A 94,749-nucleotide genomic window follows, 5' to 3' on the forward strand; every position below is an offset into this window, starting at 1 on the left:
TGACGTGGCTGAGCGCGTCGATGTGGGTGCCGACATGCCCGCCGGTCACGATGATCTCGTTGGCGGCCGAGCCGCCGTCCGGGCGCACCAGGTCACCGTGCCTGCGCGCCAGCGTCATCCGGAAGCCGGGGTGGTTCGGTGAGCACGGCATGCCGGTGAAGAACGGCTGGCCCAGTTCGATCAGCCGGATGCCACCACGCACCGCTGCGAGCAGCGGATCAACGGTTGTCGGCCGGTCAGCGGCCCGTGGGTGCGTCATCGGATCACCCCGGCGGCGCGGAGCTCGGCCCGCTCGTTCGCGTCGACGCCGTAGCGCGCCAGCACCTCGTCGGTGTGTGCACCCAAAGGTGGTCCGGTCCACCGTATCTCGCCGGGTGTCTCGGAAAGCCGGAACAAAATGTTCTGCATACGCACGGTGCCGAGCTCCGCGTCCGGTAATGCGATGATCGAGCCGAGCGCCCGGTACTGCGGATCCTCGAGTACGTCGGCGGCAGTGTAGATCGGAGCCACCGCGGCCTCGGCCTTCTCGAAGGCGCGCACCACCTCCTCGGTGCTGTGCCTGCTGATCCAGCCACCCACCGCCGCATCGAGTTCGTCGGCGTGCCTTGCTCGTTCGGCGCCGGAGGCGAACCACGGCTGATCGATCAGATCTGGGCGGCCGACCAGCCAGAGCACTCGCTCGGCGACGGACTGTGCGCTGGTGGAGACCGCGACCCAGCCGCCGTCGGCGGTGCGATAGGTGTTGCGGGGTGCGTTGTTCGAGGATCGGTTGCCCATGCGCGGCTGTAACTCGCCCAGCTGATCGTAGGCGATGATCTGCGGTCCGAGCAGCGTGAGGATCGGTTCGATGATGGCCAGGTCGACCTCTTGGCCGGTGCCGTCTCGTTCCCGGGCGCGCAACGCCGTCATGATCGCGAAAGCCGTTGTCAGTGCGGCGATTCCGTCGGCGAGGCCGAACGGTGGCAGGGTTGGCGGGCCGTCCGCCTCGCCTGTTACGGCGGCGAATCCGCTCATCGCCTCGGCCAAGGTGCCGAAGCCGGGACGCCGCGCGTACGGCCCGATCTGGCCGAAGCCGGTGACCCTGGCCAGCACCAATCGCGGGTTCAGTGCGCGGAGTTCGGGATAGCCGAGGCCCCAGCGTTCCAGGGTGCCGGGGCGGAAGTTCTCGATCACCACGTCCGCCTCGGCGACCATCCGCCGGAAGATCTCTTGGCCCTGTGGCGCACCGAGATACAGCGTCACCGACTTCTTGCCGCGCCCCAGCATCTTCCACCACAGGCCGACGCCGTCGCGCTGGGCGCCGTGGCTGCGCACCGGATCGCCCTTCGGGTGCTCGACTTTGATGACGTCGGCGCCGAAGTCGGCGAGCAGCGTGCCTGCCAGGGGACCGGCGAACAGTGTCGCCACGTCGAGCACTCGGATTCCGGCCAGCGGTTGCGTCATCGCCAACTCCTTAGTGCCGCGACGCGTTTCGCTCAGCGAAACGCTGATACGGGATCGCGGCATTGACTACCAGCGCATGCTACTGCGATGATCGCCGAAATGGTAACCGCGTTTCGCGTAGAGAAACTGGAGGGCTGCCGTGCCCGCGACCGAACTGCTGATCCGCAACGCCCGTGTGGTCCGTCCGGGCGACCCCGCGTCGGACGATCCCGCCCTCGCCGACATCGCCGTTTCCAACGGCCGGATCGTTGCGATCGGGCCCGGCCTGCCGGTCGACGACCAGACGCGCATCGTCGACGCGGGTGGGCTGCTCGCATTCCCCGGCGTGGTCGACGCACATCAGCATTGGGGCATCTACCGCGAGCTCGCCGACGACACCGCGAGCGAAAGCCGCGCCTGCGCACAGGGCGGGGTCACCACCTCGCTGACCTACATGCGCACCGGCCGCTACTACCTCAACCGCGGTGGGCCGTATCGGGAGTTCGTGCCCGAGGTGCTCGAACGGATGGCCGGACGATCCCACGTGGACTACGGCCTGCACCTCGCGCCGATGACCGCCGAGCACATCGATGAAATCCCGTACCTGGTCGAAGAATTCGGCGTCACGTCGTTCAAGATCTTCATGTTCTACGGCGGCCACGGACTGCACGGCCGATCCTCGGATCAGTCCTCGTTCCTGATGATCCCGCCGGACGAACGCTACGACCTCGCCCATTTCGAGTTCGTGATGCGCGGCATCGAGCGGGCCCGTGCGCAATCGGGCCAGCCGCTCTCCCTGTCGCTGCACTGCGAAACCGCCGAGATCATGGCCGCCTACACCGCGCTGGTCGAGCGGGACCACACGCAAACCGGCCTGCGCGCCTACAGTGCTTCGCGCCCCGCGCATTCCGAAGGTCTGGCGATCACCATGGCGTCCTACCTCGCGCACGAAACGGGCTTGGCCGACATCAATCTGCTGCACCTGTCCTCCGCGAAGGCCGTCGCGGCCGCACTGACGATGGCGCAGGCCTTCCCGCATGTGAACTTCCGCCGCGAGGTCACCATCGGCCACCTGCTCGCCGACGTCGACACCGCACACGGCATCGGCGGCAAGGTGAACCCGCCGTTGCGCGAACGCGCCGACGTCGAAGCGCTGTGGCAGCACCTCGTGGCGGGCGAAATCGACTGGGTGGTAAGCGATCACGCTTGCTGCCGCGACGAAGCCAAATTCGGCGCCGACCGCGACGACGTCTTCCTCGCGAAATCCGGCTTCGGCGGCGCCGAGTACCTCCTCCCCGGTTTGATCGGCGAAGGCCGGAAACGCGGACTCTCCCTACACCGCATCGCCGAACTCACCGCCACCAACCCCGCCCGCCGCTACGGCCTGACCCGCAAGGGAACCCTCGCCGAAGGCTACGACGCCGACATCGTCCTGGTAGACCCCACCGCCCACTGGACCGTCCACGCCGCAGACTCCGAATCCGCCCAGGAATACACCCCCTTCGAAGGCTTCGACATGACCGCCAAGGTCACCGACGTCTTCCTCCGCGGCACCCAAATCGTCCACCACGGCAAGGTCCAAAACACCCCCCAAGGCCACTACCTCCACCGCACCACCCCCTAACTCCCGCACCCTCTCTCGGGATCCGCACCCACTAGGTCCGCCCCTAATGAGTGCGGATCCCGAGAGAGAGTGCGGCTGTTGCTCGGGCGCGTGCCGTTAATGCGCAACGGGACATGGGGGCGGGCTCGCGCTTTGCCGCGCCCCGGTCCTTGTTGATCTTGAAAGCTGCCGGAGGGCTACTGGTAGGTGGGGGTGGCCCATTGGCCGATGGAGCGGGAGCGGACGGGTTCGACGGGGCGCGGGGTGAGGCTGTGCGGGACGTCCGGACCCCAGTTGGTGGGGTCGCCGGCGATCTCGATTTTGGCGTTGTCGGTGTACCAGTCGACCAGGTCCGCGTCGGAGCGGACGATCCAGGTGCAGCCTTGCTCCGCGTCGGCGGTGAAGTCGCCGTGGCGGATGAGGGCGGGGCGCCAGAAGTAGGTGCCGGGCCACATCTTTCCGAAGTTGTAGTCGAAACCGCCTGCTAGGCAGTAGGCCTCTTCGCTGCACGGGTGGTGGGCCAGGGGTGCCTCGCGCCAGCCGGGCTTGGCCTTGATGAGGCGGGTGTAGAAGCCGGTTTCCGCGTCGCGGTGCAGGAGCTTGATGTAGAGCCCGGGGACGGGTGTGCCGCCCAGGTCGAAGCGCATCGGGCTGCCGTCTTTTACATCGATCCACGGCATCGCCGCGGTATCGAGCACCACCAACTTCTGGTCTGCGCGGACGAAGTCGCGATCGGTGTCGGCCGGTTCGAAGCTCCAGTCGCCGCCTTCGCGGAACAGTAGGATCTCGGTGCCTGCGGCGACGGAGAGTTGCGGCGTAAGAACACCTTTGGGTGCCGACCAGAAACCTTCGGCCCCGAGCTTGGTCTCGCCGACGGTCACCTGACCGGACAGGACGAACCATTCGGTATCGGCGCTGTGCACCCCGGCGGGGCGGGACCAGTCGCTGAGGAAACGGACTTTCAGCGAGGCCGAACCGTCCTCCTCGTCGTAGCTGAGGTTGCGCTGTTCGGCGCTGCCGGTGGCGTGCTGGAACTCGGCGATGTGCGGGATCAGATCGCGGTCGTCGATGAGTTCGACATGTGGACGCATGGGTCCTCCTGGAGCGAGCAGTAATTCCGCTACAGAATGTACTGCTTATCAATAAGCAAAACAAGATGTATCGTTTATTGCGTGAGCAAGCCAGGACGCCCTGCGGGCCCCGCCGCCGACACCGAAGAGATCGTGCTGACCGCCGCCTTGGACCTGCTGCTGACCGAGGGCGGTACCGCGTTGACGCCGCAGCGGCTGCACACCGTCACCGGCGTGGCCCGCACCACGATCTACCGGCACTGGCCGACCCCGAGGGACTTCCTCGCCGCCCTCATCTCGGTCGCCCCGCATCCGGCGGCGCGGCCGACCGGCGACCCGGTGGCCGACCTGCATGCGGAAGTAGACCTGCTCTGTGATCGCCTGCGCGACAAGCCCGTCGCGGCCTTCCTGCGCGCGCTGGTCACCGCCTCGTCCACCGATCCGGAGTGTGTCCCATTGCGCCAGCGGTATGTGCTGGACCTGTTCGCCCCCGTGCATCGCTCGATCCGCGCGCTCGGCGTCGACGCCGAAGCCGACATCGAGGAGGCGGCCACGGCCATCGTCTCGCCGCTGCTCGTGGACGCGCTGCTGCTGGACCGGACCGCCGATCGGCAGCGAGCCCACCGCGCCGTCGACGATGTGCTGACCCGGATCGCCGACCCGATTCGCTGACAAAACCGCTGCCCGCCAAGGAAGTACGCAGATGACCAATGCCGTCGGCCCGCGCGCCGTCTTCGGGGTGATCGTGCCGAGCACGAACACCGTTGTCGAACACGACTATTGGCGCGCGGCGCTATCCGGGATCGCCTACCGCGCCGGATCGATGTACATCCCGAACCCGGTGATGGGCAACGACGAGGACTTCCAAGCGCTGCTCGGACAGATCCGCGCCTCCATCGACACCGCGGTGCGGGATGTGCTCACCGCCGAACCCGATCGAATGGTCATGGGCATGTCCGCCGAGACGTTCTGGGGTGGCGTCGCGGGCAACGCGGCCTTCGAGCAGCGCCTGCGCGACCGCACCGGACTGCCCGTGACCACCGGTGCGAGCTCCTGCCGAGCCGCGCTGCACGCACTGGGCTGCCATCGGATCGCGGTCTTCTCGCCGTACCAGCCGATCGCCGACATCGAGGTCGGCCGGTTCTTCACCGAGGCCGGTTTCGACGTCGCCGCGATCACCGGCCTGCGTTGTCCCACCGCACCGGACATCGCCCGCGTCGACGCCGACCGAATACGCGAGACTGTCGCGTCGATCGACGGGCCCGACGTCGAGGCCATCGTTCAGGTCGGCACCAACCTGTCCTTCGTCGCCCAGGCCGAGCAGCTCGAACACGACCTCGGCAAGCCGGTCATCGCCATCAACGCCGCCACCCTGTGGCACGCGCTGCGTGAGCACGGCTTCGACGACCGTGTGGAGGGTGCCGGACAGCTACTGCGCGAGCACTGAGCGCCTCCGGCTGGACGTCGGCGCAGGACTAGCCCGCGGATGAGGCAATGCCTTCCATGTCTGGGTCGCCGGGTCATAGGCGATGTGTCCCGAGGCGGCGAAGCTTTCGAGCCATCCGAGCATCGGCCACCGCCCCCAGCGACGGTGAAAGATCGTGGCATTACTGAGAATATCGTCGAGGTGTTCGATCGGCGGATCCGACACGGGATGGTGCTGGTGGTAGGCGTCGGCACCGCCGGCCCACCGCAGTCGGGCACCGACGGCGGCAGCCTTGTACGCGAAGTCGGTGTCTTCGCCCCCATAACCCCGGTAACGCGTGCAGAAGCCGCCGATGCGACGCCAGGTATCGGCGGTGAGCGCGAACGACAGGGACCAGAACAGGTCGAAGTCGGTGCTGTCGAAGTGGGTGCCCGCGGGTGGGTCCGGGCGTGCTGGGTGCGGATCGCGGTGCCGATGCAGGGTGGGCAGGTCATATCCGCCTGACGGCGCGGGCGGCAGATACGTCACCGGCCCGCACAGCAGCAAGGGCTCGGCGGTGGCCAGGTTCTGGTACCGACCGATCAGCCCCGGATCGGGAATGCAGTCCACGTCGAGAAACACGAGCAGTTCTGCACCACCGGCGATCGCGGTCCGGGCACCGAGATTGCGGGCGGCGGCCAACGGCAACTGCGCGTCGCGCACGTCCATCCAGATCCCGTGTGCGCGTTGCTGTTCGGCGAGCGCCATGATCTCCGGGTCGCCCATGGCCACCACGACGTGCTCGTCCGGCACTCGCGCACTCATAGCCAGACCGCGAATCTGATTGCGCAGGTGCGCTGTTCGACGGGCCGCCAGGGTGATGACGGCGGTCCTCATGCGGCAGACCTGCTGCCCATGGCGATCCGGCCGATCGCGGCGGCGGCGCGGCCCGCGGCACCGCGGGTGTCCCACCGCCGCCACTGGCCGGTGTCCAGCCGCCGGGCCGCTTCGATCAACTCTGGCCACTCCTCGACCGCCGGGCAGGCGTCGACGCTGACCGCCATCCCCGCCTCGGCGAGAGCGGTTGCGGTGTCGTGTTGTTCGCCGAACGGGCGATCCGCCGGAATCAGAATCGCGGATTTGCCGGCGGCGGCGATATCGGCGACGGTGCCCTGTCCGGCATGCGACATGACGACATCCGCGCCACACAACGGCGGCCAGAGGTCATCGACCCATTCGCCGATACCGGCTGTCCGCCAACGGTATTGCGGATGACGGTCGGCGCATTCGCGGATCATCGCCGGGGTGAACGAGCTACCGCCCGCGCCGGAGACAACCAGCACGGTCGGCCGACCCACCCCGCCGTGCCGGGGCAGCGGAGACCGTCCCGCGAATCTGCTGATGCCGCCGATGTAGTGGGTCTTGTGGGCATAGGGCCGGAGCCAGGGCGGCTCGTACACCGCACGCGGCCACGCCGCGATGAGACCATCGGCGATCCGGTGCACCAGTTCATGTGGGGCATCGGTGCGAGTACCCGGCAGCACCATGGTGAGCACGGGGACGCCGTGCAGCCTGGCCAGCAACGCGACTTCCACCGACACGTCGACCACGAGCGCGTCGGGCTTCTCGGTGGCTATCCACTGCGCGATCTCGGCCATCCGATCGCGCAGTCCCGCATCGGCTTTGGGCACCCAGTGCAGCGCGCCGAAGGCGGTGGCGTCGGTGACGGTGGGTGCCGTGTTGTCCGCGGGCAGCGTGACGATGCGGTCGAAGGCGGGGTCGTCCTCGATCGACAAGGAGGTCAAAGCGGTGACGGGAGTGTCGAGTTCGGCGCAGATGCTCCGCGCGCGGATGAGGTGCCCGGCACCGTGATGGTGAATGTAGTAGCCGATCACGCCGCGCCCCGGTGTGCTTCGCTGGACGAGGTGGCGATGAGCTGGTGGTAGCGCTCCAGGTACGCCTCGACCATCGCGTCCAAACCACAGGACGTCGCGGCCCGGCTCCTGGCGTGCGCGCGGGAAAGCGTGGCGGCTTGGGCCGCGCCCTCGGCCAAGGCATCGATGTCACCGGGGGTGACGAGCCTGCCGCAGTCCGAATCCACGATCTCCGGGATGCCGCCGCGCGCGAACGCCGCGACCGGGGTGCCGCAGGCCAGCGCCTCGGCGACGACCAGCCCGTACGGCTCGTCCCACAGCGGGGTGACCAGCGCCGCCGCACAGGAACCGACGAGCCGAGCGAGCGCCGCCTGATCCAGATGGCCGTGGTAGACCGTCTCCCGGCCGAGCAGCGGTTCGATGCTCTCCCGAAAGTACTGCGCGTCACTGACCGGTCCCGCGAGGTGCAGCCGCCGTCCGGTGCTACGCGCGGCCGCGATCGCCAGATGCGCACCCTTCTCCGGAGTGAGCCGCCCGAACCACACCAGGTCTGCGCCGCCCGGCCCCGCCGGCCACGCGGACAGGTTGATGCCGTTGGGCACCACATCGACTCCGCGCACCACGTGGTCCCAGGACTGGGCGGTATACCTGCTGACCGCGACGAAAGCGGATCCGATGCCTTTGCTGACATCGAGGGCCGATTCCAGCCAGGGGGTCGGGGGAGTGTGCAGGGTGGTGAGCATCGGCACGCCGAGGACCGGAGCCATCGCGACCGGCAGATAGTGCAGGCTGTGGTTGTGCACGACGTCGAACGAGGTCGGCGCGGTCGCACTGAGATCGGTCATCACGGTCAAATAGGCGTGGTGGTCGGCGAGAAACTGCCGCGGTGGCATCGACGAATCGGTGCTCGCCGTTGCGCTCGGGCTGAAGGCGCGCACCCGCAATATCGCGTCCGCCGCGTCTTGGTCGCTGCCGTCGGCCGCGAACAGCGTCACCCGATGACCGCGGGATTGCAGCGCGCGCGCCAGATGCCACACGTGGGCCTCGAGTCCGCCGGCGAACGGTTGCCGGATCGGATGCCGATTCGAGGCCAGCAAGGCGATGGACAGCCGTTCGGTGCTCATCGCGCCAGTACCTGTTCGTAGATACGGCGGTGTGCCGCAGCGAGTTCGGCGCGCTCGGCCCGCCTCGACGGCCAATCGGCCCGTGGCGCCCGGTTCTCGTACACCGCGCGGACCGCGCGATCCAGCGACTCCGCATCGAAGTGCGTCTCGTCGAAACCGAAAACCGCACAGGGTCGCTGCTGGTGGTAGAAGCCACAACTCGGCGCGATGACCGCGGTGCCGAGGTCGTAACAGGCTTCCAGCCACCCAGAGTGGGTGCCGAACCGATACGGCAGCAACGACGCCGACAGCGACGAAAGATACTGCCACAGCTGAGAATCGGTGAAGTACTCGTGCACTCTGACGTCGACACCCGGTCGGCGGCCGAAGTCGATCAGCGCCGCGCCGGTGTCCGGGTCGTACCAGTGATTGCCCGGCTCGAACAACTCGTCGTGCACATCGATGCGCAGCACCGCGCCGGGCAGACTACGAATCGTGTCGGCCAGGACCTCCAGCACCGGCAGCGGATCCATGTTGGCGCGCAAGCTTTTCGTGTGCACACCCAGCACGAACTGTTCGACGGAGCGGGGTGCCTCGATCAGCTTGCGCTGCACGACATGCGGATGACTCAGGACTTGCGGCCTTCGGCCCCACTGCTTTTCGATCTCCGCCGCCGCGCCCGGTGTCAGCGTGATCAGTGCGTCGGCGGCGGGGATCAGCACATCCAGTTGTGCTCGATGCCCCTGCGGATCGGGTTGGTGCGGATTGCGCAGGTCGTGCGCGGTGTAGACCAGTGGCTTGCCGTGCTCGCGGAGCTCGCCCACGATGTCGGTCAGCACCTCGGGCTCGACCGCGTCGAAGCCGAAATGGATATGGAAGACATCGAATTGGTGGTGGTGACGGCGAATCCACAGCGGGTCGAGCATGACCGGCGGCCACCAGCCGCCCGGCACGGTTCGCCCGTCAGCGGGCCGGGGGTCCGGCAACCGCACCACCCGGTCGGACCGGCCGACGGGGGACAGGTGCCGGACGTACACGTGCGAAGCGGGCACCGAGGCGATACGCAGGGTGCGGCTCGGTGCGGCGAGTGGTGCACGGCCGGTGACGGTCCGAGTCATCTCGGCTGCCGCCCGGGCAGTGCGGGTCCGTTTCCCGCGCGGCGTACCGGTCGACTACCTCGCGCGATCTGCATCTCGTACCCAACCTTTCCGGATGATCATGGACCAAGCTCTCCGGTCCTACCCTGGCCGTTGCGCTGTAAACCCGGCCTGCTCGGCCGCCGCGTATCCTGCGAGGTCGACCCGTGCGGTCGCCGCGTTGTCGTGGAAGTCGGTGCCGTCGCCTCGACGGGAACCAAGACTAGAGTTGAGGTAGCAGAGGGGAGTGCACCGTGGAGCACGCATCCGACAACGACCCGCCGCGCCGTGGCGCCGGGCGGGAGCGCGCCGAACCTGCAGGCCGGGCTCGGTTCACCGTCGATAGCGGCTCCCTCTTCACCGGCATCGGTACCTTGTGCGCGACCGCGGTGCGGCTGACGGGGGCGGACGGGGCTGCGGTGGCCGTGCTGAGCTCCACCTCGCAGGCCAGGGAGCTGGTCTACGCCACCGACGCCACCGCTCAGCAGATAGACGAATTGCAGTTCGTCATCGGCGAGGGGCCGTGCCTGGACTCCTATCGGCATGCCGGCGTCGAACTCTGGCCCGATCTGGGTAACGAGGTCGCGGCCGAGCGCTGGCCCGCGTTCGTGCCGGACGCGCTGGCCATCGGGGTGCGCGCCGCCTTCGCATTCCCGCTACTCGGTCGGCGGCTGCCAATCGGCGTGCTCGAGCTGTATCGCAGCACGGTCGGCGAGCTGGATTCCGCAGCGCAGGAGTCGGCGGCGGCCTGCGCGTCCGCCGTCGCAGGGACGCTGTCCGCGAATTGGGCTGTGCGCGTACAAAAGGCGGGTGGCGTCGAGCAGGCCATCGAGCTCAGCGAGCTCGAAGAGCGCGCAGCGGCCGAGAGCGAGTTCTCGCGCACCGAGGTCTACATCGCCGCGGGCATGGTGGCGGTGCAGCTGGCGGTGCCCTCCGGCGAGGGACTGGATCGGTTGCGCGCCTACGCGTATGCGCAGCGGCGTTCCATCGCGGCCGTGGCGGCCGATATCGTCGCTCGTCGACTGTCCTTGCGGGGCGACCGCGACCGAATCGAAGGTGAGGAGTGATGGACACTGCGCGGACGCGGCTGGCGGTAGCGGAGCTGACCGCGACGCTGGCCACCGATTTCGATGTGCCCACCGTGCTGTACACGATTGTCAGGCACGCCTACGAATGCTTCGAGGCGTTCTCCGCGGTGGTGGTCCTGCTCGATGAGCGTAATGGCATGGACGAGAACACGATTCACATCGTCGCGGAAGCGCTGCGGGAGGGTCGCTCGGCGGATCCGCGGCTGCATGCGATCGGCCCCGGCTACACCAGCGCGCGCGATGGAGCGGTGACGATGATCTCGGATCTGCGTGCACCCGATGACACCCGTTGGCCGCGCTACCGCGAGCACGCGGTCGCCGCCGGTATGCGGGCGGTCCGCGCGTACCCGGTGCGGTGTTTGACCGCCTCGCTCGGCTCGTTGATCGTGCACACCGACGACCCGTGGGGAACCGGGCGACCCAACGAGTTCGGCCAGGTCCTGGCCGACCTGACCGGTATCGCCCTTTCACTCGGCAGTGTCGACGGCCGCCGGGTCAGCACCAGGGAAACCGCAGAAGCCGTGCTGGACGGCACCAGGGTGATCGCCGTCGCGATCGGCATCTTGGTCGAGCAGCTCGATCTCGATGTCGAACAGGCCCGTGCCGCCTTGGTCCGGCTGGCCCGTGCGCACGGCGTGACGCCCACCGAACAGGCGCGCGCCGTCATCGCCGGACAGGACAGCTATCCCGCGGATCCGGCCGAGTCGGGTGCGCTACACCCGCCCGCGGACCTGGCGCCGCCGAGGCGTATTGACGGCTGAGACCCGGCCTTGTCCGGCGAAAGAGGTTCCCCGCCTTGATCTCTTGCGCTCTCTTGATCACAGTGCTACAAAAAATCTATGCCTAGGAATGCAGGTTATCTAGGTGGTGTGTAGAGCAAAAGTTACATCTACCCCGTTGGGGCAAGACGAAAGGGTGTGCGGCATAAGCTCGTAAGGGATGTTTACTGATGGCCGACCATGATCTGATATCCGACGACCTCGCGACGGGCCTGACGGAGTTGACCCGGACGCTGGTCGCGGCGCGCGATATCGAGCAGGCGTGGGTGGAAGTCGCCGCCATCGCCGCACGAATGGTGCCCGAGCAGCCGATGACCGGTGTGACGCTGCGTATGGGTGGCCACGCCCGACTGGTAGCCGCCACCGATGAGCCCGTGGCGCGGATCGAGGAAGTTCAGCACCGTAGCGGGCGTGGGCCGGGGCTGGAGGCGCTCGATACCGCTGCGGCGGTGTCGGTTCCCGATGTCGGCGCCGAGCGGCGCTGGGCAGAGTGTCGCTCGGAAATGCTGGCCGTCGGTATCAGGTCCGTGCACTGCGAGCCGCTGATCGCGGACGGTCCGCCGACCGTCGCGCTGAACTTCTATTCGAAGATCCCGCACGCGTTCGACCGCCGGGCCCGCCGGCTGATCACGATCATCGCCGCGGTCGTCGCCGCGGCTACCGTGGCCGCGCGGCGGGCGGAATTGAGTGAGCAACTGCGTGCGGCGCTGGCGTCGCGGTCGGTGATCGATCAGGCGTTGGGCATCGTCATGGGGCGCGAGCGCTGCACCCGCTCGGACGCCGTGGCGATCCTCCGCGATGTCTCGCAACGTCGCAATACGAAGCTGGCGGTCGTCGCCGCCGACGTCATTCGCGGCTGTACCGGTGCCGATCCCGAGGATCTGCATTTCAACGAACCCGGCCGTCCGCCCGTGCCGCCGGGTAAACGGACGGCCGCACAGCATCCCCGGTGAGAACTGTTGCCACGCCCCGACGCTACCGCGGTAGTGCCGGGGCGCCGGCCCCTCCGTCGACGTCGTGTCCCGCTTGCTGTGCGCGAAACCGGCGGTGCCCCTGCAGCTTTCATGAGCTACTCAAGGCGCGTCGTGCTGGGTTTCCTCGTTGTCGGCCGCCCCGTCGGGTCCCGGCCGCAGCAGTGCCTGCATGTCTTCACCTCCTACCCTCGTCGGAGTGTGGATCAGGTAGTCGCTTCGCTGCCTTCCGGCGATAGCCCGGTGGACACCGCTTCGCTGTGCGCACTTCCGTTTTCCGCGCGAACGGGCAGGAAACCACCGTGCCGCTGATTCAGCAGGGCCACCACCTCCGCGTCGGCGACGTCGGGTAACTCGCGGTACCACGGCCGGATCGACCCGGACAGTGGCGGTGTTTCCAGGCAGACGACGCCGTCGGCGACACCCCGCAGCGCACGCACCGCGCGCGGGGCACCGAGCGGTGCGGCCACCACTACCCGCCGCGCACCGCGGGCCCGCGCGATCGCGACCCCTACCCGGGCGGGGGCCGTACACTTCACGCCGTCGGTGACAACGATCACGGTGGCACCGTCGAGAGCCAGGGCGCCACCTTCGCCGCGGCAGCGAGTGACGGTGCGCCGTAACTGTTCTCGCGCCTCGCGTTGCACCGCGAGCTGCTCGGGATGGGAAACGAGCGCGCGGGCGACGACGTCCTCGTCCAGCACGCACATGTCGTGTTCGCCGAGCGCACCGAACAACAGCCACGGCTGGTACGGGACCGCCAGTTCACACACGACCGCGATGTCCAGCCGCGCCCGCAGCACGTCGGCTACCTCGTGGGCGACCACGACACCGCCGCCACCGAGGCCGAGCAGTACCAGGTCCTGACCGCGTAAATGCCGCAGCTGCTGCGCGAGTTGGCGGCCTGCCGCACGACGATCGAGAAAAGACATAGCGCTCCCAAGTCCGGTGTTGCCAGGGGGTAAGCCACTCTTCGGGACTTGGAGACAGCACCGAATCTACGCCGCGCGACCAGATGGACAAACATGTTTCACAACATTTGCCAGGGTCACCGCAAAGCTGGGCCTGATATCCCGATATCGGGGCGCGCCTGGTGCATTCGGGCAGGTGAACAGTGACCCGTCGCCCGACTGTCCGGTATGCCGTGCCGGTCCGGTCCGGGCGGCTGATCGGTTGCCGGCAGGCGCGTCGCGTCGGTCGATGGCGACGGTACCGGTCACGCGGCAACCGCTACGCCGGAGGTTTGCGCCCAATACTTCAGGCGCGCAGACAAATCCAGGCCGACCCCCGAAAGGGGCCGGCCTGGATCCGTCGATAGATCAGTCGAGATCGAAGCGATCGTTGTCGACCACCTTGACCCACGCGGCGACGAAGTCGTTCACGAACTTCGCCTCGGCGTCCTGCTGGGCATACACCTCGGCGACCGAACGCAGCACCGAATGTGCACCGAAGACAAGGTCATTGGCGGTGGCGGTCCACTTGGTCCGACCGGAGGACCGGTCGACGCCGACGTAGACGTTCTCCGCCGAATCGGAGGCCTTCCACTCGGTGTTCTGGTCGAGCAGGTTGACGAAGAAGTCGGTCGTCAGCACGCCCGGCCGCTCGGTGAACACGCCGTGCTCGGTGCCGCCGTAGTTGGCACCCAGCGCGCGCAGGCCGCCGATCAGCACCGTCAGTTCCGGCGCGGTCACGTCGAGCATGTACGCGCGGTCGAGCAGCAGACGCTCCAGCGGCGCCTTCTCGCCGGCCCGCACGTAGTTGCGGAAACCGTCGGCGCGCGGTTCGAGCACCGCGAAGGACTCCACATCGGTGCTCTCCTGCGACGCGTCCGTCCGGCCCGGCGCGAACGGCACCGTGACGTCGTGACCCGCGTCCTTGGCGGCCTTCTCGACCGCCGCGGAACCGGCGAGCACGATCAGGTCGGCCAGCGAGACCTTCTTGCCGCCGGTCGCCGAACCGTTGAAGTCCTGCTGGATCTGCTCGAGCACCGGCAGCACCTTGGCCAGTTCGGCGGGCTCGTTGACCTCCCAGTTCCGCTGCGGCTCCAGGCGGATCCGGGCACCGTTGGCGCCGCCGCGCTTGTCGGTGCTGCGGAAGCTCGCCGCCGACGCCCACGCGGTCTTCACCAGCTGCGCGACCGAGAGCCCGGACTCGAGGACCTTGCTCTTGAGCGCCGCGATGTCCTGCTCGTCGATCAGCTCGTGATCGACGTCGGGCACCGGGTCCTGCCAGATCTGCGGTTCGGGCACCCACGGTCCGAGGTAGCGGCTGACCGGTCCCATGTCACGGTGCAGCAGCTTGTACCAAGCCTTGGCGAACGCCTCGGCCAGCTCTTCGGGGTGGTCCAGCCAGCGGCTGGTGATCTCCCGGTAGATCGGATCCTCGCGCAGAGCCAGATCCGAGGTCAGCATGGTCGGCTTGCGGGCGGGCCCGTCGAACGGATCCGGGATGCTGGCCTCGGCGTCCTTCGCCGTCCACTGCCACGCACCGGCGGGGCTCTTGGTCAGCTCCCACTCGTGGCCGTAGAGGTTCTGCAGGAAGCCGTTGCTCCACCTGGTCGGGGTCGAGGTCCAGACGACCTCCAGCCCGCTGGTGATGGCGTCGCCTGCCTTGCCGCTGCCGTGGGCGCTCTTCCAGCCCAGGCCCTGCTGCTCGAGCGGGGCGGCCTCGGGCTCGGGACCGACCAGGTCGGCGTTGCCCGCACCATGCGTCTTGCCGAAGCTGTGCCCGCCGACGATCAGCGCGGCGGTCTCCTCGTCGTTCATTGCCATGCGGCCGAACGTCTCTCGGATGTCGCGCGCCGAGGCCACCGGATCCGGCTGGCCGTTGGGGCCCTCCGGGTTCACGTAGATCAGGCCCATCTGCACAGCGCCGAGCGGACCCGACAGCTCGCGTTCACCGCTGTAGCGCTCGTCACCGAGCCAGGTGTCCTCCGGACCCCAGAACACCTCTTCGGGCTCCCAGATGTCGGGGCGGCCGAAGCCGAAGCCGAAGGTCTGGAACCCCATCGACTCCAGGGCCACGTTGCCCGCGAACACCAGCAGGTCGGCCCAGGAGATCTTGTTGCCGTACTTCTGCTTGACCGGCCACAGCAGGCGGCGCGCCTTGTCCAGGTTCGCGTTGTCGGGCCAGCTGTTCAACGGCGCGAAGCGCTGGGCGCCCTGCCCACCGCCGCCGCGGCCGTCGGCGATGCGGTAGGTACCCGCCGCGTGCCAGCTCATCCGGATGAACAAGCCGCCGTAGTGGCCGTAGTCGGCGGGCCACCAGTCCTGCGAATTGGTCATCACCGCGGCGACGTCGGCCTTCAGCGCGTCGACGTCGAGCTTCTTGAATTCTGTGGGGTAGTCGAAGTCCGCACCCAGCGGGTTGGACTTGGACGAGTGGGCGTGCAGCACCGACACATCGATCTGCTCCGGCCACCAGTCCCGGTTGGTGTGCGGGCGGCCCTCCTTGACGGTCGGCGACGGGATCGCCGGGTTCTCACTCTCGCTCGCGCTTCGAGTTTCGGTGTCCGGAGTGGGCGGACGGCTTTCGGATGACACAGAATTCCTTCCTGATCGAGTTATCTGGGCTGTGGTCAGGGGTGGGCTGGGGCGGTCGGTGACGCCGAGCAATCGGGGCACAGACCCCAGTAGATGACCTCGGCCTCGTCGATCGAGAAGCCGTGGTCGTCGGACGCGGTCAAACACGGTGCCTCGCCGACGGCGCAGTCGACATCGGCGATGGTCCCGCAGTTCCGGCACACCACGTGGTGGTGGTTGTCGCCGACCCGCGTCTCGTACCGCGACACCGAGCGCGACGGTTGGATGCAGCGGAGCAGGCCCGCGGCGGTGAGCGTGTGCAACGAGTCGTACACCGCCTGGTGCGACACCGTCGCCAGCCGGGACCGCACGGCACGGATGATCGAGTCCGTGTCGGCGTGTGGATGCTCGTGCACCGCGCTCAGCACCGCGACGCGGGGAGCTGTCACGCGCAGCGAGACTTCCCGCAACATCTGCTGGAACTCTGTGGCCGTCGTCACGTCGGAGAGTCTTGTCCCTTTTCTGGAATGAGTCAAGCATTTGTTTCCCGATCGAGGACAGGCGGATTGGGGCGGCCGATACCGGGTACGCGCCGAATGTCAGTCGTTCGTCGGATCGGTCGGAGGTTATTGCTGTGTCGGAGCAGGGAAGCGGACCCCGCGAGGGTGTCGAAGGTGTCGTCGAGGACGTGAAGGGTAAGGCCAAGGAGGCGGCCGGCGTCGTCACCGGAGACGAGAACCTGAAGGGCGAGGGCCAGGCTCAACAGGACAAGGCCGAGTCCGAACGCGAAGCCGCGGCCAAGGAAGCGGCTGCGGAGAAGGCGCGCGCCGAGGCCAACGTGGATGAAGCGCGGCAAGCGAGCCATCAGCACGACGGTCAATAGCGGTACGCGCACACACGTGACTGGTGGGCAGGCGAATTCGCCTGCCCACCAGCCTGTTTCGGGCGCACTCGGGTCGAGGCGGTGATGTTCGGCGGCGCACTGTTTGCCGGGTCGCTCGGCGGGCATCTTCCCGAGCATGGAAACTCCAGCGACGGTCGGCGTCGAAGAGGAATTCTTGTTGGCCGATCCGGACACCGGCGCCCCCGTCCCCAAGAACATCGAAGTGGCTCGCACCGCCGCGGACGTCGGGGTGGAGTTGCAGCTGGAACTGACCAGTTGTCAGGTGGAAACCAGCACGGGGGTGCACTCGGACACCGCGGCACTGCTGAAGGAGCTCGGCAAACTGCGGCGTGACGTCGCGGCATGCGCCGAACGCAACGGTGCGCGCCTGCTCGCCGTGGCGGTTCCGCCTACCGTTCCCGAGGAGTACCCGATCACCGAAACGCCCCGTTATCAGCGCATTGCGCGCGAATTCGGGATGATCGCCCGTGAGCAGGGGCTGTCCGGTTGCCACGTGCACGTGGCGGTTCCGGACCGTGAAGTCGCCGTGCAGGTCAGCAACCACCTGCGGCCATGGTTGCCGGTCTACCTGGCGATGACCGCGAATTCATCGATCTATCGCGGCTCGGAAACCGGGTATGCCAGCTGGCGCAGCATTCTGTGGCGGCGGTGGCCGAGCGCGGGCCCGCCGCCGTACTTCGACTCGCTGCACGACTACGAGAGCATGGTCGACATGATGCTGTCCAGCGGCAGCATCATGGACCGGAAGATGGTCTACTGGGACGTCCGGCCGTCGGAATCCTTTCCGACTGTTGAAGTTCGGGTAAGTGACGTCCCCGCTACCGTTGCCGAAACGGCGTTGCTGGCCACGCTGGTCCGGGCAACCGTGCTGACCGCACTGGCCGAGATCGAGCAGGGGCGCACCGCGCCCGACGTACCCGCGGAGGTACTCCGTGCCGCCTACTGGAACGCCGCGCGCTCCGGCCTCGACGGTGAGGGCCTCGACCCGCTCACCCGCCGCGTCGCACCCGTCCGCACGTTGATCGCCGGGTTGGTCGACCACACCCGATCCGCCCTCGACGAACTCGGCGCCTACCCGTTCGTCACCGACACGCTCGGCGAGTTGTCGCAGCGCGGCAACGGCGCCCGCCGCCAGCTCCGCGCCCTGCGCACCCGCGGCGAAATCACCGATGTCACAGCCGAACTCGCGGCCGCGACGTTGGAAGGCTGCCAGTGAGCGCGGCAGCGGGCGCGCCGGCCCGCCGACCCGGGGTGTTTGGGCAGGGCGATGCCGGTTACCACCCAGTAGAGGCGGATGCGTCCGGCTCATCCACGGATCGAATCAGCCGACCCCGCGATCCGGGTGCACCAGCGCATCCGGTCGCCACGTAGACGGGAGAATTCATGACCCAGCAGGACGTTATCGCGCAGCTGAAGCAGGACATCACCACGGCCGAGGACGCCGACGACAAGGCGACCGCCGATCGGCTCCGCGCCGAACTGGCGGAGGCGCAGCGCGCGGCCGGTGGGGGCGAGGAGAGTCGATCATGACGGTGTCGATAACCGAGGTCTAGTCATGGCTTTCGATCTGACCCCGACGGCGGCTCAGCACGACCTGGCCAAGCGGGCGCACGAGTTCGCGCAGGACTGCATCAGGCCGGTCGCGCAGCATTACGACCAGGCCCAGGAGTTCCCGTGGCCGGTCCTCGAAGAGGCCGCCGAGCGCGGGTTCTACAGCCCGCTGTTCTATCGCGACCTCATCGGTGACCCGACCGGTTTGTCGCTGCCGATGTTCATGGAGGAACTGTTCTGGGGCTGCGCGGGCATCGGGTTGGCGATCGTGATGCCCGCACTGGCCCTGTCGGCGATCGGCCAGGCCGCCACACCGGAGCAGATGTTGCAGTGGGCACCCGAATGTTTTGGCACGCCAGGAGATTTGAAGCTCGCCGCGCTCGCCATCTCCGAACCGGAGGGGGGCAGCGATGTGCGCAATCTGCGCACCAGGGCAGTCCGTGACGGGGACGACTGGATCATCGACGGCCACAAGATGTGGATCGGCAACGGCGGCATCGCCGACGTGCACGTGGTGAACGCGGTGGTGGACCAGGAACTCGGCCATCGCGGGCAAGCACTCTTCGTAGTGCCCGGCGGCACACCAGGTTTGGAACTGGTTCGCAAACTGGACAAACTGGGTTGCCGCGCCTCGCACACCGCGGAATTGAAGTTCGACCACGTGCGCGTGCCCGCCGACAATTTGCTCGGCGGCCTCGACAAGCTCGAGCACGCCCTGGCCAAGCGGCGCGAAGCGGCTCGCGACGGCGGCCGATCGGGTTCGGTGACGCTGGGTACCTTCGAGCAGACCCGCCCGATGGTGGCCGCGCAGGCTCTCGGAATCGCCAGGGCCGCCTTGGAATACATGACCACCTACGCGAACCGGCGCGAAGCGTTCGGCGCGCCGATCATCGACAATCAAGGCGTCTCGTTCCCCATCGCTGACCTGGCCACCCAGATCGATGCCGCGCGGTTGCTGACCTGGCGAGCGTCCTGGATGGCGGCCAACGGGGTGCCCTTCGAGCGCGGCGAAGGATCGATGGCGAAACTGGCGGCCAGCGAGGTCGCCGTCAGAGCTACCGAACGCGCCATCCAAACCATGGGCGGCTGGGGGTACATCACCGACCATCCGGTGGAGAAGTGGTACCGAGACGCCAAGCTGTACACCATCTTCGAGGGCACCAGCGAGATCCAGCGCATCGTCATCTCGCACGCGCTCGGCGCGGTCGACGGCAGGCCGCCGTTGCACGTCGACCTCGAGCCCTCGGGTGGGCCGCTGAACAAGATGTTCGGCCGCGGCACCGAGGTGCGCGGCCGAGCGGCGGCCTCGGCGCTGAACATGCGCGATCACGTCCCGGGGCCGATCCTGAAGGCCGCGCTCAAGATCCTGCGCCCGCCCCGCTGAATAGGTAACACCGTTTGATATTCGCGGAACCGGGAATCGCGAAGTCACATCCCGCCCGACGACCGGAGGTCCTGACTCATGGCAGTGTCGCGCACCCGCCCGAACGAACCCGCTCTCATCGACAATGTCCCCGGCGTGCTCTTGACGCTGCTGTTGCTGATCGTGCTCGGCGCCCTTGTCCTCAACTACACCCTCACCGCCGCCATCCCGTACTGAGGCGCTCAGTCCAGGCAGAATTCGTTTCCCTCGGGGTCGGTCATCACGATGTGGCCCGCCCCCAGCGGCGGCTCGGGGTCGTGGCGCTGAACTCGCTTCGCGCCCAGCGCGACCAGCCGATCGCATGCGGCCTCCAGCGCCGCCATCCGCTCCTCGCCCTGCAAGCCGGGTGCCGCGCGCACGTCGAGATGGACGCGGTTCTTGGCAACCTTGTCCTCCGGCACCTGCTGGAAGAACACCCGCGGGCCCTGCCCATCCGGATCCTCGATGGCCGATCGCGTATTGCGCTGCTCCGGCGGCACCCCGATCCGCGCGAGGAACTCGTCCCACGCGGCCAGTGGGTCGGCATCGGCGGGCAGCTCGATGCCGGGTGGCCCGGGATGGACGTAGCCGAGCGCGTCGCGCCAGAAGGTCGACAGTGCCCGCGGGTCGTGCGCGTCGAAGGTGATCTGGATCTGGCGGCTCATCGGGCTGCTCCGTTCGTAGGTCGGTTCTGGTTCCAGACGAAGGCGTCTGCCTCCACGCGACTATCCTGACACCCCTAGCGGACAGTATCGGTCCGCTATTGCGGGCAGGCTGGGGGAGTGCAGATGGCAGGCGGTGACGAGCGGGGCACGACCGAGCGGGTACTGACGCTGCTCGGCCTGCTGCAACAGCGGCCGGTGTGGACCGGTCCCGAACTCGCCGAGCGGCTCGGCGTCACCCCGCGCACGGTCCGGCGCGATGTCGAACGGCTGCGTGCGCTCGGCTATCCCGTGCACGCCAGCCACGGTGTCGGCGGCGGTTACCAACTCGGTCCGGGACAGGATCTGCCGCCGCTGCTGCTCGACGACGAAGAGGCGATCGCCACCGCGGTCTCGCTGCTCGTCGGTGCGGGTGGCGCGGTCACCGGCGCGGGCGATGCCGCGCTGCGAGCGCTGACCAAGCTCGATCGGGTGCTGCCCACCCGGCTGCGGCACGAGGTGCGCGCGCTGGCCGGCGCGGTGGAGTCGTTCGACATCGGTTATCCGCGTGTCGATTCCGAGGCGCTGATGGTCCTGGCCCGAGCCTGCCGCGACGAGGTCGAGGCGGGCTTCGACTACCCGTCTGGGGACCGAACGCGACGACGGCGGGTCGAGCCCTATCGGCTGGTCGCCTCCGACCGGCGCTGGTACCTGCTCGCCTACGACCTCGACCGCGACGACTGGCGCACCTTCCGCGTCGACCGGATGGCCGACGTGGCCGCGCGCACCTGGCGCTTCCGTCCACGCGCCGTACCGGATGCGGCCACCTACGTGCAGGAAGGGGTGGCGAGCCGGGTGTACCCACACCAGGCCCGCTTCCTCGTGCACGCCCCAGCCGACACTGTGCGCGCGCAAGTTCCGGCGTCGGCGGCCGTGGTCCACCCACGCGACGACGAACACTGCGAGCTGATCAGCGGCGCCGCCAGCCTCGACTTCGTGCTGATGCACGTGCTCCTGCTCGGCCACGACTTCGAGGTACTCGACCCGCCGGAGCTGGCCGCGCGCTGCCACACCTTCGCGCAGCGATTGCGTACGGCCGGTACAGCATTCGCGCCGTCGCCGGACATGGCTCAGTCTTGAGCCGGGGTTCGGCGACTCAGCGCAGACCGGTCGACGCAGATCGGTCTCGTCACACCAGCTTGCCCGGATTCGCGGCCACTGCCCGGCGCAGCGTGGGTCGATCGGCTCGGTAGGCCGCCACCACCGACGCCAGCTCGTGCGGACTCGCCCCGTGCATGATCACCGAGTGACAGCCGAGATCGAACTCCCGCGCGATCTTGCGCACACACTGCTTCGGTGTCCCGTACGCGGCCGAGTCGAGCCATTCGTCGGGGATGAGGGCGTCGAGTTGCTCGAGTACCTCGACGGAGGCGGACGCATCGATGGGTCCGGCGGCCGCGGCGTCCAGGTAGAGCTGTGTGGTGCGAATCCGCTCCCAGACCCGGGGATCCCAGCCGTTGGCGGAGATGAGCACGTCGGCGTAGGCCTGTAGGTAGGTGGCCAGCCGGCCCGTCCGCCGCCGCAGTTGGTCCTCTTCGGAGAGCGCGTCGCTCGCGGTCGCCAAGCACGACCAGATCCGGACACTGTCCGGGTCCTTGCCTGCCCGTTCGGCCCCACGGCGCACCGCCGCAACGGATTTCGCGGTGGCCTCGTCCGAGAAGAAGGTGTGCAGGACGACGAAGTCGCCGATCTCGCCGGCGAGCTCGAGGGTCTTCGGGCCGACCGCGACGAAGCCGATCGGGGGCGCGTCGGCGAGTCCGTTCTGGTGGTACAGGACCGGCCACGAACCGGCGGGTCCCCGGTGATCGATGATGGTCTCGCCGGCCCAGAGGCGGCGCAGAATTCCGACGAAGTCGCGCAGTTGTGCGCCGGTGACCGCGGGCAGGCCGATCGCCTTCCAGTTCGCCGCCATGCCGCGGCCGAAGGCCATGGCGTATCGACCCTCGCTGATGGCCTGCATCGTCGAACCGATGGTCGCGGTGACCATCGGGTGCCGGGTGTGATGATTCGTGGCCGCCGCCGCGATGCCCAGGGTGGTCGTGCACGCGGCGACGCCACCGGACAGCACCGCGGAGTCCTTGACGGTCATCCGTTCACCGATCATGCACGAGCCCAGACCGATCTCTTCTGCGGTGCGTGCCTCCGGGAACAGCACCCGAGCGTCGGCGGGATGGCGGGTAATGCAGTAGTAAGCCAGTTCGTTCAGTTGCTCGATCACGAGAACGCTGCTCCCACAGGATGTTCGGGACGATGGATGGCGACGGGGTCGATCAGGCGCCGACTTCGGCGAGCAGCTGTTCGACGAGCGAGCGGTGATGGAACAGCGTCTCGATGTCGTCCGGGCGCGCTATCTCGCCGAAGTGGATCTGCCGTCCACCCGAGCGCATGAAGACGACGCAGTAGTTGAGGGCGGCGTACAGCGTGTACCAGGTGAGGTCACCGACCTGCACGCCCGAGTACTCGCGGTAGGTCGCGAGTACTTCCTCCGTGCGCAGAAAGTCCGGCATTCCGGGCAAGCCGAAAGTGTTGGCGATCGTCTGAAAAACGCGATGCGCGAACACCAGCCAGGCCAGGTCCATCTCGCGGGGGCCGATCGTCGACAGTTCCCAGTCGAGCACCGCGACGGGCTCGAAGTCTCGGTACATGCAATTGCCGATGCGGGCATCGCCCCACGAGAGGACGGCCTCGGCGGCCGAGGTTTCGGGCAGATTCGCGGTGAGCCACACCAGGATCCGCTCCGCCAGCGGCGACCGCCCGGAGTCGCGGGCGGCGAACTCATACCAACTCCTGGCGCGATTCAGGGTTCGTTCGAGCGGGCTCGCGCCGGGGTGGCGCGGGTCGAGAAAAGCGAAGGCGCTCGGCGCATCCGGGATGGCGTGCAATGCGGCGAGCGTCTGGATCGTGCTTCGCTGGAGTCGGTGCTGCTGCTCGGGGCTTGCGTCGAAAAGCCAGTTGTCGCCGAAGGTGTAGGGCATGACATCCGGCGGCACCACCCCGTCGACGCGGTCCATCAGCAGGAAGGGCGTGCCGAGCACCTCGCCGGTCGGTTCGATGAACCGTACGCGCGGAACAGGGACGTCGCTGGCCTCGGCCACGATGCGCATGACGTCGAACTGATCCTGCATGGCGTAGTGCTCGAGCACGGGGAAGTCGCCGGGGGCGGGCACCATTCGAGCGATCAGGTCGGTGACCTGTGCGACGCCGGATTCGGTCCAGCTCAGCTGGAGCACCAGCGTCTCCGCCGACATACCGTTGCTGTCGATGCCGGACCGCAGAGCGACCTTCGGATCGGCGGGCACCGGCAACCGGCCGGCGAGCCACTCGGTGAGGCGCGGGATCAGCGTGCTGGTTTCGCGGCTGCTGCGTTGCAGTCGCATGCCCGGCTCGGCCGGTGGTGTTGACATTGGTCGCCCCTGACAAGATCGCGAACGGTAAGGCAACCTTCGGCCTGCCCGATCGCGAGTGTCAACAAGCGTTCTCGATGAATGGGACCTGGTGCAGGCGGGCCGCGATCGCCTCGACCGGACCCGGCCTGCACTCAGTGCTTCGGCATAGGCGCTACCGGCGACGGCGCCAGTTCCACGAACGCGCCCCGGTGCCGACGCCGGCTAGGTGCAGTGCGACGAGCAGCAGTCCGAGGGTGGTGAGGGTGCCTGCGGTGATTTCGTCACCGAGGCTGGCATCGGTCAGATCGAACAGCAAAGCGAGCCCGAACGCGACAGCGGCGGCAATGGCCATCATGGTGAACCTCCTGTAGTGCCAGGGAATTACCCGATGTTCGTCCGCGCAACCATTGCCGTTGCGGAATTCTCGAAGAACTTCTTAACGACATTAAGAACGACACTGCGGACAATTCATGATTGGAGAATTTGATTTAACGTGGTCGGCGGATCGCCCAGCCGAAGAGACCGTGTGCAGGAGTCAGTGATGCGTTCGTCCAAGCGCTATGTGGTCACCACGCTGGTGACCGTCGGCGTTGCCGTGGGTTCGTCCGGTGTCACCGCGGTGGCACACGCCGAACCAGCTACGTGCGCAGCAACATTCAACCTGTTCATCCCCGGCACCTGGGAGACCGACGAGGATGCCGACCCGGCGCGGCCCATCGGCATGCTCGCGCCGATCGCGGAGGCCATTCAGCGCCAGCAGGGTCCGAGGTCCGAGATCTACTTCACGCCATACATGGCTCGCGCCTTCGACAACGGCTACACCTACGCCGACAGCAAGAACACCGCGCTGGAGAATGCCACCGCCGCGCTGCGTAATTACGGAACCCGCTGCCCGACAGCACGTTTCACTATCAATGGGTACAGTCAGGGTGCCGATGCCGCAGGCGATCTGGCCGCCGCCATCGGCAACGATCGCGGTCCGGTGCCCGCCGATCGCGTCCTGGCCGTCGGCCTGCTCGCCGACCCCGGCGCGGGCACACCGGGCGAGATCGTCGTCGGGCCGGGAACAGCGGGCACGGGCATCGCCGACCCGCGGCCGCAAGGCATGGGTAAACTTTCCGGCCGGGTCACCTCGATCTGCGATCCGAAAGACCTGTACTGCTCGATCCAGAAGAGCGCCAACCCACTGCTCGGCGCGCTGGGCTCGATCCTGAGCAAGGCCCTCAGCGGTGGTGCGCCGCCACCGGACGCGAATTTCCCGATCGGCGCCGCGCTGACCTCGGACTTCTCCAAGGCGGACCTGCCAGGACTGGCGACCGCCGTGGCCGGGCTGACCGCAGGCCTCGCTGCCCCCTCGGGGGTCGATCTGGCCCAGGTCCGCGGCAGTGCGGAAAAGTTGCTGGACACCCTCAATCCCCTGGTGGACCTGATCGATTCCGGCGCGGCCAACCCCGCTGCCACGGCCCAGCTGGTCGCCGCGCCGACCGGTACCGCCGAGCGCGACGCGGGGGAGGTGCTGACTCAGCTCGACCAGTCGGACCTGTCGGGCGCCGTCGCGGCCATGACCACGATCGCCGACACCGCGACCGAACTGCTGGACAACGGCGTCGGCACCCTCCGGCCGAATTCCCCCAAAGCCCGCTCGCTGCGCGCCGCGGCCAAGTCGGTCCGGCGTGAGGTCGCGCCGCTGGCCGCCACCTCGCCCGAAACCCTCGGCGCCGCAACAAGAGTCCTCTCGCTGCTCAAACCCACCGTGCTGGTCGACCAGGCGCTCGACGTCGCCGCCGACGTCACCACGTTCGACTTCCCCCGGATTCTCGACAACCTCATGCTGCTGCCGCAGAAGATTGTCGCGATGGACGCCGAGGGCGCCAACCAGGTCGCCGCCGAGCTGAACGATCAGCTGCAACCCTTGCTGAAACTTGTTGGGACGGTTGACCTGAAGTGGATCTCGCAGGTGCTGTCGGTGATCCCGGACGCGCAGGGCTTCACCGAGGTCGCGGCGCAGGTCACGTCGATCCTTTCCAACTTCGACATCACCCGGCTGGTGCAGATCATCGGCCGGATCCAGGACGTCGCGTGGTCGGTGCTGCAGAAGCTCGTGCCGCCGCCGGGGCAGGCGCCCGACCTGGCCGGCGCGGGCGTCGCCCTGTCCGGCCTGCTACCGATCGGAGCCGACTTGGCCTCGGCCACAGTCGATCTGCTGACCGGCAAGGCGCAGCAGGCCCCGCCGGTGGTGCTGGGCAGGCGGGCCGACACCCCGGCCAAGACCATCGCGGAGCCGGGCCCTGACCTCGACGACCTGACCGGCCCGCTCACCCGGATCACGACCTTTCACGACATCAACCTGGTCAACCTCATCGTCGACGGACTCAGTGCCGCGAACTTCGTCGCGTCCGGCGCGCACGTGAACTACGGGTCCCTGGTGGTCGACGGCGCCGGCCGCAACGCCGTGCAATGGCTCGGCGACTGGATGAACCAGCGGATCGGCCACGTCAAGTGACACCCGAAAGTGGCTGCCGGACTGCGGGTTACCCCGCTGCGCCGACTACCCGACGACCTGTCCCGGCTGCCTGCTCTCGAACGCGCCCGGCGCGAATCGCTGTGTGCCAGCTGATGTTCGGCGTTCCGCGGTGCGATCGGTCGCGTGCAGCAGGGACTTCGCGGGCTGCCAGAAGCGCAGCAGGGTCTGTTCGTCGGGGACGTCGGCCCCACGGGCGGTCGGCTCGCCCGCCGGTTCGCCGCTGTTGTCGCTGAGCCGCTGGGCCGCCAGCACCAGCTCGGCGACCATCCGAATGTTCTCCTGGTCGTCTTCGATGACGCTGGTGTCGATCAGCTCGTCGACGGCGGTCGGCAGCGGCAGCACGTAACGGGCGACGATCTCGGCCGCGTCGTGGATCTCCATCCGCCGGCGGTGCAGCCGTTCCTGGGGCGAAACGTTCCAGTTGTCCGCCCATTTCAGCTGGAAGACGACCTGCGGCGCGGCGGCGGTCAGGTCCCGCCAGAGCGGATACACCCGGCGCGCGGCGCGCGATTCCCGATCCAATCGCAGCAGTTGCACCACGGCCTGTACCGAGGACGGCAGGAACACCATGATCAGCGCGCTGAAGAAGAACAGCCCCGGCTCGCCGGTGGCGAAGCCCTCGGCCACCATGTTGTACGCGTTGTCGGTGAACGCGCTGCCCGCTCCGGCGGCGTCCAACGCCACCGAGACCGCGATGAGGCAGGCGGGCAGCGAGCTGGCGATACCGAAGATGACCAGGGCGGCCACCGTGAGCCGTTCCCGCAGCGTGGTCGTCCGCCACATTGTGCCCCTGGTTTTCAGCACGTAGTAGTAGGTCGAAACAATAACGGGCAGAGCGGAATACAGCCCGATGTAGACGCCGTAGCGCCAACCGCCGTACTCGGCGATGGACGACATCCCGTTGGCCCGGGCGGGCGCGCTCAGCAGCAGGAAGGCCAGGCCGATCGCGACCGACGTGCCGATCACGACCTTGAACTGGATCCGGTACCGCACCGGCCCGTTCTCGTGCAGCAGCGCCATCCCGAGTCCGCAGGCCCAGGCCGTCACGGTCAGCCAATGCCAGGTGTCGAACACGGTGGGCAGGCCGCCGGGGACCAGCTTGGAGATCGGGCGCGCGAACAGCGGCTCACGCAGTATGGCCGCTGCCGCGTCGAAGCCCAACAGGATGTTGATCATGCGGCCGAACACCGAGGTGTGCAGGGTCAGCGAGAGCCGGATCACGGCGATGACCACGATGAACAACGTCGCTGAGACGGTGACTCCCGCGGGTAGGTGGTCGTGCGGCCACATGCGTCACAACTCCTTCAACATCGGGTCGCGACGTGGTCCGACGGTCCTGGCACGGAAGCCGATCAGGGTCGCCAACAGTTCGGCTTCGTACTCTTCGATGGAGGCGTAACTCGATACTCCGCGCGCCGCGCGGACCGTGGTGAGGTCGATGTCGTGATTCAGCGCCACCCCGCTCGTCAGTGTCGACCATTCCACCGCGGAGATCGACGTGTCCTGTCCGTGGTCGAGCAACATATGGCTGACCTCATGCAAAGTTACGTGCAGTTCTACCGCCGGGTCGGCGGATTGCCGAAGAAAGATCACGTCGTAGTCCTTGCACGCCAACCACAGTCCGCACAATCCGACCGGCGCGGTCGTCGGCAGGAGTAATCGCACGATCCGCCGCCCGCGCATGCGCTCGACGCACGCGATGAACTCCTCGATGGTCCAGTCCGCGGGCAGTTCGAGCCGGTCGACCACCGCTTGCAGGCGGGCGCGGGTGGAGATCTTTCCTCTAGGTTTCCAGGTGAGGGCGGCGACTTTGCGCCGGATCAGTTTCAACATCGCACCTGCCTCCTCGTCCGAGTGAGGCGGCGCGCGTCGGTGATGTCCGGCTCGTCGGCATAACCGCTGGTCCGAGCTCTTACGCCCGCGTCGAGGCCGGTGGAATCGAGAACATATCCAATCACGACTTCCTCCCCCCGAGCACCTGTGGAGATCTGATCTTGCTCACCGCGCGAACAGCGGCATCGTTGCCGCCGGCGCGGTGTCGTTCGCCGAAGTCATCCAGTTCAACGGTTCGTTGAAGCCATCGGTTCAACGGGGGCACGACGTTATCCATTGTTCCGAATTGTCTTCAGGGGCCAGCATGTCGACACGCGTCGACTCGTCGTCATCGGCTTGCCGGGCTCGCCTATACCCTACCTGGCGCTGCGGTCCTGGGTAGGGGGTGTTTTTGGGACACGAATCGCGAACTATGCGTGTGACCTGCATGTATACCGGCGGACGGCAGTGCAAGATCGAACATAGGGGGAGGCGGGAATTCTGTTCCCCGCGGCTGCGCTCGCCCGCGCGCAGCAGTTTCGGCGACGGCGCCAACGCCCGGATGATCACAAGGGCGAACAGTACCCGTTCGCACGTCGAAAGATCCTGCTGTCGAACATGTTTCGGCGGGCCCCGCGCCACATCGATGGCGGCGGAGCCTGGCCAGGGCTTATCCGACGTATAGGAGCCGCGGTGCGTGCGTCCGCGGCCGGCTTCTTCGCAGGTTTACGTCTCCGGGGTGTCGTCTCGCTCGGATTCGTGCCCCGGATGTCCGGGGTCGGCGGTATTTTGCAGCGCCTGAAGCAGCCGATCGATCGCGGTCTTCGGGAAGACCAGCTGATACCCCTCGGTGTGGCTGCGTGCGCGCTTCAATTCGATGCCGAGCCGGTCGAGCTCGGTGACGAGATCGACGACCGACCGATGTTTGCGGGCCAGATTCTGCAGTGCGCTGACGCCGCTCTCGACGTCGTCGTCCACCACTGGTGCGGCGGGCGGCACGTCGGCGGGCGGCACGAGCGTGCCGCCGTGATACAGCGCCGCGGTCGCACTCCCGGCCGGCAAACCCAGGGCTTCGAGTGCTCGGTTGTACTTCGCCTCCGTGGTGGCGCTTATCGTGTCGACCTGCCCGCTTTCGATCCGGGACTGAACATTCCGCGTAGGACCTCCCAGGTCATGGATGAGCTGGTGTGTTACCAGGTCATCAGGAAGATTTCGCTGCCGGAACGCTTTCAGCTGCCGTCCGAACCGCTGTCCAGCCGACTCGACTTTATTACGCTTCACGGTCTCGCTGGCGCCCAATTCGTCGCCCATGGGAAGCATCGTACCACTTGTTTGCGCAGAGCTGGTCATCATGCACACCTACCGCCGCGCGGCTCGGTCTCGGTGCGCCGCAATAGTAAGACCGTGCCCTTACGGCACGTCCGGGCACCGAATACCGTCCACGGCGATGCGCATCGGCCGCGGTGTGGCGCACACGGATGCACACAGATGTATTGACATGAGTGGTTGTGGTCGTTAAATTCTGTCCATGAGTGCGGATCTGGGCACTTGACGTGAGGTGGGCACCGATCATGTGGACGTTCAGCGCGACGAGAACTACTCCCGATGACCTGATGCCTGCCTGCGCCGACCAGTCCAAACGCCTCATCGACCACGACGCGTCGCATGCTCGGCGTCTTATCAGCTCGAGTCGACCATCGCACGATCGTGGATCGCGTGCTCACTTTGTTGTATTGAGTTCGGCCAACGATGTCGGTGCCGCTGCTTGCCGCAGCCGACGGGATATGGCCGGCACGGGGTTCGGCAACGGCCGGGAATGCGAAACCGCCCGGTCGGTCACCGAAAGCCATTCGAATGGCGACCATCTCGTTGCAACAGTCATGTTCTTCGAGGGGGGAACATGACCGCCGGTGATCAATCAAGCCTGTCCGATATCGCCTCGCACACGGGATCGATGCCGCCATCGCGCGCATCGCCACTGCCCAGCGGGTGGTCGATATAAATCCTGATCGGCTCGCGGGCAACAAATGGCGTTGCCCGCGAGGTCGATAGTTGTGTGGTTACAAAACGAAGGTAATGCGATGGAATCTGTGCACAGCTCCTCGATCGAGGCCGAGTCGACCGCGCACGAGGGCATAGCCGTCGTGGGAATCGGTTGCCGGTTTCCAGGACAAATTTCCGATGTGGGCGACTTCTGGCAACTGCTGCTCGACGAGCGAGATGCGGTCCGCGAGGTCCCGGAGGACCGGTGGTCCGGCGCTGCCTTCTACGACCGCGATGCGGCAAGGCCCGGTCATCTGCGCACGCGATCGGGTGGATACCTCGACGACGTCAGTTCGTTCGACGCCCAATTCTTCGGCATCACACCACACGAGGCCGCGCGGATAGACCCGCAGCAGCGCCTCTTCCTCGAAACGACCTGGGAAGCACTGCAGGACGCGGGCATCGTCCCGGAGCACCTGGCAGGCACCAAGACCGCCGTCTACGCGGGCGTCTCGGGCCACGACTACGGCATCATCCAGCTCAACCCGGAGAACCGCTACCTCATCGGTGGCCACACGATGACCGGTGTCACGAACTGCATCGTGGCCAACCGCGTCTCCTACCTGCTCGACCTGCGCGGCCCCAGCATGACCGTGGACACCGCATGCTCGTCCTCGCTCATCGCAATCCACCTGGCCTGCCGCAGCATTCGCACCGGTGAGGCGACGATGGCGATCGTCGGCGGTGTCAGCACGCTGCTCATCCCCGAGGCGACCATCGGATTCAGCCAGGGCACCTTCCTGTCGCCGGAGGGCCGGTCCAAGTCGTTCAGCGAGAACGCCGACGGCTACGTGCGCAGTGAGGGCTCGGGCACGATCGTGCTCAAGCCGCTGTCCGCGGCCATCGCCGACGGCGACCGCATCTACTCGGTGATCCGCGGCAGCGCGACGAACCAGGACGGCCGCACCAACGGCATCTCCGTGCCGAGCGAAGAAGCGCAGGCGCAGATGATCGAGGACGCCTGCCGCGACGCCGGTGTCGCGCCCGCCGACATCAGCTATGTCGAGGCGCACGGCACGGGCACCTCCGTCGGCGACCCGATCGAGGCCCGCGCGCTCGGCAAGGCCTTGGCGCCCGGACGTAATGGGCACGGCCCCTGCATCGTCGGCGCGGTGAAGTCGAACCTCGGCCACCTCGAGTCCGCGGCCGGTATCGCAGGCGTCATCAAGGCGTGTCTGGTGCTGTCCAACGGCGAGATTCCCGCGAACCTGCACGCGGAGGTGCCGAACACCTCGATCCCGTTCGAGGAGTTGGGTCTGCAACTGGCTCAGTCCCGGCAGGCGTGGCCGAACGGGCGTCCGCGCCTGGCCGGTGTGAACTCCTTCGGGTTCGGTGGATCGAATGCCCACGTGATCCTGGAAGGCCCGCCGGAAGGCGTGGCGCAGGAGAACACGGACGCGGCAAACGCGAACGCGGACAAGATGACTGAGCGTTCGGCGACCGAAGCGGCCGAGCCGGTGCTGTTCGCGCTCAGCGCGAAGACCAAGGACGCGCTGCGCGCCTACGCCGACAGTTACGCCGACTTCCTGGCCGAGCCCACCACGAAGCTGTCCGCCATCGCGGCCACCCAGGCGAAGACGCGTGCGCACTACGACCACCGGCTCGCCATGGTGTGTTCGTCCACCGACGAGCTACGCGACGCGCTGCGTGAGGTGGCGCGTGGCGCGGTGCCGGAGGTGCTGCGCACCGGCGTGAAGGCGCCGACCATCTCGAACATCGCTTTCGTCTTCTCCGGCCAGGGCCCGCAGTGGTGGGGCATGGCGCGTGAGCTGCTCGCCACCAACGCGGTGTTCCGCCAGACGGTCGAGCGGATCGACGCCGAGCTGAGCAAGCACGCCGACTGGAGCGTCATCGAGGAGCTCGGCCGCGACGAGGCCGACAGCCGGATCGGGGAAACCTTCATCGCCCAGCCCGCCGTCTTCGCGGTGCAGCTCGGCTTGGCGGCCGTGTGGCAGAGCTGGGGTATCGTCCCCGCTGCCGTGGTCGGGCACAGCATCGGTGAAGTCGCCGCCGCCTGCGTGTCGGGGGCGTTGTCGTTCGAGGACGCGGTGCGAGTCATCTTCCACCGCAGCCGAGTCCAGCAGCAGGCCTCCGGCAAGGGCAAGATGCTCGCGGTCGGCCTGACGCACAGCGAGGTGGAGGAGCGGGTCGCCGGCTATCGCGGGCGGGTCGCCATCGCGGCGCTCAACGGCCCGCAGTCGGTGGCGCTGGCCGGTGATCCGGACGCGCTCGAGGAGATCGAGCGCGAGCTGAGCGCCGAGAAGATCTTCTGCCGCATGCTCCAGGTCAGCGTGGCCTTCCACAGCCACCACATGGATCCGCTGCAGGACGAACTGGTCTCGTCGCTGGCCGGTCTCACCTCGGGCCCGGCGACCATCCCGATGTACTCCACGGTCTCCGCGGACATCGTGCCGACCGGTGGACTCGATGCCGAGTACTGGTGGCACAACGTGCGCGAGCCGGTGCGGTTCGCGCCGACCATCGATCGCCTGATCGAGGACGAGCACCTGGCGTTCGTGGAGCTGGGCCCGCACCCGATCCACGCGACCGCCATCTCGGAGCTGCTCGCGCAGCGCAACATCGAGGGCGTCGCCGTCGCCGTCGCCTCGCTGCATCGCAAGCAGAGCGATCGCGTCACCCTGCTGTCCTCGCTGGCCTCGTTGTATGCCGCCGGGTTCGACCCGGCGTGGGGCGCCCTGTTCGATGGGGCCGGCGAGCGGATACCGGTGCCGTTCTATCCGTGGCAGCGCGAAACCTATTGGGTGGAAACGCCTTCGGCCCGCGAGCGGCGCTTCCCGTCGCTGGCCCATCCGCTGGTCGGTGATCAGGGCCGCGTCGCGGACGAGCCGGACAAGCATGTGTGGGAACTGGTGCTGGACCCGGCGGTGTACCCGTGGCTCGACGACCACCGGGTGCAGGGCCCCATCGTCTTCCCCGGCGCCGCCTACCTGGACATGGTGCTCGGTTGCGCGGAAGACGCGTTCGGCCCGGGCCTGTACTCGCTCGAGGATGTCGAGTTCCGCCGCGCGCTGTTCGTCTTCGACGACCGCCCGGCCCCCGTCGTCCAGGTCGTGCTGACCCAGTCGATGCACTACTCGGTGTACAGCCGTCAGGACGGTGACAAGGACTGGACCCTGCACTCGGTCGGCACGCTGCGCCGCGGCGCCCCTGCCACCGAACTGCCGGTGCCGTTCGCCGAGCTCGAGGCGGAGTGCCCGCTCGAGATCGAACCCGCGAAGGTCTTCGCCAAGCTGCGCAACAACGGCCTGATGCTCGGCCCGACGTTCAAGGCGATCACCAAACTCGGGTACGCCGAACTGAAATCGCTCGGCCGGATCGACACCCCGGCGGCCCTCGAAGACGAGGCGCCCCGGCACGCGATCCATCCGGCGGTGCTCGACTCGTGCTTCCAGTCGCTGTCCATCTCGATGGGCAACGACCCGAACAACGAGGACAAGACGCTCTACCTGCCGGTCGAGGTGAAGCGGCTCAGCTTCTACGCCAAAGCCACCGGCCGGGTGTACTGCTACGGGCGCGCGCAGGTCAGCGACGACATTGCGTACTGCCACGGTGATCTGTGGATCGTCAACGAAGACGGAACGCTGGTAGCGGAACTCGAAGGCTTCCGCGGCAAGTCGATCACCACGACCACGGAGGACAGCGACGCGCTGCTGCAGTGGCTCTACGAGTTCCGCTGGCATCAGGCGCCGGTGCGCACCAAGACCCGCCTGCCCGCCGCGCTGCCCTCGGTCGAGGCGCTCGACACCGCCGTCGAGCCGCTGGTCGACGAGCTGCGGTACTGGTCGGTCAACCGCGAGTACCACGCGGGAACCGAAGCGGTGATGGACCGGCTCTGCATCGGGTACGTAACCGAGGCCTTCTACGAGCTCGGCATGGACCTCACCGTAGGCCGGCGTTTCACCGTCACCGAGCTCGCGGCCGAGATGGGCGTGCACGACAAGCACCACCGCTACCTCGCCCGCCTGCTGGAACTGCTGTCCCAGCACGGGATCACCGAAAAAGACGGTGACGCCTGGCGACTGCTGGTCGTGCCCGAGCGGTTCGACACCGCGGCCGAGCTCGCCCGGCTGAAGGACGAGCATTCCGAGTGCGAGCCCGAACTCGCCGTGCTCGGCCGCTGTGGCACGGACGTGGCGGCGGTGCTGCGCGATGACGTGAATCCGATCGAGCTGATCTTCCCCGAGGACGAGTTCCAGTCGGTCGCCGACCTTTACGGTCCGTCGTTCTCGTTCGGCAAGGCCAACCGCATCGTCAGCCAGGTCGTCGCCGGGTGCGTGGCCGCGCTGCCGAGCGACCGGCCGATCCGGGTGCTCGAGATCGGCGCGGGCACGGGCGGCACCACCCCGTACGTCCTTTCCGAGCTGCCGCCGGAGCGTGCGGAATACGTGTACTCCGACATCACGCAGCTGTTCCTCGGCAAAGCGCGGCATCGGTTCAGCGAATACGACTTCATCGACTACCGGGTCCTCGACATCGAACGCGACATCGAGGGCCAGGGTTTCGACCCGCACTACTACGACATCGTGGTGGCCTCGAACGTCGTGCACGCCACCGAAAGCCTGACCGCCACCCTGGAAAACGTGCAGCGCCTGCTGACTTCGCAGGGTCTGCTGCTGGTCGTCGAGGCGACGGTGCCGCCGCACTGGGTCGACCTGACCTTCGGCATGACCGAGGGCTGGTGGAAGTTCAGCGACCACGACGTGCGGCCCGACTACCCGCTGATGCGGGAGGCGAAGTGGCGGGAGTTCCTGCCCAGCATCGGCTTCGAGGGCGTGCAGATCTTCTCCGATATGGCGACACCGGAGGAGACCGGCAACGCGGTGATCCTGGCGCGTACTCAGAGCATCGACCTCGAGCCGCACCAGCCGCGCATCGATCAGGCGCCCTGGGTGGTGCTCGCGGACGCGGACGGTGTCGGCGAACGCTACACCGCGCTGCTCGGCGAGGCAGGCTCGTCCGGCGTGCTCGTCACCCGCGGTGCCGAGTTCGAGCAGGTCGACGCCCGTACCTTCCGGGCCCGACCCACCAGCAGCGCGGATCTGCAGCGCGTGCTGGAGCAGGTGCGGGCCGACGCGGGTGACGTGGCCGGCGTGCTGCACCTGTGGAACCTGGATTTCGCGGGGACCGAGCTGACCACCGAGTTGCTTTCCGCGGTGGAGAGCGACGGCGCCTACAGCGTGATCGCGGCGGCCCAGGCCGTCGAGGAGCTGGACTGGGTGCAGGCCCCACGGCTGTGGGTGGCCACCTCGGGTGCCCACGTGCTGGATCGATCGGAACGTGTTGCGCTGAGCCAGGTGCCGAGCTGGGGCATCCTGCGGGTCACGTTGAGCGAGCACAGCAGTCTGCGTGCGAAGATCTTCGACTTCGATCCCACCGCGTCCGCCGAGCAGCGGGCCACTCAGCTCTTCGACGAGCTGCTGCACGTGGATGCGGCGGACGAGGAGATCGCCTTCCGCGGCGAGACCCGCTTCATCGACCGCCTCGAGCATGTCTCGCTCGCCGAGTTCGAGGCCTCGGTCGCGACCCCGGCGAAGGTCTCGGACGAGACCCCGTTCGCGCTGGCGGTGCCCGCCGAGCCGGGGGTCGAGCAGCTGCGCTACGAAAGGCAGGAGCTGCCTGTCCTTTCCAGCGGCGAGATCACCATCCGGCCGCTGGCCACCGGTCTGAACTTCCGCGACATCATGCTGACGCTCGGCCTGCTCTCGGCGGGTGCGACCTACGGCGGGTTCTACGACAACAACCTGGGCGTTGAGTGCGCGGGCATTGTCACCGAAGTCGGACCCGACGTGACCGGACTGGCGGTGGGCGACCGCGTGGTCGCCTTCGCTCGCGGCTGCTTCGGCAACCTGGTGGTCGCCGATGCCCGGCGGGTATACCCGGCACCGGCGAGCCTGTCGGATGTCGAGGCGGCGACGCTGCCGATGGCGTATCTCACCGCGTGGTACGCGCTGGTGGAAGTGGGCAGGCTGCGCCCGAGCGACCGGGTGCTGGTGCACGCGGCCGCCGGCGGCGTCGGTCTGGCCGCGGTGCACATCGCGCAGTCGTTCGGCGCGACGGTCGTCGCCACCGCGGGCAGCGAGGAGAAGCGGGATTACCTGCGCTCCTTGGGCATCGAGGATGTCTTCGACTCCCGGTCGCTCGACTTCGCCCAGGAGATCCGGCAGCGCTACGACGGCGTCGACATCGTGCTCAATTCGCTGCAGGGCGAGACGATTCCGAAGAGCCTCGAGCTGCTCCGCCCCCGCGGCCGCTTCCTCGAGATCGGCAAGAAGGACATCTACGACAACTACAAGCTGGGTCTGAAGCCGTTCGGCAACAACCTGAGTTACTCGGCGATCGACATCGACCGGCTGCTCGGCGAGGACCCGGCGCTGTGCCGCGAGGCGATGACCAAGGTGATCGAGGCGGTCAACGCGGGCACTCTGCCCGCGCTGCCGCACACCGATTTCGACGCGACCGAGGTGGCCGCGGCCTTCCGGTACATGGTCACCGCCAAGCAGATCGGCAAGATCGTCGTCGAGTACCAGCCCGACACCGAACTGCTGGTGCATCCGACGTCCGACGGCGCGGAGACCTTCGACGCCGACGGCACGTACCTGATCACCGGTGGCTACAGCGGTTTCGGTCTGCGCACCGCCGAGTGGCTGGTCGAGAAGGGCGTCCGCACCGTAGTGCTGGTCGGCCGCCGCGGCCAGATCGACGAGGAGAACGCGGCGCCGATCGAGGCGATGCGGGCCCAGGGCGTCAACGTGGTGCTCGAACGGGCCGACGTGTCCATCGAGGCCGAGGTCGAGGGCCTGCTCGAGCGGATCGCACCGTTGCCGCCGCTGCGTGGGATCTACCACGCCGCAATGGTTCTCGCGGACGGACCGCTGGCGGGCATGACCGAGGAGCAGTTCCTGCGCACCGTGCAACCCAAGGTCGACGGCGCGTGGCACCTGCACAATCACACCCGCGACCTCGAGCTCGACGCGTTCGTCATGTACTCGTCGATGAGCTGGAACGTCGGCACCCCCGGCCAGGCGAACTACGCGGCGGCCAACGGGTTCCTGGAAGCCCTTGCCACGCACCGCCGTGAGCTCGGACTGCCTGCCCTGACCGTCAACTGGGGCGCTCTCGCCGAGGTCGGGTTCGTCGCACGCAACAAGCTCGACACGCTGGCCCGGCTCGGCTGGACGCCGATCCTGCCGGACCACGCGCTCGAGTTCGTCGGCCGGTGCCTGGCCCAAGGTGTCACCAGCACCAGCGTTTTCGGCGTCAACTGGGCGAAGATGAACCAGGTCATGCCGATCATCCGGAGCTCGCCGCGGCTGGCTCATCTGGCCATGGCCGACACCGTCGGCACCGCGAGCACCGGCGGCACCGAGGGCCTGCGCGCCGAACTGCTCGAACTGGAAGAGGACGCACGCCAGCCCCGGCTGGTGGAGGCGTTGTCGCAGCAGATCTCGCGGATCTTCGACATGCCGATCGACCGTCTCGCGCACGATGTCGCGCTGACCGACCTCGGGATGGACTCGCTGATGGCGGGTCAGATCCGCAACGCGCTGGCCAAGCACCTCGATATCGACTTCCCGACCATGGGCCTGATGCGCGGACCGACGCTCATCGAGCTGTCGAACGAGGTCCTCGCCCAGGTCTTCGGTGAGGCGACCGGTGTGCTGCCTGCAGTGGCGGAAAACGCAGGCCCGCAACGCTGGATCCACACGGTGAAGGGCCGGTCCAGCACCGCGTCGCTGCGGGTGTTCGCCCTGCCGTTCGTCGGTGGTGGTGCCTCGGTCTTCACGCCGTGGCCGAACTTCCTGCCGGACACCGTCGAGGTGGTGGGTATCCAGTACCCGGGCCGCGAGGATCGGGTCAACGAGGTCCCGATCGACGCCATGCCCGAGTTCATCGAGGAACTGGCCGACGCCATGCTGCCGCACCTGGATCGCACCTTCGCGATCTACGGGCACAGCATGGGCAGCCTGCTGGCCTACGAGCTCACCAAGTATCTCGAGCAGAACTACGCCGAGGTCCCGCTCAAGCTGATCATCGGTGGCTGGCCCTCACCCGCCCTGGTGGAAAGCTACGTGCGGAACCTGAAGCACATCCGCGACGGCTTCGACATGGATCGGGAATCCGACAGCCGGGTGCTGCAAGTGTTGCGCGACAACGAGCTGCTCACCATCCCGGTCGAGGACGAGGCCTCGGTGAAGCCGATGATGCCCGCGGTGCGGGCGGACCTGAAGATGCTGGGCGACTACCGCTTCGAACACGGTGTCGCGTTGCGGGCGCCGATCACGGTGCTGCGCGGTGCGGAGGACCACCTGTTCGAGGCCGACCAGCTGCAGGGCTGGGAGAAGTTGACCAGCGGCCGGTTCGAACTGAAGACCGTGCCCGGCGGCCACCTGTTCATCCAGAACCCGAGTGCCCAGGTGATGCGGACGATCGCCGACGAACTGTCCGCCGACGACGCCTTCCCGTCCTTCACCAGCCTTTTCGAAGAGCGCTGACCAGCTCGAACGGAGTAGAACGATGAAACCGATCGAACGTTACGACGTAGTGGTATGCGGCGGCGGACTGGCGGGGTTGACCCTGTCGCGCCAGCTCAAGCGGACCATGCCCGACCTGACGGTGCTGGTGCTGGAACGGACCACGGGCGACATCCCGGACGGGGCCTACAAAGTCGGTGAGGCGACCGTCGAAGGCGGCGCGCACTACTTCACCGAAAAGCTCGGCCTCACCGGGTATTTCAACAAGCAGCACCTGCACAAGCTCGGGCTGCGCCTGTTCTTCGGCGATCAGCACGGCCCCTTCGAGAACCGGCCCGAGATCGGGGCGCGACGGTTCCCGCGGGTGCCGTCCTATCAGGTCGACCGCGGCATCTTCGAGCGGGATCTGCGGCGCGGCGCCAAGGACCTCGGCATCGATCTGATCGAGCAGGCCAAGGTGACCGAGATCGAGCTGGCCGACGGCGAGGACGATCATGTGGTCACCTACGAGGTGGCCGGCGAGGGGGAGCGTTCGGTGCGGACGCGCTTCGTCGCCGACGCCTCGGGTCGCGGAAAGCTGTTGCAGCGCAAGCTCGGCCTGAGCGCGCCGAGTCCGCACAAGATCAACGCGGCCTGGTGGCGCCTGCGCGGCGAATACGACGTCGAGGTGATGGCGGACGCCAAGAACCCGAACTGGTATCCGAAAACCCAAGAGCGCCGGTGGTTCTCCACCAATCACCTGATGGGCACCGGCTACTGGGTGTGGATGATCCCGCTGGCCTCCGGCAACACCAGCATCGGCATCGTGACCGACGAGCGCATCCATCCGTTCAAGACGTACTCGACGGAAACCAAAGCGAAGCAGTGGATCGCCGAGCACGAGCCGACGCTGGCGAAGTTCACCGAGAACGCCGAGCTGCTCGACTTCCTGGTGCTGCGCAACGCGAGTTACGCCTCGACGCAGGTGTTTTCGCACAACCGCTGGGCCTGTGTCGGTGAGGCGGCGGTCTTCCTGGACGCGTTCTACAGTCCGGGCTCGGACTACATCGCCTACACCAACACCATCACGACGCGGATGATCGAACTCGACCGTAAGCGTGCGCTGACCCCCGACGTCGCGGAGACCTACAACAAGCTGCTGCTCGAGGATCTGTGGCCGAACTATCTGCAGATGTACAACGACAACTACCAGATCTTCGGGCACGCGCCCGCGATGTTCACCAAGGTCATGTGGGATACGTCGTTCTACTGGGCGTTGCCCTCGCAGATGTTGTTCCGTGACTTGCTCACCAGCACCGACGCGGCGGCGGAGTTCCACCCCATCGCCCAGCGGTTCCTCGGCATCCAGACCCGCATGCAGGCGAATCTGCGTGCGTTCGCGGCACAGGCTCCGCAGCCGGACAAGTACCTGTTCGTCGAATACAGCAAGGTACCCATCTGCGCCCAGCTGCACCTGGATCTGCTCACCGACAAAACGCCGGAACAGACCTTCCGCGACATGCGCGGCAATGTCGACCGGTTGGAAGCGTGGGCGGACTCGTTCGAGCAGGAAATCGCCGCGAAGGTGGACCTGCCTGCGCGGCCGGCCGAGCCGGCCCTGCAGGCCTCCGTCCAGTAACGCGTTCGTCCGACAACACCGCGGAGGCGGGAATTTGACGCAATTCGAGGGCCGGGTCGCGATTGTCACCGGTGGCAGTCGCGGTCTCGGCAAGGCGCTGGGCCCGGAGAACTACTTTGCCGCCATGGCGGCAAGCGGTTCGCCGAGCGTGTCGAAACCATTGGAGGGCGCGTAGCGTGCGAGTTGCTCATTTCGCGAACACGAGGTCACTGTGTCGCTGACCCACCGCATCCGGTCTTACGGAATCCTCACGCGAGGCCTGCTCGAAGGGGCAGGCTCGCACCGAACACTGGCATTCGAGCTCGAGCGCCGCAGCGGGCAGCCGGGTCAGGCGGCGCGTCCCTTCCTGCTCTACGGCGACCAGCAGTTCGATTACGCGCAGGCCAATCGCCTCGTCAACCGGATCGCCCACGCGTATCGGGCCAACGGCCTGCGCAAGGGTGACGTGCTCGCGCTGCTGATGGAGAACCGCCCCGAGTTCGTCTGGCATTACCTGGCGGCCGGAAAGCTCGGCGTCGTGGTGGCTTTCGTCAACACGCGGGCCAGGGGAGACGGGCTCGTGCACGCACTCACGGTGTGCGGGGCCAGCCACGTGATCGTCGGTTCGGAGTGCCTGCCCGCGTTCCTTGCGGTGCGCGACCAGGTGCCCGACGCGCTGCTCGACCGCTGCCGGGTGGACGAGGATGTGAAGGTACCCGCGTCCGACGCAACGGGTCTGGCCCGATTCGAGCCGAGCGCGACATCCGACGATCCGGCGGAGACGACCCAGCACACCCTCGGCGACACCGGCGCGTACATCTTCACCAGCGGCACCACCGGGCTGCCCAAGGCCGCGGTCATGAGCTACACCAGGTTGACGACCGTCGGACGGGTCACCGGCGCGCTGGCCTGGCGGCTCGAACCCGGCGACATCGTCTACAACTGCCTGCCGATGTTCCACACCAACGCCCTGGTGATCGCCCTGTCGGGTGTGCTCACGCACGGATCCACCTTGGCGCTCGGCCGGCGGTTCTCGGCAGGCACGTTCTGGCACGACATCCACCGTTTCGAAGCGACGGGCTTCAACTACATCGGCGAGATGTGCCGATACCTGGTCAACACCCCACCGGACGACCGCGACCGCGGCCATCGGGTCCGGGTGATGGTCGGGCAAGGGTTGCAGTCCGATGTCTGGACCGCGATGCAGGAGCGGTTCGAGATTCCGCGGATCGTCGAGATGTACGCGTCCACCGAGGGCAATATCGCCACCATCAACCTGGCGGGCACGGTCGGGTCGGTCGGCAAGCTGCGCCTCGGCGGCAAGCTGGCGAAGTGGGACTTCGAGCAGGACGACTTCGTCCGCGACAACGGGCGCCTGGTCGAGTGCGGGCCCGGCGACACCGGCGTGCTGCTGGGGCCGATTCGCAAGCGCACCCCCTTCGGCGGCTATCGGGACGAAAAGGCCACCCGCGCAAAGGTTGTCACGAACGCCTTCCGCGAGGGCGACGCGTTGTTCAACACCGGCGACGTGTTCCGGATCGACGCCGCGAAGAATCTGTTCTTCGTCGACCGGCTGGGTGACACCTTCCGCTACAAGGGCGAGAACGTGTCGACCACCGAGGTGCAGGAGCAACTCGTGCGGTTCCCGGACATCGCCGCCGCCAGCGTGTACGGCGTGCAGATCCCGGGCCGCGAGGGGCGGGCCGGCATGGCGGCGATCGTGCTCGCCGACGGTGCGCGGTTCGACGGCGCGGCGCTCGCCGCGTACCTCGACGAGGCGTTACCCGCTTACGCACAGCCGATTTTCATTCGGGTGCGCGCGTCGCTGGAAACGACGGCGACCATGAAGCTGGCCAAACTCGCTTTGCAGCGTGAGGGTTTCGCGCCCCGCGAGGGGGAGGCCATCTTCGTGCGCGACGCGCGGGACCGCGCCTACGAGGAGCTCACGCAGGAGCGGTACGAGGCACTTGTCAGGGGACATCAGGGGGCTTCAACCCAGGAAAGAACCGAGGTGCCATGACATTAGAAGGAACCTTCGACTCGGCGGACGCGCCTGTCGCCGAGCCCATCGTTGTCCGGACGTCGGGGACCGGGCCGCCGGTTGTGCTGGTGCACGGCGGCATGCCCGCCCCGATGACCTGGGCCGCGCAGCAGGAACTCGAAGCCGCCTGGTCGCTGATCGTGCCGAACCGGCGCGGCTTCATGCCGAGCCCTGCCGCGCCGTCGCAGGATTTCCTCGCCGACGCAGACGATTTGGTGGAACTCATCACCGACGTGCCCGGCGGCGTGCACCTCGTCGGCTTCTCCTACGGCGGCCTCGGTGCGTACCTCGCGGCCGAGCGCCTGCCGCACCTGGTTCGCTCGCTGACCCTGATCGAGGCGCCGCTGTGGAACGCGGCGCCGGAGGACGAAGCCGTGCGGGCGCTGGCGGACCTGGCCGACCGCTTCGCCGCCGGCCCGGACGACGTCGCGGCCGAGGACGAGTTCCTCGCGCTGGCCGGGGTGAATCAGGAGATGCTGGCCGGGGTGAGCGACGACGTGCGCCAGGCGATCGAGCTGGGGCGCAAGCTGCGTTCCCCCTGGGAGGTCAAGCCCCGGTTCGAGGCGATCACCGACGCGGGCATCCCGACGCTGGTGTGCTCGGGTGAGCACAATCCCGCGCTCGAGCAGCTGTGCGATGCCCTCGCCAGACACCTTGGCGCACAACGGGTCCGGTTGCCCGGGGCCGAACATGCCGTGCAACATGCGCCCGGATTCAACACGATATTGGCAACATTTCTGACAGCCGCGGAACAGAGCCGTGGCAATGGAGCAGGAGGCACCGATGAGCGATGAGGCGACGATCCACGGACACGACAAGGTCCTGGAACACACCATCGAGCTGTTTCGCAGCTTTACCCCGCCCGGCGTCACCCTCCAGCTGCCACCGCCTTCGGCGAAGGAAATGGACATGCAGTTCGAGGAGTACGTGCCCGGTCAGTCGCTGACCGCGACGGTGGTGGCGCCCCCTGCCTATGCGAATGCGGTGGGAATTCTGCAGGGCGGCTTCTTCTCCGCGATGTTCGACAACCTCATCGGCCCGCTGAGTTACCTGACCGCACGGGGGCCGACGACGTCGCTGGAGCTCGGCACGCACTTCATGCGCACGGTGGTCACCGGCGAGCGGCTGAAACTGACTGCCACCGTGCGGAAACCGGGACGATCGGTCATCTATCTCGCTGCGGACGCGCACAACAAGGACAACAAGCTGGTGGCCACGGCGGTGTCCACCGTGCAGGTGCTAGCCATGCCGAAGCAGTAGCCGAGTGCCCACCTTCGCTGGCGAAGGTGGGCACATCTTTCCCCCTCAGCGAGGTTTTACGATGCCCTCTCTACTCGAAGTCACGACGCAGTTCTTTTTGCAGGTCGCCGTTATTCTCGTGGCCTGCCGCCTGCTCTGGCCGCTGTTCCGGCGGCTGGGTCAGGTCCAGGTGGTGGCGATCATGGCCGCCGGCTTCGTCTTGGGGCCATCGGTTTTGGGCGCGATCTGGCCGGCCGCGCAGGAATGGCTTTTCCCCACGACCTTGGCGGTGGGTACGGAGACGATCACTCATCCGAACCTGACCGCTATCTACGTCGTCGGCCAGCTCGGTCTCGTGCTGTACATGTTTCTGGTCGGTGCCTCGTTCAAGCTCGACATTCTCCGGTCGCATCTGGGCAAGGCAGGCGCCACTTCGGCCGCGGGTATCGGCGTTCCGCTGTTGCTCGGCGGCGTGCTCGGCGCGTGGATGGTGAGCCAGGGCGACTACTTCACGAGCAAGGTCGGCACCTGGCAAGGCGGGCTGTTCGTCGCGGCAGCCGTTGCCATCACGGCGTTTCCGATGCTGGCCTGGATCATCTACGACTCGGGTCTGCTGAACACCCGGCTCGGCACGATGTCGCTGTCGTGCGCGGCGGTCGACGACGCCTGTGCCTGGGTGCTGCTGGCCACGGTCATCGCCACCACCAAGGACAGCATGTCCGGCGCCGCGCTGGCGTTGGGTGGCGGTCTGGCCTATCTGATCTTCATGATCGTGGTCGGACGCCGCCTGCTGTTGCGGCTGAACACCTGGGTGCCGCGCTCGGGCGATCGTGAACACAGCGGTGGTCTCGCCGTCGGTCCGCTCACCGTCGTGCTGCTGGTCGTGCTGCTGGCGAGCTGGTTCACCGATTACGTCGGAATCTACTCCGTCTTCGGCGCTTTCGTGGCAGGCACGGTGATGCCGCGTGGCCAGTTGCTCGACACGATCCGTGAGCGTTTCGAACCCTTGGTCGCGTATCTGCTGCTGCCCGCCTTCTTCATTTACTCAGGGCTCAACACCGAGCTCAGCCTGATCTTCGAGCCGAAGGTACTGCTGGTCGCGGTCATCGTGATGGTCGTGTCCTTCGCGGGCAAGTTCGGCGCGATCGGTCTGGTGGCGCGCTGGCAGGGGATGGGTTGGCGGGAAGCGGGCGCGATGGGCGCGCTCGCCAACGCGCGCGGCTTGATGGAGCTGATTCTGCTCAACATCGGTCTGGGCGCGGGCCTGATCACCGGCCAGCTCTACACGATTCTCGCCTTGATGACGATGGTCACGACCTTCGTGGCCACGCCGGTGATGCGAATGTTCGAACGCAGCGGCTGGAAGGAAGGTGTCGTCTTCGGACCCACCGGCGAAGAACCACTCCCCAAGGAGGAATCTCGAACGCCGGAGAAAGTGGTCGACATTTCCCGCGCACAAGTGGCTGATGGTCCGCCATGACGCTCGGGTTCAGATCGGATCAGGAAAACCAGCTGCACAACGGTCGTCGCCGCCGGGTCGGGATACGCACGCCTGCCGTGGTCCAGGAGCGGACCCTGCTGGTCGCCTCCGACTTTCCGTTCGCCCGAACGGATTTCGAGGACGCGGTCGCGGTGCACGACGGTTTCGCACTGGCGGGCACCTGCGCCTGGCGCGAGGTGGTGGACCGGACCGCGCGCTGGCGCCCCGACGTGGTGCTGCTCGATGCCTCGGTGTCGCGCCTGGCCGGGCTCGCCCCGACGGTGACCCGGCTGCGCGAACTGCCGCATTCGCCGATGATCACGCTGTTGGTGGAGCACGGCGCCGCCAAGGCGGATGTCGACCTGGTCGACGCGGTGGTGGCGATGGAGCACGGCGCGGACGAGGTGCTCAAGGTGCTGGAGGTGCTGATCTCGGGGACGGTGCTCGCGATGGCACCGCAGCAGAGCCGGGTGCACGCCGGGGTCACCATGGATTACGAAGTGCGGCAGCGTCTTTCCACGCTGACCAAGCGAGAGCGGGAGATTCTGCGGCTGGTCGTCGACGGGCTGTCCAACCGGGAGGTCGGGTCCCGGTTGTTCATCAGCCCGGAAACGGTGAAGGAGTACGTCAGCCGCATTCTCGCGAAGCTCGAGGTGACCAGCCGGATCGAGGCGGCGGTGGCGGCCGTCCGCGCGGAGTTCGACAATGGCGACTGGTAGCCGATCGGTGCGATCGCTACTGGCTCGTCTGCGCGACCGAGCGGATGGTGTCGGCCACCGCGGCCAGCGCCATCAGGCGTACCAGGTCGACGTCGGCCGCGACGGAACCCGTTGCGGCGGCGATGAATCCGTCGCCGTCGAAGCGGCCGTGCGGCGGGGTGAGGGCGCGCGACAATCCGTCGTGCGCGCCTTGCGCGACGATGTGACAGCCGATCTTGTCCAGCCGGGCGTTGGTGACCACGACGCCGATCGTCGTGTGCATCCGCGCCGCAGGATCGACCAGGCCGCCGAGTTGGGTGACCGAGTCCAAGGAGATCTCGGCGAGGCCGTCGTCGATGTCACCGAACGCGTTGACCACGCACAACGTGCCGACCACGAGGTCGTTCCAGCGTCGTTCGGTGTAGGCGAGGCCGCCGGGCTTGTGGTCGACCGGCCCGCGCCAGTGTGCGGTGTATGCACCCGCGCCCGCGCCGATGCGACCGGCGAGCACCTGCTCGCCGGTGCTGGCGCAGGCCGCGGTGTATCCGTGTTCGGCCGTCGGCCGCGCCTTCGGGTCGCCCACACTCAGATCGAACAGGGCGAGCGCGGGCACGATCGGCACCTTGCCGCCGGGAGTCGGTATGCCACGCCCGATTTCCTCGAGGTAGCGCATGACGCCGTCGGCGGACGCGAGACCGAAGGCCGAACCGCCGGTCAGCACGACCGCGTCGATGCACGGCACGGTTTTGTCCGGGGCGAGCACATCCAATTCCCGGCTGGCCGGCGCACCGCCGCGCACCTCGCAGGACGCGACCGTGCCTTCCGGCAGGATGACGACAGTGCAGCCGGTTTCGCCGAGCGGATCGGTCCAATGGCCGACTTGAATGTTCGGAATGCCTATCGTCATACCCACCTCGGCTCAGGAATTCTCGTTCGCGATCACGACGAAGAAGTCGTCGGTAGTCGTGGGGAAGCCCATTTTGTGCACATCGGTCGGCAATGGCTGATAGTCGAACAATTGCCGCTCGTTGTATGCAAACAACTCCGCCCCGGTCCTTCCGGCAGAATATATCGTGACGCTCTTGGTCCACGCCACTTGGCTCGGATCGGTCACTGGTCGAAGTGCGACATTTTTGTATCGGTCCGCGTCGTCGGTGTCGCGATAGGGCGGCCGAATGGCGGAATGGCGGTTGGCGAGCCAACTTTCGTCCGCGTAGCCGGGGGCATCGGCGTCGGTTCCCGCGAAAACGGACACCCACGGACCCCACGAGGGCAGGTTCTCCGTCGGAGCCGCCACGCCCTCCGCGCGGCTTTGCAGATGTTTACCGAATTCATCATCGGCCGCGGCGCCGGTTTCGGTCAGTACATGCGGGCGGTCGGCGGTCAACGACGTAGCCGCCACGGTATCGCGGCCGTCGAACGTGACCACGAACGCAGTATTCGCGTCGGCTATCACCAGGTGGAATCCGGGCATCCGCGGGGCGCCGTCCACAGCGGGCAGCAAGCGGGACTCCAACAGCTGAACGGCGTCTCGCGCCGAATCGGCAGTCACACAATCCAGCGGAAGCCCGCTCGCCGAGACGAATTCGTCCCCGGTCGCGACGTCGGCGAAAATTCGGCAATAGACGCCGGTACCACGGTGGAAAGCGAGCCACGATCCGCCATCGATATCGAGGCCGCCGACGACCTCGGCCGGCACCGGGGTGCCCGCGTCACGGATCGTGAATACCCGGTCGCGCAGACCGGGGTTCGCGAACCAGTGCGGTCCATACGAAAAGCGGTGTGCCAGCCCGAGTTTGCGGGCCGCTTCGTAACCGTGCGGGCGATGTATCGACTGGTCGCGGGACTCGATGGCGACGAATCTCCCGTTTCGGCTGTCGAGGAGGAACAGGCAGGTGCTCATGGTATTTCCGTCTCACGTCTCGTTAGGTCAGGGTCAACGAAATGTTGTCGATCAGCCTGGTGCTGCCGACGTGCGCCGCGACCAATAGCCGGGCGGGGCCCGAGGTGGGCGCGGGTCCGAGCTCGGTATCGCGCAATTCGAGGTACTCGACCTCGACTCGGGCTTGGGCATCGAGGATCGCGCGGGCCGCGGCGAGCACAGCTTCGGCTCCCGACTCACCCGCCCGTGCGCCGGCCCGCAATGCCTCCGGCAGTGCGATGGCGGCTTGCCGCTCGTCCGGATCGAGGTACCGATTGCGGGAGGACAGTGCCAGACCGTCCGCCTCGCGCACGGTCGGGACGCCGACGATCCGGATGCCGAAGTTCAGGTCCCGGACCATCTGCTGGATCAATATCAGCTGCTGGTAGTCCTTTTCGCCGAAGAACGCGACGGTCGGCCCGGCGATCTGCAGGAGCTTCGCCACCACGGTCAACATCCCGCCGAAGAGCGCGGGCCGGGTGGCGCCGCAGAGTTCGGCGCCGAGCGGGCCCGGCAGCACGGTGGTCCGGCGGCCGTCCGGATACATGTCCGCGGGGGAGGGTGCGAAGACCAAGGGCACACCGGCTTCGCGGAGCAGTGCGAGATCGGCCTCCAGCGTTCGTGGATAGCGGTCGAGATCCTCGTTTGCCCCGAATTGTAATGGGTTGACAAAGATCGAAACAATGACCTCGGATTTGCTTTCCTGCGCTTGTTCGACCAAAGCGAGATGGCCGTCGTGCAGTGCTCCCATTGTGGGCACGAGAGCGACATCTCGACCACTCGCGCGCAGCTCGCGAGATACCTCGGACATGGTTATCGGATCATGATGAACAGTCAATGCGCCATCTGCATAATTGCTGACGCGCGGTCTCTCCAACGATTCTCCCCTCCTGTTAGTTTCGGACGCCCTCGGTCGGTGCGACGGAGGTATGGGTGAACCACTTCGACCGTACCCGAACCGTGCCGACAACGCAGCTGTATAACGCACCCTGATTGGTTTGTTGATGAATCATCATTCGGTCATCCGGACAACTCGAAAACTGTTGCAGCCCATGCGCGGACCGTGCTAGTGTTTGCAAACGGAACAAAAACTATCGGCGGCCCAGGGGAGGGCCAGGCGGCCCGGCTGTCTCCTCGCGGGAATTAGGCGGGTACTCATGGTCACTCCAGTCAATACAAATGTCGGTGCATCGGTGGGCGATAATGTCGCCGATCTCGGTCCGGCCGAAATCGAATTCCTCCAGTGGCGCGCGCTGAGCGCCGGCGAAGGTGCCGAGTTCTACGACAGCGTCCTGGCCGACGATGCCGTGCTGGCGGTCCCGTCCCCGCATGCGTCGCTCTCGCGGCAGATCGCGCTGAACGCGGTCGCCGGAGCGCCTGCGATCGAGACGTACCAGATACTCGAATTCCACGAGCGCCCATTAGGCGCCGATGCCCACATAGTTTTCTATGAGATGTATCAGAAACGCGTGGGTCTCGACGGTATCTATGCCGCTATTTCTACAGTGTATATCAAGCGTGACAATCGCTGGCTCATGCAATATCATCAACAAACTCCGCTGCGCAGGGAATCCGGCAAGGGGGCTCAGGCATGAGTCACAAATTCGACGTGCTGATATTGGGCTCGGCGCTTTCCGGTAGCTCGCTGTCACTGTGTCTCCAAGCCTCGGGTCTGAGCACCTGCATGGTCGATCCAAAACCGCATCCCAAATTCGCCATCGGTGAATCGACCATTCCGAACACCTCGAAGCTCTACAAACTGATGAGCATCAAATACGGTGTGCCCGAGCTGGCCGTGCTCTCGTCGTTCGACAATCTCATCGGGTCGGTCGGCACCTGTGGCATGAAGAACAACTTCGGCTTCGTTTATCACGAGCCGGGCACCATTGCGCAGAAAGTGCATCAGTTCCCGCTGTCCGAAATCGTGGAAACCGAGTCGCACCTGTTCCGGCAGGATGTCGACCACTGGCTCGCGCTGCGCGCCCGCGATTACGGTGCCGTGCTATTGGAAGGGGTCGGCACCCGCAAGCTGGATATCACCGACGCGGATGTGTACTTCGAAGGCGACGACGGGACCCGGATCACCGCCGAGTACGTCGTCGACGCGGGCGGCCGCAATTCACCGCTGGCGGCGCAACTGGGACTGCGCACCACCGAGGGGCTGCGCGCCTGGTCGAAGTCCATCTTCACGCACATGAGCGGCGTTCTCCCGTTCGACGACATCACCGAAGTGCACGGCCCGCGGCAGTGGCACACCGGCACGCTGCATCACGTCTTCGACGGCGGTTGGATGTGGGTGATCCCCTTCGACAACACCGAGAAATCATCCAATCCGCTGTGCAGCGTCGGCATCGTCTGGCGCATCGATGACGGCGACGAGAAGCCGCACCCGAATCCCGAGCAGGCCTTCGCCGATTTCCTGCAGACGTATCCGGAGATCGGCAAGCAGTTCGCGCACGCGCGCAACGAGCGCGAATGGGTGAGCGCGGGCCGGCTGCAATACTCGTCGACACAAACGGTCGGCGACCGGTGGTGCCTCACCTCCAACGCCGCGGGCTTCATCGATCCGCTGTTCTCCCGTGGCATGCAGAACACGGCGGTCGTGGTGGATCGGCTGGCCGAGCGGCTCATCGAACAATTCGAGGGCGGCTTCACGCCGCGCACGTTCGACGACATCGAGCAGATGCAGGCCAGCCTGATCGAGGAGAACGATTTCATCGTCGGCAACGCCTTCCGTTCCTTCACCGATTATCGGCTCTGGAACGCCTGGTTCCGGGTCTGGCAGGTGAATCAGGTGACGGGCACCATGCGCACCGAAGCCAGATTGCGCCGGGTCGCCGATCAAGCCGCGGCCCGCGCCGCCGGGCAGGGCGCGTTACCGAAGACCGCCTCGGCGCCGGGCGCCGGGCTGGACGGTTTCATCGACGCGTTCTACCAGAAGTCCGATCAGATCATGGAGTCCTACTGGCGCAAGGACATCAGTCTCGAAGCGGCGGTCGCGGAGTTCGGCACGCTGTTCGCCGACGTCGACTTCGTCCCGCCGTCGTTCGGACTGACGGATATGTCGCAGCCGTACTTCGACATCGACATGGACAAGGTGGCCAGCGCGATCGAGTGGGCGCGCACCGCTCGGCCCGGCATTCGCGAGCTCTATCTCGGCGGCCTGCCCGCCTCGGAGAGTTAGGTGGATATGAAGGGGGTAGCCATCTCGTCCTACAGCGACCGGGTAGCGGCGGCCGTCTCCGGTTCGCTGAACGGACTGCTCAGATTCGACCGCTCCATGGTGACGTCGCTGGACGGCCTCGAACACGACGAGGCCGAGCAGCCGATCGTCGTCATGCTGCGCGCCTACCTCTATCTGCTCGGTGGCGTCCGGCCGCCGGTGGAGGTGGTCGACGCGCTGCGCAAGATCGACGCCGGCACGCTGTCCGCCCTGGAAGCCGCCCACCTCGACGCGATCCGGCACCTGCTGCACGGCGCGTACGGCGCGGCAGGCGACACCCTGCTCGACATTTCCCGGCAGTTCCCGACCGACGAATTGGCCTTGGCCGCAGGGCATCAAGTCGATTTCCTGACCGGCGCGACGGAGACGCTGCTGTCGCGCCTGTCCAGCAGCCCGCTGTTGACCGAGGGCGCGACCGAGACCTACCCGTACCTGCTGGCAATGCTCGCCTTCGCCTACGGCGAGAACCACGAGTTCGCCAAGGCGTACGAGGCGGGTAGCCGTGCGCTGTCGCTGGCCCCGCAGGACAACCCGTGGGCGGTGCACGCCTGCGCGCACGCGCTGTTCGAGAGTCGCGACCACGGCGCCGTCTCGGAGCTGCTGTCCGCCACGCGCGGCCGGTGGAACTCGGAAAGTTGCCTGCTGCGTACACATCTCAGCTGGCATCACGCGTTGAACTCGATGGCCGAGTCCGACCACGACGCGCTGACCGGCCTCACCGGCGATGTCACCGCCGTGCTGGCCACCGAGTGCTCGGCCATGCAATTCTGTGATGCGGTCTCCCTGCTGTGGCGTCTGCGGCTTGCGAGCATTGTCGGGCCGGACGATTTCGCCGCGGTCGCGGACAAGGCACTGGATATCCGCGGTGCGTCGAACTCGGCCTTCGTCGATCTGCACGTGCTGCTGGCGATCATCGGCGCCGATCGGCACGAGCTGGCCATGCGGCTGGCGCAAGAAATCGGCGCGGACGCCACGGATATGGCGGCGCACCTGACCGGAACCCGCCGCACCGCGGTCGGCGTGGCCGAGAGTTTCCTCTATTACTGCCAATCGAACCCGGAACAAGCAGTGCGACGCTTGATTTCGGTGCTGCCCGCCGTGGTGGGTATGGGCGGCAGCATGGTGCAACGCGATCTCGCGCTGGAACTTCTGGTCACCTGCACGCACGGCCGAGGATTGGATGTGACCGTCCCGGCCGGAGTCGGCATCGATAGACGTCCACTGGTGACGTATCTCCGCTCGTGAAGGGAATGATCGACATGGATACCGATTCGTATCCCCTCTGCACCGACCTCATCACCGGCCCGGCTGCCTGGAAGAGCAGCGACTTCACCGATCCCGCCCAGTGGACGACGCCGCTGACCTCCGACGATATCGGCGAACTGTTCGCGGCGCTGCAACACGCCAGGCAGACGGGCAAAGAGCTCGGTAGCATTACCCGCGAAGACTTTCCGCTCGACGGCCTCGCGCAGAAGCTGAAAGCCGTTTCCCACGAACTCACTTCGCAGAGCGGGCTGGCGGTGCTCAGCGGTTTTCCCATTGACTCCGACATTCCGCGCGCCGATATCGAGCTCATGTACTGGGGTTTGTGCGCCCATCTCGGGCCCGCGGTGACGCAGAACGCGCGCGGCGAAATCATGGTGCCGGTCAAGAACTATGGCAACGGTGGACTGTTGAACGCGGCGACCCGTGGTTACCAGACCAACGAGGCGCTGCCGTTCCACACCGACAGCTCCGACATCGTCGGCCTGCTGTGCCTGCAATCCGCGGGCGAGGGTGGATTGAGCAGCATCACCAGCTCGATGACCATTCACAATGAGCTGCTGCGCAATCACCGAGAACTGCTCGGCCTCTACTACGCCGGTTTCTATTACGATCGGCGCGACGAGCAGCTCGACGGCGAGGTGCCGTACTACCGCAATGCCGTCTTCGCCTGGCACGAGGGCAGGCTCACCTGTCGCTATTACGTGCGGCACTTCATCGAGTCCGCGCACGAGCGATTCGACCTGGAGCTGTCGCCGGTGGAACGATTGGCGCTCAAAACATTCGAGGAGATCGCCGACCGGCCGGAAAACAAGATCACCATGCGGATCAATCCCGGCGATATCCAGTTCTTGAACAACAATGTCGTGGTGCACGCCCGTACCGCATTCGTCGATGCCGACGAGATCAATCGTGAACTACTGCGGGTCTGGCTGAACCCGTTCGACGCGCCCACCCCGCCGCCGGGGCATGCGGCGTTCCGAGAAGGTATGCCGCAGAAGCAGATTCGCTGACCGTCGACGACACGCGTGGCATGCCTTGCGTGTTCGGCTTCCGAAAGAGGTCCGTAGTGCTAAATTCTAGTCTCGCCACTGGATTCCAGTTTCGCAATATTGCTGTTCGCACCGTGGGGAGCGTAATTTGAGGCGCGTACGTCCGATTGCTGTTGTCGCGCTGGCCCTGGTGGTCGCGGTGTCGAGTGCCTGCGGGACCGGCGGTGAGGTCGGCCCTGATGGGACCGACGGAAGCCAGTCGACCCAGTCCGCGACCCCACCGGACGATCAGTTGAATTTGAACGGCACGGTGAACGTTCGATTCGCGCTGGAGCCGGCCAGCCTGAACACCTTCACCACGGCCGGTGTCGCACTCGACCAGGTGCTGCTCGACAACGTCTACCAGGGCCTGGTCGCGGTCGACACCAACGCCAAGGATCAGCTCGTGCCGTCGCTGGCGACCTCGTGGGAGCAGTCGTCCGACGGCCTGACCTATACCTTCCGCCTGGTGCAGAACGCGAAGTTCCACGACGGCTCGCCGTTGACGTCGGCGGACGTCGTGTGGTCGCTGCAGCAGGTGATCGCGCCGGGCTCGAAGTCGTTGCGCGCGCAGGACTTCAAGTCGGTGGCCGACGTTTCCGCGGCCGACCCGGCCACCGTGACGATCCGGCTGAAGCAGCGCGACACGACCCTGCTGTGGAACCTGGCCCATCGCGGCGGCATCGTCTACAAGAGCGGTACCGACTTCGCCACCCTCGACGGTGCGGAGAACGGTTCCGGGCCGTTCCGGGTGACGCAGTGGAATCGCGGCTCCACCCTCACGCTGTCGCGGTGGGACGACTACCGCGGTCCCGCGCCGAAGGTGGCAAAGGTGGTGTTCCACTACATCATCGAGCCCAACACCGCGAACAACGCCGAACTGACCGGGCAGATCGATATCTTGACCGCGTCCGATCCCACACTGCTGCAAGCGTTCCGCGGCCAGGAGGACAAGTTCAGCGTGCTGCGCGGCACCAGCACCGACGAATACACCCTCGCGTTCAACGAGGCCAATCCGGTACTGGCGAATCCTGATGTGCGCCATGCCATTCGGCAGGCGCTGGACAAGGACGCCATCATCAAGACGTTCGGCGCCGGCATCCGCATCGGCGGCCCGGTGCCGCCGCAGGATCCCTGGTACGAGGACCTGACCTCGCTGGACCAGTACAACCCGGAGAACGCGCGCAAGCTGCTCGCCGCCGCAGGCTACGGCAACGGTCTGCAACTGACCGTGGAGTACCCGAATCACTACATCCCCGCGCTCAGCGACATCCTCGTGTCCAACCTCAAGGACGTCGGCATCACGCTGAACGTCCGGGTGGTGGAGTTCCAGACCTGGCTGTCGAAGGTGTACAAGAACCACGATTACGAGCTGAGCGTGGTGATCCACGCCGAAGCCCGCGACATCGGCAACTACGCCCGCCCCGAGTACTACTTCGGCTACGACAACAAGCAGGTGCAGCAGCTGTACCGCGACGCGCTGACCGCGGAGACCGAAGACGCACGGAACGACCTGCTGCGCAAGATGACTCGGCAGATCGCCGAGGACGCGCCGTGTGACTGGCTGTTCCTCGTCGAGCTGAACACGGTGGTGCGCAAGGGCATCTACGGCGTCCCGCAGCACGAGACCAACAACCGGTTCCCGCTGAGTAAGCTGGCGGTCGCCAAGTGACGGAGGTGTTTTGCTCTGGTATCTGATCCGGCGAGCCGGGCTGCTCCTGCTGTCGCTCGCGGTGGCGAGTGTGCTCATCTTCGCGATGCTGCGGCTGCTGCCCGGCGACGTCGCGGCCACCGTCGCGGGCATCCAGGCGACGCCGGAGCAGATCGCCGCCCTGCGCGCGGACCTCGGCCTGAACAGGTCGCTGCCCGAACAGTATCTGTCCTGGATCGGCGGGGTCTTCCACGGTGATTTCGGGCATTCCCAGCTGAACGGCACCTCGGTGGGGGCCGAGCTGGGCGAGAAGCTCGCCGTCACCGCGCCGTTGATCATCGGATCGCTGCTGATCGCCCTCGGTCTCGCGGTGCCGCTCGGCACCTGGGCCGCGGTCCGCCATCGCACCAAGACCGGCGAGGCGGCCAACGCGTTGTCCCAGCTCGGGACCGCGGTGCCGGGTCTGTGGCTGGCGATGCTGCTGATCCTGGTCTTCGCGGTGGAGCTGCAAGTGCTTCCGGCACAAGGCTTTCCGGTCAACCGGTGGGAGCAGCCCGACGACGCGGTGCGCAGCCTGATCCTGCCGTGTGTGACCCTCGGCCTGTCCGAAGGCGCGGTGCTGTTCCGCTTCGCGCGCTCGGCCATTCTGGGGGTGCTGTACTCGGAGTATCTGCGTACCGCGCGTGCCAAGGGCATGACCCGGACGCAGGCGTTGGTGCGGCACGGTTTCCGCAACGCCGCGCCCTCGGTGGTCTCGATCCTCGGGTTGCAGTTCGCAGTCCTGATCGTCGGGGCCGTGGTGATCGAGCGGGTGTTCACCCTGCCGGGTGTGGGCAGCATGCTGCTGTCTGACGTGGCGAACCGGGATCTGGTGAAGGTCCAGGGCGAGGTGCTGTTGATCGTCTCCGCGGTGCTGGTACTCGGCTTCGTCGTCGATATCGTGCACCGGCTCATCGACCCCCGGCTGGAGGCCAGGCTGTGATCCACGCCGTCAACCGGCCCAAATGGGCGCGCAGGCGCCGCGCCCTGCAGGTGATGGGCGCCGCGCTGATCCGAAGGCCCAGTGGGGTTTTCGGGCTGATCATGGTGGGCACGCTGGTGATCGCCAGCCTGGTGTCGCTGTTCTGGACCCCTTACGATCCGCAAGCCACCAATCCCGGCCGGGCCTGGTTACTGCCGTTCAGCAACGGCCATCTGCTCGGCACCGACCGGGTCGGGCACGACGTCTTCAGCCAGGTGCTGGCCGGCGCGTGGCAGACGCTCGCGGTGGCCTTGGTGGTCGCGGCGATCGCGGGCGTGCTCGGACTGATCCTGGCGCTGGCCACCCAGCTGACCCCGCACCTGGTCGGCTCGGTGGTGGTGCAGCTGATCGACATCATGATCGCGTTCCCTGCGCTGCTGCTGGCAATGGTGCTGGCGGCGGTCTACGGCGGCTCGATGATGACGGTGGCGGTCGCCATCGGCATCAGCTCGGGCGTCGCGGTGGCCCGGGTCGCGCGGGCCGAGGTGGCCCGCGTGCTGACCAGTGATTTCGTGCTGGCCGCGCGGGCGTCCGGGGCATCCACCGCTCGGATCGTGCGCAAACACCTGCTGCCCGCCATCGCGCCGACACTGATCGTGCAGCTGTCCTGGGTGATGGCCTTGGCGGTGCTCGCCGAGGCGGCCCTGACCTACCTCGGCTACGGCAGTTCACCGTCGGCGCCGTCCTGGGGCGGCATCCTGCGCGCGCAACAGGACTACATCAAGGTGCGGCCACTGCTGGTGGTGTGGCCGGGCTTGGCGGTGGCGCTCACCGTGCTCGGCTTCAATCTGCTCGGTGACGCGCTGCGCAGCGTCACCGATCCGCGGCTGCGCAAGGGGGTGCCGGTGCGATGACGCTACTGAAGGTGACCGACCTGACGGTCGAGATCGGCGAGCAGGTCCTGCTCGACCAGGTCGATCTGACCATGGACGCCGGTGCGCGCCTCGGCCTGATCGGCGTCTCCGGATCCGGGAAATCCCTGCTGGCACTGGCGATCATGGGCCTGCTGCCGGAGGAGGCGCGGGTGCGCGGCAGCATCACCCTGGACGGTGTCGAGCTGATCGGCCGCAGCGACCGGCAGCTGTCGAAGGTCCGCGGCAGCCGGATGGCCATGGTGTTCCAGGAACCGCTGTCGGCGCTGAATCCGCTGATGCGGGTGGGCAGGCAGATCGCGGAACCACTGCGGCTACACCAGGGGATGGGGCGTCGGCAGGCCCAGGCCGCGGCGACCGAACTGGCGGCCCGGGTGGGGCTGCCGGATCCCGCGCACACCGTGCGCGCCTTTCCGCATCAGCTCTCCGGCGGGCAGCGGCAGCGGGTCGGCATCGCGATGGCGCTGGCCGCCCGGCCCGCGCTGTTGATCGCCGACGAGCCGACGACGGCGTTGGATGTCACGGTGCAGGCCGAAATCCTGGCGCTGCTCCAGGATTTGGTGTCCGAGGAGGGTTCGGCGCTGCTGTTCGTCACGCACGATCTCGCGGTGCTCGCGCAGATGACGCAGCGCGTGGTGGTGCTGGGTCAGGGGCGCGTCCTCGAGGACGGCGACCTGGGGGAGATCCTGCGCGGGTCGACCCATCCCTATCTACAAACGCTGTTGGAGCTGGCGCGGGCCTCCTCGTTCCGCCGTGGCTCCGGCGCGACGCGACTGGGCGTCGACAGCGACTCGGCGGAGGTGGTGTCGTGATCCTGCTCGAGGCCGAGGGATTGAGCCGGTCGTTCCGGTTGCCGCGCACCAGCCTGCTGCACCGCGCACCGCAGCGGCACGCGGTGCGCGACGTCGACCTGACGCTCGCGGAGGGCAGTCATCTCGGCATCGTCGGCGAATCCGGCTCCGGCAAGTCGACTTTGCTGCGTCTGCTGCTCGCCCTCGACCGACCCGATCGAGGCGTGGTCCGGTATCAGGGCAAGCCGGTGACCGGTCGCGATCTGGCGTGGTTCCGCAGGGAAGTCCAAGTGGTGCTCCAGGATCCGCTGAGCTCGCTGGATCCGCGGATGATCGTCGGCGACTCGATCGCCGAACCCCTGGAATGCCTGCGGATACCGGGTAACCACGACTATCGGGTGGCCGAGCTGCTGGTGGCGGTCGGACTGGAACCCGATGCGACAGCGCGCTATCCGCACGAATTCTCCGGCGGACAGCGCCAGCGCATCGCGATCGCCCGCGCGCTCGCGCCGAATCCGAAGGTGCTCGTCGGCGACGAACCGTTCTCCGCGCTGGACGCGCCGACCCGCGCCCAGATCATCGAGCTGCTGCGCGATCTGGTGCAGCGATTCGGGCTGTCGCTGATCCTGGTGTCCCACGACGTGGGTGTCGTGCAGCAGCTGTGCGACCAGCTGCTGGTGATGAAGGACGGGACCATCGTCGAGCGCGGCACCGCGGCGGCGGTACTGGAGAATCCCCAGCACCCCTACACACAAGCCCTGCTCGACGCGGTGCCCATGCTGCCGTTCTGAGCCGAACCTGTTCTGCTGTCAGTTGTCCAACGCGGTGACCACGAGACGCGCGCCGCGCGCGGGCACGTTGGTGATGTTGCGGACGCGCCCACGCTCGGGCGCGCCCGGCAGCGCAAGCTGGTAGCGGGTGAGTACCGCCCGCAGCACCACGGCGCCCTCCATCAGCGAGAAGCCCGCGCCGATGCAGCGGCGCACACCACCGCCGAACGGCAGCCACGTATTCGGCGCGACCGTGCCTTCGAGGAAGCGCTCGGGCCGGAAGCGTTCCGGTGCAGGATGATTGGCCGGATTCTGGTGGGCGAGCACGATCGACGTCGACACCCGGGTGCCACGCGGCAGCGGGACGCCGCCGATCGTCATGTCCTTGGTGAGCTGGCGCTGCACCCGGCCTATCACCATCCGGTGGCGCAGCGCCTCTTTGACCACCGCCTCCAGATACTTGTCGTCCCCGTCGCGGGCGGCCTGCCTGGCCCGATCCTGAACCTCCGGGGCGGCGGCCAATTCGTGCAGCGCCCAGGACAGCGCCGACGCGGTGGTCTCGTGGCCCGCCAGCAGCAGCGTGACGAGTTGGTCGCGCAGTTCCGCATCGCTGAGCGGCGCCGTGCCGGGATCGTCGCCGGAGCCGACCGCCAGCAGCCGGGACAACACATCGGCGTGCTGATCGATCTCCGGATGCGCTCGGCGACGGGCGATTTCGGCATAGAGCAGCTCGTCGACCGCGGTGAGCGCGTCGCGCATCCGCCGCCACGGCCCGAAGCGCCGCAGCAACGGCCACTTCCAGCCGAGCAGCACCACCGGGCTCATGTCGGTGATCCGGCGCAGCTGCGGGGTCAGCTCGGCCCGGCGCTGCTCGTCGGCGACACCGAAGACCACCTGCGTGATCACGTCGAGCGTCAAATCCTCCATCCGGCTGAGGATGTGCTCTGTCGAACCGGCGGTCCACCGCTCCACCTGAGTCTTGGTGATGTCCTCGACCAGGGCGCGGTAGCCGTTGAGGGCCGCGCCGGCGAAGGCGGGCATCAGCAGCCTGCGGGCCCGGGCGTGTTCGCTGTCGTCGGTGAGCAGCACCGAGTGCTCGCCCATGATCATCGACAGCTCCCGATAGGCCTCGCCCGCATGCAGATCCGCCGGACCGGCGGTGAAGATCTCCTTGATGTGGTCGGGTCGGGAGAACACCACGATGCGCTCCGGATACGGCGGCAGCAGCCGCACCGTGAAGACATCACCGAAGCGGCGCGCCTGCGCACCGAGGAACTGGGCGTGCCGCTTGGTGTGCAGCACGGTCTGTAGTAGCCGCGGTAACCGGGGGGCCGGTGGGTATGCGCCGGTCATGGGGTGGTCCTTTCCGCCGGGTCGTGCTGGATCCGCTCCGCCGCCGTCGCGCGCCGCGCCAGGCCCTCGATGACGAGGAAGGCGACCGCACTGAGTGCCGCGGCGGCGATCGGGAGCGCGAAGGGGCTGAACAGGGACAGCGTCACGCCACCGGCGATGCTGCCGAGGGTGACGCCCAAATAGGTCGACGAGGAGTTGAGTGCCAGCACCTGGGTCGCCGAATCCGGTGCGGCGTCGAGCAGCATTGTCTGCATGGCGGGTGCGTTCCAGTAGAGCGCCAGCGACCACACCAGCGTCAGCGCCACCAGCACCGGCATCGGGATGGGCGCGAACATCGTCAGGATCGAGAAGACGACCATGGTGCCGAGGAACAGGCCGAACCCGATGCGCAGCGCGGCCGACGCGCCCTTCTTGTCCACGAAGATGCCGCCGACCACCGAGCCGATCAGGCCCGCTATGCCGGCCACCGCGAACAGCAGACCACGTTGGCGCAGGGAGGTATTCGAGAAGTCGGCCGCGAACGGCCCGAAATAGGTGAACATCATCAGCGCGCCGCCGAGCAGGATGGTGTTGCCCAGCAGGACGGTGAGCACCGGCCTGCTGGACAGTGCCGTGAGATGCGTTCGGGCCGAGACTATTTCGCCCGGCGCGCGCAGATACTTGCGGACACCGAACAGCAGCGCCATCGACAGCACGCTCAACCCGGCGAAGACGACGAAGTTGCCGCGCCACCCGAAGACGCTGGCGATCAGCGTGCCGAAGGGCACCCCGAGCGCGAGCGCGCCGACGATGCCGGAGGACACGATGCCGATGTAGGCGCTGCGCTTCTCCGGCGGCGCCAGCGTCGGCGCGAGCGCGAACATGGCGGGCAGGCAGGCGGCCGCGGCACCGGCCGCCAGCACTCGCAGCACCATCAGCACCCAGAACGTATCGACCATGGCGGACAGCAGATTCGCGAGGGTGAAGACGATCGAGGCGATGACGAAAACGCTGAGCCTGGTGCGCCGCGCCGACGCGAACGCGATCAGCGGCGCGCCGATCACCAGCACCAACGAGTAGGCCGAAACCAGCTGTCCCGCCGTGGATTCCGAGACGCCGAGGTCGGCGGCCAGTTCGGGGAGCACGCCCGCGATCATGTAATCGTCGGTGTAGAAGACGAATACGGCGAAGGTGATCGCTATCAACCAGAACGGCATCGGGCCTCCAGTGGGACGAGTGGTCAGGGAATGAGGTAGTCCACGGCGATCTGCTGCGGGTCGATGCGCAGCGACTGCTGCCTCATTGTCGATCGATCGAAGGTTCCGGTGGCGTAGATCGCCGCCCAGTCCCGGTGATACAGCGGATCGCCATCCCACGGCCGCCATGCGGTGTGCGGCGTCAGCGTGACGCGGCCCTTGTCGATCCAGGGCCGCAGCAGCTCGGCCCGGTCGTCGGTCTCGACGTCGCTGGTGAGCCGGCCGGTGCCGTCGGCCAGCCAGCGCAGCAGCGCGTCGCAGTCGACCGGGGACGAGCGCGCCGGGTTGATCAGATGCCCGTCGAGGCGGAGCCTGCGCAGCAGCGCGTCGTCCACGAAGTTCACCACCTCCGGTATGCCGGGCAGCGCGACGACCATCAGATGCGCGAACCGGTTCGGCAGATGCTCGAGCGGGGTGGCCGCCACACTCCCGAACGGATGCGCGGTCCGGCACCGCGGCCGGACTACGGTCACCCTTGCGCCGAGCCCGGTCAAGGTCTCCGCGATGGTGCGGCCGAACGCGCCGTAGCCGACCACGAGGGCGTTGCGCCGGTGAAAAGGCTTGGGCGCGTCATCGATCGGGTCCTCTGCGCAGTGCAGGACGTGCTGGGTGATGACGTACTCCGACAGCGACGGCGCGTAGGCTCTTGCGCTTCTGGTCACGAGGTTGTTGCGCGCGAGCGTGGGGATGTGCGGATAGTTCGGCCCGGACGACACCAGGTGCACCCAGGAACCTCTTGTCATGGCGGAGGTTTCGGCGAGCTCCTCGTCGGTGAGGTCGTGCGCCGCGAGGGCGACCATCCGGTGGCCGAGTGGGGTCCCCGGCGCCACCGGCTCGACCCGCACCGGGTGGGCCCGCAACGCACCGGCCACGGTGACCGGATCGGTCGAGGTCCCCATGCAGTAGAGCGTCGACGGGTCGACGGTGACGGCGCGCATCAGCTGGTCAACGCCAGCGGAGCCCGGATATGTCCGTGTAGGACAATGGAATCCCGCCATTGGCGGCCCGGTAGCAGTCTGGCGTTCGGATAGGCGGACAGGAAGCTGCCGACCGCCACCTGCCCCTGGACCTTCGCCAAGGAGGCACCGAGGCAGCGGTGCACGCCGGTGGAGAAGCTCATGCTCGTCCGGGTGGCGACATTGGCCACGTCGAGCCTGCCCGGGTTCGGGTAGGCGCGGGTGTCGTAGTTGATCGCGCCAACCCAGATCAGCGCCCCGGTGCCGGGCGCGACGACCCGATCGCCGATCTTGGTCTCCACCCGCGCGGTGCGGTGCGTCAGCTGGATGGGGGAGTCGTAGCGCAGCAGCTCCTCGAACCACGGGTCGGTCAGCCTGCCGTCGGCGAGCACCTCGGTGCCGAGGCCGTGTTCCAGCACGGTGACAATGGAGTTCGCGATGAAGCTGACCGTGGTTTCGAAGCCGGCCGCGAAGACGAAGCCCACCAGGGTGAGCATCTCCCCGAAGGTGAGCTCGTCCGCGAGGTGCATCCGCACGCAGTCCTTCAGGAAGCCGTCCTGGAGCTGATCGGGATCCTTTTTGCAGTCCGCGACGAAGGCGGTGAACTTGCGCGCCTCGGTCATGCCGCGTCGGTACTCCGGAAAGGTGATGCCGACGTCGAGCAGTTTGGCCCCGTGCCCGCCGAGCGAGTCGAGCATGTCGTCGCCCAGATCGGGGATGCCGAGGAAGTCGGAGATGACCCGGATGGGGATCTTGCGGGCGAAATCGGCGACCAGGTCGATGGTGTCGCGGCCGTCCAGTTCGGCGAGCACCGTCTCGGTGTGCTTGGTGATGACGTCGATCGATCCGGTCACCGCGCGATGGGTGAACATCGGGAAGACCAGTTTTCGCAACCGGGTGTGCTCGGGCGGGTCCATGAAGACCAGGGCGGGGGCGTCGAGGGCAATGGGCACTGAGCGCTGGGTCAGCCACCGGTAGAACCCGGCGGTCGGCGGCAGCGCCACGGGCTGGTCCGCGGACCAGTCGTTGCTCCGCAGGATTTCTTCGCTCTCCTCGTAACCGGTCACCACCAGCCCGGCGGCGCTGTCGTGCACGCCGGCGTCCGCGCCGATCTTAGTGAGAATGGCCCGGTAGGGATCGCCCTTCTCCGGTGGCCGGAGAAAGAGCCTGCCGACGTCGTTCTCGTCACCGAGCATCGAGTCGGGCAGCAGCCGCAGCGGACCGTGTAGCAGGAACCAGCGAATCGGATCAGTGACCACCGAGCTCACGGAGGACAACGTCGACACCCCCTTGGCGTTTCATTGCGGCGTAGAAGTTTTCGCGTTCGAAGCGGAACAGCGCGGCTTGCTTGTGCGGTAGATCGATCTCGCCGAGTTCGTGGCCGTCCACGATCTTGCACACATTCCGGTCCAGCGTGCGGACCAGCTGATTGGATGCGGTCGGATCCGAGACGACGCCGGTGCAGTCCGGGTAGGTCTCGAAGACACCGGCGATGAGCGCGACCCAGAACGGCAGGGCGTACCCGAAATAGTCGGGCTCGCCGATGCAGCCGTGCATGCCCATATCGCGGTCCGGCGTGTCGTAGTAGTCGGCGACCGTGTCGAGCGCGACGCGGTACAGCTCGACATAGCCGCCGCGCTGCCCGTCCTGTCCGACGAGGAAGGGCCGAGTCTTGTTGTCGGAGAACTGGAACTCGATCTCGGCCTGCCAGCCGTCGCGGTCCCAGTCCTTGTGCATCGCGAACTGCACGTGTGGCTGCGCCATCCAGTGCACCACCTGGTCGATCTCAGCGGCGGTGGTCGGGGTGACCGGCGTGAGCTCCCACGGTGGCGGGAGCGTCGGCACCTTCCATTCCTGAAAGGCGAAGTCGGTCAGCGGTTTCCCGTAGCGCCGGGACCGATCGATGGGCTGTCGCTTACTCGCCACTCATTGCACCTCGTTCGCGACCGCCAGCAGCTCGAGTGCGGCCAGCACGGCCTCCGTGCGGCCGGTGAGCCGGGCCCGTCCGCCCAGGGTGATCCGATCGAAGGTCGCCTCGACGCCGAGGTGGCCGATGCGGTCGGCCCCGGCGACCGGGCGGCCGACGTGCCACAGCCACCCGCCCGAGACCTCGGGATCCACCTTCGGCTCGGACCAGTCGAGCCCCGCCTGGATCCGGAGGTTGAGCAGTTCCAGATCGATGCCGGTGATCACCCTGGATTGGAACGGGACCTCGCCGCCGGACGCTCGCGCGCACACCTCGCTGACCACGACATCTTCGAAAGTGTCACCGCTGGAGAGGTATTCGACATGGGCGGTGAAGATTCCGTCGAGGCCCAGCGCGGTGCAAGTCCGCACGGCCAGCTCTGCCAGCCGCGCCTCCGTCGCCGGGGCGACGCGCGCGGAACCCGAGGGGCCGCCCTTGGTGAGGTCCAGCAGCGAACGGATGTAGAGCCCGGAAAACAGATGTGTCACAGTGCCGTTCGCGATGAGCACCTCGGAGTGGAACTGCGGGCCTTCGAGCAGCCGTTCGACCGTGCCGTCGCCGAGGGCGGCGGTGTCGACGTTGTCGAACCGTTCGATCCGGATCCCGCGCAGGTTCGCCTCCGCGGCCGGCTTGACGATGACCAGTTCGTCATCGTCGAATCCGGTGCAGCCGCCCGCCTTTTCGACGCTGCCGCCGGTCACGATCAGCGTCTCCGGCACCGGGATGCCCGCGGCCTCCAACGTCCGGCGCATGACGCCCTTGTGCCGGTAGTTCTCCAGGGAGCCGACGGGAATCGGGGAGCTCAGGCCGAACTCATCGCACAGCTGCGCGGCCAGGCCGAGCAGGTACTCGTCATTGGTGACGATCGCGGTGGTCCCGGCGGGGATCAGTGACCGCCATGCGTCGATCTCGGCGATGTGTTCCTCGCCGAGCCCCTCCAGTGCCACATCGGCATCGCGGACCAGGGGCACCTCCCCGGTCCGGAGTATCCGCAGTTCGGCGCCGGACGCCGTGACGGCGGAACCGAATTCGGTCAGCCCGACACTGCCGAGCGACTGCTTCGCCTGCAACAGCACCACCGTTGCGCGATCACCTGATGACAACACGCCTCCAAGCCTCGAGGTGCTGGTCGACGCGCTGGCAACCGGTGACGACGGAGTCCGGATCGCGCGCCAGCGATATACGGATCAGATCGGTGCCGAGGTGCGGCTGCGCCCAGTAAAAAAGCTCGCCGGGCAGCACGTGCACGCCGACCTCGCCCAGCTCAGCGTACAACGCGCTGGCCGCGACGCCTTCGGGAAGTCGGAAGGTGTCGACCGAGATCCGGGAGTCCGGGTAGGCGGGTGTCAGCTTGATGTTGTTGCGCGCCAAGCGCCGATTGCTCTGAATGCCGTCGCGCAGTAGGTCGTAGCCGCCGTGCACGCCGTCGTCGGCGAACAATTCGACCACCCGCAGGATGAACGGCGACGCCGAAAGCATGTGGTCGGAGTACATCCGGGCCAGGGGGAGCGGATTGCCGACGTTCCAGTTCAGGAACCCCGCCTTCAATTCCTGTAGGGGCCAGAGCTTTCCGGTGTCCTCGATGATCACCCAGTCGAGGTCGTAGCGCGCGAGCACGGCGTACATGTCGTACTGCGCCCGCAGATCCTGTGCCCGGAAACAAGAGTCGATGACGAGCACGGTGTCGCGGTCGGCGCAGGCGGCCGCGATCCGGTGCAACCGGTCCTGGTCGATCACGGTGCCGGTCGGATTGTTCGGCGAGACGGTGAACAGCACCCCGTGCGCGGGCGGCAGGTGCTCCAACGGCCCGGTCGCCAACTCGGCTTCGGCGACCGACCGAATGTCGAGCCCGTGGCCGGCCAGCAGGTCGTGCAGGTTGTCGAAGGTCGGCTCGACCATCACCACCGGCCGGTCGGCGAGGCGGATCGCCTTGCCGATCATGTCGATGGCGGTCGAGGAGGAGTAGCAGCTGCGGAAGTCGACGCTGTCGGCGAGCGCGCCGTGCTGGCCGATCGAGGACAGGAACGCGTTGCGCGAACTCTTCTCCACCACGTCCACCGGCAGCTTGCGCGTCTGCGCGAAGATCTCCGCGAAGCCGGCGACGATCTCGGTTTGACTGGGCGACAGCGACATTCGCGGGTGCCCGTCGGACAGGTTGACACCGTCGACGAGCGCCCTGACTTCCAGATCGGTGATGTTATCGGGCATGCAGACGACCATCCTGTTGCGTCGTGGTCCGCCGGGCGGCAGCGGCGAGGGTCATGATTTCGAAGATCACCGCGACACCGAGGTGCGCGGTGATATCGGCGGTGTCGTACGGCGGCGAGATCTCGACCAGCGACACGGTGCGAATGTCCGGCAGGTCGAGTTCGCGCAGCAGCCGTAACGCGAAGGCCGAAGAGGGCCCACCGACTTCCGGCGTTCCGGTACCCGGCGCGCACGAGGGATCGACGAAGTCGATATCGAAGGTCAGTGCGACCGGATTCGTACCGACCTTGTCGCGGACGATCCGGCCCAGCTCCCGGCAGCCGAGCTCGATCGCCTCGTCGCTGTGGATCACGGTGAAGCCCAGCCCGTCGTCGGCCAGGTCTTCCCGTGGCACGCTGCCGCGCATGCCGATCTGGATGCTGGTCGTCGGATCGATCAGACCTTCTTCGGCCGCCCGGCGATACACCGTGCCGTGAAAGTGCTTGACTCCGAAGTAGTCGTCGAGCACGTCCCGGTGCGCGTCGAGCTGCACGAGCGACAGCGGCCCGTGTTTCTTTGCGGCCGCGCGTAATTCGGCGATCGCCAGGCTGTGGTCACCGCCGACGAGGATCGGCAGCGCGCCGATCCCGTGCACGGCGTCGACGCTTTTCTCGATCAGCTCGAGCGTTTGCAGGTGGTAGCCGGGCACGATGTGCACGTCGCCGCCGTCGACGACGGTGAGCAGATCGGTGATGACCAGCCCGCGCTCCCGGCTGCCCAGCCGGGCGAGGGTGCTCGCCGAGCGGACGGCCTCGGGTCCGAAGCGCGCGCCGCTGCGGTAGCCGGTGGCGCCGTCGATGGGCACGCCGAGAATGACGGCGTCGACACCGTCGTGCTCGGTCAGCTCCCGAACCGGCCGGTAGGGGAGCCGGAAGAAGGTCCGCGGTCCCGAACTCAGCCGGGAGACCGCCTGGCTGTCGGTGTAATCGGTCATGCTTCGGTTTCCTTGGACCGCAACAGCATTGCGGTCACGATCCCGGTTTCGTCGAGGCCGGGAGTGTCGACATCCTCCACGACCACCTCGAGGCCCTCGCTGGCGTACAGGTCCGCCCAGTACTGCTTGGGTGCCAGGCGCTGGTCGGTGAACGGGTGCAGCAGGAAGTAGTGGTTGTAGTAGTTGGTGCGGTGCGGGTCCTTCATCTTCTCCGCATCGTCCCAGCAGTAATCGATGTCGATGACCAGGAGTTCGAGGCCGGGGTTGTTGTCGAACAGCGTCCGGAGGAACTTCCGCACCCCCGCTTCGCCGCCCTGGCCCAGGATTTCGTGGATGACGAAGCTGATGATGCCGAAGTCGTAGTGGGATTCGGTCTGCTCGAGATGGCCGATCGCATCCGCATTGACGATGTCGATCCGGTCGGCGTGCGCGGACCCGGACACGAACTCTGTCGCGGCCGCGGCGCCCTCGGGGCTCGGCTCGATGCCGGTGAGCCGCATCTCCGCGTACTTGTCGGCGAGGGTGGTCAAGAAGATGCCGCTGCCGCAACCGAGATCGATGCCGCTGCGATAGCTCTTGCCGCGCTGGTCGAGTACCCGGTACATGAGCGGGATGGCGTCGTGCACGCTGATCGCGCAGCTGCCGACGCCGACCATGCGGCCGTCGCGCGGTACTGCGGCGGGCGAGGTGAAGCCCTGCCCGATCTCCAAGAAGGTGCGACCGTAGCCGCCGATCATCATCTGGTACCAGCCGCGGGCTTCCCAGATCTGCACGAGCTTGTCGGTGGCCCGATCATTGTCGGTGTAGCCGGCCGTGCGCAGGAACAGGTGCAGGGCCTCGACGCGCTCGGGTGTGGTGATGACCGATTCCAGCGCCTTACGGGCCGAAATTCCATTGACCACAATTTGTTCCAGGATGCCGTGCTCGATCAAGTTGTACAGCACTGCCGACTGCACGTATCCGCTGAACGGCTCCAGCGCTTCGATCAGGCGGTTCCGGGTAAGCATGGTGTTCATACCTCTCTTTCGGGACTTTCTCCGCCTGTCAGCCAGCGGCGAGCCGATCGGGGTCGCCGACGAAAGCAAGCTCGTATTTGTTCTGCCGATAGCCGTACGCCCCCGAGGAAAGGTTCGTGAACAACGTCCAGTCGGACAGCTGTGGCGCGGCGGGGATCAGGCCGTGCTGGGTGGTTCTGCCGGGTTTGGGGCAGATGAGATCGAGGCCGGCGATCTGCGCGAGCAGGGTAGACGCGCCCTCGATGCGCTCGGTGAAATTGCCGATGCCCTGCAGCAGCATGGCGCGGTCGGCGGCCCAGAAACCGTAGCGATCGTCGAATGCCGCCGACTCGATCGCGGCGGTGAAATCACGCTGGGTGCTCGCGGCGAACCGACGAAGCTTCGCCAGGATCACGCCGGGCTCTTTGACGGAGGTCTGTCCGCCGTCGAGCACCCGCTCGGCCAGCGTGTAATACATCTCGGCCTTGGCCGCCATCCGTCCCAGCGCCTGGATCCAGGCGGGGTGGGTCATGCCGGTCCTGGCGCGCAATGTATTGCACTGTGCCACCGAACCATCGATGAATACATGGGAGTTGGGGACGAACGCGTGGTCCAGCTCGATGATCGCGTCTTGTTCGTCGAGCGCGTCGATCGATTCGTCCGGAATCTCGTGTGCGGCACGGAAGCCGGCCCGGGAGTGCACCGTCACCCCGGCGCTGTCCGGTGCGATCGCGACACACAGCGCGGTGCGGTCCTCGGCCTCGGTGAGCATGCGGTAGGGGTAGATCAGCAGCACATCGGCGTAGAGCGCCAGGGTGGCCAGCTGTTTGAAGCCGCTCAGGTAGATACCGTCGGCGTCGCGGGCCACCACCTGGAGCAGCCGATCCTCGGCGATCCGCCCGCGTTCGGAGATGTCGGAGATCGCATGCGTGAGAATCGAATTCTCGGCCCGGCACTGCCGGTGGAACTCCCGCAACTGTTCGGCGCCGTCGCCGAAGTGGTCCGCGTTGGCGGCCCAGGCGGACACGATGCCGGCCAGGAAGTCGGGGCTGCGCCCGAGCAGGCCGCCGCTGTGCGTCGCGAACCGGCGCAACTGCCCGGCGTGCTCCAGGAACTGTTCGTGGGTTTCCGGCGGCGTCCAAATGCAGTCCCAGAATAATTTCAATTCCGGATTGGTGCGCAGGCCGTCCAGGGTTTTGGCGAATGGGGTACTCATCCGGTCCGCGAATGCGACCGAATGATTTTCGGCCGAGCGGCTGATCTGCTGAGTTTCCAATGGACGTCCTTGCCTTTAGATCTAATGCACAGCCCCACCGTTCACAAGGCGGACAACCCGTAGCCTGCCCCCGAACTTCAAGATAGTCGACCGGTCGTTGGGTAACCATTTGATGCCCATGTGACGCTTATCACATTGTACCATTTCATGATCCCTCATCAAATGAGCGCCGTGGCTATCTTATCGGCATTGAACAGGCAATATGTAAACCCCCCGATCGGGGGGTTTCGAATTCGCCGATAGCCCCCTTTTCGGGGGGTTGCGGATTCTCCGCAGTTGACGAGAATGAAGCCTGGCCGGATGTGAAACATCCTGTGCCGCAATGGTCTCGCATCTCTGTGCCCGGTGGTGGAATATGCTGGAAACAGCGTTGCGAGGGGGGTTGTGTCGGTGCTAGATTCGGGGCCACCGGGGGCTGAGCTCTCCCTGTTTCGGGTATTCGGTGAAAGCTCTCGAAGAATTAGAACAATTCAGGCCATGACCCCGATGTCCGAAGGGCGGTATTGGTGGAGACGAATCGGGTCGGGTCCGGTGCCTTCGATCGAACGGCGATCGAGGAATGGGTGGCAGCGAAGATAAGCCAGATCATCGGAGCGGATCCGCAGGCGATCGACCGGACCACCACTTTCGCCGCCTACGGGTTGACGTCGTCGGACGCGGTCGGCCTCTCGGGTGAACTGGAGGAATGGCTCGGGTGCAAACTCCCCGAGACCCTGCTGTACGAGCATCCGACGCTGGAGACATTGAGCGCGGCACTGGTCGGCGAGACCGCCGCGACCGGCAGCATCGCCGAATCGAACATGCCCGACCCGGAGCCCGCCGCCGACGATGACACCGTGTGCATCGCGGGCATGGCGTGCCGATTCCCCGGCGGCGCGAACTCGCCACAGTTGTTCTGGCGCAACCTGGCCGACGGCATCGACACCGCCACCGACGTGCCGCCGCAGCGCTGGGACGCGCAGCGCTACTTCGATCCCGATCCGTACGCTCCCGGAACGGCTTACACAACGCGCGGCGCCTTCGTGGACGACCTCGCCGGCTTCGACGCCCGGTTCTTCGGCATCTCGCCCCGCGAGGCCCTGCGGATGGATCCGCAACAGCGCATGCTGCTGGAGACCGTGTGGGCGGCGTTCGAGGATGCCGCCATCCCCGCCGACCAGCTCCGCGGTACGCGCACCGGTGTATTCGTCGGCATGATGGCGGACAGTCGCTACGGGAACGTGCTGATCGACCATGGCGGCCGGGCGGAGCTCGACGACCCGTATCTGGGTCTGGGCAGCGCGTCCAGCGTGATGGCCGGTCGGCTGTCCTACCTGCTCGATCTGCACGGGCCGAGCTTGGTCGTCGACACGGCCTGCTCGTCGTCGCTGGTCGCATTGCACTTGGCGGTCAACAGCATTCGCAACGGCGAGTGCGATCGCGCGGTCGTGGCGGGCGTCAGCGCGACTGTGCACCCCGACACCTTCCTGCAGGCCTGCAAGATGCGAATGCTCGCCGCCGACGGCCGCTGTAAAACCTTCGACGCCGCGGCCGATGGGTTCCTGCTCGGCGAGGGCTGTGGCGCGGTCGTCGTCGAACGGCTCGCCGATGCCCGCGCCCGCGGGCATCAGGTGCTGGCGGTGGTGCGCGGGTCGGCGGTCAACCAGGACGGCATGAGCAACGGACTGACCGCGCCCAACCGCGCGGCACAGGTTGCCGTGATTCGCGCGGCGCACCGAAGTGCCGGAATCAGCGCCGACAACATCGACTATGTCGAGGCGCACGGCTCCGGGACGCAGCTCGGCGACGCGATCGAGATCGGTGCGCTGACCGAGGTTTTCGGGGCCGCACGGCCGGAAGACCAGCCACTGTACGTGGGTGCGGTGAAGACCAATATCGGACATCTGACCGGCGCGGCCGGGATAGCCGGATTGATCAAAACCGTGCTGGCGCTGAACCGCCGCACGATCCCGCGGAATCTGCATCTGCGCGAGCCGAATCCGGCGATCGACTGGGCCGCCAGCCCGGTTCGCCTGCCGCACGAGAACATTCGCTGGCCGCACGCGGACCTTCGGACGCCCACCGCCGGTATCAGTTCGTTCGGCTGGTCGGGTACCAACGCCCACGTGGTGCTGGCCGCCCCGCCGGTCGCCACGGTCGAGCAGGAATCCGCCGACGAGCAGCGCTGGCATATCCTGCCGCTGTCGGGGCGCTCGCCCGAGACGCTGATCGCCACCGCGCACACGACAGCGGAATACCTGCACAGCAACCCGCGACTCGCTCCGGCGGCCGTGGCCGCCACCTTGCAGACCGGGCGCAGCCCCATGCCGTGCCGCACGGCCATCGCCTTCCGGACCCTGCTCGACGCCGCCGAGGCGCTCGACGAGGTCGGGCGCCGGGTACCGGTGCAGACGGCGCCGTCCGGCAGGCAGCCGACCGTGCGATTCGTGTTGCCGGGCACCGGCGATCAGTTCCCCGGCCTGGGACGCGACCTCTACCGCACGCAACCGGCATTCCGCGAGGCGATAGACCACTGTGCCGAAGTGGCGGCCGAATCGCTGGGTATGGACCTGCGCACCGCCCTGTACCCGGAGGCGGCACCGGCCGCGTCGGACCCCTTCGCCGCGCTGCGACGGGACACCACCACCGGCCCCGGCGAGCTGGTGACCCGCATCGACCTGGCCCACGCGGTCATCTTCGCGTTGAACTACGCGGCAGCACGACTGTGGCACAGCTACGGCATCGAGCCGAGCGGCCTGCTCGGCTACAGCCTCGGCGAGTACTCCGCCGCCTGTCTCGCAGGCGTTTTCGATGTCGAGGCCGTGCTGCCACTGGTCGTGCGACGTGCCCAGCTCGTCGCGGCGGCCGAACCCGGCGCCATGCTGACCGTGGCGACCGCCGCGGACCGCATCGCCGAGTACCTCGGCCCGGACCTGTCCTGTGCCGCCGTCAACAGCCCCACCACGGTGGTGGTCGCCGGTACCGAAGCCGCGATCGCCGAGCTGGAGCAACGCCTCGAAACCGCCGAGATCGCCGCGCGCCGGGTGCCGACCACCCGGGCCATGCATTCCCACCTGCTGAATCCGTTGCGCGAGCGTTTGGTCGAACTGTTCGACGGCGTCGAGCTGCGCGCCCCGCGAATTCCGTTCGTGTCCAACCTGACCGGCGGCTGGATCAGTGACGACCAAGCGCGCGACCCGCAGTACTGGGCCGAGCACATGTGCGCGACGGTCTCGTTCGCCGACGGCGTGGACACCCTGGCAGGCTCGGACCCGTGTGTGCTGGTCGACCTCGGCGCCGGTCACCTCGCCAGCCTGGCCAGCCAGACGCTGATGCAGACCGGTGGCACCGCGGCGCTGCCCACGCTGCGGGGCTCCTCGGTGCGCGAGCCGGACCAGATGATCGTTGCCCGCACGCTCGGCAGGCTTTGGGCCGCCGGGGTCGACGTGGACTGGGCCCGCGCCGGCTCGGCCGGAACCACGCTGTCGTTGCCGACGTATTCGTTTCAGCACGAACAGTTTTGGCCCACACCCCAGAAAAGCACTGTCCCGGCCCGGGCTGTCGCGGCGACCGTCAGGGCGGCCACCGAAGTCTTCGAACCTCAGTGGGTCGCGGTGCCCGCGTCGGATGCCGCAGACCGGCACGGTCCCTACCTGGTCTTCACCGACCCCGAAACATGCAGCGCCGAGCTGGCCGGGTACCTGGCGAAGGCGCTCGACGGTGCCGACTGGGTAACCGTCACGCCCGGAACCGGATTCGAGGCGACCACCGCCGACGAGTACCGCATCCGGCCCGGCGAGCGGGCGGACTACGCCGAACTGGTCACGGCACTCGAAGAACGAAACCTGCTGCCGCGCACCGTGGTCCACTTGTGGTCCGTGAACGGTAAAAACACCGACCCAGCAAGCACCGACAGCGTGACCGCGCATCGCCGCCTCGGTTACGACAGTCTGCTGGCGCTGGCCGGACAGCTGGGTCGCCGCTGCGTCGACGGCTGCCGCGTCCTGGTGGTCACCGACCACGCCCAGCTGGTCGACGCCGAAGACGACCTGCATCCCGGAAAGACCACGGTGGCAGGCCCCGTGTTGACCACGAGCCAGGAATACCCGGGCTTGGCGGTACGCACGTTCGATGTGGTCACTCCCGTCGATGACGCGGAAAACTCGTGGGACGAGCTCACCGCCGCTGTGCTCACCGAAATGCAGTGGCCTGGCGCCGATCTCGCGATCGCCCGGCGCGGTAGGCGACGCTTGGTGAAACGCTTCAGACCGCTCACCCTCGACGCACCGGCGCCTTACGTGCGCGACGGCGGCGTCTATGTGATCACCGGCGGCACGGGAAGCATCGGCCTCCAGGCGGCGGCGCACCTGTCCGCCGCAGCCGCCGGCGTCAAACTGGTGCTGCTGGCCAGGACGCCGCTGCCGGACCTGGACGACGCGAAATCCGTTGCGCAGGCGGACGACAAATTGCGCGCCCGAGCGACCGCGGTCCGTGCGCTGGCCGACGCCGGTGCCGAGGTGCAGGTACTGACCTGCGATATCGGCGACCGCGCTGCCACCACCGCCGCAATGGCCGAGGTCCGCACTCGATTCGGTGCGATCGATGGCGTGATCCACGCCGCGGGCGTGCTGTCCCCGGACGCGTTCACCACCATCGAGGACACGTCGCCGGAGATCAGCGCCGCGCATTTCCGCGCCAAGATCGACGGCACGCTCGCGCTGGCCGACGCACTGCGCGGCGAGCGCCCCGATTTCGTGGTCCTACTGTCCTCGATGTCGGCGGTCCTCGGTGGCATCGGTTTCACCGCCTACGCGGCCGCCAACGCGTTCCAGGACCAATTCGTCGCGGTGCGCGGCCTGCCCGGCGGATCCGCGTGGCGTTCCGCGTGCTGGGACACCTGGCAGGACACGGTCCATTCCGGCGAAAACCCGGGTGTCGCAGACTCACTGGACAAATATTCGTTCGCCGCCTCGGACGCACTCGCCGTGCTGGACCGGCTGATCGCGGGCGGCCCGCGCCGCGCGGTCGTCTCCGCCGGACAGTTGCACGAACGCATCGCGGCCTGGGTCGGCGGCAACGACCCGCTCACGGAATCCGCCACTTCGCCGGAACCGGGCTCAGCGGAGGTCAGCACGGCACCGCCCAGCCGAACCATCGAGGACTACCAACGCCGCCTCGCGGAACTCTGGCAGGAGGCGCTCGGCGTCGACCACGTCGGCCTGCACGAGAACTTCTTCGAGTCCGGCGGCAATTCACTGGTCGGTCTGCAACTGATCAACTCGATCAAGAAACAGTTCCGCGCGGTCATCCCGACCGTGGCGCTGTTCGAGGCGCCGACGATCGCCGATATGGCCGATTACCTGATCACGGCGGCCGCGCCCGAAAGGAAGTCACGGACATGAAACTTGTCGGAGTCGTCGGGGCCGGCGTGATGGGTTCTGGTCTCGCGCAAGCCCTTGCGGCACATGGATACTCCGTGGTGCTGGTGGACCGCGCCCAAGCCCAGCTGGACCGGGCGGCGGACGAGGTCGTCCGGTACGCCCGCACCGGGCGCCTGTTCGGCCACGACACCGAGAAGTACGGCGACCTGACCCAGCGGGTGAGCTACACGACCGAGCTCGGCGACCTCGGCGCCGCGGAGTTCGTCATCGAGAACATCACCGAGAACTGGTCGCTCAAGGCCGAGATCTATCCGCGATTGGACGAGATCTGCCCGCCCGAAACGGTTTTCGCGGCCAACACGTCGTGTATTCCGATCACCAAGATCGCCGGGGCCACCCGGCGCCCCGATCGGGTACTCGGCATGCACTTCATGAACCCGGTGCCGATGAAGTCCACCGTCGAGGTGATCCGCGGCTGGCATACCTCCGAGGCCACCATCGCCACCGCGATGGAGCTGCTCGAAGGCCTGGAGAAGCGCGGCATCGTCGTCAACGACATGCCGGGCTTCGTCTCCAATCGGGTGCTGATGCTGATGGTCAACGAGGCGATCTTCTTGCTCCAGGACGGTGTGGCCGGGGCGGCCGAGGTCGACGAGATCTTCCGGTCCTGCTTCGGGCACGCGTCGGGTCCGCTGGAGACCGCGGATCTCATCGGGCTCGACACCATCCTGTACAGCATCGAGGGTCTCCAGGAGTTCTACGGAGACAGCAAGTATCGGCCGTGCCCGCTGCTCCGCAAGATGGTCGACGCCGGACTACACGGCCGGAAAACCGGTCAGGGCTTCTTCTCGTACTCGTGAGAGCGACCCCGAACCCTTTGCCCCCGTTACCGACAGGACGCAGTTATGTTCTCCGACGCCCGTTCCGAAATCCGTGAATTCGTCGCCAAGCGATTCCCCGACGGCCGGCTCGAAGACGATCACGACATCTTCGAAAGCGGCTTCGTCAACTCGCTTTTCGCGATGGAACTGGTCATGTTCATCGAGCAGCACCTCGGCGACCGCATCCCCAACGACGAGCTGATGCTGGACAACTTCCGGACGGTGAACGTGATGACCGACCTGGTCGGCAGGCTCAGCGGCGGTGGCGCGGCCACCGAGGTGGCGTGATGCCGGTGCAGGCGGAGTCCGGCGTCGGCGCGTGGTCGCGGGCCGAGATCGCCGCGTTCGTGGACAAGGTGGTCGCGCCGCGGGCCGCCGAGTTCGATCGGACGGCCCGGATCGACCCGAGCATCATTGCCGAGTTCGCCGCTCGGGGCCTGTGGGGTGCGGTGCTGTCGGAGGCGGACGGCGGCACCGGCGCGGGCATGACCACTCTCGCGGAGGTGCACGAGGAGGTGGGCCGCGGCTGTTCGTCCATGCGCAGCCTGCTGACCGTGCACTCGATGGCGCTGTACGCGCTGGACCGCTGGGGGACCGAGACGGCCAAGGAGCGGTGGAAGGCCGACCTCGTCGCCGGTAACGCGCTCGGCGCGTTCTGCCTCACCGAGCCGGAAGCCGGTAGCGACTTCGCCGCGCTACAGGCCTCGGCCCGGCGCACCGACGACGGGTGGGTGCTCGACGGCCACAAACTCTGGGTCACCGGCGGTCAGCTCGCCGACGTGTTGCTCGTCTTCGCGCGCACCGCGGTGGGCCCGGCTGCCTTCGTGGTGGAGGCGGCGAACCCAGGCATCAGCCGAATCCCGGTGCGCGACATCACCGGAACCCGCGGCAGCCAGGTCGCCGAGATCGTCTTCGACAACTGCGAAGTCGGCGCCGACGCGCTCATCGGCCCCGAGGGCATGGGGCTGGCCATCGCGACCGGCGTGCTCGATATCGGGCGCTTCAGTGTCGCCGCGGGGTGCGTCGGCATCCTGCAAGCGTGTCTGAATGCCTGCGTGAGTTACGCCAATACGCGCCATCAGGGCGGCGCGCTGCTGCGCGAACACCAGCTCGTGCAGCAGATGATCGCCACCATCGCTACCAACACCCGGGCGGCGCGGCTGCTGGTCTGGCAGGCCGCGCGGCTCAAGGACACCGGCAGCCCCGACACGATCATGGCGACCTGTATCGCCAAACAGTTCGCCGCCACCGCGGCGGCGGCCGCGGCCAACGACGCGGTCCAATTGCACGGTGCGCGTGGCTGTACCGACGAATATCCGGTCGGCCGCTACTTACGCGATGCCAAGGTCATGGAAATCATCGAGGGCAGCACACAGCTGCAACACATCCTCATCGCCGCCGACGCGTGCCGAAATCAGGCGCGCGTCATCCCCATCGACTGAGGCACGACCGGAACTGCGCAGAGGCTAAGGAAATTCGATGAACTCGGATGTCGGTAAGCGTCCCCGCCAGATCAAGTGCGTGGTCTGGGATCTGGACCATACCCTGTGGGACGGTGTCCTGCTGGAGAACGCCACGGTCACCGATCTCAAGGCCGGGATCCGGGAAACCATTGCCACGCTGGACGAACGCGGGATCCTGCACTCGGTCGCCAGTCGCAACGATCCGGAGATCGCGCTGGCCAAGCTCACCGAGCTGGGGATCGCCGAATATTTCCTGTACCCGCAGATCGGGTGGGACAACAAGTCCGCCTCGGTCGCGGCGATCGCCGAGCGGCTCAATATCGGGATCGACACGCTCGCCTTCGTCGACGATCAGGAGCTCGAACGCGATGAGGTCCGGTTCGCCCATCCCGAGGTGCTCTGCATCGACGCCGTGGATGCGATGTCCCTGGTGGACCGGCCGGAATTCCAGCCGAAGCACGTGACCGCGGACTCGCGGATGCGCCGCCAGATGTACCGGGCGAGCATCGAGCGGACCACTGCGGAGGAACGGTTCTCCGGCACCAATGAGCAGTTCCTGGCCACCCTCGGTATGCGTTTCGCGATCAGTCCGGCCCGCGCCACCGACATCGGCCGGGCCGAGGAACTCGTCGTCCGGACCAATCAGCTGAACTCGACGGGAATCATGTACTCGGCGCAAGAGCTTGCCGCCCTTGCCGAGTCCGACGACCACCTGCTGTTGATGGCCGAACTGGAAGACAAGTACGGGACCTACGGGCAGATCGGTCTCGCGCTGGTGGAGCGCGGTGCCACGCAGTGGCGGCTGAAGCTGCTGCTCATGTCGTGCCGGGTGATCTCGCGCGGTGTCGGGACGGTGCTGCTCAACCATGTGGTGCGGCTGGCCCAGGTCGAAGGTGCGCGGCTGGTTGCCGAATTCGTGCCCACCGATCGGAACCGAATCATGTACATCACTTACCGATTCGCCAATTTCGAGGAGATCGGCGAGGAGGACGGCGTCACGCTGCTGGGCGCTTCGACCACACCGCCACCGCATCCGCCGGACTATCTGACGGTAGAAACGGCCACCACGGCGGCCCGACTATGAATGCTCCCACCATCGATACGCGCAAATGGATGCCGTACCCGCCGATCGGCGGCGCGGCGACGACCCTGTACTGCCTGCCGCACGCCGGGGCGGGGGCCTCGACCTACCTGCCGTGGCGCAAACTGCTGCACCCCGATATCGACGTGGTGCCGCTGCAGCCGCCGGGGCGCGAAATGCGCATGCGGGACGAGCCTTTCGAGCACCTGACCCCGCTGCTGGACGACCTGCTCGCGGCAATGGAGGGTGCGTGGCGGGCACCGTTCGTGCTGTTCGGGCACAGCTTGGGCGCGCTCATCGCCTACGAATTGGCGCGTCGGCTCTCCGCGGGCGCGGGGCCGCGGCCGGCGCGGCTGATCGTGTCCGGACGCCGTGGGCCGCAACATCCTTCGCGGTTGCCGTGGATCCGATTCGCCTCGGACGAGATGCTGCTGGATATCGTGCGGATGCTCGGCGGCACCCCGGCGGAGGTGCTCGCCGACGAGCAGATGCGGGAGTCGGTCCTGACGCTGACGCGGGCGGATCTGGGGGTCGACCAGACGTATGTGTATCGGCCGGACCCGCCGCTCGATATCCCGATCACCGTGCTGAGCGGCAGCGCCGATCCGCACGTCAACGCGACCGAGCTCGAGCAGTGGCACGAGTGCGGCTCGGCCGGGGTCGACATCCGGATGGTGCCCGGCGGGCACTTCTTCCCGATCTCGCACCGCGACGCCGCACTGCGTCACGTCCGGGACTGTGTGGTGGGGTCGCCATGATCGGTGGCACCGTCTTGCGGCGGACGATCGCCTCCGACGAGGTCGAACTGTGGTGGGTGCGGCTGACGGGTGAGCACTCCGCCGAGGATCGCCGGGTGTTGTCCGCCGGGGAGTTCGTGCGCAGCACCCGGTTCGACACCGCCGAGTTCACGGCCGACTTCATTCGTACCCGAGCCGCGCTGCGGCGGGTGCTTTCGGCCTATACGGGCAGTCTCCCCGAGGACCTCGTCTTCGCTACCGGACGTCACGGGAAGCCGGAATTGGCCGACAGTACAACGGCATTCAATCTCACACACACCCACGGGCTCGCTGTCGTCGCTGTAGCAGGGGCGGGATCGATCGGCGTCGACGTCGAGTCGGTCGACACCGATTTCGACCTGGACGGGCTGGCGCCACGGGTGCTCACAACGCGCGAAGCCGCCGGGGTAGGCACCGATCGGCGGCGATTTCTGCACCACTGGGTGGCTAAGGAGAGCTACCTGAAGTGGTTGGGTAGCGGACTGACGGTGTCGCCCGACGCGATCGAGTTGCGCGCCGATCATCAAGGCCGTGCCGTCATCGCGGCCGTCGATGGCGACCTGCCGACGGCGTACGTCCAGCATTTCGGCCTGAACTCGTGGCACGCCGGTGCCTTCGTCGGCGATCACCCCGAACCTCGTTTCACGCTGCGCCCGGCCGAATCGGTCTGTGTCGCAGCGAATCTCCGTCGCCGGACCTCAGGAGTGCAAGCATGACAACCAATTCCCCGGTCGAACCGGCCACCCTCGTCGAGCTGCTGACCATGCGCGCCGCCGCCACGCCGGACGAGGTGCGTTTCCGTCACCTGGGCGACGGTGACGAGGTCACCGCGACACTGACCTTGCCGGAGCTCGACCGCAGCGCCCGTGCCGTCGCCGCGCATCTGGCGGGGATCACGCAGCCGGGGGAGCGGGCGCTGCTGCTCTATGCCCCCGGCCTGGAATTCGTTGTCGCGTATTACGGATGCCTCTATGCCGGTGTGATCGCGGTGCCGGTGGCGCCGCCGCAGCCGAACAAGCTGGCGGACAGCCTGGCGCGACTGGCTTCCATCACCGCCAATTCCGGTGCACGGCTGCTGCTCACCGGTGCCGAGATCGAGCCGCTGCTCACCCCGGTGCTGGCCGAGGCCGATGGCTTCGCGGGGCTGCGCACCGTGATCACCGACCGCATCGATCTCGCCGAGGCGGACGGTTACCGCGATCCGGGCGTCACGGCGGACAGCGTTGCACACCTGCAGTATTCGTCCGGGTCGACCGGGGAACCGAAGGGAGTCGTGCTCACGCACCGCAACGTCCTCGCCAACCTGCGGCTGGTCACCGATGAGATCGGCGCCGGTGTCGGGGTGGCCTGGTTGCCGACCTTCCACGACATGGGTTTGCTCAGCATGGTCACCTATCCGGTGTACAGCGGCTCGACCGTGATCAGTATGTCGCCCTTGGCATTTGTGCAGCGGCCCGCACGCTGGATCGCGGCGATGTCCCGGTTCGGGGCCACGCACACCGTCGCCCCGAACTTCTCCTTCGGGCTCGCCGTGCGGCGGGTGCCTGCCGAGCAGGTCGGCAATTACGACCTGTCACCGCTGCGGGTGGCGCTCTGCGGTGCGGAACCCGTGCGTGCGGAGACCATGGCCACCTTCGCGGACCACTTCCGCGCGGCAGGCTTCGACGCACACAGCCTGTTCCCGTGCTACGGCCTCGCCGAGGCGACGCTGCTGGTGACCGGCGGCCCGGCCGGCAGCGGACTCACCACGGTCGAGGTCGACCCGACCGCGCTGGCCAAGGGGCGGGTGGAGCCGGTGGGCGGCGGTGGCCGCCGGTTGGTGGCCAGTGGTCAGCTCAACGATGCCTACGAACTCGTCCTCGCCGACACCGAGACGCTGACGCCGCTGCCGGAAGGTCAGGTCGGCGAGATCTGCCTGCGCGGCGACAGCATCGGCAAGGGGTACTGGGACGCACCGGAGGCGGTGGCCGCCACCTTCGCCGCCACCGTCACCGGTCGCACCGGGCACTTCCTGCGCACCGGTGATCTCGGCTTCGTGCACGAGGGACAGCTGTACGTCACCGGGCGCAGCAAAGACCTCATCATCGTGGACGGCTACAACCACTACCCGTCCGATATCGAAGCCTCCGCGATGTACTCGCATCCGGCACTGCGCCCCGACCGCTGCGTGGCGTTCCAGGTGCTGGACAGCGACGAACCCGCTCTGGTCGTGGTCGCCGAGGTGAACCGCGGCGAGAACCCCGACGCTACCGCCAAGGACGAGATCGTCACGGCCGTGCGTCGAGCGGTCGGTGAGCATCACGGATTGCGGCTCAACGACGTGGTGCTGGTGACGACCGGCTCGGTGCCGCTGACCTCCAGTGGCAAGATCCGCCGCTACGCGGTCCGCGAGCAGTATCGAGACGGTGCGCTGACCGTGCTGCCCTGATCACGTTCGTGGCCGCCGCGGCTTCCGGTCTGGGCTGTTTCACCTGTGCCGGACAGGGAACGCAGTACCGATGAAGGACGAGTTGGAACGCGAAAGTAAATGGGAAGTCGACCCGGCCTGCACGCTGCCGACGCTCGATGATCTCGTCCCCGAGAGCAGGGTCGAGATAACACAGGTCGAGCTGACGAGCACGTACTTCGACACCCCGGACCACGACCTGCTCGCCCAGAACGTCACCTTGCGCCGCCGTGCGGGGGCCGACGAGTCCGGCTGGCAGCTGAAGGTCCCGCAGGCGGACGGCCGCGTCGAACTGACCGCCGCGCTGTCCGACGACCTGCCGCGTGAACTCGCCGAGCTGGTCACCGGCGTCGCGCTGGGCAAGGAACTGGCCCCGGTCACCACGATTCATACCGTGCGCACACGGCATCGCGTCTTCGGCGCGGACGGCGAACTGGTCGCCGAGGTCGATGACGACACGGTGCACACGACGCCCGCCGAGCAGGATGCGGACCCCCTCGACTGGCGTGAGATCGAGATCGAACTCGGCCCGCAAACCGACACCGCCCCAACAGTATTGGTGGATCGCCTGATCCAGGCGGGCGCACGGCCGTCGACGTATCCGTCCAAGCTGTCTCGGGTGCTGCCCGCGCGGTCCGGGCCGAAGATCAGTACCGATGCCGAACGCGCGATCTACGACTACATGACGGCCCAGATCGACACGATGTTCGCCGGCGACATCGCGCTGCGCCGCGGCGAGAACCCGATCCACGACACCCGGGTCGCGTCCCGGCGCCTGCGCAGCACGCTGCGCGTATTCGGCAAGTTGTTGGACACCTCGGCGATCGCCGACATCGAGGACGAGCTGAAGTGGTACGCGGGCCTGCTCGGCGAGGTACGTGACTGCCAGGTGCAACGCCGCCACCTCGCCGACAAGATCAGCGAACTACCCCTCGAACTCGTGCTCGGCCCGGTTGCCACGCGCATCGACACCACCCTGCTCAGCAAGCAGCTCACCAGCCGCAAGGAGCTCGCCGAGGCCATGAACTCCCCGCGCTACCTGACACTCCTTGCGACGCTGCGCGAATGGAAGTCGAATCCGCCCCTCGGCCCGCGGATCAAGGGTCGAAAGCTGGTCCAGCGCGCCGACCGTGCCGCCCGCAAAGCCGATCGCCGCCTCGCGGCCGCGCTCGAGGATCAGCGCGACGAGTCCTTGCACCGCGCTCGCAAGGCCGCCAAACGCGCCCGCTACGCCGCCGAACTACACGCACCGGTCCGCGAACGCGCCCAGGCGAAGTCGAATATCAAGCATTACAAGCAAATCCAACGTGTGCTCGGCGACCACAACGACAGCGTCGTCTCCGCTGCCTTCCTCTGGCGCACCGCGACCGCGGCGGGCACCGCGGCCGATGAGAACGGCTTCACCTTCGGCCTGCTGTACGCCAACGAGAAGCACGCGGCGGCCGACGCACGAGAAAAGATCGCCGAGATCGCTGCTGCCAGGTAAAGAGGCGGCCCCTGTGAACTCCTGTGGTGCTTCAAGACTCGCGGGAGGTGGGGATGTCGAGGATGCCGAGGAAGGCGCTGGCGGCCGGGGTGCGGGTGGCGGCGTTCCAGATGACGTACTCGACTCGTGTTGGCGCGTCTGTGATTTCGATCGTGACGACGTCGGTGAGACGGGGGGCATAGGCGGCGGGCAGCATGGCGATGGCCAGTCCGGGGGCGACCAGCCGGGTGATGTAGTCGGCGGTGGTGACCTCGAAGGCGACGTCGCGGGTGAGGCCGGCCGCGGCGAAGGCTTGGTCGGATTGGCTGCGGCCCGCGGTGCCGGCCGGCAGGTCCACGAAGACTTCGGTGGCGAGCCTGCGCAGGTCGGCGGTGGGCTCGGCGGCGAGGGCGTGGTCGGGGGCGACGACGGCCACCAGCCGGTCGCGGGCCAGTTCGTGCACCGCGACGCCGTGCGGGCGTGCGGTGGTCGGCAGTCCGAGGAAGGCGACGTCGAGCGTGCCGTGCTCGACCTGGTCGATCAGGTCGTCGCTGGCGCCGACCCGCAAACTGATGCGCACGTGTGGGTAGCGCGCACGGAAGTCGCGCAGGGCCTCGGGAATATCGACCGCGGCGACGGTAGGGATCAGACCGACCGCTAGGCGGCCGCGGATCTCGCCGACGGCAGCGGCCACCTCGGCGGCCGCCCGGTCGGCGGCGTCCAGGCATTGGCGGGCCGCGGGCAGGAACGCCGCCCCGGCCGGGGTCAGCCGCACCCGGCGGCTGGTGCGCTCGAACAGTCGTGCGCCGAGTTCCTTTTCCAGCCGGGCGATTTGGTGGCTGAGCGCCGACTGAACCACCAGGCAGCGCTCGGCGGCCCGGGTGAAGCTGTTCGTCTCGGCGACGGCGAGGACGTAGCGCATCTGCTGGAGCTCCATGGATCAATCTTGACTGGATATCAATCGGATGACAAACATGCATTGGACTCATGGATCGTCGTCCAGCCAGACTGAGCGTATGAAAAGTGCAGCAGCGCAGGAGGTTCTGGGATGAGACGGATGATCGGCATCGCGGTGGCGCTGGCCTGCGTCGGGGCGCTCGCCCCCGCGCCTGAGGCGACCGCCCGAGAACCGTTGTTTCCCATCACGATCGACCTACCGGCGGGGTTCCGGCCGGAGGGCATCGCGATCGGGCCGTGGCCGGTGGCCTATATCGGGTCGATGGCAGACGGCGCCATCTATCGAGCCGACCTGGTGACCGGCCAGGGAGCCGTGCTGAGTCCCGGACGGGGTACGCAGGCCCTCGGTCTCCAACTCGACGACCGCGGCAGGCTTTTCGTCGCAGGCGGCACCGGGGGTGACGCCCGCATAGTGGACGCCGCCACCGGCGCGGTGCTGGCACGTTACCAATTCGCCACGCCGCCGGATACTTTCGTCAACGACGTGGTGCTGACGCCCTCAGGCGCGTGGTTCACCGACTCGCGCGCACCGGTGCTCTACCACCTGCCGATCGGCCCGGACGGCGCCTTGCCGTCACCGGATGCGGTGGTGCGTGTCCCGCTGACCGGCGATATCGCCTATGTCCCAGAAGAATTCAACGCCAACGGTATTGTGCGTACTCCGGACGGCACGGCCCTGATCATCGTGCAGTCGGTGACCGGCCACCTGTTCCGGGCCGACCCGGCGACCGGCGTCACCCGGCGTGTGGATCTCGGCGCCGAGTCGGTACCCCACGGCGACGGCATGCTGCTGCGCGGCAACAGTCTGCTCGTCGTACAGAACCGGCAGAACGCGATCGCCGTCATCGACCTCGACCCCGCCGGAACGAGCGGCACCGTCCAACAGCGACTCACGGATCCCCGCTTCGACGTGCCCGCCACCGTCGCCGCGTTCGGCGACCGCCTCTATCTGCCGAACGCCCGCTTCGACACGCCGCCGGAGCCGACCACGCCGTACACCGCCGTCGCGGTCGGCGATCCCTGGTAGCGGGCGCTTTACCCGGTGGTCTTCAGCTGACCGGTGTACGCGTCGACCTGCACCTCGTAGTCGTCATCGGTGGCGCCGGGCTGCTGGACATCGAACTCGTACTGCGCCGAGTTGTCCTTGCCCTCGATCTTCCACTTCTCGATCGCGCCGGGGCGGGCCTTCGAGGCGGTGGCCATCGCGTCGTTCAGCGGCACCGCCCGGTCGTAGTCGACCGCCTTGCGGGTCCGTTCGGTGCCGCGCTCGTCCGCGTCCAGATTTTCCTTGTGCTCGGAGATGACCGCGCCGGAATCGGCGGCCAGCTGCACGGTGTATTTCTCCGTGTCGGAGAGCAGTTCCACCTTGTACACGTAGGTATTCCGGGTGTTGACGCCCTCGCGCTCCAGTTCGAGTTTCGACAGCGTGCCGTCGAAGTTCTTCTTGCCGGCGTTGAGGGCGTCGGTGGGGCTCACCGGGAACGAGTGGTGCGCCAGGTCGACCGGGGCCGCATCCGGCGCGTGGGACGCGGTCGAACTACCGATCACCGACACCGCGGTGGTGGGATCGGCCGAGTCCTGTCCTGAGTCGTTACCGCACGACGCCGCTGCTACCGCCGCAGCGACCACCATCGGCGTGATCAGTACCGCTTTCATCGCTATTCCTCTCTGTCGAACAAGCCAACTTCGGAATGCGCGCAGCAATCGTCGGCGACGCCGCGACAGGGCCGGTATGCCCCGGGTATGCGGGCGCTAAACAATCGGGTCGAACGCGAGCGGCCGCGTCTGCCTGCCGAGCAGCGCGCCGGGTGCTTATCCGACAAGCGTTGATATTCATATCATCGTTCGACCGACGCCGAGGCGGCGGTTCCGGCGCTATTCTTACCTCAATTGATCATGCCCGGTGGGCGGGTGGCTCCCTCGGTGAGCCGCATATTCAATTCGAGTTCAGCAAGGAGCATGCCGATGTCGACCGGTGTAGCTCCGGAGGACTCGCAAGACGCACGGCAGAAAATTCCGGCCACCTTTACTGATAATCCCGAACGGGCGCGCGAGATATTGGCCGAGCGGGTCGCGGCCATGGCGCCGAACATGGTGCTGGCCAGCACCTATGTGCCGCCCGACGGGGCCGTGGCGGCGTATCTGCTGCATCGGCTGCTCAGTCGAGGCGATAACACCGGGGTCGCATGGCATTCGGTGTTCGTGAATTCCGGCGTCGAGGCGCTCGGTACGGTCGTGAAGTACTTGCGCAACAGGCACAATCGCGCGGGAAGCGCCGGCTCGTGCCGCATTCTGGTATTGGATCCGACCGGCACCGCGCGCTATGTGTTCGGGCACGCGGTCCCCGGCCTGCCCGAGCTCGTCGCCGACGGCATGGCGATCGTCGGCACCGTCGATGAGTTTCTGCACCGGATCGACCCGGGTTGGTCGGCATATGTAGTGGTCGTCGACGGTCTTGTGCTGGATGGGCTGGCACCGGTGCATAGCGCGATCGAGGTCGCGCGTGCGCGCGGTGCCGCGGTGGCGTGGGGCCTGCTCGGCGACGCGACCGCCCTGGAAACGCTGCGCGGCTCGGTGGCCGCCGCCGACCTGGTGTTCCTGGGTGAGGTGGCTGTCGACAATGAGATGCCCTGCGGCACTGTGTCGTTCACCCGCGACATGTTCGCGCTCTGGAACAACACGATGGACAGCATCGCGCACGTGTCGACCTTCGGCGGCAACGGCCTGGCCATGCATATGATGTGCGAGACATTGACGCGGTGGCGGCCGACGGATCGGCACGAACGCGCGGCGATACACCGCATGCGGCACAACAGATTCACCCGCAGTGCCCGCCTGCGCATGCACAGCAACACCTGGCAGACCCGGTCGATCGATCTGGCGGCCATCAATATGACCTTCGACCGCGCCGAGGGCGTCACGTACCGGCACGGCACGCGCACCTATACCGACCTCGCATCCGGCACCGGCCCCGCGTTCCGCGGGCACAACGTGCAGTCGCCCGAGGTCATCCGAGCAGCGGGCTCGTCCGGCGACGAAACATCAAGGCTGGAAGCCGTATTGGCACGCCTCACCGGCTTGCCGATAATGCTGCCCGCGGTGAGCGGGCAGAGCGCGGTCGACAACGCGATACTCGCCGCGCTGTGCTGCAAGCCCGGCCGCGCGACCGTACTCACCTGTCGGGGCAACTATTCCGGCAAGGGCCCGATGTCGCTGGCGTTGAGCAGGACGAGTTCGTTCTTCCGGGACCGCGATGAGCACGCCTTCAGCCCATATCCGGTCGAGGTGATCGAGGTCGATCTCGCGGACATCGACGGGCTGCGGCAGGCGCTGCGGCGCAATGACATCGCCTTGGTCTGGCTGGAACTCGTGCAAGGCTACGACTGTGTCGAGATACCGCGCGAGGTACTCGACGAGATCGAACACCGGCGCGCGACAGCAGGATTCCTGGTCGGGGTCGACGAGGTCTTCACCGGCTACTGGCGCTGCGACCTCGACAACTTCCTTACCTGTACCGGTCGCGGCTTCCGGCCGGACCTGGTGGCCTTGTCCAAGGCGCTCAGTGACGGGCTCGTCCCGATCGGCGCGGTGCTCACCTCGGCCGAGGTTTTCGCGCAGATGGCGAGCGCGGCACCGGATATGGCGCACTGGCTGCGCAACCATTACCGCAACGACATGGCGGCCGGGCTCGCCCGCGCGGCGCTCGAAGCAGCCGAGCGCGACCGGCACGGGGCGGCCGATATCGCGGCGGCCATGGAGGCAATGCTGCGCCGAGCGGCGCGGTCACCGCTGTTCGCGGGCTATCGGCGCGTCGGCTTGCTCGGCAGGCTGGTGCTCTCGCCACGCGCGATCGGCGCGCGTCCGCGCCCGTCGGTGCAGAACTACGCCGAAGCGGTCGTCGCCCGGCTGATCGGAAAGCGCTGCGGCGCAATTACTTTGCAAATGCGGTTCGCGCCGAGCACAGCGGGCGACGGTGCGCCGGAACTGATCGCCGCCATGGCCGAGGTCGGTGCGTTTCTGGAGCGGCTGCCGCGCTGGACGGTGGATCGCACCACGCTGGGCTCATTACTCGGCACGGCGGGTCGCGAAATTGCCGCAGCGGTACTGCGCGTGCGCGAGACCTACGGCGATCGAAAGGACAGGACGCTCGATTGAGAATTGCACCATCGGGCTTCGATAAATCGGCAATGTGCACATCGAGAATTGTTGAATTGCACAGCGATGGTCCGGCTGAAACAACGCGGTAATCCAACAATAACGTGCTACCCTGGTGAACATTCGCTGGGATTGATGGGAGCGTGAGATGTCTTGTCACGCAATGGAACCAAACCAGCGGAATGGCGTGCACAGCAACTTCCCGGCACGATCACCGGATCTGTTACCGCACCGCTCTCCGGTGCGGTGAGCGAATGTCGTGGATCGGGCATGACGGCGCACAGACCGGTGACAATTCGCCTGGTGGTCTGTGCGGACAGTGCCCTGATGCGGTCGGGTCTGTGCGTCCAATTCGATCGTGAACCCGATATCGACGTCGTGGACGACGTGGCCGGTGGGCACAGTCTCCTGGGTGCCATCAAGGCGCACGCACCCGATGTCGTATTGCTCGTCGGCGCGGTGGAAGGGAAACACCGCCTCGCGGAGATCGTCGCCGCCTCGAAGGTGATCATGGTGATGTCCGAGGAGGACGTGGCCCGCGCCGTCAAATTGGTTCGGGCGGGCGTACGCGCTCTACTGTCATCGGGCTGCTCGCCGTTCGAATTGCTCTGTGCCATCCGGGTAGTCGCGGTGGGAAATCGGCTGGTGGTCCCGCCACACATCATCGGTGGCCTCGATCATGTGGTGGCCTCCAGCGTCACCCGCAACCTCGATATCCAGGTGGCGGGGAGCTTGACCCGGCGTGAAGCCGAGGTCCTCGGTCTGCTCGCACACGGCCGCTCCAACGCCGAAATCGCCCGCCAGCTGTCGGTTTCGGCGACCACCGTGCGCAGTCACGTGCACCACGTGCTGCAAAAACTGGCGGTGGCGACGCGGGGCCAGGCGGTCGCGGTGGCCTACGAGACCGGATTGATCGCGCTGCTGGACGACAGCGCGGGCAACGGCCGGGCACTGGCACCGCAGCAGGTCAACGGGCGGCCCCGAAATGGTCAGTGGCCCATCCCGAGCCCGCCGTCCACCGGGATCACCGCGCCGGTGATGTAGCCTGCGTCCTCGCCGGCGAGAAAGGCCACCACCCGCGCGACCTCGTCGGCACCGGCGATCCGCCCGAGCGGGATCTTCCTGGTGACCTCGGCCCGCCACTGCGGTGTCAGCGCGGCCGTCATATCGGTGTCCACGAAGCCGGGAGCGACCACATTGACGGTGATGTTGCGGGCGCCGAGTTCGCGCACGAGCGAGCGTGCCAGGCCGATCATGCCGGCCTTGGACGCGGCGTAGTTCGTCTGACCCGCTGAGCCGAGCAGCGCGGTCACCGAGGACACCAGGATGATCCGGCCGCGGCGCTGCCGGATCATGGTGCGGGCGGCCCGGTTGATCACCCGGAACGTGCCGACCAAATTGGTGTCGACCACGGCCGCGAACTCCTCCTCGGTCATCGCCGCCAGCAGTACGTCCCTGGTGATGCCCGCGTTCGCGACCAGCACGTCGACCGGCCCGAGTTCCTGTTCGATGGTGGTGAACGCCGTGTCGACCTGCCGGGAGTCGGTGACATCACAAGGCACACCGAACATTCCGTCGGGTGGCGTACCCTTCCGCACGGTCACGGCCACCGGTTTGCCGGTGCGTGCGAGCTCGCGGGCGATGGCGAGTCCGATGCCGCGGTTGCCGCCGGTGACGAAGGCGGAGTGGTTCATCAGTGCACCTCCCTGGCGGCTCAATCGGAGCGTTCGCGAATGATCGCAGCGAGGTCGAGGCCATGAACAGCACGCAACCCCGGTAGCAGCGACACGGTCGCGACGGCCAGGACCACGAGCGCCGCGACACCCAGCGTGCTCGGCCGGACGACCAGCTCCAGCTGGAACTGGTCATTGGAGTAGGTGGACAGGAAGCTGTGGCCGCCGAGTACGCCGAGCACCAGACCCGGCGCGATGCCGAGCAGGGTCATCAGCAGGTTCTCGCCGGTGATCAGCCGTGCCAGCATTCCCGGTGGCATGCCGCCCGCCCGCAGCACGCCGACCTCGCGGCGTCGCTCGACGATATTGATCGACATCGTGGTGAAGATGATCGCGAAGGCCAGCACGCCGCCCAGCGCGAGCATCACCCCGATGAATACGAAGAAGAATCCGGCGTACCGATCGATCAACCGGTTCAGCGCGTCCAGATCCTCATACGCGGCGATACCTGCGCGGCCGGACAACTCGCGCCGGATCTGCTCGGGATCGGCACCCGGCGCCAGTCGCAGCAGCGCCGAATCGACCGGCACCGGTGCCCCTGCCAGCGCGTCGAGCTGTTCGATGGACAGGTAGGCGAAGGCGCCGATCGGTTCATCGAGCACCCCGGCGACCGGTACCCGAACATCCGGCACGCCGGGCACTTTCACCGCGACGGTGTCGCCGGGGCCGACTCGCAGTAGGTGCCGGACCCCTTTGCCGATGAGGATGCCGTCGTCGGACAGGGTGGCGGGGGAGCCGGGTACCGGCCGAAGCCCGTGCATCGTCGTGTCGCGGGGCAACGCGATGAGCGCGGTCGAGTACGTGTCACCGTCCGCGGTGAGGGTGACCGGCAGCTGCACCATCGGTTCGGCGGCCACCACACCGTCGGTGCTGGTCAACTCGGCCAGCTTGCGCTGATCGACCGGGCCGGTGAAATCGACTCGTGCATCTGCGGTTTGCACCTGACGGAACGAGACGTCCAACGCCGCGGCCATGGTGTCGAGCATCGTCCACGAGGTGAGGACGACCAGCAGTGACAGGGCGGTGCCGAGCACCGTGCTCCAGGTCCGCCGCGGACTGCGGCCGATGTTGCGCAGCACCAGCAGCCAGCGCGCGGGCAGCCGTCGTAGTACGGGAAATATGCGCTCCGGCAGGCTGATTCGCCCCGGACCGAGTGGCGCGGATCCGCGCATCGCGGTGGCGGGTGGCGTGCGGAACGCGAGTACGGCGGGCGCGAGTGCGCCGAGTGCGCCCGCCGCGACGCCGAAGACCAGCCCACCGAGAATGGTGATCGGCAGGACTTCGACGACGGCCGCCGAGTCCGGCAGGCCGATCGCCCGGAGGTAGACCCGGCTCAGTGCGCCGGATCCGGCCAGCCCGAGCAGGATTCCGCCGAGCGACCCGACCGACCCCGCCACGATGCCGAATTGCAGGTAATGCGACAGGATCGTCCGCCGGTCCACCCCGCCTGCCAGTAGCACGCCGATCACCGGGCGTTCGGCCTGGACCCGCCGGTTCAACAGGACATAGGCCACCAGTCCGGCGACGCTGAGGAACAGCAGCGGAAACAGATAGGCGAGTTCACCGAAGGCGTCGATGTCCATGCGCAGCAACCAGTTCGATGGTTGCTCGGCCCGGCTCAGCACTTCCGTCGCGCCGAGGGCGTTCGCCATGCTCCTGACCCGGTCGAGAGAAGCCGGGCTCGGTGTTCCAGCGAAGCGGATCAGGACTTGTTCGGTCACGCCGGTGGCGGGCAGCGGCTCGGTCGCGAAGATCACCCCGAAGTTGTCGGGCACGGGGAACATCTCCTGGCGGCTGCGGGCCGGCCAGAGGTACTCCGCCGAGGACACCACACCCGCGACCGAGACCTCGCGCCAGCCATCCGGTCCGAGCATCGATAGCGTTGCGCCGGTGGCTAATCCGAAGTGCCCGGCCATGTGGTGCTCGACCAGCACTTCGTTCGCTGTCGGATAGTGGCCGGACAGTATCGTCGGCGCATTGACGGCAGGCGGCCGGTCCGCAGGCAGGCCGACGATCCGGCCGCGCAGCTTGTCCGCGCCGACCCGCAGCGGCAGCTCGGCTTGCCCGCGCACGACGACGTCCGCGATGCCCGGCAGCGTGCGTGTGCCGGCGGCGACGGCGGCCGAATCGCCGCCGGTAATCCAGACGTGGGCGAATCGCTCCGCCTCGAACGTCCCGTCGTAGGAGGCCGTCAGGTTCCGGTACGCGCCATAGGACGCCGTGAACAGCGCCACCCCCAGTACGATGATGGTCACCTGCGCAGCGAACTGGGACCACTGGGTACGGATGTCGCGCAAGAGTTTACGGCGCAGCGTCGGATGCCGATTCACCACGAGACCTCGCTCGCGGGCGTCGGCGCGTCCTGGCGTACGGCGGCCACGATATGACCGGAGCGCATGCGCAGCACCCGGTCGCCGATGGCGGCGATGGCCTGGTTATGTGTGACGAGCACGACGGCATGCCGGTCGCGGTGGCACAGGTCTTGCAGGAGGGTGAGCACGCTGCGCCCGGTGTCCAGATCCAGTGCGCCCGTGGGTTCGTCGCACAGCAGCAGCCGCGGCCGATTCACCAGCGCCCGCGCGATCGCCACCCGCTGCTGCTGGCCACCCGACAGCTGGGCCGGGAAGCGGTCCGCGCATTCGGTAAGTCCGACTTGGGTGAGTACCGCACCGACCCGGCGCCGGACCGAACCGCCGGTCAATTCGGCCAGTACGGCAATGTTTTCGTAGGCGGTGAGGGTCGGCACGAGGTTGAAGAACTGGTAGACGAAGCTGAGCGACTCCCGGCGCAACGCCGACATCCCCTTGGCGTCGAGGCCGGCCAGCGACCGCCCGTCGATGCTGATCTGTCCCGTGGTCGGCGCTTCGATGCCGCCGAGCACGTTCAAGAGTGTCGTCTTGCCCGACCCCGAAGGGCCGAGTACCACGAGCAGTTCGCCGGCCGCGATGGTCAAGTCGAACTCCGCCAGCGCGTGCACGGCGGTGTCCCCACTGCCGAAGGTCTTCGACACGCCCCGCAGCACAGCGAGTGTCGGTGTGACCGGAATCGTCGTCGCGCGCTGCTGACGGCCGGAGTGGACCATCGCTCAGCCGGGCCGTTTGGTCGCGTACACCCGGACCTGCCCGAGTCTGCCCGCCGCGCCCTGGTCCGCGAGCGTCTCGAAGAAGGCCAGCCCGTCGTCGAAGAGCTTGTCGCCGAGCACCTCTCGCCCTTGCGGCTCGAAGAGCCGATACGACTCGGCCCACCGCCGATTGATCGCGACGAACATCGCTGTGCTGTCGTGGATATCGATGTCTATGAACCCCGCGTGCGCCAGCAGGCGCCGGTACCCGGACGGTGTCTGCGGGAACAGGCGGCCGTAGACGGACAAGGCGCGCAACGTATCCGCGTCGCGCGGGAACGGACCGGTCAATACCTCGTCGGTGAAGACCAGGCGGCCACCGGGTTTCAGCACTCTCGCGCATTCGGCGACGACCCGATGTCGATCCGGCACGATGACGAGGCTGTCCACGCTCACCACCGCGTCGAATGTCGCGGCGGGATAGGGCAAGTCGCGGGCGTCGCCGTGCTCGAATCGGATCGGCGGAACGAGGTCGGCCACGCCGCGCCGGGCTATATCGATCGCAGGCGCGGAGTAGTCGAGGCCGGTCATCGCGCAGCCGGTGGTCGCGGCCAGATAGCGGGCGATTCCGCCGGTGCCGCAGCACAGATCGAGGCCGACCTTTCCTGGCGCGAGCGCGGTGGCACGGGCCAACTCGCGCAGCTGGGTTCCGGTGGTCCAACTCAGCTGGCCGAGATAGCCGCCCCAGTCCCGCCAGAGATAGGCCATCATCGCCTGCCCGGCCGGGGTGAGGGTGATCTGACGATGCGTCAGGTCGTAGATTTCCCGGGTTTCCTCGATCACGGTGCGCACGGGAGCGTCTCCTACTCGTTGGTTATCCGGACGTCAGCGAGGCGCCGCCGTCGACCACGATGGTCTGGCCGCGGATCCAGCTCGCGTCGTCGGTGCACAGGAACGCGACCACCTTGGCGAGATCCTCGGGCCGCCCGATCCGCCGCATCGGCGCGGTCTCGGCCACCTGCTGCATCCACCCCTGTGCGCCCGCCAGTGCGCGCACCGACTCGGTCTCGATGAGCCCACCGCAGACGGTGTTGACGTTGACCCCCGGCGCGAGCTCCACGGCCAGGTACCGGCCCATCGATTCGATCGCCGCCTTGCACACGCCGAGTCCGCCGTAGCTGGGTAGATAGCGACGGCCGCCCATGCTCGACAGCAGCACGATCGCGCCGCGACCGCCCGGCATCAGCTCATAGGCCGCCCGGCAGCCGAACAACGCCGCGGTGACGTTCGTGTCGAGGGTGTAGCGCCAGTGCGGGGTCTCCAGCGCGAACAACGGCTTCATGATGGCCGACGCGGCATTGTTGACGTAGAAGTCCAACCCGCCCCACTGGTCGGCCACCTCGCCGAAAAGGCGCTTCAGCTGGTCGCTTTCGCCCACGTCGACCCGCAGCGCGAGTGCACGCCTGCCTTTACGCTCGATCTCCGTGACCACCTCGCGCGCGGCGGAGCGCCGACGCCAGTAGGTCAGGATCACGTCCGAGCCGCGGTCGGCGAACTCCAGCGCGATGGCCCGGCCGATGCCCCGGGAACCGCCGGTGACCAGGACGGTGCGTCCGCCCAGATCCGCTGTCATGCACCCCACCTCTCTTCCTTTCGTGGTGCGCCGAGCACCAACGCGGCGACCTCGGGTCCGTCCACGTTCCGGCTGAGCGTGACCGCATAGCGCGCGCCGAGCGCGCACGGCCGGTCCGCGACGACGTCGACCCTGCGGGCGGCGGTGTCGACCTTGTCCAGGTTGAGCGTCGGCGGGATGACGCCGTCGCGCACGCTCAGACAGGCGAAGGCCACCTCGGCGACATCGGTGGCCGGGCCCATGTGGCCGGTGGCGGCCTTGGTGCCGGTGAGCCGCACCCGCCGGTGGCGCGCCAGGGTTTCCGCGATGCCGCGTAACTCGGAGCGATCGCCGTCCGCGGTGGCGTCGCCGTGTCCGTACACGTAGCCGACCTGGTCGGGATCGATGTCGG

At 67.3% G+C, this 94,749-nt stretch carries 79 protein-coding genes and 1 pseudogene (1 of these 80 cut by a window edge); 42 read left to right on the top strand and 38 right to left on the bottom strand.

The genetic code is table 11. The features are described 5' to 3' along the window. On the bottom strand, positions 1 to 259 hold the start of the coding sequence (locus NN4_RS03370) for a cyclase family protein (RefSeq protein WP_147128451.1). Its footprint begins 587 nt before the window's first position; the window shows 259 of its 846 coding nt (coding positions 1-259); the start codon lies at positions 257 to 259; its stop codon lies off the left edge, out of view. Continuing rightward, entirely contained in the window at positions 256 to 1,443 is a 1,188-nt protein-coding gene (locus NN4_RS03375; protein WP_147128452.1) for a CaiB/BaiF CoA transferase family protein, read from the bottom strand. Before NN4_RS03375 ends, NN4_RS03370 begins: the two co-directional genes overlap by 4 nt. A gap of 139 nt (positions 1,444 to 1,582) precedes the next feature. Here NN4_RS03375 and NN4_RS03380 point away from each other — a divergent pair, with 139 nt between their 5' ends. Next, complete coding sequence (locus tag NN4_RS03380) at positions 1,583 to 3,046, top strand: dihydroorotase (RefSeq protein WP_147128453.1); 1,464 nt, start codon at positions 1,583 to 1,585, stop codon at positions 3,044 to 3,046. A gap of 176 nt (positions 3,047 to 3,222) precedes the next feature. Here the strand turns inward: NN4_RS03380 and NN4_RS03385 are convergent, their stop codons facing one another. Continuing rightward, complete coding sequence (locus NN4_RS03385; RefSeq protein ID WP_147128454.1) at positions 3,223 to 4,116, bottom strand: DUF4437 domain-containing protein; 894 nt, start codon at positions 4,114 to 4,116, stop codon at positions 3,223 to 3,225. An 81-nt stretch (positions 4,117 to 4,197) separates the two neighbouring features. On the opposite strand from NN4_RS03385, the gene NN4_RS03390 reads away from it, so the two are divergent. Continuing rightward, a complete protein-coding gene (locus NN4_RS03390; protein WP_147128455.1) occupies positions 4,198 to 4,767 on the top strand; it encodes a TetR-like C-terminal domain-containing protein in 570 nt (189 codons plus the stop codon). Positions 4,768 to 4,798: 31 nt separating this feature from the next. Further along, complete coding sequence (locus NN4_RS03395; RefSeq protein ID WP_147128456.1) at positions 4,799 to 5,542, top strand: maleate cis-trans isomerase family protein; 744 nt, start codon at positions 4,799 to 4,801, stop codon at positions 5,540 to 5,542. Here NN4_RS03395 and NN4_RS03400 read toward each other — a convergent pair. The 4 genes from NN4_RS03400 to NN4_RS03415 are packed head-to-tail and all read right to left on the bottom strand — an operon-like array spanning position 5,525 to position 9,595. Beyond that, the gene (locus NN4_RS03400) at positions 5,525 to 6,397 is read right to left on the bottom strand and encodes a glycosyltransferase family 2 protein (RefSeq protein ID WP_147128458.1); all 873 of its coding nucleotides are present in this window, start codon (positions 6,395 to 6,397) and stop codon (positions 5,525 to 5,527) included. The genes NN4_RS03395 and NN4_RS03400 overlap by 18 nt on opposite strands. Next, entirely contained in the window at positions 6,394 to 7,395 is a 1,002-nt protein-coding gene (locus tag NN4_RS03405) for a glycosyltransferase (protein ID WP_147128459.1), read from the bottom strand. Before NN4_RS03405 ends, NN4_RS03400 begins: the two co-directional genes overlap by 4 nt. Further along, the gene (locus NN4_RS03410; RefSeq protein ID WP_147128461.1) at positions 7,392 to 8,498 is read right to left on the bottom strand and encodes a glycosyltransferase; all 1,107 of its coding nucleotides are present in this window, start codon (positions 8,496 to 8,498) and stop codon (positions 7,392 to 7,394) included. Before NN4_RS03410 ends, NN4_RS03405 begins: the two co-directional genes overlap by 4 nt. After that, a complete protein-coding gene (locus NN4_RS03415) occupies positions 8,495 to 9,595 on the bottom strand; it encodes a glycosyltransferase family protein (protein WP_147128463.1) in 1,101 nt (366 codons plus the stop codon). The genes NN4_RS03410 and NN4_RS03415 overlap by 4 nt, the downstream gene beginning before the upstream one ends. A 272-nt stretch (positions 9,596 to 9,867) precedes the next feature. Here NN4_RS03415 and NN4_RS03420 point away from each other — a divergent pair, with 272 nt between their 5' ends. The 3 genes from NN4_RS03420 (at position 9,868) to NN4_RS03430 (ending at position 12,433) form a co-directional block, all read left to right on the top strand. Continuing rightward, a complete protein-coding gene (locus NN4_RS03420; protein ID WP_147128464.1) occupies positions 9,868 to 10,680 on the top strand; it encodes a GAF domain-containing protein in 813 nt (270 codons plus the stop codon). Then, positions 10,680 to 11,462: an ANTAR domain-containing protein gene (locus tag NN4_RS03425; RefSeq protein WP_147128465.1), complete on the top strand. Its 783-nt coding sequence runs from the start codon at positions 10,680 to 10,682 to the stop codon at positions 11,460 to 11,462. Before NN4_RS03420 ends, NN4_RS03425 begins: the two co-directional genes overlap by 1 nt. A gap of 188 nt (positions 11,463 to 11,650) precedes the next feature. Further along, positions 11,651 to 12,433 (top strand): GAF and ANTAR domain-containing protein, encoded by a 783-nt coding sequence (locus NN4_RS03430; protein WP_147128466.1) that lies wholly within the window; start codon positions 11,651 to 11,653, stop codon positions 12,431 to 12,433. Between the two features lie 224 nt (positions 12,434 to 12,657). Here the strand turns inward: NN4_RS03430 and NN4_RS03435 are convergent, their stop codons facing one another. The 3 genes from NN4_RS03435 to NN4_RS03445 form a co-directional block, all read right to left on the bottom strand. Next, positions 12,658 to 13,383 (bottom strand): phosphoribosyltransferase, encoded by a 726-nt coding sequence (locus NN4_RS03435; RefSeq protein WP_147128467.1) that lies wholly within the window; start codon positions 13,381 to 13,383, stop codon positions 12,658 to 12,660. A 387-nt stretch (positions 13,384 to 13,770) separates the two neighbouring features. Continuing rightward, positions 13,771 to 15,993, bottom strand: coding sequence for a catalase/peroxidase HPI (katG, locus tag NN4_RS03440; RefSeq protein WP_147128468.1), 2,223 nt, complete (start codon positions 15,991 to 15,993; stop codon positions 13,771 to 13,773). A gap of 35 nt (positions 15,994 to 16,028) precedes the next feature. Beyond that, positions 16,029 to 16,445 carry a Fur family transcriptional regulator gene (locus tag NN4_RS03445; RefSeq protein WP_371865613.1) on the bottom strand — a complete coding sequence of 139 codons (417 nt, stop codon included), beginning with the start codon at positions 16,443 to 16,445 and terminating at the stop codon, positions 16,029 to 16,031. 161 nt (positions 16,446 to 16,606) lie between these two features. Here NN4_RS03445 and mbp1 point away from each other — a divergent pair, with 161 nt between their 5' ends. The 5 genes from mbp1 (at position 16,607) to NN4_RS44750 (ending at position 20,027) form a co-directional block, all read left to right on the top strand. Next, positions 16,607 to 16,855, top strand: coding sequence for a microaggregate-binding protein 1 (mbp1, locus tag NN4_RS03450; protein ID WP_107656989.1), 249 nt, complete (start codon positions 16,607 to 16,609; stop codon positions 16,853 to 16,855). Between the two features lie 136 nt (positions 16,856 to 16,991). After that, positions 16,992 to 18,092 (top strand): glutamate--cysteine ligase 2, encoded by a 1,101-nt coding sequence (locus NN4_RS03455; protein ID WP_147128470.1) that lies wholly within the window; start codon positions 16,992 to 16,994, stop codon positions 18,090 to 18,092. A 167-nt stretch (positions 18,093 to 18,259) separates the two neighbouring features. Then, entirely contained in the window at positions 18,260 to 18,406 is a 147-nt protein-coding gene (locus tag NN4_RS44745; RefSeq protein WP_186818241.1) for a hypothetical protein, read from the top strand. A 25-nt stretch (positions 18,407 to 18,431) separates the two neighbouring features. Further along, positions 18,432 to 19,811 carry an acyl-CoA dehydrogenase family protein gene (locus tag NN4_RS03460; RefSeq protein ID WP_147128471.1) on the top strand — a complete coding sequence of 460 codons (1,380 nt, stop codon included), beginning with the start codon at positions 18,432 to 18,434 and terminating at the stop codon, positions 19,809 to 19,811. Positions 19,812 to 19,889: 78 nt separating this feature from the next. Next, positions 19,890 to 20,027, top strand: a complete 138-nt coding sequence (locus NN4_RS44750; protein WP_167768709.1) for a hypothetical protein — start codon at positions 19,890 to 19,892, stop codon at positions 20,025 to 20,027. Positions 20,028 to 20,032: 5 nt separating this feature from the next. On the opposite strand, the gene NN4_RS03465 is transcribed toward NN4_RS44750, so the two are convergent. Beyond that, positions 20,033 to 20,494: a VOC family protein gene (locus NN4_RS03465; RefSeq protein WP_147128472.1), complete on the bottom strand. Its 462-nt coding sequence runs from the start codon at positions 20,492 to 20,494 to the stop codon at positions 20,033 to 20,035. A 123-nt stretch (positions 20,495 to 20,617) separates the two neighbouring features. On the opposite strand from NN4_RS03465, the gene NN4_RS03470 reads away from it, so the two are divergent. After that, positions 20,618 to 21,610: a helix-turn-helix transcriptional regulator gene (locus tag NN4_RS03470; protein ID WP_222594962.1), complete on the top strand. Its 993-nt coding sequence runs from the start codon at positions 20,618 to 20,620 to the stop codon at positions 21,608 to 21,610. A 49-nt stretch (positions 21,611 to 21,659) separates the two neighbouring features. Here NN4_RS03470 and NN4_RS03475 read toward each other — a convergent pair whose 3' ends face one another. The 3 genes from NN4_RS03475 to NN4_RS03485 form a co-directional block, all read right to left on the bottom strand. Then, positions 21,660 to 22,745 (bottom strand): TIGR03857 family LLM class F420-dependent oxidoreductase, encoded by a 1,086-nt coding sequence (locus NN4_RS03475; RefSeq protein ID WP_147128567.1) that lies wholly within the window; start codon positions 22,743 to 22,745, stop codon positions 21,660 to 21,662. A gap of 55 nt (positions 22,746 to 22,800) precedes the next feature. Beyond that, positions 22,801 to 23,934, bottom strand: a complete 1,134-nt coding sequence (locus tag NN4_RS03480) for a phosphotransferase family protein (RefSeq protein WP_186818242.1) — start codon at positions 23,932 to 23,934, stop codon at positions 22,801 to 22,803. A gap of 154 nt (positions 23,935 to 24,088) precedes the next feature. Beyond that, positions 24,089 to 24,271, bottom strand: a complete 183-nt coding sequence (locus NN4_RS03485; protein ID WP_135231325.1) for a hypothetical protein — start codon at positions 24,269 to 24,271, stop codon at positions 24,089 to 24,091. Between the two features lie 186 nt (positions 24,272 to 24,457). Here NN4_RS03485 and NN4_RS03490 point away from each other — a divergent pair, with 186 nt between their 5' ends. Then, positions 24,458 to 26,419, top strand: coding sequence for a cutinase family protein (locus tag NN4_RS03490; RefSeq protein ID WP_147128474.1), 1,962 nt, complete (start codon positions 24,458 to 24,460; stop codon positions 26,417 to 26,419). A gap of 45 nt (positions 26,420 to 26,464) precedes the next feature. Here the strand turns inward: NN4_RS03490 and NN4_RS03495 are convergent, their stop codons facing one another. From NN4_RS03495 to NN4_RS03505, 3 genes are all read right to left on the bottom strand, one after another. Further along, a complete protein-coding gene (locus NN4_RS03495) occupies positions 26,465 to 27,730 on the bottom strand; it encodes a DUF6545 domain-containing protein (protein ID WP_147128475.1) in 1,266 nt (421 codons plus the stop codon). A 3-nt stretch (positions 27,731 to 27,733) separates the two neighbouring features. Then, positions 27,734 to 28,273, bottom strand: coding sequence for a hypothetical protein (locus NN4_RS03500; RefSeq protein WP_135231323.1), 540 nt, complete (start codon positions 28,271 to 28,273; stop codon positions 27,734 to 27,736). A 705-nt stretch (positions 28,274 to 28,978) separates the two neighbouring features. Further along, the gene (locus NN4_RS03505; RefSeq protein ID WP_147128476.1) at positions 28,979 to 29,563 is read right to left on the bottom strand and encodes a hypothetical protein; all 585 of its coding nucleotides are present in this window, start codon (positions 29,561 to 29,563) and stop codon (positions 28,979 to 28,981) included. A gap of 770 nt (positions 29,564 to 30,333) precedes the next feature. Between NN4_RS03505 and NN4_RS03510 the strand changes: the two genes are divergently transcribed. The 8 genes from NN4_RS03510 (at position 30,334) to NN4_RS03540 (ending at position 45,863) form a co-directional block, all read left to right on the top strand. Beyond that, positions 30,334 to 38,808, top strand: coding sequence for a type I polyketide synthase (locus NN4_RS03510; protein ID WP_186818243.1), 8,475 nt, complete (start codon positions 30,334 to 30,336; stop codon positions 38,806 to 38,808). A 22-nt stretch (positions 38,809 to 38,830) separates the two neighbouring features. Beyond that, on the top strand, positions 38,831 to 40,405 hold the full coding sequence (locus NN4_RS03515; protein ID WP_147128478.1) for an NAD(P)/FAD-dependent oxidoreductase: 1,575 nt from the start codon (positions 38,831 to 38,833) through the stop codon (positions 40,403 to 40,405). Between the two features lie 34 nt (positions 40,406 to 40,439). Then, the gene (locus NN4_RS44755) at positions 40,440 to 40,580 is read left to right on the top strand and encodes a hypothetical protein (protein ID WP_186818244.1); all 141 of its coding nucleotides are present in this window, start codon (positions 40,440 to 40,442) and stop codon (positions 40,578 to 40,580) included. Positions 40,581 to 40,616: 36 nt separating this feature from the next. Beyond that, positions 40,617 to 42,404 carry a long-chain-acyl-CoA synthetase gene (locus NN4_RS03520; protein ID WP_147128480.1) on the top strand — a complete coding sequence of 596 codons (1,788 nt, stop codon included), beginning with the start codon at positions 40,617 to 40,619 and terminating at the stop codon, positions 42,402 to 42,404. Next, positions 42,401 to 43,219: an alpha/beta fold hydrolase gene (locus NN4_RS03525; RefSeq protein WP_147128481.1), complete on the top strand. Its 819-nt coding sequence runs from the start codon at positions 42,401 to 42,403 to the stop codon at positions 43,217 to 43,219. The genes NN4_RS03520 and NN4_RS03525 overlap by 4 nt, the downstream gene beginning before the upstream one ends. Further along, positions 43,209 to 43,685 carry a PaaI family thioesterase gene (locus tag NN4_RS03530; protein WP_186818245.1) on the top strand — a complete coding sequence of 159 codons (477 nt, stop codon included), beginning with the start codon at positions 43,209 to 43,211 and terminating at the stop codon, positions 43,683 to 43,685. Before NN4_RS03525 ends, NN4_RS03530 begins: the two co-directional genes overlap by 11 nt. Positions 43,686 to 43,746: 61 nt before the next feature. Continuing rightward, positions 43,747 to 45,144, top strand: coding sequence for a cation:proton antiporter (locus NN4_RS03535; RefSeq protein WP_147128484.1), 1,398 nt, complete (start codon positions 43,747 to 43,749; stop codon positions 45,142 to 45,144). After that, on the top strand, positions 45,141 to 45,863 hold the full coding sequence (locus NN4_RS03540) for a LuxR C-terminal-related transcriptional regulator (protein ID WP_147128485.1): 723 nt from the start codon (positions 45,141 to 45,143) through the stop codon (positions 45,861 to 45,863). Before NN4_RS03535 ends, NN4_RS03540 begins: the two co-directional genes overlap by 4 nt. A gap of 16 nt (positions 45,864 to 45,879) precedes the next feature. On the opposite strand, the gene NN4_RS03545 is transcribed toward NN4_RS03540, so the two are convergent. The 3 genes from NN4_RS03545 to panC are packed head-to-tail and all read right to left on the bottom strand — an operon-like array spanning position 45,880 to position 48,640. Then, a complete protein-coding gene (locus tag NN4_RS03545) occupies positions 45,880 to 46,749 on the bottom strand; it encodes a P1 family peptidase (RefSeq protein ID WP_147128487.1) in 870 nt (289 codons plus the stop codon). A gap of 12 nt (positions 46,750 to 46,761) precedes the next feature. After that, a complete protein-coding gene (locus tag NN4_RS03550; RefSeq protein WP_147128489.1) occupies positions 46,762 to 47,745 on the bottom strand; it encodes an NRDE family protein in 984 nt (327 codons plus the stop codon). A gap of 22 nt (positions 47,746 to 47,767) precedes the next feature. Beyond that, positions 47,768 to 48,640 carry a pantoate--beta-alanine ligase gene (gene panC / locus NN4_RS03555; RefSeq protein WP_344319251.1) on the bottom strand — a complete coding sequence of 291 codons (873 nt, stop codon included), beginning with the start codon at positions 48,638 to 48,640 and terminating at the stop codon, positions 47,768 to 47,770. 280 nt (positions 48,641 to 48,920) lie between these two features. Here panC and NN4_RS03560 point away from each other — a divergent pair, with 280 nt between their 5' ends. The 9 genes from NN4_RS03560 to NN4_RS03600 all read left to right on the top strand — a co-directional run bounded on the left by NN4_RS03560 (position 48,921) and on the right by NN4_RS03600 (position 58,406). Next, positions 48,921 to 49,358: a nuclear transport factor 2 family protein gene (locus NN4_RS03560; protein WP_147128491.1), complete on the top strand. Its 438-nt coding sequence runs from the start codon at positions 48,921 to 48,923 to the stop codon at positions 49,356 to 49,358. After that, complete coding sequence (locus tag NN4_RS03565; RefSeq protein ID WP_147128493.1) at positions 49,355 to 50,947, top strand: NAD(P)/FAD-dependent oxidoreductase; 1,593 nt, start codon at positions 49,355 to 49,357, stop codon at positions 50,945 to 50,947. The genes NN4_RS03560 and NN4_RS03565 overlap by 4 nt, the downstream gene beginning before the upstream one ends. Beyond that, complete coding sequence (locus NN4_RS03570; protein WP_147128494.1) at positions 50,948 to 52,231, top strand: tetratricopeptide repeat protein; 1,284 nt, start codon at positions 50,948 to 50,950, stop codon at positions 52,229 to 52,231. Positions 52,232 to 52,245: 14 nt separating this feature from the next. After that, complete coding sequence (locus NN4_RS03575; protein ID WP_186818246.1) at positions 52,246 to 53,262, top strand: TauD/TfdA family dioxygenase; 1,017 nt, start codon at positions 52,246 to 52,248, stop codon at positions 53,260 to 53,262. 127 nt (positions 53,263 to 53,389) lie between these two features. Next, positions 53,390 to 54,952 carry an ABC transporter substrate-binding protein gene (locus NN4_RS03580; protein WP_147128497.1) on the top strand — a complete coding sequence of 521 codons (1,563 nt, stop codon included), beginning with the start codon at positions 53,390 to 53,392 and terminating at the stop codon, positions 54,950 to 54,952. Positions 54,953 to 54,962: 10 nt separating this feature from the next. Continuing rightward, positions 54,963 to 55,913, top strand: coding sequence for an ABC transporter permease (locus NN4_RS03585; RefSeq protein WP_107656963.1), 951 nt, complete (start codon positions 54,963 to 54,965; stop codon positions 55,911 to 55,913). Then, a complete protein-coding gene (locus tag NN4_RS03590; RefSeq protein WP_222594963.1) occupies positions 55,910 to 56,806 on the top strand; it encodes an ABC transporter permease in 897 nt (298 codons plus the stop codon). Before NN4_RS03585 ends, NN4_RS03590 begins: the two co-directional genes overlap by 4 nt. Beyond that, a complete protein-coding gene (locus NN4_RS03595) occupies positions 56,803 to 57,636 on the top strand; it encodes an ABC transporter ATP-binding protein (RefSeq protein ID WP_147128498.1) in 834 nt (277 codons plus the stop codon). Before NN4_RS03590 ends, NN4_RS03595 begins: the two co-directional genes overlap by 4 nt. Continuing rightward, positions 57,633 to 58,406, top strand: a complete 774-nt coding sequence (locus NN4_RS03600; RefSeq protein WP_147128499.1) for an ABC transporter ATP-binding protein — start codon at positions 57,633 to 57,635, stop codon at positions 58,404 to 58,406. Before NN4_RS03595 ends, NN4_RS03600 begins: the two co-directional genes overlap by 4 nt. An 18-nt stretch (positions 58,407 to 58,424) precedes the next feature. Here the strand turns inward: NN4_RS03600 and NN4_RS03605 are convergent, their stop codons facing one another. Genes NN4_RS03605 through NN4_RS03650 form a run of 10 tightly spaced genes read right to left on the bottom strand, consistent with a single transcriptional unit; the run spans position 58,425 to position 69,287 of the window. Beyond that, positions 58,425 to 59,738, bottom strand: coding sequence for a cytochrome P450 (locus NN4_RS03605; RefSeq protein ID WP_147128501.1), 1,314 nt, complete (start codon positions 59,736 to 59,738; stop codon positions 58,425 to 58,427). Continuing rightward, positions 59,735 to 60,934, bottom strand: a complete 1,200-nt coding sequence (locus NN4_RS03610; protein ID WP_186818247.1) for an MFS transporter — start codon at positions 60,932 to 60,934, stop codon at positions 59,735 to 59,737. Before NN4_RS03610 ends, NN4_RS03605 begins: the two co-directional genes overlap by 4 nt. Positions 60,935 to 60,957: 23 nt before the next feature. Continuing rightward, entirely contained in the window at positions 60,958 to 61,872 is a 915-nt protein-coding gene (locus tag NN4_RS03615; protein ID WP_147128503.1) for an NAD(P)-dependent oxidoreductase, read from the bottom strand. Between the two features lie 38 nt (positions 61,873 to 61,910). Then, complete coding sequence (locus NN4_RS03620) at positions 61,911 to 63,197, bottom strand: cytochrome P450 (RefSeq protein ID WP_147128504.1); 1,287 nt, start codon at positions 63,195 to 63,197, stop codon at positions 61,911 to 61,913. Next, positions 63,178 to 63,855, bottom strand: coding sequence for a GNAT family N-acetyltransferase (locus NN4_RS03625; RefSeq protein WP_147128506.1), 678 nt, complete (start codon positions 63,853 to 63,855; stop codon positions 63,178 to 63,180). The genes NN4_RS03620 and NN4_RS03625 overlap by 20 nt, the downstream gene beginning before the upstream one ends. Next, a complete protein-coding gene (locus NN4_RS03630) occupies positions 63,856 to 65,001 on the bottom strand; it encodes an ATP-grasp domain-containing protein (RefSeq protein ID WP_147128507.1) in 1,146 nt (381 codons plus the stop codon). It lies immediately after the preceding gene. Further along, entirely contained in the window at positions 64,985 to 66,103 is a 1,119-nt protein-coding gene (locus NN4_RS03635) for an aminotransferase class I/II-fold pyridoxal phosphate-dependent enzyme (RefSeq protein WP_186818248.1), read from the bottom strand. Before NN4_RS03635 ends, NN4_RS03630 begins: the two co-directional genes overlap by 17 nt. After that, positions 66,093 to 67,076, bottom strand: a complete 984-nt coding sequence (locus NN4_RS03640; RefSeq protein WP_147128509.1) for an arginase family protein — start codon at positions 67,074 to 67,076, stop codon at positions 66,093 to 66,095. Before NN4_RS03640 ends, NN4_RS03635 begins: the two co-directional genes overlap by 11 nt. After that, positions 67,073 to 68,092 carry a methyltransferase gene (locus NN4_RS03645; protein ID WP_147128511.1) on the bottom strand — a complete coding sequence of 340 codons (1,020 nt, stop codon included), beginning with the start codon at positions 68,090 to 68,092 and terminating at the stop codon, positions 67,073 to 67,075. Before NN4_RS03645 ends, NN4_RS03640 begins: the two co-directional genes overlap by 4 nt. Before the next feature lie 28 nt (positions 68,093 to 68,120). Then, positions 68,121 to 69,287, bottom strand: coding sequence for a 4-hydroxyphenylacetate 3-hydroxylase N-terminal domain-containing protein (locus tag NN4_RS03650; RefSeq protein ID WP_147128513.1), 1,167 nt, complete (start codon positions 69,285 to 69,287; stop codon positions 68,121 to 68,123). A gap of 623 nt (positions 69,288 to 69,910) precedes the next feature. Between NN4_RS03650 and NN4_RS03655 the strand changes: the two genes are divergently transcribed. From NN4_RS03655 to NN4_RS03695, 9 genes are all read left to right on the top strand, one after another. Next, complete coding sequence (locus tag NN4_RS03655) at positions 69,911 to 74,728, top strand: type I polyketide synthase (protein WP_186818249.1); 4,818 nt, start codon at positions 69,911 to 69,913, stop codon at positions 74,726 to 74,728. Further along, positions 74,725 to 75,567: a 3-hydroxyacyl-CoA dehydrogenase family protein gene (locus tag NN4_RS03660; protein ID WP_147128517.1), complete on the top strand. Its 843-nt coding sequence runs from the start codon at positions 74,725 to 74,727 to the stop codon at positions 75,565 to 75,567. Before NN4_RS03655 ends, NN4_RS03660 begins: the two co-directional genes overlap by 4 nt. A 45-nt stretch (positions 75,568 to 75,612) precedes the next feature. Beyond that, on the top strand, positions 75,613 to 75,876 hold the full coding sequence (locus NN4_RS03665) for an acyl carrier protein (RefSeq protein WP_147128518.1): 264 nt from the start codon (positions 75,613 to 75,615) through the stop codon (positions 75,874 to 75,876). After that, positions 75,876 to 77,030, top strand: coding sequence for an acyl-CoA dehydrogenase family protein (locus tag NN4_RS03670; protein WP_147128520.1), 1,155 nt, complete (start codon positions 75,876 to 75,878; stop codon positions 77,028 to 77,030). The genes NN4_RS03665 and NN4_RS03670 overlap by 1 nt, the downstream gene beginning before the upstream one ends. A 37-nt stretch (positions 77,031 to 77,067) precedes the next feature. After that, positions 77,068 to 78,135, top strand: coding sequence for an HAD-IIIC family phosphatase (locus NN4_RS03675; protein WP_147128522.1), 1,068 nt, complete (start codon positions 77,068 to 77,070; stop codon positions 78,133 to 78,135). Further along, the gene (locus NN4_RS03680) at positions 78,132 to 78,890 is read left to right on the top strand and encodes a thioesterase II family protein (RefSeq protein ID WP_147128524.1); all 759 of its coding nucleotides are present in this window, start codon (positions 78,132 to 78,134) and stop codon (positions 78,888 to 78,890) included. Before NN4_RS03675 ends, NN4_RS03680 begins: the two co-directional genes overlap by 4 nt. Beyond that, positions 78,887 to 79,624: a 4'-phosphopantetheinyl transferase family protein gene (locus tag NN4_RS03685; protein ID WP_147128525.1), complete on the top strand. Its 738-nt coding sequence runs from the start codon at positions 78,887 to 78,889 to the stop codon at positions 79,622 to 79,624. Before NN4_RS03680 ends, NN4_RS03685 begins: the two co-directional genes overlap by 4 nt. After that, positions 79,621 to 81,336, top strand: a complete 1,716-nt coding sequence (locus NN4_RS03690) for a fatty acyl-AMP ligase (RefSeq protein ID WP_147128527.1) — start codon at positions 79,621 to 79,623, stop codon at positions 81,334 to 81,336. Before NN4_RS03685 ends, NN4_RS03690 begins: the two co-directional genes overlap by 4 nt. 70 nt (positions 81,337 to 81,406) lie before the next feature. After that, positions 81,407 to 82,840 (top strand): CYTH and CHAD domain-containing protein, encoded by a 1,434-nt coding sequence (locus tag NN4_RS03695; protein WP_147128528.1) that lies wholly within the window; start codon positions 81,407 to 81,409, stop codon positions 82,838 to 82,840. 31 nt (positions 82,841 to 82,871) lie between these two features. Here the strand turns inward: NN4_RS03695 and NN4_RS03700 are convergent, their stop codons facing one another. Further along, on the bottom strand, positions 82,872 to 83,756 hold the full coding sequence (locus NN4_RS03700) for a LysR family transcriptional regulator (protein ID WP_147128530.1): 885 nt from the start codon (positions 83,754 to 83,756) through the stop codon (positions 82,872 to 82,874). 111 nt (positions 83,757 to 83,867) lie between these two features. Here NN4_RS03700 and NN4_RS03705 point away from each other — a divergent pair, with 111 nt between their 5' ends. Beyond that, entirely contained in the window at positions 83,868 to 84,803 is a 936-nt protein-coding gene (locus NN4_RS03705) for an SMP-30/gluconolactonase/LRE family protein (RefSeq protein ID WP_147128532.1), read from the top strand. A gap of 8 nt (positions 84,804 to 84,811) precedes the next feature. Here the strand turns inward: NN4_RS03705 and NN4_RS03710 are convergent, their stop codons facing one another. Then, positions 84,812 to 85,432 carry a PepSY domain-containing protein gene (locus tag NN4_RS03710; RefSeq protein ID WP_147128533.1) on the bottom strand — a complete coding sequence of 207 codons (621 nt, stop codon included), beginning with the start codon at positions 85,430 to 85,432 and terminating at the stop codon, positions 84,812 to 84,814. Between the two features lie 309 nt (positions 85,433 to 85,741). On the opposite strand from NN4_RS03710, the gene NN4_RS03715 reads away from it, so the two are divergent. Both NN4_RS03715 and NN4_RS03720 read left to right on the top strand, forming a co-directional pair. Beyond that, on the top strand, positions 85,742 to 87,931 hold the full coding sequence (locus NN4_RS03715) for an aminotransferase class III-fold pyridoxal phosphate-dependent enzyme (protein ID WP_147128534.1): 2,190 nt from the start codon (positions 85,742 to 85,744) through the stop codon (positions 87,929 to 87,931). A 270-nt stretch (positions 87,932 to 88,201) separates the two neighbouring features. Continuing rightward, complete coding sequence (locus tag NN4_RS03720; RefSeq protein WP_147128535.1) at positions 88,202 to 88,975, top strand: response regulator transcription factor; 774 nt, start codon at positions 88,202 to 88,204, stop codon at positions 88,973 to 88,975. Here NN4_RS03720 and fabG read toward each other — a convergent pair. From fabG to NN4_RS03750, 6 genes and pseudogenes are all read right to left on the bottom strand, one after another. Next, positions 88,921 to 89,625: a 3-oxoacyl-ACP reductase FabG gene (fabG, locus tag NN4_RS03725; RefSeq protein WP_147128536.1), complete on the bottom strand. Its 705-nt coding sequence runs from the start codon at positions 89,623 to 89,625 to the stop codon at positions 88,921 to 88,923. The genes NN4_RS03720 and fabG overlap by 55 nt on opposite strands. 20 nt (positions 89,626 to 89,645) lie before the next feature. Next, positions 89,646 to 91,994 carry an ABC transporter permease gene (locus tag NN4_RS03730; protein ID WP_186818250.1) on the bottom strand — a complete coding sequence of 783 codons (2,349 nt, stop codon included), beginning with the start codon at positions 91,992 to 91,994 and terminating at the stop codon, positions 89,646 to 89,648. Beyond that, positions 91,991 to 92,674, bottom strand: coding sequence for an ABC transporter ATP-binding protein (locus NN4_RS03735; RefSeq protein ID WP_246180684.1), 684 nt, complete (start codon positions 92,672 to 92,674; stop codon positions 91,991 to 91,993). The genes NN4_RS03730 and NN4_RS03735 overlap by 4 nt, the downstream gene beginning before the upstream one ends. A gap of 75 nt (positions 92,675 to 92,749) precedes the next feature. Then, entirely contained in the window at positions 92,750 to 93,577 is an 828-nt protein-coding gene (locus NN4_RS03740; RefSeq protein WP_147128539.1) for a class I SAM-dependent methyltransferase, read from the bottom strand. A gap of 22 nt (positions 93,578 to 93,599) precedes the next feature. Then, entirely contained in the window at positions 93,600 to 94,358 is a 759-nt protein-coding gene (locus NN4_RS03745) for an SDR family oxidoreductase (protein ID WP_147128540.1), read from the bottom strand. Then, a pseudogene (locus NN4_RS03750) lies at positions 94,355 to 94,749 on the bottom strand (hypothetical protein); the annotation flags it as partial. The pseudogene NN4_RS03750 and the gene NN4_RS03745, both read right to left, overlap by 4 nt.

It is taken from the genome of Nocardia ninae NBRC 108245, from assembly GCF_007990755.1.
GTDB classification, from domain to species: Bacteria; Actinomycetota; Actinomycetes; order Mycobacteriales; family Mycobacteriaceae; genus Nocardia; species Nocardia ninae.

Excerpts from the sequence above, each read along its gene's own strand:
- NN4_RS03515 (WP_147128478.1), top strand. The coding sequence starts at position 38,831 with ATGAAACCGATCGAACGTTACGACGTAGTGGTATGCGGCGGCGGACTG.
- NN4_RS03680 (WP_147128524.1), top strand. The coding sequence starts at position 78,132 with ATGAATGCTCCCACCATCGATACGCGCAAATGGATGCCGTACCCGCCG.
- NN4_RS03595 (WP_147128498.1), top strand. The coding sequence starts at position 56,803 with ATGACGCTACTGAAGGTGACCGACCTGACGGTCGAGATCGGCGAGCAG.
- NN4_RS03660 (WP_147128517.1), top strand. The coding sequence starts at position 74,725 with ATGAAACTTGTCGGAGTCGTCGGGGCCGGCGTGATGGGTTCTGGTCTC.
- NN4_RS03430 (WP_147128466.1), top strand. The coding sequence starts at position 11,651 with ATGGCCGACCATGATCTGATATCCGACGACCTCGCGACGGGCCTGACG.
- NN4_RS44750 (WP_167768709.1), top strand. The coding sequence starts at position 19,890 with ATGGCAGTGTCGCGCACCCGCCCGAACGAACCCGCTCTCATCGACAAT.
- fabG (WP_147128536.1), bottom strand. The coding sequence starts at position 89,625 with ATGAACCACTCCGCCTTCGTCACCGGCGGCAACCGCGGCATCGGACTC.
- NN4_RS03495 (WP_147128475.1), bottom strand. The coding sequence starts at position 27,730 with ATGTGGCCGCACGACCACCTACCCGCGGGAGTCACCGTCTCAGCGACG.
- NN4_RS03665 (WP_147128518.1), top strand. The coding sequence starts at position 75,613 with ATGTTCTCCGACGCCCGTTCCGAAATCCGTGAATTCGTCGCCAAGCGA.
- NN4_RS03395 (WP_147128456.1), top strand. The coding sequence starts at position 4,799 with ATGACCAATGCCGTCGGCCCGCGCGCCGTCTTCGGGGTGATCGTGCCG.
- NN4_RS03385 (WP_147128454.1), bottom strand. The coding sequence starts at position 4,116 with ATGCGTCCACATGTCGAACTCATCGACGACCGCGATCTGATCCCGCAC.
- NN4_RS03510 (WP_186818243.1), top strand. The coding sequence starts at position 30,334 with ATGGAATCTGTGCACAGCTCCTCGATCGAGGCCGAGTCGACCGCGCAC.
- NN4_RS03690 (WP_147128527.1), top strand. The coding sequence starts at position 79,621 with ATGACAACCAATTCCCCGGTCGAACCGGCCACCCTCGTCGAGCTGCTG.
- NN4_RS03485 (WP_135231325.1), bottom strand. The coding sequence starts at position 24,271 with ATGATGGCCATTGCCGCCGCTGTCGCGTTCGGGCTCGCTTTGCTGTTC.
- NN4_RS03675 (WP_147128522.1), top strand. The coding sequence starts at position 77,068 with ATGAACTCGGATGTCGGTAAGCGTCCCCGCCAGATCAAGTGCGTGGTC.
- NN4_RS03525 (WP_147128481.1), top strand. The coding sequence starts at position 42,401 with ATGACATTAGAAGGAACCTTCGACTCGGCGGACGCGCCTGTCGCCGAG.
- NN4_RS03465 (WP_147128472.1), bottom strand. The coding sequence starts at position 20,494 with ATGAGCCGCCAGATCCAGATCACCTTCGACGCGCACGACCCGCGGGCA.
- NN4_RS03425 (WP_147128465.1), top strand. The coding sequence starts at position 10,680 with ATGGACACTGCGCGGACGCGGCTGGCGGTAGCGGAGCTGACCGCGACG.
- NN4_RS03715 (WP_147128534.1), top strand. The coding sequence starts at position 85,742 with ATGTCGACCGGTGTAGCTCCGGAGGACTCGCAAGACGCACGGCAGAAA.
- NN4_RS03455 (WP_147128470.1), top strand. The coding sequence starts at position 16,992 with ATGGAAACTCCAGCGACGGTCGGCGTCGAAGAGGAATTCTTGTTGGCC.
- NN4_RS03610 (WP_186818247.1), bottom strand. The coding sequence starts at position 60,934 with ATGCCGTTCTGGTTGATAGCGATCACCTTCGCCGTATTCGTCTTCTAC.
- NN4_RS03500 (WP_135231323.1), bottom strand. The coding sequence starts at position 28,273 with ATGTTGAAACTGATCCGGCGCAAAGTCGCCGCCCTCACCTGGAAACCT.
- NN4_RS03535 (WP_147128484.1), top strand. The coding sequence starts at position 43,747 with ATGCCCTCTCTACTCGAAGTCACGACGCAGTTCTTTTTGCAGGTCGCC.
- NN4_RS03375 (WP_147128452.1), bottom strand. The coding sequence starts at position 1,443 with ATGACGCAACCGCTGGCCGGAATCCGAGTGCTCGACGTGGCGACACTG.
- NN4_RS03645 (WP_147128511.1), bottom strand. The coding sequence starts at position 68,092 with ATGAACACCATGCTTACCCGGAACCGCCTGATCGAAGCGCTGGAGCCG.
- NN4_RS03530 (WP_186818245.1), top strand. The coding sequence starts at position 43,209 with ATGAGCGATGAGGCGACGATCCACGGACACGACAAGGTCCTGGAACAC.
- NN4_RS03410 (WP_147128461.1), bottom strand. The coding sequence starts at position 8,498 with ATGAGCACCGAACGGCTGTCCATCGCCTTGCTGGCCTCGAATCGGCAT.
- NN4_RS03615 (WP_147128503.1), bottom strand. The coding sequence starts at position 61,872 with ATGGGGACCTCGACCGATCCGGTCACCGTGGCCGGTGCGTTGCGGGCC.
- NN4_RS03460 (WP_147128471.1), top strand. The coding sequence starts at position 18,432 with ATGGCTTTCGATCTGACCCCGACGGCGGCTCAGCACGACCTGGCCAAG.
- NN4_RS44745 (WP_186818241.1), top strand. The coding sequence starts at position 18,260 with ATGACCCAGCAGGACGTTATCGCGCAGCTGAAGCAGGACATCACCACG.
- NN4_RS03745 (WP_147128540.1), bottom strand. The coding sequence starts at position 94,358 with ATGACAGCGGATCTGGGCGGACGCACCGTCCTGGTCACCGGCGGTTCC.
- NN4_RS03490 (WP_147128474.1), top strand. The coding sequence starts at position 24,458 with ATGCGTTCGTCCAAGCGCTATGTGGTCACCACGCTGGTGACCGTCGGC.
- NN4_RS03705 (WP_147128532.1), top strand. The coding sequence starts at position 83,868 with ATGAGACGGATGATCGGCATCGCGGTGGCGCTGGCCTGCGTCGGGGCG.
- NN4_RS03635 (WP_186818248.1), bottom strand. The coding sequence starts at position 66,103 with ATGCCCGATAACATCACCGATCTGGAAGTCAGGGCGCTCGTCGACGGT.
- NN4_RS03470 (WP_222594962.1), top strand. The coding sequence starts at position 20,618 with ATGGCAGGCGGTGACGAGCGGGGCACGACCGAGCGGGTACTGACGCTG.
- NN4_RS03480 (WP_186818242.1), bottom strand. The coding sequence starts at position 23,934 with ATGTCAACACCACCGGCCGAGCCGGGCATGCGACTGCAACGCAGCAGC.
- NN4_RS03550 (WP_147128489.1), bottom strand. The coding sequence starts at position 47,745 with ATGAGCACCTGCCTGTTCCTCCTCGACAGCCGAAACGGGAGATTCGTC.
- NN4_RS03700 (WP_147128530.1), bottom strand. The coding sequence starts at position 83,756 with ATGGAGCTCCAGCAGATGCGCTACGTCCTCGCCGTCGCCGAGACGAAC.
- NN4_RS03650 (WP_147128513.1), bottom strand. The coding sequence starts at position 69,287 with ATGAGTACCCCATTCGCCAAAACCCTGGACGGCCTGCGCACCAATCCG.
- NN4_RS03720 (WP_147128535.1), top strand. The coding sequence starts at position 88,202 with ATGACGGCGCACAGACCGGTGACAATTCGCCTGGTGGTCTGTGCGGAC.
- NN4_RS03540 (WP_147128485.1), top strand. The coding sequence starts at position 45,141 with ATGACGCTCGGGTTCAGATCGGATCAGGAAAACCAGCTGCACAACGGT.
- NN4_RS03400 (WP_147128458.1), bottom strand. The coding sequence starts at position 6,397 with ATGAGGACCGCCGTCATCACCCTGGCGGCCCGTCGAACAGCGCACCTG.
- NN4_RS03670 (WP_147128520.1), top strand. The coding sequence starts at position 75,876 with ATGCCGGTGCAGGCGGAGTCCGGCGTCGGCGCGTGGTCGCGGGCCGAG.
- NN4_RS03565 (WP_147128493.1), top strand. The coding sequence starts at position 49,355 with ATGAGTCACAAATTCGACGTGCTGATATTGGGCTCGGCGCTTTCCGGT.
- NN4_RS03560 (WP_147128491.1), top strand. The coding sequence starts at position 48,921 with ATGGTCACTCCAGTCAATACAAATGTCGGTGCATCGGTGGGCGATAAT.
- NN4_RS03605 (WP_147128501.1), bottom strand. The coding sequence starts at position 59,738 with ATGACCGGCGCATACCCACCGGCCCCCCGGTTACCGCGGCTACTACAG.
- NN4_RS03415 (WP_147128463.1), bottom strand. The coding sequence starts at position 9,595 with ATGACTCGGACCGTCACCGGCCGTGCACCACTCGCCGCACCGAGCCGC.
- NN4_RS03685 (WP_147128525.1), top strand. The coding sequence starts at position 78,887 with ATGATCGGTGGCACCGTCTTGCGGCGGACGATCGCCTCCGACGAGGTC.
- NN4_RS03640 (WP_147128509.1), bottom strand. The coding sequence starts at position 67,076 with ATGACCGATTACACCGACAGCCAGGCGGTCTCCCGGCTGAGTTCGGGA.
- NN4_RS03505 (WP_147128476.1), bottom strand. The coding sequence starts at position 29,563 with ATGGGCGACGAATTGGGCGCCAGCGAGACCGTGAAGCGTAATAAAGTC.
- NN4_RS03575 (WP_186818246.1), top strand. The coding sequence starts at position 52,246 with ATGGATACCGATTCGTATCCCCTCTGCACCGACCTCATCACCGGCCCG.
- NN4_RS03710 (WP_147128533.1), bottom strand. The coding sequence starts at position 85,432 with ATGAAAGCGGTACTGATCACGCCGATGGTGGTCGCTGCGGCGGTAGCA.
- NN4_RS03695 (WP_147128528.1), top strand. The coding sequence starts at position 81,407 with ATGAAGGACGAGTTGGAACGCGAAAGTAAATGGGAAGTCGACCCGGCC.
- NN4_RS03445 (WP_371865613.1), bottom strand. The coding sequence starts at position 16,445 with ATGTTGCGGGAAGTCTCGCTGCGCGTGACAGCTCCCCGCGTCGCGGTG.
- NN4_RS03545 (WP_147128487.1), bottom strand. The coding sequence starts at position 46,749 with ATGACGATAGGCATTCCGAACATTCAAGTCGGCCATTGGACCGATCCG.
- NN4_RS03435 (WP_147128467.1), bottom strand. The coding sequence starts at position 13,383 with ATGTCTTTTCTCGATCGTCGTGCGGCAGGCCGCCAACTCGCGCAGCAG.